This is a genomic window from Haloarcula sp. MBLA0163 (genome assembly GCF_055632435.1).
The window spans coordinates 1697760-1804373 of record NZ_CM145745.1; the positions used below are offsets into that span (position 1 = coordinate 1697760).

The 106614-nt window shown below is 69.3% G+C and carries 123 protein-coding genes and 3 tRNA genes (2 of these 126 running past the window's edge); 64 read left to right on the forward strand and 62 right to left on the reverse strand.

The genetic code is table 11. The features are described from left to right. From ACV7GQ_RS08930 to ACV7GQ_RS08945, 4 genes are all read left to right on the forward strand, one after another. Positions 1-1638 carry the 3' portion of an ABC transporter permease gene (locus ACV7GQ_RS08930; protein ID WP_470309902.1) on the forward strand. Its footprint begins 273 nt before the window's first position, so 1638 of the gene's 1911 nt are visible here — the last part of the coding sequence; its start codon lies off the left edge, out of view; its stop codon occupies positions 1636-1638. Further along, on the forward strand, positions 1631-2719 hold the full coding sequence (locus tag ACV7GQ_RS08935) for an ABC transporter permease (RefSeq protein ID WP_470309903.1): 1089 nt from the start codon (positions 1631-1633) through the stop codon (positions 2717-2719). The genes ACV7GQ_RS08930 and ACV7GQ_RS08935 overlap by 8 nt, the downstream gene beginning before the upstream one ends. Positions 2720-2760: 41 nt before the next feature. Then, a complete protein-coding gene (locus ACV7GQ_RS08940; RefSeq protein WP_470309904.1) occupies positions 2761-3738 on the forward strand; it encodes an aldo/keto reductase in 978 nt (325 codons plus the stop codon). A 69-nt stretch (positions 3739-3807) separates the two neighbouring features. Beyond that, a complete protein-coding gene (locus tag ACV7GQ_RS08945) occupies positions 3808-4230 on the forward strand; it encodes a DUF7522 family protein (protein WP_470309905.1) in 423 nt (140 codons plus the stop codon). A gap of 1 nt (position 4231) precedes the next feature. On the opposite strand, the gene ACV7GQ_RS08950 is transcribed toward ACV7GQ_RS08945, so the two are convergent. Together ACV7GQ_RS08950 and ACV7GQ_RS08955 are read right to left on the reverse strand one after the other, a co-directional pair. Then, complete coding sequence (locus ACV7GQ_RS08950) at positions 4232-4477, reverse strand: DUF8145 family protein (RefSeq protein ID WP_470309906.1); 246 nt, start codon at positions 4475-4477, stop codon at positions 4232-4234. Further along, entirely contained in the window at positions 4474-4974 is a 501-nt protein-coding gene (locus ACV7GQ_RS08955; RefSeq protein ID WP_470309907.1) for a macro domain-containing protein, read from the reverse strand. The genes ACV7GQ_RS08950 and ACV7GQ_RS08955 overlap by 4 nt, the downstream gene beginning before the upstream one ends. Before the next feature lie 93 nt (positions 4975-5067). Between ACV7GQ_RS08955 and ACV7GQ_RS08960 the strand changes: the two genes are divergently transcribed. The 7 genes from ACV7GQ_RS08960 (at position 5068) to ACV7GQ_RS08990 (ending at position 11001) form a co-directional block, all read left to right on the forward strand. Then, positions 5068-5754 carry a YqjF family protein gene (locus ACV7GQ_RS08960; protein WP_470309908.1) on the forward strand — a complete coding sequence of 229 codons (687 nt, stop codon included), beginning with the start codon at positions 5068-5070 and terminating at the stop codon, positions 5752-5754. 50 nt (positions 5755-5804) lie between these two features. Continuing rightward, entirely contained in the window at positions 5805-6500 is a 696-nt protein-coding gene (locus ACV7GQ_RS08965; protein ID WP_470309909.1) for a YqjF family protein, read from the forward strand. A gap of 43 nt (positions 6501-6543) precedes the next feature. Continuing rightward, positions 6544-7176, forward strand: coding sequence for a DUF998 domain-containing protein (locus ACV7GQ_RS08970; protein ID WP_470309910.1), 633 nt, complete (start codon positions 6544-6546; stop codon positions 7174-7176). Positions 7177-7244: 68 nt separating this feature from the next. Further along, entirely contained in the window at positions 7245-7970 is a 726-nt protein-coding gene (locus tag ACV7GQ_RS08975) for an ABC transporter ATP-binding protein (protein ID WP_470309911.1), read from the forward strand. Beyond that, a complete protein-coding gene (locus ACV7GQ_RS08980) occupies positions 7967-9364 on the forward strand; it encodes a hypothetical protein (protein ID WP_470309912.1) in 1398 nt (465 codons plus the stop codon). Before ACV7GQ_RS08975 ends, ACV7GQ_RS08980 begins: the two co-directional genes overlap by 4 nt. Before the next feature lie 185 nt (positions 9365-9549). Next, positions 9550-10341 carry an HAD-IIA family hydrolase gene (locus ACV7GQ_RS08985; protein WP_470309913.1) on the forward strand — a complete coding sequence of 264 codons (792 nt, stop codon included), beginning with the start codon at positions 9550-9552 and terminating at the stop codon, positions 10339-10341. 66 nt (positions 10342-10407) lie between these two features. After that, the gene (locus ACV7GQ_RS08990; protein ID WP_470309914.1) at positions 10408-11001 is read left to right on the forward strand and encodes a DJ-1/PfpI family protein; all 594 of its coding nucleotides are present in this window, start codon (positions 10408-10410) and stop codon (positions 10999-11001) included. A gap of 230 nt (positions 11002-11231) precedes the next feature. On the opposite strand, the gene ACV7GQ_RS08995 is transcribed toward ACV7GQ_RS08990, so the two are convergent. Then, entirely contained in the window at positions 11232-12554 is a 1323-nt protein-coding gene (locus tag ACV7GQ_RS08995; RefSeq protein WP_470309915.1) for a PQQ-dependent sugar dehydrogenase, read from the reverse strand. 121 nt (positions 12555-12675) lie between these two features. Between ACV7GQ_RS08995 and ACV7GQ_RS09000 the strand changes: the two genes are divergently transcribed. Further along, complete coding sequence (locus tag ACV7GQ_RS09000; RefSeq protein WP_470309916.1) at positions 12676-12924, forward strand: MTH865 family protein; 249 nt, start codon at positions 12676-12678, stop codon at positions 12922-12924. Here ACV7GQ_RS09000 and ACV7GQ_RS09005 read toward each other — a convergent pair. Beyond that, positions 12921-13421 (reverse strand): metal-dependent hydrolase, encoded by a 501-nt coding sequence (locus tag ACV7GQ_RS09005; protein ID WP_470309917.1) that lies wholly within the window; start codon positions 13419-13421, stop codon positions 12921-12923. The two genes, ACV7GQ_RS09000 and ACV7GQ_RS09005, sit on opposite strands and share 4 nt — an antisense overlap. Positions 13422-13506: 85 nt before the next feature. Between ACV7GQ_RS09005 and ACV7GQ_RS09010 the strand changes: the two genes are divergently transcribed. The 11 genes from ACV7GQ_RS09010 (at position 13507) to ACV7GQ_RS09060 (ending at position 23852) form a co-directional block, all read left to right on the forward strand. Further along, positions 13507-13659 carry a hypothetical protein gene (locus ACV7GQ_RS09010; protein ID WP_470309918.1) on the forward strand — a complete coding sequence of 51 codons (153 nt, stop codon included), beginning with the start codon at positions 13507-13509 and terminating at the stop codon, positions 13657-13659. A 63-nt stretch (positions 13660-13722) separates the two neighbouring features. Further along, a complete protein-coding gene (locus tag ACV7GQ_RS09015; RefSeq protein ID WP_470309919.1) occupies positions 13723-14415 on the forward strand; it encodes a metal-dependent transcriptional regulator in 693 nt (230 codons plus the stop codon). Then, positions 14412-15119: a TMEM165/GDT1 family protein gene (locus ACV7GQ_RS09020; protein WP_470309920.1), complete on the forward strand. Its 708-nt coding sequence runs from the start codon at positions 14412-14414 to the stop codon at positions 15117-15119. The genes ACV7GQ_RS09015 and ACV7GQ_RS09020 overlap by 4 nt, the downstream gene beginning before the upstream one ends. A gap of 41 nt (positions 15120-15160) precedes the next feature. Beyond that, on the forward strand, positions 15161-15751 hold the full coding sequence (locus ACV7GQ_RS09025; protein ID WP_470309921.1) for an AsnC family transcriptional regulator: 591 nt from the start codon (positions 15161-15163) through the stop codon (positions 15749-15751). A 134-nt stretch (positions 15752-15885) separates the two neighbouring features. Further along, a complete protein-coding gene (locus tag ACV7GQ_RS09030; RefSeq protein ID WP_470309922.1) occupies positions 15886-18483 on the forward strand; it encodes a heavy metal translocating P-type ATPase in 2598 nt (865 codons plus the stop codon). A gap of 49 nt (positions 18484-18532) precedes the next feature. Then, positions 18533-20263: an ABC1 kinase family protein gene (locus ACV7GQ_RS09035; RefSeq protein WP_470309923.1), complete on the forward strand. Its 1731-nt coding sequence runs from the start codon at positions 18533-18535 to the stop codon at positions 20261-20263. A gap of 313 nt (positions 20264-20576) precedes the next feature. Then, on the forward strand, positions 20577-21767 hold the full coding sequence (locus ACV7GQ_RS09040) for an MBL fold metallo-hydrolase (protein ID WP_470309924.1): 1191 nt from the start codon (positions 20577-20579) through the stop codon (positions 21765-21767). Between the two features lies 1 nt (position 21768). Next, a complete protein-coding gene (locus tag ACV7GQ_RS09045) occupies positions 21769-22242 on the forward strand; it encodes a YeeE/YedE family protein (protein WP_470309925.1) in 474 nt (157 codons plus the stop codon). Further along, positions 22239-22727 carry a DUF6691 family protein gene (locus ACV7GQ_RS09050; protein ID WP_470309926.1) on the forward strand — a complete coding sequence of 163 codons (489 nt, stop codon included), beginning with the start codon at positions 22239-22241 and terminating at the stop codon, positions 22725-22727. Before ACV7GQ_RS09045 ends, ACV7GQ_RS09050 begins: the two co-directional genes overlap by 4 nt. A 40-nt stretch (positions 22728-22767) precedes the next feature. Beyond that, the gene (locus tag ACV7GQ_RS09055; protein WP_470309927.1) at positions 22768-23151 is read left to right on the forward strand and encodes a helix-turn-helix domain-containing protein; all 384 of its coding nucleotides are present in this window, start codon (positions 22768-22770) and stop codon (positions 23149-23151) included. After that, a complete protein-coding gene (locus ACV7GQ_RS09060) occupies positions 23148-23852 on the forward strand; it encodes a DUF2270 domain-containing protein (protein ID WP_470309928.1) in 705 nt (234 codons plus the stop codon). The genes ACV7GQ_RS09055 and ACV7GQ_RS09060 overlap by 4 nt, the downstream gene beginning before the upstream one ends. Here the strand turns inward: ACV7GQ_RS09060 and ACV7GQ_RS09065 are convergent, their stop codons facing one another. Beyond that, on the reverse strand, positions 23853-25379 hold the full coding sequence (locus ACV7GQ_RS09065) for a cryptochrome/photolyase family protein (RefSeq protein WP_470309929.1): 1527 nt from the start codon (positions 25377-25379) through the stop codon (positions 23853-23855). A 255-nt stretch (positions 25380-25634) separates the two neighbouring features. On the opposite strand from ACV7GQ_RS09065, the gene ACV7GQ_RS09070 reads away from it, so the two are divergent. Continuing rightward, on the forward strand, positions 25635-26186 hold the full coding sequence (locus tag ACV7GQ_RS09070; RefSeq protein ID WP_470309930.1) for a halocyanin domain-containing protein: 552 nt from the start codon (positions 25635-25637) through the stop codon (positions 26184-26186). Positions 26187-26210: 24 nt separating this feature from the next. Here ACV7GQ_RS09070 and ACV7GQ_RS09075 read toward each other — a convergent pair whose 3' ends face one another. Together ACV7GQ_RS09075 and ACV7GQ_RS09080 are read right to left on the reverse strand one after the other, a co-directional pair. Next, positions 26211-26513, reverse strand: coding sequence for a DUF7521 family protein (locus ACV7GQ_RS09075; protein ID WP_470309931.1), 303 nt, complete (start codon positions 26511-26513; stop codon positions 26211-26213). After that, positions 26510-26872, reverse strand: a complete 363-nt coding sequence (locus ACV7GQ_RS09080; RefSeq protein WP_470309932.1) for a helix-turn-helix domain-containing protein — start codon at positions 26870-26872, stop codon at positions 26510-26512. The genes ACV7GQ_RS09075 and ACV7GQ_RS09080 overlap by 4 nt, the downstream gene beginning before the upstream one ends. A gap of 223 nt (positions 26873-27095) precedes the next feature. Between ACV7GQ_RS09080 and ACV7GQ_RS09085 the strand changes: the two genes are divergently transcribed. Further along, the gene (locus ACV7GQ_RS09085) at positions 27096-27977 is read left to right on the forward strand and encodes a halocyanin domain-containing protein (protein WP_470309933.1); all 882 of its coding nucleotides are present in this window, start codon (positions 27096-27098) and stop codon (positions 27975-27977) included. Between the two features lie 98 nt (positions 27978-28075). Here the strand turns inward: ACV7GQ_RS09085 and ACV7GQ_RS09090 are convergent. From ACV7GQ_RS09090 to ACV7GQ_RS09100, 3 genes are all read right to left on the reverse strand, one after another. After that, positions 28076-28149, reverse strand: a tRNA-Arg gene (locus tag ACV7GQ_RS09090). Between the two features lie 66 nt (positions 28150-28215). Then, the gene (locus tag ACV7GQ_RS09095) at positions 28216-28464 is read right to left on the reverse strand and encodes a twin-arginine translocase TatA/TatE family subunit (RefSeq protein ID WP_470313150.1); all 249 of its coding nucleotides are present in this window, start codon (positions 28462-28464) and stop codon (positions 28216-28218) included. A 181-nt stretch (positions 28465-28645) separates the two neighbouring features. Beyond that, entirely contained in the window at positions 28646-28882 is a 237-nt protein-coding gene (locus ACV7GQ_RS09100; RefSeq protein WP_470309934.1) for a hypothetical protein, read from the reverse strand. Positions 28883-29019: 137 nt separating this feature from the next. Here ACV7GQ_RS09100 and ACV7GQ_RS09105 point away from each other — a divergent pair, with 137 nt between their 5' ends. The 3 genes from ACV7GQ_RS09105 to ACV7GQ_RS09115 are packed head-to-tail and all read left to right on the forward strand — an operon-like array spanning position 29020 to position 30826. Then, positions 29020-29493, forward strand: a complete 474-nt coding sequence (locus ACV7GQ_RS09105; RefSeq protein ID WP_470309935.1) for a redoxin domain-containing protein — start codon at positions 29020-29022, stop codon at positions 29491-29493. Between the two features lie 46 nt (positions 29494-29539). Then, the gene (locus tag ACV7GQ_RS09110) at positions 29540-30355 is read left to right on the forward strand and encodes an HD domain-containing protein (protein ID WP_470309936.1); all 816 of its coding nucleotides are present in this window, start codon (positions 29540-29542) and stop codon (positions 30353-30355) included. Between the two features lie 57 nt (positions 30356-30412). Next, positions 30413-30826 (forward strand): hypothetical protein, encoded by a 414-nt coding sequence (locus tag ACV7GQ_RS09115; protein ID WP_470309937.1) that lies wholly within the window; start codon positions 30413-30415, stop codon positions 30824-30826. Positions 30827-30877: 51 nt separating this feature from the next. Here the strand turns inward: ACV7GQ_RS09115 and ACV7GQ_RS09120 are convergent, their stop codons facing one another. The 5 genes from ACV7GQ_RS09120 to ACV7GQ_RS09140 all read right to left on the reverse strand — a co-directional run bounded on the left by ACV7GQ_RS09120 (position 30878) and on the right by ACV7GQ_RS09140 (position 34241). Then, a complete protein-coding gene (locus tag ACV7GQ_RS09120; protein WP_470309938.1) occupies positions 30878-31387 on the reverse strand; it encodes a hypothetical protein in 510 nt (169 codons plus the stop codon). 260 nt (positions 31388-31647) lie between these two features. Next, positions 31648-31718: transfer RNA gene (locus ACV7GQ_RS09125), tRNA-Gly, on the reverse strand. An 84-nt stretch (positions 31719-31802) separates the two neighbouring features. Continuing rightward, positions 31803-32459, reverse strand: a complete 657-nt coding sequence (locus ACV7GQ_RS09130; RefSeq protein ID WP_470309939.1) for a class I SAM-dependent methyltransferase — start codon at positions 32457-32459, stop codon at positions 31803-31805. A 27-nt stretch (positions 32460-32486) separates the two neighbouring features. Beyond that, positions 32487-33527: a tyrosine--tRNA ligase gene (locus ACV7GQ_RS09135; protein WP_470309940.1), complete on the reverse strand. Its 1041-nt coding sequence runs from the start codon at positions 33525-33527 to the stop codon at positions 32487-32489. Positions 33528-33587: 60 nt separating this feature from the next. Beyond that, on the reverse strand, positions 33588-34241 hold the full coding sequence (locus ACV7GQ_RS09140; protein WP_470309941.1) for a DUF4013 domain-containing protein: 654 nt from the start codon (positions 34239-34241) through the stop codon (positions 33588-33590). Between the two features lie 98 nt (positions 34242-34339). On the opposite strand from ACV7GQ_RS09140, the gene ACV7GQ_RS09145 reads away from it, so the two are divergent. Further along, a complete protein-coding gene (locus ACV7GQ_RS09145; protein ID WP_470309942.1) occupies positions 34340-34777 on the forward strand; it encodes a DUF7960 family protein in 438 nt (145 codons plus the stop codon). Positions 34778-34836: 59 nt separating this feature from the next. After that, positions 34837-35874: an aspartate-semialdehyde dehydrogenase gene (gene asd / locus ACV7GQ_RS09150; protein ID WP_470309943.1), complete on the forward strand. Its 1038-nt coding sequence runs from the start codon at positions 34837-34839 to the stop codon at positions 35872-35874. Here the strand turns inward: asd and ACV7GQ_RS09155 are convergent. After that, positions 35871-36824 carry a D-2-hydroxyacid dehydrogenase gene (locus ACV7GQ_RS09155; protein ID WP_470309944.1) on the reverse strand — a complete coding sequence of 318 codons (954 nt, stop codon included), beginning with the start codon at positions 36822-36824 and terminating at the stop codon, positions 35871-35873. The genes asd and ACV7GQ_RS09155 overlap by 4 nt on opposite strands. 103 nt (positions 36825-36927) lie before the next feature. Here ACV7GQ_RS09155 and ACV7GQ_RS09160 point away from each other — a divergent pair, with 103 nt between their 5' ends. The 3 genes from ACV7GQ_RS09160 to ACV7GQ_RS09170 all read left to right on the forward strand — a co-directional run bounded on the left by ACV7GQ_RS09160 (position 36928) and on the right by ACV7GQ_RS09170 (position 39313). Next, entirely contained in the window at positions 36928-38286 is a 1359-nt protein-coding gene (locus ACV7GQ_RS09160; RefSeq protein ID WP_470309945.1) for an NAD(P)/FAD-dependent oxidoreductase, read from the forward strand. 420 nt (positions 38287-38706) lie between these two features. After that, on the forward strand, positions 38707-38961 hold the full coding sequence (locus tag ACV7GQ_RS09165; protein ID WP_470309946.1) for a hypothetical protein: 255 nt from the start codon (positions 38707-38709) through the stop codon (positions 38959-38961). Between the two features lie 49 nt (positions 38962-39010). Continuing rightward, positions 39011-39313, forward strand: coding sequence for a hypothetical protein (locus ACV7GQ_RS09170; RefSeq protein ID WP_470309947.1), 303 nt, complete (start codon positions 39011-39013; stop codon positions 39311-39313). A 3-nt stretch (positions 39314-39316) separates the two neighbouring features. Here ACV7GQ_RS09170 and ACV7GQ_RS09175 read toward each other — a convergent pair whose 3' ends face one another. The 6 genes from ACV7GQ_RS09175 to ACV7GQ_RS09200 form a co-directional block, all read right to left on the reverse strand. Continuing rightward, the gene (locus ACV7GQ_RS09175) at positions 39317-40228 is read right to left on the reverse strand and encodes an LLM class oxidoreductase (RefSeq protein ID WP_470309948.1); all 912 of its coding nucleotides are present in this window, start codon (positions 40226-40228) and stop codon (positions 39317-39319) included. A gap of 4 nt (positions 40229-40232) precedes the next feature. Continuing rightward, positions 40233-41084, reverse strand: coding sequence for a lysostaphin resistance A-like protein (locus tag ACV7GQ_RS09180; protein ID WP_470309949.1), 852 nt, complete (start codon positions 41082-41084; stop codon positions 40233-40235). A 52-nt stretch (positions 41085-41136) separates the two neighbouring features. Continuing rightward, the gene (locus ACV7GQ_RS09185; protein ID WP_470309950.1) at positions 41137-41676 is read right to left on the reverse strand and encodes a DUF1684 domain-containing protein; all 540 of its coding nucleotides are present in this window, start codon (positions 41674-41676) and stop codon (positions 41137-41139) included. Positions 41677-41716: 40 nt separating this feature from the next. Beyond that, positions 41717-44362 (reverse strand): hybrid sensor histidine kinase/response regulator, encoded by a 2646-nt coding sequence (locus ACV7GQ_RS09190; protein WP_470309951.1) that lies wholly within the window; start codon positions 44360-44362, stop codon positions 41717-41719. 93 nt (positions 44363-44455) lie between these two features. Then, entirely contained in the window at positions 44456-46432 is a 1977-nt protein-coding gene (locus ACV7GQ_RS09195) for an AMP-dependent synthetase/ligase (RefSeq protein WP_470309952.1), read from the reverse strand. 104 nt (positions 46433-46536) lie between these two features. After that, positions 46537-46965 (reverse strand): Hsp20/alpha crystallin family protein, encoded by a 429-nt coding sequence (locus ACV7GQ_RS09200; protein WP_470309953.1) that lies wholly within the window; start codon positions 46963-46965, stop codon positions 46537-46539. Positions 46966-47130: 165 nt separating this feature from the next. Between ACV7GQ_RS09200 and ACV7GQ_RS09205 the strand changes: the two genes are divergently transcribed. The 5 genes from ACV7GQ_RS09205 (at position 47131) to ACV7GQ_RS09225 (ending at position 51226) form a co-directional block, all read left to right on the forward strand. Further along, positions 47131-47967, forward strand: a complete 837-nt coding sequence (locus tag ACV7GQ_RS09205; RefSeq protein WP_470309954.1) for an NOP5/NOP56 family protein — start codon at positions 47131-47133, stop codon at positions 47965-47967. Beyond that, positions 47964-48593, forward strand: a complete 630-nt coding sequence (locus ACV7GQ_RS09210; RefSeq protein ID WP_470309955.1) for a fibrillarin-like rRNA/tRNA 2'-O-methyltransferase — start codon at positions 47964-47966, stop codon at positions 48591-48593. The genes ACV7GQ_RS09205 and ACV7GQ_RS09210 overlap by 4 nt, the downstream gene beginning before the upstream one ends. 59 nt (positions 48594-48652) lie before the next feature. Continuing rightward, a complete protein-coding gene (locus ACV7GQ_RS09215) occupies positions 48653-49735 on the forward strand; it encodes a glutamate--cysteine ligase (protein WP_470309956.1) in 1083 nt (360 codons plus the stop codon). A gap of 401 nt (positions 49736-50136) precedes the next feature. Further along, entirely contained in the window at positions 50137-50643 is a 507-nt protein-coding gene (locus ACV7GQ_RS09220) for a helix-turn-helix domain-containing protein (protein ID WP_470309957.1), read from the forward strand. A 94-nt stretch (positions 50644-50737) separates the two neighbouring features. Further along, entirely contained in the window at positions 50738-51226 is a 489-nt protein-coding gene (locus tag ACV7GQ_RS09225) for a phosphopantetheine adenylyltransferase (RefSeq protein WP_470309958.1), read from the forward strand. Here the strand turns inward: ACV7GQ_RS09225 and ACV7GQ_RS09230 are convergent, their stop codons facing one another. Continuing rightward, entirely contained in the window at positions 51227-51535 is a 309-nt protein-coding gene (locus ACV7GQ_RS09230; protein ID WP_470309959.1) for a cyclin family protein, read from the reverse strand. A gap of 86 nt (positions 51536-51621) precedes the next feature. Between ACV7GQ_RS09230 and ACV7GQ_RS09235 the strand changes: the two genes are divergently transcribed. After that, positions 51622-51705, forward strand: a tRNA-Leu gene (locus ACV7GQ_RS09235). A 272-nt stretch (positions 51706-51977) separates the two neighbouring features. Here ACV7GQ_RS09235 and ACV7GQ_RS09240 read toward each other — a convergent pair. Then, positions 51978-52202: a DUF7385 family protein gene (locus ACV7GQ_RS09240; protein WP_470309960.1), complete on the reverse strand. Its 225-nt coding sequence runs from the start codon at positions 52200-52202 to the stop codon at positions 51978-51980. A 103-nt stretch (positions 52203-52305) separates the two neighbouring features. Here ACV7GQ_RS09240 and ACV7GQ_RS09245 point away from each other — a divergent pair, with 103 nt between their 5' ends. The 4 genes from ACV7GQ_RS09245 to ACV7GQ_RS09260 all read left to right on the forward strand — a co-directional run bounded on the left by ACV7GQ_RS09245 (position 52306) and on the right by ACV7GQ_RS09260 (position 56349). Continuing rightward, positions 52306-53337 (forward strand): nicotinate-nucleotide--dimethylbenzimidazole phosphoribosyltransferase, encoded by a 1032-nt coding sequence (locus ACV7GQ_RS09245; RefSeq protein WP_470309961.1) that lies wholly within the window; start codon positions 52306-52308, stop codon positions 53335-53337. A 16-nt stretch (positions 53338-53353) separates the two neighbouring features. Then, positions 53354-54646 carry a cobyrinic acid a,c-diamide synthase gene (locus ACV7GQ_RS09250; RefSeq protein ID WP_470309962.1) on the forward strand — a complete coding sequence of 431 codons (1293 nt, stop codon included), beginning with the start codon at positions 53354-53356 and terminating at the stop codon, positions 54644-54646. 96 nt (positions 54647-54742) lie between these two features. Further along, positions 54743-55552 (forward strand): diadenylate cyclase DacZ, encoded by an 810-nt coding sequence (gene dacZ, locus ACV7GQ_RS09255; protein ID WP_470309963.1) that lies wholly within the window; start codon positions 54743-54745, stop codon positions 55550-55552. A gap of 2 nt (positions 55553-55554) precedes the next feature. Next, positions 55555-56349, forward strand: a complete 795-nt coding sequence (locus tag ACV7GQ_RS09260) for a mechanosensitive ion channel domain-containing protein (RefSeq protein ID WP_470309964.1) — start codon at positions 55555-55557, stop codon at positions 56347-56349. Here the strand turns inward: ACV7GQ_RS09260 and ACV7GQ_RS09265 are convergent. The 3 genes from ACV7GQ_RS09265 to purD form a co-directional block, all read right to left on the reverse strand. Next, complete coding sequence (locus ACV7GQ_RS09265; protein ID WP_470313151.1) at positions 56346-56855, reverse strand: acyltransferase; 510 nt, start codon at positions 56853-56855, stop codon at positions 56346-56348. The genes ACV7GQ_RS09260 and ACV7GQ_RS09265 overlap by 4 nt on opposite strands. Positions 56856-56895: 40 nt before the next feature. Further along, a complete protein-coding gene (locus tag ACV7GQ_RS09270; RefSeq protein ID WP_470309965.1) occupies positions 56896-58395 on the reverse strand; it encodes a TrkH family potassium uptake protein in 1500 nt (499 codons plus the stop codon). 108 nt (positions 58396-58503) lie between these two features. Further along, positions 58504-59802: a phosphoribosylamine--glycine ligase gene (gene purD, locus ACV7GQ_RS09275; RefSeq protein WP_470309966.1), complete on the reverse strand. Its 1299-nt coding sequence runs from the start codon at positions 59800-59802 to the stop codon at positions 58504-58506. 100 nt (positions 59803-59902) lie between these two features. Here purD and ACV7GQ_RS09280 point away from each other — a divergent pair, with 100 nt between their 5' ends. Continuing rightward, entirely contained in the window at positions 59903-62041 is a 2139-nt protein-coding gene (locus ACV7GQ_RS09280; protein WP_470309967.1) for a thioredoxin domain-containing protein, read from the forward strand. On the opposite strand, the gene ACV7GQ_RS09285 is transcribed toward ACV7GQ_RS09280, so the two are convergent. After that, complete coding sequence (locus ACV7GQ_RS09285; protein ID WP_470309968.1) at positions 62042-62437, reverse strand: thioredoxin family protein; 396 nt, start codon at positions 62435-62437, stop codon at positions 62042-62044. It lies immediately after the preceding gene. A 42-nt stretch (positions 62438-62479) separates the two neighbouring features. Continuing rightward, positions 62480-62914, reverse strand: coding sequence for a DUF488 family protein, N3 subclade (locus ACV7GQ_RS09290; RefSeq protein WP_470309969.1), 435 nt, complete (start codon positions 62912-62914; stop codon positions 62480-62482). A gap of 109 nt (positions 62915-63023) precedes the next feature. Here ACV7GQ_RS09290 and ACV7GQ_RS09295 point away from each other — a divergent pair, with 109 nt between their 5' ends. After that, a complete protein-coding gene (locus tag ACV7GQ_RS09295) occupies positions 63024-63947 on the forward strand; it encodes a PLP-dependent cysteine synthase family protein (protein ID WP_470309970.1) in 924 nt (307 codons plus the stop codon). On the opposite strand, the gene ACV7GQ_RS09300 is transcribed toward ACV7GQ_RS09295, so the two are convergent. The 6 genes from ACV7GQ_RS09300 to cyaB all read right to left on the reverse strand — a co-directional run bounded on the left by ACV7GQ_RS09300 (position 63944) and on the right by cyaB (position 69203). Next, positions 63944-64708, reverse strand: a complete 765-nt coding sequence (locus ACV7GQ_RS09300) for a helix-turn-helix transcriptional regulator (protein WP_470309971.1) — start codon at positions 64706-64708, stop codon at positions 63944-63946. The genes ACV7GQ_RS09295 and ACV7GQ_RS09300 overlap by 4 nt on opposite strands. Positions 64709-64972: 264 nt before the next feature. Then, on the reverse strand, positions 64973-65497 hold the full coding sequence (locus ACV7GQ_RS09305; RefSeq protein ID WP_470309972.1) for a DUF5804 family protein: 525 nt from the start codon (positions 65495-65497) through the stop codon (positions 64973-64975). Between the two features lie 27 nt (positions 65498-65524). Continuing rightward, positions 65525-66712: a tRNA sulfurtransferase gene (locus ACV7GQ_RS09310; RefSeq protein ID WP_470309973.1), complete on the reverse strand. Its 1188-nt coding sequence runs from the start codon at positions 66710-66712 to the stop codon at positions 65525-65527. 47 nt (positions 66713-66759) lie between these two features. Next, positions 66760-67164, reverse strand: a complete 405-nt coding sequence (locus tag ACV7GQ_RS09315) for a carboxymuconolactone decarboxylase family protein (protein WP_470309974.1) — start codon at positions 67162-67164, stop codon at positions 66760-66762. 230 nt (positions 67165-67394) lie between these two features. After that, the gene (locus tag ACV7GQ_RS09320) at positions 67395-68597 is read right to left on the reverse strand and encodes a methionine adenosyltransferase (protein ID WP_470309975.1); all 1203 of its coding nucleotides are present in this window, start codon (positions 68595-68597) and stop codon (positions 67395-67397) included. A gap of 66 nt (positions 68598-68663) precedes the next feature. Further along, a complete protein-coding gene (cyaB, locus tag ACV7GQ_RS09325) occupies positions 68664-69203 on the reverse strand; it encodes a class IV adenylate cyclase (RefSeq protein ID WP_470309976.1) in 540 nt (179 codons plus the stop codon). A gap of 148 nt (positions 69204-69351) precedes the next feature. On the opposite strand from cyaB, the gene ACV7GQ_RS09330 reads away from it, so the two are divergent. Further along, positions 69352-70386: a threonine ammonia-lyase gene (locus ACV7GQ_RS09330; protein WP_470309977.1), complete on the forward strand. Its 1035-nt coding sequence runs from the start codon at positions 69352-69354 to the stop codon at positions 70384-70386. A gap of 51 nt (positions 70387-70437) precedes the next feature. Beyond that, on the forward strand, positions 70438-71391 hold the full coding sequence (locus ACV7GQ_RS09335; RefSeq protein WP_470309978.1) for an FKBP-type peptidyl-prolyl cis-trans isomerase: 954 nt from the start codon (positions 70438-70440) through the stop codon (positions 71389-71391). Between the two features lie 42 nt (positions 71392-71433). On the opposite strand, the gene ACV7GQ_RS09340 is transcribed toward ACV7GQ_RS09335, so the two are convergent. The 3 genes from ACV7GQ_RS09340 to ACV7GQ_RS09350 all read right to left on the reverse strand — a co-directional run bounded on the left by ACV7GQ_RS09340 (position 71434) and on the right by ACV7GQ_RS09350 (position 72991). Then, positions 71434-71574 (reverse strand): DUF7129 domain-containing putative zinc-binding protein, encoded by a 141-nt coding sequence (locus ACV7GQ_RS09340; RefSeq protein WP_470309979.1) that lies wholly within the window; start codon positions 71572-71574, stop codon positions 71434-71436. Positions 71575-71702: 128 nt separating this feature from the next. Further along, positions 71703-72332: an RAD55 family ATPase gene (locus ACV7GQ_RS09345; RefSeq protein ID WP_166969463.1), complete on the reverse strand. Its 630-nt coding sequence runs from the start codon at positions 72330-72332 to the stop codon at positions 71703-71705. A gap of 29 nt (positions 72333-72361) precedes the next feature. Further along, positions 72362-72991 carry a MinD/ParA family ATP-binding protein gene (locus ACV7GQ_RS09350; RefSeq protein WP_470309980.1) on the reverse strand — a complete coding sequence of 210 codons (630 nt, stop codon included), beginning with the start codon at positions 72989-72991 and terminating at the stop codon, positions 72362-72364. A gap of 88 nt (positions 72992-73079) precedes the next feature. Here ACV7GQ_RS09350 and pyrB point away from each other — a divergent pair, with 88 nt between their 5' ends. Together pyrB and pyrI are read left to right on the forward strand one after the other, a co-directional pair. Next, positions 73080-73997 carry an aspartate carbamoyltransferase gene (pyrB, locus tag ACV7GQ_RS09355; RefSeq protein ID WP_470309981.1) on the forward strand — a complete coding sequence of 306 codons (918 nt, stop codon included), beginning with the start codon at positions 73080-73082 and terminating at the stop codon, positions 73995-73997. Next, positions 73994-74458, forward strand: a complete 465-nt coding sequence (gene pyrI, locus ACV7GQ_RS09360) for an aspartate carbamoyltransferase regulatory subunit (RefSeq protein WP_470309982.1) — start codon at positions 73994-73996, stop codon at positions 74456-74458. The genes pyrB and pyrI overlap by 4 nt, the downstream gene beginning before the upstream one ends. 32 nt (positions 74459-74490) lie before the next feature. Here pyrI and ACV7GQ_RS09365 read toward each other — a convergent pair whose 3' ends face one another. Genes ACV7GQ_RS09365 through ACV7GQ_RS09415 form a run of 11 tightly spaced genes read right to left on the reverse strand, consistent with a single transcriptional unit; the run spans position 74491 to position 85670 of the window. Further along, positions 74491-75732, reverse strand: a complete 1242-nt coding sequence (locus ACV7GQ_RS09365) for a P-loop NTPase (RefSeq protein WP_470309983.1) — start codon at positions 75730-75732, stop codon at positions 74491-74493. A 10-nt stretch (positions 75733-75742) separates the two neighbouring features. Further along, positions 75743-76618 carry a HEAT repeat domain-containing protein gene (locus tag ACV7GQ_RS09370; protein WP_470309984.1) on the reverse strand — a complete coding sequence of 292 codons (876 nt, stop codon included), beginning with the start codon at positions 76616-76618 and terminating at the stop codon, positions 75743-75745. Then, positions 76615-77448, reverse strand: coding sequence for a DUF8068 family protein (locus ACV7GQ_RS09375; RefSeq protein WP_470309985.1), 834 nt, complete (start codon positions 77446-77448; stop codon positions 76615-76617). Before ACV7GQ_RS09375 ends, ACV7GQ_RS09370 begins: the two co-directional genes overlap by 4 nt. Further along, on the reverse strand, positions 77445-78122 hold the full coding sequence (locus ACV7GQ_RS09380) for a molecular chaperone TorD family protein (RefSeq protein ID WP_470309986.1): 678 nt from the start codon (positions 78120-78122) through the stop codon (positions 77445-77447). Before ACV7GQ_RS09380 ends, ACV7GQ_RS09375 begins: the two co-directional genes overlap by 4 nt. Further along, positions 78122-78961, reverse strand: a complete 840-nt coding sequence (locus tag ACV7GQ_RS09385) for an ethylbenzene dehydrogenase-related protein (protein ID WP_470309987.1) — start codon at positions 78959-78961, stop codon at positions 78122-78124. Before ACV7GQ_RS09385 ends, ACV7GQ_RS09380 begins: the two co-directional genes overlap by 1 nt. Beyond that, complete coding sequence (narH, locus tag ACV7GQ_RS09390; protein WP_470309988.1) at positions 78954-80027, reverse strand: nitrate reductase subunit beta; 1074 nt, start codon at positions 80025-80027, stop codon at positions 78954-78956. Before narH ends, ACV7GQ_RS09385 begins: the two co-directional genes overlap by 8 nt. Next, positions 80024-82882 (reverse strand): nitrate reductase subunit alpha, encoded by a 2859-nt coding sequence (gene narG / locus ACV7GQ_RS09395; RefSeq protein ID WP_470309989.1) that lies wholly within the window; start codon positions 82880-82882, stop codon positions 80024-80026. Before narG ends, narH begins: the two co-directional genes overlap by 4 nt. Beyond that, a complete protein-coding gene (locus ACV7GQ_RS09400; RefSeq protein WP_470309990.1) occupies positions 82875-83057 on the reverse strand; it encodes a DUF8120 family protein in 183 nt (60 codons plus the stop codon). The genes narG and ACV7GQ_RS09400 overlap by 8 nt, the downstream gene beginning before the upstream one ends. Beyond that, positions 83050-84444, reverse strand: a complete 1395-nt coding sequence (locus ACV7GQ_RS09405) for a cytochrome b (protein WP_470309991.1) — start codon at positions 84442-84444, stop codon at positions 83050-83052. Before ACV7GQ_RS09405 ends, ACV7GQ_RS09400 begins: the two co-directional genes overlap by 8 nt. Further along, positions 84445-85095, reverse strand: a complete 651-nt coding sequence (locus ACV7GQ_RS09410; protein ID WP_470309992.1) for a QcrA and Rieske domain-containing protein — start codon at positions 85093-85095, stop codon at positions 84445-84447. Positions 85096-85097: 2 nt separating this feature from the next. Further along, the gene (locus tag ACV7GQ_RS09415) at positions 85098-85670 is read right to left on the reverse strand and encodes a hypothetical protein (protein ID WP_470309993.1); all 573 of its coding nucleotides are present in this window, start codon (positions 85668-85670) and stop codon (positions 85098-85100) included. A 174-nt stretch (positions 85671-85844) separates the two neighbouring features. Here ACV7GQ_RS09415 and ACV7GQ_RS09420 point away from each other — a divergent pair, with 174 nt between their 5' ends. From ACV7GQ_RS09420 to moaC, 3 genes are read left to right on the forward strand one after another with little or no spacing between them, the layout of a single operon-like run. Then, positions 85845-86501 carry a helix-turn-helix domain-containing protein gene (locus ACV7GQ_RS09420; protein WP_470309994.1) on the forward strand — a complete coding sequence of 219 codons (657 nt, stop codon included), beginning with the start codon at positions 85845-85847 and terminating at the stop codon, positions 86499-86501. A gap of 38 nt (positions 86502-86539) precedes the next feature. Then, on the forward strand, positions 86540-87142 hold the full coding sequence (locus ACV7GQ_RS09425) for a MogA/MoaB family molybdenum cofactor biosynthesis protein (RefSeq protein WP_470309995.1): 603 nt from the start codon (positions 86540-86542) through the stop codon (positions 87140-87142). A gap of 44 nt (positions 87143-87186) precedes the next feature. Then, positions 87187-87666 carry a cyclic pyranopterin monophosphate synthase MoaC gene (moaC, locus tag ACV7GQ_RS09430; RefSeq protein WP_470309996.1) on the forward strand — a complete coding sequence of 160 codons (480 nt, stop codon included), beginning with the start codon at positions 87187-87189 and terminating at the stop codon, positions 87664-87666. A 1-nt stretch (position 87667) separates the two neighbouring features. Here the strand turns inward: moaC and ACV7GQ_RS09435 are convergent, their stop codons facing one another. Then, positions 87668-88264, reverse strand: a complete 597-nt coding sequence (locus ACV7GQ_RS09435; protein ID WP_470309997.1) for a DUF4382 domain-containing protein — start codon at positions 88262-88264, stop codon at positions 87668-87670. Positions 88265-88417: 153 nt separating this feature from the next. Here ACV7GQ_RS09435 and ACV7GQ_RS09440 point away from each other — a divergent pair, with 153 nt between their 5' ends. After that, positions 88418-89251, forward strand: coding sequence for a molybdopterin synthase (locus ACV7GQ_RS09440; RefSeq protein ID WP_470309998.1), 834 nt, complete (start codon positions 88418-88420; stop codon positions 89249-89251). Here ACV7GQ_RS09440 and ACV7GQ_RS09445 read toward each other — a convergent pair. Continuing rightward, the gene (locus ACV7GQ_RS09445; RefSeq protein WP_470309999.1) at positions 89248-90048 is read right to left on the reverse strand and encodes a molybdate ABC transporter permease subunit; all 801 of its coding nucleotides are present in this window, start codon (positions 90046-90048) and stop codon (positions 89248-89250) included. The two genes, ACV7GQ_RS09440 and ACV7GQ_RS09445, sit on opposite strands and share 4 nt — an antisense overlap. Next, entirely contained in the window at positions 90023-90907 is an 885-nt protein-coding gene (locus tag ACV7GQ_RS09450) for an extracellular solute-binding protein (protein WP_470310000.1), read from the reverse strand. The genes ACV7GQ_RS09445 and ACV7GQ_RS09450 overlap by 26 nt, the downstream gene beginning before the upstream one ends. Positions 90908-90945: 38 nt before the next feature. Between ACV7GQ_RS09450 and ACV7GQ_RS09455 the strand changes: the two genes are divergently transcribed. The 3 genes from ACV7GQ_RS09455 (at position 90946) to ACV7GQ_RS09465 (ending at position 92309) form a co-directional block, all read left to right on the forward strand. Further along, the gene (locus ACV7GQ_RS09455; protein WP_470310001.1) at positions 90946-91113 is read left to right on the forward strand and encodes a hypothetical protein; all 168 of its coding nucleotides are present in this window, start codon (positions 90946-90948) and stop codon (positions 91111-91113) included. A gap of 79 nt (positions 91114-91192) precedes the next feature. Further along, positions 91193-92017, forward strand: a complete 825-nt coding sequence (locus ACV7GQ_RS09460; protein WP_470310002.1) for a hypothetical protein — start codon at positions 91193-91195, stop codon at positions 92015-92017. A 52-nt stretch (positions 92018-92069) separates the two neighbouring features. Continuing rightward, a complete protein-coding gene (locus ACV7GQ_RS09465) occupies positions 92070-92309 on the forward strand; it encodes a hypothetical protein (protein ID WP_470310003.1) in 240 nt (79 codons plus the stop codon). A gap of 47 nt (positions 92310-92356) precedes the next feature. Here ACV7GQ_RS09465 and ACV7GQ_RS09470 read toward each other — a convergent pair whose 3' ends face one another. Then, a complete protein-coding gene (locus ACV7GQ_RS09470; protein WP_470310004.1) occupies positions 92357-92917 on the reverse strand; it encodes an NUDIX hydrolase in 561 nt (186 codons plus the stop codon). A gap of 197 nt (positions 92918-93114) precedes the next feature. Between ACV7GQ_RS09470 and ACV7GQ_RS09475 the strand changes: the two genes are divergently transcribed. From ACV7GQ_RS09475 to ACV7GQ_RS09505, 7 genes are all read left to right on the forward strand, one after another. Further along, a complete protein-coding gene (locus ACV7GQ_RS09475) occupies positions 93115-93297 on the forward strand; it encodes a DUF1918 domain-containing protein (RefSeq protein ID WP_166969410.1) in 183 nt (60 codons plus the stop codon). A 7-nt stretch (positions 93298-93304) separates the two neighbouring features. Beyond that, positions 93305-93730 carry an RNA-binding protein gene (locus tag ACV7GQ_RS09480; protein ID WP_470310005.1) on the forward strand — a complete coding sequence of 142 codons (426 nt, stop codon included), beginning with the start codon at positions 93305-93307 and terminating at the stop codon, positions 93728-93730. Further along, on the forward strand, positions 93730-94428 hold the full coding sequence (locus ACV7GQ_RS09485; protein ID WP_470310006.1) for an RNase P subunit p30 family protein: 699 nt from the start codon (positions 93730-93732) through the stop codon (positions 94426-94428). Before ACV7GQ_RS09480 ends, ACV7GQ_RS09485 begins: the two co-directional genes overlap by 1 nt. A gap of 14 nt (positions 94429-94442) precedes the next feature. Beyond that, on the forward strand, positions 94443-94670 hold the full coding sequence (locus ACV7GQ_RS09490; protein WP_470310007.1) for a hypothetical protein: 228 nt from the start codon (positions 94443-94445) through the stop codon (positions 94668-94670). Between the two features lie 78 nt (positions 94671-94748). Further along, positions 94749-95228, forward strand: a complete 480-nt coding sequence (locus ACV7GQ_RS09495; RefSeq protein WP_470310008.1) for an Rpp14/Pop5 family protein — start codon at positions 94749-94751, stop codon at positions 95226-95228. Positions 95229-95230: 2 nt separating this feature from the next. Next, a complete protein-coding gene (psmA, locus tag ACV7GQ_RS09500) occupies positions 95231-96004 on the forward strand; it encodes an archaeal proteasome endopeptidase complex subunit alpha (RefSeq protein ID WP_470310009.1) in 774 nt (257 codons plus the stop codon). A 102-nt stretch (positions 96005-96106) separates the two neighbouring features. Next, positions 96107-96835: a ribosome assembly factor SBDS gene (locus tag ACV7GQ_RS09505; protein ID WP_470310010.1), complete on the forward strand. Its 729-nt coding sequence runs from the start codon at positions 96107-96109 to the stop codon at positions 96833-96835. A gap of 27 nt (positions 96836-96862) precedes the next feature. On the opposite strand, the gene ACV7GQ_RS09510 is transcribed toward ACV7GQ_RS09505, so the two are convergent. Then, positions 96863-97210, reverse strand: a complete 348-nt coding sequence (locus ACV7GQ_RS09510) for an FUN14 domain-containing protein (protein WP_470310011.1) — start codon at positions 97208-97210, stop codon at positions 96863-96865. 112 nt (positions 97211-97322) lie between these two features. Here ACV7GQ_RS09510 and hflX point away from each other — a divergent pair, with 112 nt between their 5' ends. After that, positions 97323-98633: a GTPase HflX gene (gene hflX, locus ACV7GQ_RS09515; protein ID WP_470310012.1), complete on the forward strand. Its 1311-nt coding sequence runs from the start codon at positions 97323-97325 to the stop codon at positions 98631-98633. Between the two features lie 7 nt (positions 98634-98640). On the opposite strand, the gene ACV7GQ_RS09520 is transcribed toward hflX, so the two are convergent. The 8 genes from ACV7GQ_RS09520 to ACV7GQ_RS09555 all read right to left on the reverse strand — a co-directional run. Further along, complete coding sequence (locus tag ACV7GQ_RS09520) at positions 98641-99597, reverse strand: dienelactone hydrolase family protein (RefSeq protein ID WP_470310013.1); 957 nt, start codon at positions 99595-99597, stop codon at positions 98641-98643. 68 nt (positions 99598-99665) lie between these two features. Next, positions 99666-101096, reverse strand: a complete 1431-nt coding sequence (locus tag ACV7GQ_RS09525; protein ID WP_470310014.1) for an NAD(P)H-hydrate dehydratase — start codon at positions 101094-101096, stop codon at positions 99666-99668. A gap of 54 nt (positions 101097-101150) precedes the next feature. After that, positions 101151-101426: an acylphosphatase gene (locus tag ACV7GQ_RS09530; protein WP_470310015.1), complete on the reverse strand. Its 276-nt coding sequence runs from the start codon at positions 101424-101426 to the stop codon at positions 101151-101153. 56 nt (positions 101427-101482) lie between these two features. Next, positions 101483-102385, reverse strand: coding sequence for a DNA-3-methyladenine glycosylase family protein (locus ACV7GQ_RS09535; RefSeq protein WP_470310016.1), 903 nt, complete (start codon positions 102383-102385; stop codon positions 101483-101485). 66 nt (positions 102386-102451) lie between these two features. After that, entirely contained in the window at positions 102452-103852 is a 1401-nt protein-coding gene (locus ACV7GQ_RS09540; protein ID WP_470310017.1) for a sodium-dependent transporter, read from the reverse strand. 54 nt (positions 103853-103906) lie between these two features. Continuing rightward, entirely contained in the window at positions 103907-105250 is a 1344-nt protein-coding gene (locus ACV7GQ_RS09545; protein ID WP_470310018.1) for a sodium-dependent transporter, read from the reverse strand. 524 nt (positions 105251-105774) lie between these two features. Next, complete coding sequence (locus ACV7GQ_RS09550) at positions 105775-106485, reverse strand: SDR family oxidoreductase (RefSeq protein WP_470310019.1); 711 nt, start codon at positions 106483-106485, stop codon at positions 105775-105777. 33 nt (positions 106486-106518) lie between these two features. Further along, positions 106519-106614 carry the 3' portion of an NADPH:quinone reductase gene (locus ACV7GQ_RS09555; RefSeq protein WP_470310020.1) on the reverse strand. Its footprint extends 861 nt past the window's final position, so the window shows 96 of its 957 coding nt (coding positions 862-957); its start codon lies beyond the right edge, outside the window; it ends in the stop codon at positions 106519-106521.

The following is a 106614-nucleotide window of genomic DNA, read 5'->3' on the forward strand; positions in this document are numbered from 1 at the left end:
GAACTGGCGTTCGACGGCGACAGGCTGCTGGTACCCCTGCAGTCTGGCAAGCAGGCGGCCGCGCTGTCGGCTCTGCGGGACAGCACCGAGAGCTACAACGACCGGACGCTGGCCCGCGAGGACAACCAGACCGCCGCCTTCCCGGTGTCGGTGACCGTCGTGTACCAGGAGCAGGGCGGCCCGAATCCGCTGGACCCGCGAAGCGAGGGGACGGACGACGGTGGGGGGACCGACGGGGGCAGCGGGAGCGATAGCACCGCGACCGACGGGGGCAGCGGGAGCGATGGCGACGGGACGGACGCCGGTGGCGGCGGTGACGACCCGGGTACCGGTGGTACCGACTCGAGCGGCGGTGGTGACGGCACCGCCGGCGGTGGCGGTGCGAACCTCGGCAACATCGGTGCGCGGTTGACCGGCGACGTGCAGGGCGGCACGCCCTCGGACATCTCGCCGCCGTTCCCCTTCGAGTCGCTCGTGCTGGCGTTCCTCTACATCGTCCCGATGAACTTCGTCATCCAGGCCTACGGGTCGTCGATGCTCTCCGAGAGGCTGAACCGTCGGGGCGAACTGTTGCTCGTGACCCCGGCCTCGCGGGGCGACATCGTCGGGGGGAAGACGCTCCCGTACTTCCTCGGGGCCGTCGGCGTCGCGGCGGCCATCACGGCGGCGCTCCGGTTCAGCGGCGTCGCGCCATCCGGGAGCGCGATTGCGGTGCTCGCTATCGTCCCCATCGCCCTGCTCTTCCTGGCGGCGACGTTCTGCGGCGCGATGTTCGCGCGGTCGTTCAAGGAACTGACCTTCGTCACCGTCACCATCACCGTCTCGCTGACCTCCTACGCGTTCGTCCCGGCCATCTTCACCGACGTGACACCCATCGCGCTCATCTCGCCGCTGACGCTGGTCGTGATGGACCTCACCGGCCAGCCCGTCTCGCTCTCGGCGTTCGCGTTCTCGACGGTCCCGCCGCTGGTGACGGCGCTCGTGCTGTTCGGCCTCGGCGCCGGCCTCTACCGCGAGGAGGACATGTTCACCCAGCGGGCCATCCCGCTGAAGGTGCTGGACGCGCTGGCGGGCCGCATCAAGTCCCGCAAGAGCGCACTGAAGATGAGCGTACTCCTCCTGCCGCTCGTCGTCGTCGCGGAGCTGGTCGCCGTCGCCTTCCTGTTCGTGCTGGACTCGGTGTCGCTGAACGTGTTCGGGACGAACCAGACGCTGGCCGTCCTCCTCGTCCTCGGCGTCGTCGCCGTCGTCGAGGAACTGGCCAAGAGCCTCCACCTCTACGCCGGGTACGCCCACGCCCGCTACGAGCGGACCCTCCGGTCGGCCGTCGGCCTCGGGGTCCTTTCGGGCGTCGGCTTCTTCGTCGCCGAGAAGGGCCTGCTCATCGCCCGCCTCTCGAACCTGGAGAGCCTGCCGGTCGGGAACGCGGCCCTGCAGGGGGCGACCCCGCCGTCCGGGGTCCCGCTGTGGGTCGTCGCGCTCCTGTTCCTGTTCGCGCCACTGGCGCTGCACTCGGTGACCGCGGCCATCTCCTCGGTCGGCGCCCGGCGGGGGCGCAGGGCCTACGCCGCCGGCGTGAGCGTGGCCGTCCTCGTCCACGTCGCGTACAACCTCACGGTGGTGGTCAGCCTTGCCTGAGGACCGGCCGTGGTACCGCGACCCCCGAGTCGTCGTCGCGCGCCGTGACGTCGCCTCGCTGTCGCGCGAGAAGACCATCGTGCTCGCCCTGCTCATCCAGCTGTTCGTCGCGGGGTTCTCGTCGTTTCTCGTCGTCGGCCTCACCTCGCTGTACGACCCGGGGTCCGTCTCGGCAGGGGAGGTGGAGGTGGCCGTCACCGGCGAGGCTCGGGACGCGCTCCTCGCGGCGGCCGCCGAACAGGAGGGGGCCGACGCGACCGCCTACCGGAACCCCGACGCGGCGATACTCGCGTTCGAGGACCGGCGCGTCGACGCGGTGTTGAACGCCCGCTACGTCGAGGCGGCGTCGGGCGACGGGAACCGGATAGCGGTGACCGCCCGGGTCCCCGAGGGGAGCGTCCGCTCGACGCTCATCGTCGTGGAGGTGCGGCGGGTGCTGAACACACTGGAGCGCCAGGAGCGGCTCGAGCGCGCCGACTCCCTCGACACCGACCCCGTGCCGCTGCCACCCGAGGCCAGCGCGAGCCCGTACTTCGGGTTCACCTACACCGTCCTCGTTCCCCTGTTGCTGTTCCTCCCCGCGTTCATCAGCGGGTCGGTGGTCGTCGACACCATCACGGAGGAGATAGAGCGCGGCACGCTGGAGCTCCTGCGGGTGGCTCCGGTGTCGCTGCTCGACGTCGTCGACGGGAAGGCACTCGGGATGGTCCTGCTGGCGCCGGCCCAGGCGCTGCTGTGGGTCCTCCTGCTGCTGGCCAACGGCATCCCGGTGTCGAACGTCCCCGCCATCCTGCTGTTCGTCGCGGCCGTCGCCGCGCTGGTCGTCACTATCGGCGTCGTCCTCGGCGTGGCGATGCGACGCCGACGGCCGGCGCAGCTGCTGTACTCCGTCCTGACGCTCGTCGTCTTCGGGGCCGCCGTGGTGCTCCCGGAGCACCCGGCGACGACGGTGGCGAAACTCGCCGTCGACAGCCCGACGCTCCTGACCTACGGGCACGTCGCCGGGACGGCGGTGCTGGCGGTCGCCGCCTACGCGGTCGCCCGGCGGTACGTCGCCGGCGTGGACGCCGACGCGCTCTGACCGGCACGGAGGTTTTTGTCCCCGCCGCCCGCCGGTCCGGTATGGAGTACACCACACTCGGTTCGACCGGCATGGAAGTCAGCCGCCTCTGTCTGGGTTGCATGAGCTTCGGGACCTCGGAGTGGCGCGACTGGGTCCTCGACGAGGACGAGGGTCGGGAGATAATCGAGCGGGCCATCGACCTCGGCATCAACTTCTTCGACACGGCCAACATGTACTCGATGGGCGAGTCCGAGCGCGTCCTCGGCAACGTCCTCGCGGACTACGAGCGCGACGGGCAGGTCGTCGCCACGAAGGGATACTTCCAGATGGACGACCGGAACCCCAACTCCGGCGGCCTCTCGCGGAAGGCCCTCGAACAGGAACTGTCGAACTCCCTCGACCGGTTGGGGATGGACACGGTCGACCTCTACCAGATTCACCGCTGGGACTACGACACCCCCATCGAGGAGACGTTGCGGACGCTCGACGACGCCGTCCGGCGCGGCCAGATCCGGTACGCCGGCGCGTCGTCGATGTGGGCCCACCAGTTCGCCGACTCGCTCCGCGTCAGCGAGCGCGAGGACCTCGCCCGGTTCGAGACGATGCAGAACCACTACAACCTCCTCTACCGGGAGGAGGAGCGCGAGATGCTCCCGCTCTGTGACAAGGAGGACGTCGGGGTCCTGCCGTGGAGTCCGCTGGCGCGGGGCTACCTCACGCGGCCCCACGAGGAGTTCGAGGCGACGACGCGCGGCCAGACGGACGACTACGCGCGGGAACACCCGTACTTCGAGGGCGGCGGCCGCGAGGTCAACGAACGCGTCGAGGAGCTCGCCGGGGAATACGACGCCACGATGGCCCAGATAGGGCTGGCGTGGCTGCTGGACAAGGACTGGGTGGACGCCCCCATCGTCGGGACCACCAGCGTCGAACACCTCGAACAGGCGGTCGAAGCGCTCGACATCGACCTCTCGGAGAGCGACGTCGAGTACCTCGAGGCACCCTACGAGCCGGTCCGGGTGTCGGGACACGAGTGAGGGCGGTCCTGTCGACCGGCCGCCCCTTGTGTCGCTCGAGTTAAATATGTCTCCCGTCCTCCGGGTAGCATGTACGACGTCCCGTTCCAGAGCGACATCGAAACGCCGTTCGCCGACAGCGTCGTGAGCACCGCCCGGACGAGCCTCGGGGACACGCTCCGGAGCGTCATCTACTTCACGCCCTCGGCGATGGACCTCCTCTACGTCCGGTCGGACCTCTACGAGTCCCGTGAGACCGCTCTCGAAGCGAAGTCACGGCTGGTGGAGTTCGAGCGAGTGGGGTTCGCCGAGGCCCCCGTTCGGACGGCGCTTGCCGTCCCCGCCGAGGCGGAGAGCATCGGCCCGTACGAGTTCACCGTCCGCGTCCACGAGGACGGGTTCGTGGCGCGGATTCTCGGCGACGACGCCGGCGTCATACTGACGACCGACGACATGGACGTGGACGCCTTCGAGGACGCCGCGGCCGCTATCACGTCGTTGCTGTCGGAGTGAGTCAGGGGACGCGACCGCCCGCCGTTCCGGGCTGGTCGGTGCCGGACTGCTCGTGGGTGTGGTGGAAGAACCGTATCAGCGGCGTCCCCTCGTCGTCGCTGACCGGTTGGAAACAGACCCGACGGTACCGGTCGTTGTCGAGGAGGTTCACCATCAGACCCTCGTCGTGGAGCGACACCGACTCGAACGCCGCGCCGCAGACCGGACAGACGACCGGCTCGTCCTCGGCGTCTGCCGTGCCAGTCACGCCCGCACCTCGTCGGCGACCCGCCGCATCGTCTCGAACTCCCCGTCGTCGTAGGCGATGAGACGCACGTCGGTCAGCGACGCCGGCTCGAACGCCGCCAGTTCCTCGCAGATGATGCGGACCCCGTCCGCGAAGTCGTAGCCCGCGATGCCACACCCGATGGCCGGCAGGACCACCGACTCGCAGTTCAGCGCGTCGGCCTCCGCCAGCGCGTTCCGCGTGGCGTCGCGGATGCTCTCGCCGGTCGACCGACCGCCGGGCGGCATCGCGGCGGCGTGGACGACGTAGTCGGCGTCCAGGTCGTAGGCGTCCGTGGTGGCGACGCCGCCGAGTTCCACGGGCCCCTTCGCGACGGCTTCGTCGTCGATGCCCGACCCGGCGGCGCGCTTGAGTGCGCCCGCGACACCCGACCCCATCCGGAGACTCGTGTTCGCAGCGTTGACCAGTGCGTCCGCGGACTGGGCGGCGATGTCGCCCTGGATGACCTCGAACTCCATGCCAGACGGTGAGACCGTCACCGTGAAAGAACTACGGGGCCGTGCGACCCCCTCTCACGCCAGCCCGAAAGCCGTCGAGTCCCTACCACGAGTATGGACCTGCTCAGGATGGAGTGGCGCGACGTGGGGTTCGTCCACTGGCCGGTCGACCCGGAGACGGTTGCGGCCACCCTCCCCGAGGGCCTCACCGTCGACACCTACGACGGACGGGCGTGGCTCGGCGTCGTCCCGTTCGAGATGGCCGACATCCGTCCGCGCGGGAGTCCCATCGGCCGCTCGTTCGGCGAGTTGAACCTCCGGACCTACGTCACCGACGGCGAGACGCCGGGGGTGTACTTCTACAACCTCGACGCCGACGACCGCCTGAGCGTGGGCATCGCCCGCCGTCTGTTCGAGCTGCCGTACTACCGCGCGTCGATGGAGATCGCCCGCCGGGACGGCGAGGTGCGGTTCCGGAGTCGGCGGACCGACGCCCGCGCGCCCGCGGCGGACTTCGACGCCACCTACGGTCCGGCGGCCGACAGCGAACCCCGCCGGCCGGACCCGGGGAGCCTGGCGGCGTTCCTCGTCTCCCGCTATCGGTTCTACGTGGCCGACGAGGACGGGCGCATCTACCACGCCGACATCGACCACGACCCGTGGCCCCTGCAGGAGGGCACCGTCGAACTGCGTCACAACGACCTGTTCTCGGCCAACGGGTTCGAAGACCCGACCGGCGACCCGGTGGTCCACTACAGCCCCGGTATCGACGTCACCGCCGGCCGCCTCCACCGGGACTGACCCGGCGCCGCGCCGCTACACTGATTGTCCTGCCCACCCCATCGTGTCACGTGTTCTCGACCCGACCGCTCACGGTGACCGTCGACGACGTCTGTTTCTGCCACTGGCCGGTCGACGCGGCGGCGCTCTCGCGGTCCGTCCCCGACTGGCTGACCGTCGAGACGGTCGACGGCGACGCGTGGGTGTCGGCGGTCGCCCACACCGTGACCGGCGTCGCCTCGTTCGGCGTCGACCTGACGCGCCCGGCCGAGGCCGTCAACGTGCGGACCTACGTCCGCGGCCCGGACGGCCAGCGGGGCGTCCGCTTCCTCGCCGTCTTCACCGACGACCCGCTGACGGCTGCCCTCTCGCAGCCCGCGCTGCGCCTCCCGTACCGCGAGGGGCGCCTCGACAGACGGCCCGACGACGGGGAGTACCGGACCCGGCGAACGCTCGACGTCGACGGTCGGCGAGTCCTCGACGTCCGGTACACGCCCGGGGACGGGGAACCGACGACGGCCCCGCCCGACTCTGTACCCGCCTTCCTCGTCGAACGGCACCGCTACTTCGCGACGGACGCGTTCGGGACGCGTCTGGTCGGCAGCGTCGGCCACGACCCGTGGCCGCTCGGCAGCGTCGACGCCGACGTGTCGGGGTCGCTCCCGTCGGCGCTCGGGCTGCCGGACCCGGCGGGACCGCCGCTCGTCCACTACAGCCCCGGCACCGAACTGGGCCTCTCGCCGCCGCGGCCCCTGTGGCTCGACTGACCCCGACACTTTAGAACTCCCCGCGCGTGGACAGTTGTATATCGTGACGGACGTCGACAGGGTCAGCGGGTGGGCGGGCGTGGCATCGGTGCTGCTGACGAACGTGGCGACGGTGGGCGCCACGCTCGCGTCGCCGTCGTTCGCGTGGACCGGCAACGCGCTCTCGGACCTCGGGCAGCCCGGGACGACCGTGGCGACGCCGGTGACGACGTTGCTGTTCGACGGTGGCCTCGTCCTCGGCGGCGTCGTCGGCCTCGGGTTCACGTACGCGCTCTGGACGACCGGGGAGAACGTCGTCGAACGGGCTGCGGTCCTCCCCTTCGCGGTGGCGCTGGTCGGGATGGCCGGCGTCGGCGTCTTCCCGTCGAGCCAGCCGCTGCACGCGCCCGCCGCGCTGACGCTGTACCTCGGGTCGATGGTCGCGATGGCCGTCTACGCCCTGGGGAACGCACTGGCCGGCGCGTACGGACGCGGGGCCGTGACGCTGGGGTTGGTCCTCGCGCACGTCGGCGTCTGGTGGTGGTGGGCGAACGGCGGGGCGCTGACTCGCGGGGGCCTCGCCGTCCCCGAACTCGCCGGCGCACTCCTGTTCAGCGCGTGGGTCGTCTGGACCGCCCACTGGCACCTGACGGGAGACCGAGCGCCCGGCGAGTCGGGACTCGCGGCCATGGTGTAGCCGTCGCTATCGAACGCGAGTCTCGGGGCCAAACAGCTAAGCCACCGCCGCCACTGGTCCAGTTCGACATGGCTGCCATCGAGACGACGGCGCTGACGCGCCACTTCGGCGACGTCGCCGCCCTCTCCGACCTCTCGCTGACCGTCGAGGAGGGGGCGCTGTTCGGACTGCTCGGCCCCAACGGCTCCGGGAAGACGACGACGATAGAACTGCTGACCGGCCAGCGCGAACCGACCGGCGGGTCCGCCCGCGTCGTCGGACTGGACCCCGCGACGGACCCGATGGGCGTCAGGCGGGCTATCGGCATCCTGCCCGAGCGCGAGGACCCGCCGAGCTTCCTCACCCCTCGGGAGTACCTCACGTTCGTCGGCGAGGTGCGTGACGTGTCCGCGGTCGACGAGCGCATCGAGACGTGGGCCGAGCGCCTCGACTTCGCGGACATCCTCGACGCGCTCTCGACCGGGCTCTCGGAGGGCGAGCGCCAGCGGGTGATGCTCGCCGCGGCGTTCCTCCACGACCCCGACCTCGTGTTCATCGACGAACCGCTGGTCAATCTGGACCCCATCATGCAGGAACAGGTCAAGCGCCAGCTGGCGGACTACTGTGCCCGCGGCAACACGCTGTTCCTCTCGACCCACTACGTCGACGTGGCCGCCGAACTGTGCACCCACGTCGGCATCGTCGAGGACGGCCGCCTCGTCGCCGAGTGTGACCCACGCGAGATGAGCGAGGACGAACTGCTGTCGTACTTCGTCGCCGAGGTGGGCGGCGAGAGCGCGGAGGTCAGCGCGTGACCGGCGCGCTGTTTCGCTGGATGGTCCGCGAGGAGTGGCGCCTGCATAGCCACCTGTTCGGGGGGCGTCGCTTCGCGGCGTTCCCCCTCGCCGTGGCCGCCCTGACCGCCGTGGGGACCTGGCTCCTCTCTGTCACCGGCACGCCGCCCGAGAGCGTCGCCGGCGGACTGGTCGCGCTCGTCGGCTTCTTCGGCCTGCAGGTGGGCACCATCGGGCTCGTCGGCCGGGACGCGCTGCGGGACGTGCTGGGCGACGTGACGTTGCTGGTGTTCTCGGCGCGGACCCTCCCGCTGTCGTGGCGGCGCCTGCTCGCAACGTTTCTCCTCAAGGACGTCTGTTACTACGCCGGCCTCGTCCTCACGCCGGCCGTCGCGGGCTTCGGCGTCGTCGCCGTCGCGTCGGGGCTCCCCCCGGCGAGCGTCGCGCGCCTCTGGGTCGCGGTGTGCGTCGCGTTCGCCTCCGGCGCGTCGCTGAGTCTGTCGCTGGTCGCGCTGGCGAGTCGGAGCCGACTCGCCCTGCTCGGCGTCCTCGCGGTCGGAACGGCCCTCGTCGTCGCGGGCCCCGTCGACCCGGTGGCGTACACGCCGTACGCGCTGTACGCCGAGGGGACGCTCGCCGGCGTCGTCCGCGGCCTGGTCCCGATGGCCGTCCTCGCCGTCGTCGGCGTCGGGCTGTTCGAACCGGTCGACGACGACGCGTCGGGCCGCCGTCGGACGACCGACGGCCTGTTTACCGGCGTCTCGGACCCGCTCACCCGCCGCGCACTGCTGTCGGTCGCACGCTCGTCGGGGTCGGTCGGGAAGGTCGCGTTCTCGATGGGCGTGCTGTTCGCGGTCACCGCGCTGCTGCTCGGTCAGGTGACCGCCGGGACGGGCGTCACGCCGCACTCGGGCATCGCCTTCGGGACGCTGCTCGGCCTCGGCGCGTTCACGACCTACAGCTGGGTGACGCAGTTCGCGTCTCCCCGGGAGTACCTCCGGTTCCCGGTCACCTACGCCGCCGTCTTCGCCGGCACGCTGCGGGCGTACCTCGTGCTCTCGCTCGCGGCCGGCGTGGGCTACCTCGCCGTGGCGACGCTGTGGTTCCCGGCGGGCCGACTCGTCGTGGGCGTCCTCGTCCTGCCCGGCGTGGCCCTCTACGTCTTCGGCGTCTCGGCGTACCTCACGGGGCTGGCGCCGAACGAACTCCTGTTCGACACGGTGCTGTTCGCGGCGTTCGGCGCAGCGCTTGCCGCCCTCGCGGTGCCGCTGCTCGTCGCCGCACTGGTCGTCGCCGCCGCGCCACAGGCGGCGGTCGTCGGCGCTGTCGTCCTCTCGACGGGTGCCGGCGGCGTCGGCTGGCTGCTGACCCGCCGGGCGGGGCCGCGGTGGGAACGACGGCTCCGCGGCGCGTGACGCGGTCACGAGCGGTCTTCTGGCAGTCCCAGCCCCTCTCGGCAGAGACCCCCGGTCAGAGCCACGATGGGGGCCGGATACGTCGGGTCGCTCGCCGACACTGAGACGGTGGCACATGGGGCTCTCCGTGCGTCGAGACGTCCGCCTGAGACGGGTTTTTGACGCCGGACGCCCTAGCGGTGGCGATGACAGTTCGGGGCGTTATCGTGGACCTGGATGGGACCGTCTATCACGGCGACCGCCTGTTGCCCGGCGCCGCCGACGCCGTCGACCGGTTGCGCGAACGGGGCACGTCGCTGTGCTTCTTCTCGAACAACCCGTTGCACGACGGCGCGGAGTACGTCGACCGACTGACCGAGCTGGGCGTCGACGCCCGGCCGGGCGAGGCCTGCTCGTCGGCCGTCGTCACGCGCGAGTACCTCGAGGCGAACCACGCCGGCGACGCCGTCTTCGTCGTCGGGGCGCCCTCGCTCCGCGACCGGGTTCGGGCGACCGACGCGGAGCTCGTCTCGGACCCCCGGGCCGCCGACGTACTGCTCGCCTCGTGGACCGACGAGTTCCACTACCGCGACATGGTCGACGCTCTCCGGGCGATAGACGACGAGACGGTCTTCCTCGGCACCGACCCGGATCGGACGTTCCCGGACGAGGACGGCAACCCGACGCCGGGGTCGGGCGCGATAATCCGGGCTATCAGCGGCGTCGTCGAGCGGGACCCCGACCTCGTGCTGGGGAAGCCGTCCGACGCGGCCGTCGAGGCGGCTCTCGAACGGGTCGGGTGTGCCCCCGAGGAGTGTCTGGTCGTCGGCGACAGGCTCGATACGGACGTCGCCATGGGCGAACGCGCGGGCATGGAGACGGTGCTCGTCAGGACGGGCGTGAGCGACGACGCGGACGTCGCGCGGAGCGAGGTGACGCCCGACCACGTCGTCGACTCGCTGGCCGACGTCACGGCCCTGCTCGACGGCCGTCGCTGAGGGGTTCGTGTAACTTCACCTACGAATTTATGCCCCAGGCAGTCCTACGACCGACCGGTGATACCGATGCCCAAAGACATCCTGATGATAGTCGGCGACTTCGGCGAAGACTACGAGATAATGGTCCCGTTCCAGACGCTGCAGACCGTTGGACACAGCGTCGACGCCGTCTGCCCGGAGAAGGCGGCGGGCGACACCATCAAGACGGCCGTCCACGACTTCCGGGGCGACCAGACGTACATGGAGTCCCGCGGGCACAACTTCGAACTGAACGCGACGATGGCCGACGTCGACCCGAGCGACTACGACGCCCTCGTCGTCCCCGGCGGACGGGCGCCGGAGTACCTTCGGACCCACGACGAGGTCATCGAGGCCGTCCAGCACTTCTTCGAGGCCGACAAACCGGTGGCGGCGCTGTGTCACGGTCCGCAGATTCTCGCGGCGGCCGGCGTCCTCGACGGCTACGAGATGACCGCCTATCCGGCCTGCCGGGCCGAGTGTGAGGCCGCCGGGTGTGCGTGGGTCGACGGCGTCACCCGCGACCGGAACCTCGTCACCGGACAGGCGTGGCCCGACCACCCGGAGTGGCTCGACGAGTTCATGACCCTGCTCGGGGACGAGGTCAGCCACGGCGACGCGGCGGTAGCCGCCGACGACTGAGCCGCGATGAATGGTTAGCAGGATAATATTTGTATAGCCCGCTCCCCAACGATAGGGTGTGATGGCCGCGTCCACCGCGCTTCTGGGCCTGTTCGCGCTGGCGGGCATCGCGCTCCCGGCGATGCTCTACCTCCTGCTCAAGGGCGGGCAGAGCCGTCGAGTCGAGGCGAACCGCTGATATCGGACGGCTACGGGTGGTCGGGTGACCGCGAGGTGGCGACGTCTCTGTGTCAGGCCGACCGGAGTAGGTGGACGGCCCCGCTCTCGCCCGTGACTCCCTGTTTGTCGGTGGTACAGACGAGCAGTTCGCCGGCCGGCGTCCGCCCGAACGAGAGCACGTACGACCCCAGTCCGTCGCCGTCGACCGGCACGGCCCTCACCGGCCAGCGCTCGTCGCCGCGGTCCGTCGCGACGAAGAAGGTCCCCTGTGCCCGCCAGTCGGCGAAGACGTAGCGGCCCTGGAGGACCGGGACGCCAGCGCCGTCGTAGAGGTACCCCCCGATGACGGAGATGCCCGACACCTCGCCCCCGTCGTGGGGGTACTGGACGACGGGGTCCACCAGCGGGTCGCCGTCGGGCGTCTCCGTCGGGCAGTCGTCCGCACGGAAGCAGTTGGCGCCCTCCCTGACGTTCCAGCCGTAGTTGCCGCCGCGTTCGACCACGCTGACCTCCTCCCACTTCGACTGGCCCACGTCGGCGACGAAGAACCGCCCGTCGGGGCCGAACGAGAACCGCCACGGGTTCCGGAACCCCCACGCGAACTGCTCCGGTAAGCCCGCCTTACCGACCAGCGGATTGTCGTCGGGGACCGCGTACGGTCGCCCGTCCGCACCGTCGCCGTCCACGTCGATGCGGAGGATGCTGCCCAGCAGGTTCTCGGTGACGTCCTGTCCGTTGCCGCCGTCGACCTCGTCGTACCAGTCCTCAACGTGACCCCGACCCTGGTCGTTGCCGGCCCCGCCGTCACCGACGGCGACGTAGAGGTAGCCGTCCGGGCCGAAGGTGACGGCGCCGGCGTTGTGGTTGCTCTGTGGCTCCGGGATCTCGAGCACCGTCCGCTCGCTGTCGGGGTCTATCGTCCGGTCGGCCACGTCGAACTCCGAGAGGACGAACGTGTGCGAGTAGTCCTCGGGCGTCCCCTCGCGCCGTGGGGCGCTGTACCGGACGTACGCTCGCCCCGAGCCGTCGTAGTCGGGGTGGAACGCCAGGCCCAGCAGCCCGCGTTCGTCGTAGCCGCCCACGTCCACCATCCGGTCGGTGACGTCGAGTGCGACCTGTGGGTCGGCGTCGGCCCCGTCGACGACGGACACCTGTCCGGCCTGGTCGACGACCCAGTACTCCTCGCTGCGCGGCACGACCACGTCGAGCGGCGAGGTGAACCCCGCGGCTACGGGGTCGGCATGGAGGTCGAGCGAATCGAGCGACGGGTCGCTCGTGCTCGTCGTCGTCACTGTCGGTTGTCCGCTCCCCGCCCCGCCGTGGACGCACCCGGCGAGGGCCGTCAGCGCCAGTCCGCTCGCCTCGAGGAATCGGCGTCGCGTCGTAGGGTCCATGCCGGAGTCAGGGGGGCCGGAGGCAAGAGTGTTCGCCGGCGGCGAATAAACTCAGAACAACGGGAAAGTGTACCGTCGTCGAACCCTTTATGAAACGGCTGGCGTAATGGACAGAACGACTATGGTCGACAAAACGGACCTCCGCGAACAGTTCACAGAGGCCTTCGAAGGCGCAGACTACCCGATATCCAGTCCGATGGACCTCGTCCCGGCACTGCCGAGCGGCCCGTCCACTAAGTTCGAGTCTGGCGATTTCTCGATGACCGCGATGGAACTCAACACCAAGCTCGACGGGGAGTTCCCCTACGAGAGCGTCGACGACTTCGTCGACGACGTGATGGAGTCGCTCGAGAGCCAGGACCTCATCTAGGCCGTCAGCAGGGACGGGCGAGCGACGGCGACGACCAGCGCGACGGCGAACACGCCGAGCGCGAGGACGAGGTAGTTCGCGACGGTGTTGTCCGCCCGCGTCAGTCCCAACGTGTAGTTCTTCCCGGAGAGCGGCCAGAACGGCGCGATGCCGGCGGGCGTGACCACGTCCGCGAGCAGGTGTGAGACGATGCCGGTCAGGCCGACGGCGAGGCCGAACGCCGCCAGTCGCGTCGCCGTGGCGACGCCGCTCGCGGACCCGACAACCCACCCGGCGCCGCCGAGGACGAGGCCCACGGCGACTGCGAACAGCAGCGTGTGGGTGACGCCGCGGTGACTGACGAGGGGGACGCGCTGGTCGTAGTCCGGGACCGGTGCCAGCGCGAGCGAGAGCGCGCCGCCCGCCACGGCGAGGCCCGGTGCGTCGAGGAGCAGGAGCCCGAGGCCGAGCGGCGCGTAGGCGAGCAGCGCGGCCCCGTAGTGACCCGGTCGGTACATGACTGCACGCTGGCGCTCCAGCCGCTTGTAGCTGGCGTGTCGCGGTACCCTTGCGGTTTATGTAGAGTGCTTTCAAAGGCCCTGTATGTTCGTGACGCCGGGGATAGACCTCCTCGTGGAGACGTTCGGCCCCTTCCTCATCCCGGCGACGCTGTTCGCCCTCGGTGCCATCGGCTACCTGTTCCTGTGGTTGCTGACCCGGTCCCAGCGCGAGACGTACGCGGCCGACGACGAGTGAGCCAGCCGAACGCGGCGGTTTAGTACCGCCACGCTTTTGCATTAGACTCGTCTAATTATTTCCATGTTGAGTGCGAAGATGGAGGACTACCTGAAGGCTATCTACCGGCTCGAGCGGGAGGGGGAGCCGCCCGTCGCCACGTCGACCATCGCGGAGACGCTGGACGTGACGCCGCCGACGGCGACGAGCATGGTCGAGAAGCTCGAGGACCGCGACCTCGTCGAGCGGGAGAAGTACAAGGGCGTCACGCTCACCCCGGAGGGGGAGACGGTCGCGCTGGAGGTCATCCGCCATCATCGACTCCTGGAGACGTTCCTCACCGAGGAGCTGGGGTACGACTGGTCGGAGGTCCACGAGGAGGCCGAGATACTGGAACACCACATCAGCGAGGAGTTCGAGCGCCGGGTGGCCGCCGCGCTGGACGAACCGGCCGTCGACCCCCACGGCGACCCGATTCCCAACGACGAACTCGAACCCATCGACGACCACGCGGCGTCGGCGCTGGCCGACCACGGCGAGGGCGCTCGGCTGGAGGTCGCCCGGGTGCGGGACCGCGACTCCGAGGAGCTCACCTATCTCGACGACGCCGGCATCACGCCGGGCACGAGACTCGTCGTCGACGAGGTCGCCCCGATCGGGATGGTGACGGTGCGCCTCGACGGCGGCGAGACCGTCTCTCTCCCGGACCACATCGCCGACGCGATTCAGGTTCGATCGCCGGAGGACGCCGCCGCCGACGGGGTGAGCGAGGTGTGAGCGAGGCGACGTGGCTGACCGTCCTCGTCGTCGCCGCCGGCGCACAGCTGGCCGTCCTCCCCGGCGAGAAAGTGCAGTTCATCATCGCCGGTCTGTCGACACGCTTCAGCCCCTACATGGTCGTCGCGGCCGCCGGGGCCGCCTTCGCCGGCTGGACCGCCGTCGAGATATGGCTCGGTCAGACGGTGACGACGCTGCTCCCCGGAATCTACCTCGACGCCATGACGGCGGCCCTGTTCCTCGTCTTCGCCGTCCTGTTGGTCCGGACCGCGCCGGCGTCGGACGCTCCCGAGCGGGAACCCGCCAGCGGCGTCCTGACCGACGGCGGCGAGCTCGACGTGCGCGTGCCACTTATCGACCGGAAGGTGCCGAACGCGATGGGCGGGTTCCTCCCGATCTTCGCGATGATGGCCTTCGGCGAGTTCGGCGACAAGACCCAGCTGGTCACCATCTCGCTGGCCGCCCAGTACGCCAGCTTCCCGACCGCAATCTGGACCGGCGAGATGCTCGCCATCATCCCCGTGAGCATGCTCAACGCGCTGTTCTTCTACCGCTTCTCGCACTCCTTCGACGTCCGGAAGGCGCACTTCGCCGGGGCGGCGCTGTTCCTCTTCTTCGCCGCGGACTTCGCCGTGAACGTCCTCTTCGGGGTCTCCGTCTGGGAGACGGTCGTGGGCGCGATGGCCGGCGCGCTCCCATTCTGACCGACGGTGAGACTCATTAGGCAGGCCCGAGGAGTTCGGGTATGCGCGGCCTCGACGACACCGACCGTGAGATAGTCAGACTCCTGCTCGCGGACTCGCGACGTCCGTTCAGCGACATCGCCGAGGAGGTCGGGCTCTCGGCACCGGCCGTCTCCGACCGTGTCGACCGCCTCCGTGAGATGGGCATCGTCCGCGGGTTCACGCTGGACCTCGACCGTTCGCTGCTCCGTTCCGGCGTCCCCGTCCTCGTCGAGATAGACGCCGAACCGGGACGCGCAGCAGCGGTCCGAGACGGACTCGCCGACGCAGACGCCGTCGAGCACGTGTTCCGGACGGCGGACGGACGGGTGACGGCGACGGCGACGGTGCCCCAGACGGAGGTCACCGAACTGCTCGACGCCCACGTCGACCTCGCCGACGTGGACGGCTACGAGGTGCGACTCGTCGCCGACAGCGAGTGGTCGCCCGGCCTCGGCACGGCCGAGTTCGCACCGGAGTGTGCCGAGTGCGGCAACACCGTCGACGAGGAGGGCGAGCGGACGGTCCTCGACGGCGACACCTACTACTTCTGCTGTGGGTCCTGCGAGTCGCGCTTCGTCGAGCAGTACGAGTCGCTCAAGGAGGGTGCGTGAGCGAGCGGAGAGATACGGCGTGGACAGCGAACCACGGAGGGGCGTAAAGTTTCGAATCGAAGGTTCGTGGCCCGTTCCGGATTTGTTTTACAAGGACAAACCGCATCAAAGAGTACCCCGTACGACTAGACGAGATGACCGAACGGACAGTCCGCCTCGAACTGACGGGGATGAGTTGTGCGAACTGCTCGGCGACCATCGAGGAACGCGTCGCCGAGCTTGACGGGGTCACGTCCGTCGACGCGAACTACGCCACCGACGAGGGGAGCGTCACCTACGACCCCGAGACGGTGTCGCTCGGCGACGTCGTGGCGGCCGTCGAGGACGCGGGGTACGGCGTCGTGACCGAGACGGTGACCATAGCCATCACCGACATGTCGTGTGCCAACTGCGCCGAGGCGAACGCCGAGGCGCTGGAACGCACCGAGGGCGTCGTCTCCGCGGACGTGAACTACGCCACCGACGAGGCGCAGGTCACCTACCTCCCGTCGGCGGCGTCGCTGTCGACCCTCTACGACGCCATCGAGGCGGCGGGCTACGCCCCGGTGCGCGAGGACGAGAGCGGTGCGGATGGCGGCGACGAGGACGGGCAGTCCTCGGCGGACCGACGCGACGCCGCCCGCGACGCCGAAGTGAAGAAGCAACTGCGACTGACGCTGTTCGGCGCGGCCCTCTCGCTCCCCCTCCTCGTCTTCATGGCCGACCATCTCCTCTCGCTGGGGCTGTTCGAGTCGACGCTGTTCGGCGTGCCGCTGGGCTGGGTGCAGTTCGCGCTCGCGACCCCGGTCCAGATAGCGCTGGGCAAGCCGTTCTACGAGAACGCGTACAAGGCGCTCGTCCGGAACGGGCGCGCCAACATGGACGTCCTCATCGCGCTGGGGTCGTCGACGGCGTACGGCTACTCGCTGGTCGCGCTGCTTGACATCGTCGCGAGCACGGGCCTCTACTTCGACACCGCGGCGTTCATCCTCGTGTTCATCACGCTGGGGAACTACCTCGAGGCCCGCTCGAAGAGCCAGGCGGGCGCGGCCATCCGCGAACTGCTGGAGATGGAGGCCGACACCGCCACCGTCGTCCGCGAGGACGGCACCGAGGAGGAGATTCCGCTTGACGAGGTCGAGGTCGGTGACCGCCTGAAGGTCCGCCCGGGGGAGAAGATTCCGACGGACGGAGTCGTCGTCGACGGCGACTCAGCCGTCGACGAGTCCATGGTCACCGGCGAGTCCGTCCCCGTCGAGAAGGCCGAGGGCGACGAGGTCATCGGCGCGACGGTGAACCAGAACGGCGTCCTCGAGGTCGAGGCGACCAAGGTCGGGTCCGAGACGGCGCTCCAGCAGATCGTCGAGCGCGTCAAGCAGGCCCAGTCCCGGCAGCCGGAGATCCAGAACCTCGCCGACCGCATCTCCGCGTACTTCGTCCCGGCCGTCATCGCGAACGCGCTGCTGTGGGGGGCCGTCTGGGTCGTCGCGCCCGAGGCGCTGGCGAGCTTCGTGAGCGGTCTGCCCGTCTGGGGCCTGGCGGCCGGCGGTCCCGCGACCGTCGGCGTCACCGAGTTCGCCGTCGTCGTCTTCGCCTCGGCGGTGCTCATCGCCTGTCCCTGCGCGCTGGGACTGGCGACGCCCGCGGCGACGATGGTCGGCACCGCAATCGGCGCCCGCAACGGCGTCCTGTTCAAGGGCGGCGACGTGCTGGAGCAGGTCCGCGACGTCGACAGCGTCGTCTTCGACAAGACGGGGACGCTGACCGAGGGCGAGATGGAACTGACCGACGTCGAGGTCGTCGGGGCGGCGGCCGACGGTGGCGAGTTGCGAGAAGCCCCCGAACCCACCGAGGAGTACGTCCTCGAACTGGCCGCCAGCGCCGAGAGCGGGAGCGAACACCCCCTCGCACGGGCCATCGTCGCGGGGGCCCGCGAACGCGGCATCGAGGTGCCGGACGCCGAGGACTTCGAGAACGTCCCCGGCCACGGCGTCCGGGCGACGACGCCCCACGGCGAGGTGCTGGTCGGCAACCGCAAACTGCTCGAGGACGAGGGCGTCGACACGGCCCCCGCCGAGGAACAGATGGACGCCCTCGAACGGGAAGGGAAGACGGCGATGCTGGTGGCCGTCGACGACGGCTCCGGGTTCCGCCTCGTCGGCGTCGTCGCCGACGCGGACACGGTCAAGGAGAGCGCCGCCGCGGCCGTCAGCGGCCTCCACGAACGCGGCACCGAGGTCTGGATGATTACCGGGGACAACGAGCGCACCGCCCGCGCCGTGGCCGAACAGGTCGGTATCGACCCGGAGAACGTCCGTGCGGGGGTCCTCCCCGAGGACAAGGCCGAGGCCGTCGAGGACATCCAGTCTGACGGCCGCCGGGTGATGATGGTCGGCGACGGCGTCAACGACGCGCCGGCGCTGGCCACCGCTGCGGTCGGGTGTGCCATCGGGTCCGGCACGGACGTCGCTATCGAGGCCGCCGACGTGACGCTCCTGCGTGACGACCCCGCCGACGTGCTGAAGGCCATCCGCATCTCGTCGGCGACGCTCCAGAAGATCAAACAGAACCTCTTCTGGGCGCTGGGGTACAACACCGTGATGATTCCGCTGGCCTCGCTGGGCCTGCTCCAGCCGGCGCTGGCGGCGGCGGCGATGGCCGCTTCCTCCGTGTCGGTGCTGGCCAACAGCCTGGCGTTCAAGCGCTACACGCCCGACGAGGACTACGAACTGCTGGGCTTCCTCCGGCCCTGACCGGGGGGTTCCAGTACACTCATTTGCCGCGAGGTCCGAGTGAGTGGCAGTGAGCGACTCGCAGCGCGCAGGGGACCGGTCGGCCGCGACGGCGGGCAGACAGCCGACAGGGCTGGGTGTCAGGCTCCGGGCACTGTGGCGCGCCCTCGTCATCGCCTGGCAGTTCGTCCCGTTCGTCCTCGCGTGGGCCCGCGACCGGAAGCGGTTCCTCGTGGTCGGTCGGTCCCGGAGCGTGTCGAGCCAGGACCGGACCCGCCGCGCCCGGAAACTCAAGGAGACGTTCCTGGACCTCGGCCCCGCCTTCATCAAGCTCGGACAGATGCTCTCGACGCGGCCCGACGCGTTGCCGGCCGAGTACATCGAGGTGCTGGCCGAGCTACAGGACAAGGTGCCGCCGGACCCGTGGGCCGACATCGAACCGCTGCTGGAACGCGAACTCGGCGGCTCCGTCGCGGAGCGGTTCGCGGCGTTCGACACGTCGCCCATCAGCGGCGCGTCCCTCGGACAGGTGTACGAGGCCGAACTGGACGGCCGGCGCGTCGCCGTGAAGGTGCTACGGCCCGGCATCCGGGAGCGCGTCGAGTCGGACCTGCGCGTGCTGTCGACGCTGACGCCGATTCTGGCGTCGGGGGCCGAACCGGGACAGGCGTTCACGCTGGAGAACCTCACCGAGGAGTTCTCGGCGACCATCCGCCGCGAGATGGACTACGCCCACGAGGCGCGGATGCTCCGTGAGATCGGCGACAGCTTCGCCGACGAGGAGGGGGTCGCCATCCCGGAGGTCGTCGAGAGCCACACGACGGACCGCGTGGTGACGATGGAGTACGTCGACGGCGTCAAGATAGACGACGTGGCGCGACTCGACGAGATGGGTATCGACCGCGAGGAACTGGTCCGTCGCCTCGAAGAGGTCTACATCCAGATGATAGTGGAGGACGGGCGCTTCCACGCGGACCCCCACCCCGGGAACCTCGCGGTCCAGCCCGACGGGACCCTCGTCTTCTACGACTTCGGGATGACCGGGCGCCTCGGGCAACGGACGCGAGAACAGCTGATGGAGTTCTACGTCGGGCTGGCGACCGACGACGTCGACCGGGTGATGGACGCCTTCGTGGCGATGGGGGCGCTCGACCCGGCGGCCGACCGCGACGTGATGCGGGAGGCGTTCGAGATCGTCATCGAGCAGTTCCGCGGCGAGGACATCAGCGAGTACCGCGTCGAGCAGCTGGTCGGCCAGTTCGAGACCCAGTTGTACGAGTTCCCGATGCGCCTCCCGCAGGACCTCGCGCTGGTCGTGCGCGTGACGACGGTGCTCGAAGGGGTCTGTCGGACGCTCGACCCGGACTTCGACTTCATCGAGATAATCACGGAGTACGTGATGGAACAGGGCGCGGCGGACGCCGGAGACGCGCTCCGCGAGGAGGTCCAGGAGACGGTGACACGGACGGGCCGGTCGCTCGTGACGACGGCGCCGAAGGCGGAGGCCGCCCTGGACACGGCCAGTCGCGGGGAGTTGGTGCTGGAGACGATGCTGGCGGACAGTGACGGCCTTGCCCGACAGATGGCCCGGCGCCTCTTCCTCGGGATGGTGGCCGCCGCCGGCATCCCGGTGGCGGCGTTCTTCTACGTGGACGCGACGCTCCCGTCGACGCTGCTGGCGCTGGGGGGGACGGGGGCGACGCTGGGACTGCTGCTGTGGTCGTTCCGGCGTCAGCGGCGGGCGGCGCTGACGACGCCGCAGTTCACCCGCCACGAGATGCGGCGGCGGGAGGAGGGGTGACGGAGACGAGCAGCTGGACGTCCGCGTCGGCCGCGTGCCAGAGCGCCGTGGCGCCGCGAGGTCCCTGAATACGCCGTCGTAGAACTCGTCGTGGTCGTCACGTCGTCGGCTGTGGTATCGGTCGCCACTGTATTTTGTAGTATTTGCAATATTGTAGAGTTCACCTGTATCTGTCGACCCGGCTTCGAGCTACTGGGGAATCATATCCACTCAAAGCACGCGCCCAGCCCACGGCTGGCCAAAATTTCAGCCCGTGTATTGCACAATATCCACAACTCTTTTGTACGGACGACCGAGTAGGTTCGCGCACTCAATGAGCGACAAACCGTTCGCCATCCCCGACGACGTTGCGACGATAGCACCGAGCGACCTCTACGATAGGCTCGACGCGGGCGAGTCGGTCGGCGTCCTCGACACGCGGGCGCCCGCTGACGTCGACGACTGGCGCATCGACGGCGATGGCGTCGAGTTCGAGAACGTCCCCTACTACGAGTTCCTCGACGGCGTGCCCGAGAGCGCCCTCGACGCCCTCCCGGACGCCCGCCCGATGTACACCGTCTGTGCGAAGGGCGAGTCGAGCAGGTTCGTCGCCGACGCCCTGGACGAGGCGGGCGTCGAGGACGTAGTGGCCGTAGACGACGGCATGGAGGGCTGGGAGACGGTGCTCGACGCCACGGAGCTCTCGGCCGACACCGACGCCACCGTCGTCCAGTTCTACCGCCCGTCCTCGGGCTGTCTCTCCTACCTCGTCGTCGACGGCGACGAGGCGCTCGTGGTCGACCCGCTGCACGCCTTCGCGGACGAGTACGTCGCGGCGGCGGAGTCGTACGGCGCCGAACTCGTCGCCGCCGTCGACACCCACGTCCACGCCGACCACGTCAGCGGCGTCCGCGCACTCGCTCGCGACCACGACGTACGGGCGCTCGTTCCCGCGCCGGCAGAGGAGCGCGGCATCGACTACGCCCAGCCATACGACACCGTCGCGGACGGCGAGACGCTCGCTGTCGGCGACGTCGAGGTCGAGGCCGTCCACACGCCCGGGCACACGAGCGGGATGACCTCCTACCTCGTCGACGACGCCGTCCTGCTGACCGGCGACGGCCTGTTCGTCGAGAGCGTCGCCCGTCCGGACCTCGAGGGCGGCGACGAGGGCGCGCCCGAGGCGGCCGGACAGCTGTACGACACGCTCCACGACCGGGTCCTCACGCTCCCCGACGAGACGCTGGTCGCGCCCGGTCACGTCAGCGACGCGGCCGAACAGGCCCCAGACGGCAGCTACACCGACACGCTCGGCGACGTCGCCGGCGCGATGGACGCGCTGGACTACGACAGGGCATCCTTCGTGGAGTTCGTCCTCTCGGACATGCCGCCCCGGCCGGACAACTACGAGGCCATCATCGCCACGAACCTCGGCGACCAGCGCGTCGACGACGAGGCCGCCGCCGAACTCGAGCGCGGCCCGAACAACTGCGCCGCGACGACCGACGCGATGACGGGGAACTGAGATGCTCGCCGAGACACTGCTCCCGAACGGCTGGGTCCACTACCTGCTGGGGGGCCTGCTCATCGGCGGGGGCACCGTGATAATCTACCTGACGACCGGCATCACCGCCGGCGCGAGCACGTTCCTCGAGTCGACGCTGTCGTACGTCTCCGGGCAGTCCCGGTTCCAGCAGTACCGGTTCCGGGCCTCGCGGGACTGGCGCGTCGTGTTCACGCTGGGCATCGTGCTGGGCGGGGCCGTCTACGGCCTCGCGTTCGGCGAGTTCGGCTGGACGACCGACGTCCAGTGGTGGCGACTGCTCGTCGGCGGCGTCCTCGTCGGCGTCGGCACCCGCCTCGGCAAGGGGTGTACCTCCGGCCACGGCGTCTGTGGCGTCGGCTCGCTCTCGCAGACGTCCCTGCTGAACGTCGCGACGTTCGTCGGCGTCGCGGTCGGCACCGCACAGATAGTCGCCGCACTGGGGGTGACGCCGTGAGCCGGGAGCAGCAAGGGTCCCGACCCGACGCCGAGCGGCACCCGCTGTTCCTGCCCGCCATCCTCGTGGGCGGGGTCGTCTTCGGCTTCGGCCTCGGCCTGAGCCAGATGTACCGCCCGGAGGTCGTCCTGCGGTTCCTCCAGTTGACGGACCTCGGCCTGCTCCTCGTGATGGGCGGGGCCAGCGTCGTCGCCGGCGTCGCGTTCGCGGTGCTGTCGAGGACCGGCGGGCGAGCGCCGCTGACCGGCACTCAGTTCGGCAAGCGGATGAAGTCGATGGACCGGAACGTCCTGCTGGGTGGCGGCATCTTCGGCGTCGGGTGGGGGCTCTCGGGCATCTGTCCGGGCGCGGCCTACGCCAGCCTCGGCGTCGGCAACGTCACCATCCTCTACGCCGTCGCCGGGATGTTCGTCGGCGCGTACCTAAAGGGGTACGTCCGGTCGACCGGCGACGCGACCGACGGTACCACGGAGGAACCGGCATGACCGGGAGCGTTACCACAGCCCCTTGCCGGAGGGTTCGATAATGCCGGAAGCCATCCGCACCCTGCTGGAGGAGGACGTCGAGTGCGAGTTCCTGCTGGACTGCTTCCACGGCCTCACGGACCTGGACCGGCAGTGCTTCGCCACGCTGGTCGGGACGGACGGCCCACTGACTGTGGACGAGCTGGCCGAACGAGTCGAACGCGACCGGACGACGGCGTACCGGTCGGTCCAGCGACTGCTGGACGCCGACCTCGTCGCACAGGCCAAGGTCAGCGGCGAGGCGAGCAGCTACCACCACGTGTACGAACCGCGCGACCCGGCCGAGGTCGCTGACCAGATGCAGCGGGGACTGAACGACTACTACGCGACGATGGGCCGACGCATCGCCGAGCTCCGCGAGACGTTCGGCGGGGGACAGCGATGACCGACGAGGAGTTCGACCCGGCCGGCGAACGCGAACGCGGCCTCGGCGCGGGCCTGTTCGAACGGGACATGGGCCCGAGTTCGTCGATGGCCCACCTCTACCGTGGCGAGGTCCACCGGATGACCCGGTGGCGCGAGCGACTGGACCGGACGACCAACTGGGCCGTCACGGTCATCGCCGCCATCCTGACCTGGGCCTTCTCGGACCCGACGAACCCCCACTACCTCGTCCTCGTCGGGCTGGTGACGCTGGCCGTGTTCCTCGGCATCGAGGCCCACCGCTACCGCGGGTTCGACGTCTGGCGCTCGCGGGTCCGCCTCGTCCAGCAGAACGTCTGGGCCCACGGGCTCGACCCGAGTACAGACGTCGAGGACGAGTCGTGGCGGCGGAAGCTGAGCGACGACTACCGGGAACCGACGCTGAAGGTGCCCTTCGAGGAGGCGCTCGCCCACAGACTGCGACGGGTGTACCTCGCCCTGTTCAGCGTCGTCACGGGCGCGTGGGTCATCCGCGTGACCGCCTTCGCACAGGAGGGGTCGTGGCCCGAGAGCGCCGCCATCGGGATGGTCCCGGGCGCCGTCGTCACGGCCGCCGTCGGCCTCGCGTACCTCGCCGCCGTCGCCGTCGCCGTCCGTCCGAGAGAGTGGCACTCCCGCTCGGAGCTGCGGCGGTGTGAGGTCGACGACTGGCGCGAGGCCTGACTACAGGTCGCCGGACCGAGCCATCGCCCGTATCTCGTCGGCCCGCGCCCGTATCTCGGCCCACTCCTCGTCGTCTTTCTCGTCGACGTGGCTGTACATCAGCCCCATCCGGTGGTTCGAGCGGAGCGCGTCCTCGTTGCGGTCCAGGAAGTCCCAGTACAGCGCGTTGAACGGGCACGCGCCCTCGCCGGTGGTCTTCGTCTTGTAGTACGGACAGCCCGAGCAGTAGTCGCTCATCTTGTCGACGTAGTTCGCCGAGGAGGCGTACGGCTTGGTGGCGAAGACCCCCGCCCCGTACAGCCCCATCTCGACGACGTTCGGCGTCGTCACCCAGTGGAAGGCGTCGACGTAGCCCGCGTGGAACCAGCGGTTCAGCTGGGCCGGTTCGACGCCGTATATCAGGCCGAAGTTCGCGAGCACCATCAGGCGCTCGATGTGGTGGGAGTAGCCCCGGGCCCGGACGCCCTCGACCACGTCCGAGAGGCAGGCCATCTCCGTCTCACCCGTCCAGTAGAACTCCGGGAGGTCCTCGCCGGCGTCGAGCTGGTTCGCCTCGGCCAGCGCCGGCATCTCCCGCCGGTAGACGTGACGGAGGAACTCCCGCCACCCCAGCACCTGCCGGACGAACCCCTCGACGCTGTTGAGCGGTGCCGCGCCGTCCTCGTAGGCGGCGATGGCTCGCTCGATGACCTCGTCGGGCAGGAGGAGGCCGAGGTTCAGCGACGTCGACAGGAGGCTGTGGCTCATCGCCCACTCGTCGCCGCGCATCGCGTCCTGGTACGGCCCGAAGTCGGCGAGCCGGTGGGTGACGAAGTGGTCCAGCGCTCGCACGGCCTGCCGGCGGGTCACCGGCCAGCGGAACGGGCCCGGGTCGGCCCAGGCACCGCCGTACGGCGGTTCGTCGTACCCGCCGTCGAACGTCTCGCGGACCCACTCGGCGACGGCCTCGGTCGTCTCGTCGCGGTCGAACGTCGGCGGGTCGGCCGGTTCCCAGTCGTCGGGTGGCGTCTCCCGGTTCTGGTCGTCGTAGTTCCACTCGCCGCCGACCGGGTCGCCGTCGTCCATCAGATAGCCGGTCTCCCGCCGCATGAACCGGTAGAAGTCCTCGTGGCGGTACCGGCCGTCCGTGGCCCACTCGTCGAACTGGGCGGGCGAGCAGCAGAACCGCTCGTCGGGGACGAACTCGACGGCACCGCCCGCGTCGGCCACGATGCGCTCGATACGCTCCCGCGCACCGTCGGACTGCGGCCGCGTCGTCACCAGCGTGTCCGCCGGGTGGGCTTCGAAGTGGGCCTCGACGCCCTCCGCGAAGGTGTCGACCTGCCGGTAGTCGACCGGCCGCCCGTCCGCCCGGAGGTCGTCCCTGAGGTGTCGCATCGCACTGAACACCAGCGTCAGTTTGTGCGGGTGGTAGGGCAGTCTCCGCGCGAACGACTCGGCCTCCACGAGGAGGACCCGCTCGTCCGGTCGCCGCGCCAGTGGCCCGCGACGGCGGACGAGGTGGTCGCCCCGTAGCCACACCGTCACGACGGACACCTCGCTCGCATACCAGCACGGTGGGTCGCTACCCGCATGAACCCTGCTCCAAACTGTGTAGGTACGACAGTCGCACCCGAACCACCGGCTGCGAAGCATTCAAGCGTCTGTCACGAACGTGTTCGTCGACCCCGTTTTATCTTTCCCCGAAAGTGCCGAATTCCCACGTCTCAGACCCACATGATTGTTTATTCTCTCTCGGCCGAAGCGACTACCTTTAGTGTCTGGAAGGCGAAATTCGCGTGCATGTCAGACCACCTCGATCGGCGAACGTTCGTCCGTAGTACCGCGGCTGTCTCGGTTGCCGGACTGCTCGCTGGCTGTGGCGGGTCCGGTGGCGACGGCGGCAGCGGCGGGTCGGACGGCGGCGACGGCGGTGACACCGAGACGTCTGAGAGCACGCCGACGGACACCGAGAGCGGCGACGGCGGGAGCGGCGGCGACGTCCCGTCGGAGGTGAGCGAGTACCTCTCGGACGTCGACAACTTCGACGGCACCGTCGCCGACCAGACCGGCACGGGGAACGTCAACGTCGAGGTCGGTGCCGAGGGCAACGGCGGCGCCTACGCCTTCGCGCCGGCGGCGGTCCGCGTCGACGCCGGGACCGACGTCAACTGGTCCTGGACCGGCAACGGTGGCTCGCACAACGTCGTCCACGAGGACGGCGAGTTCGAGAGCAGTCTCGTCTCCGACTCGGGGAACGACTTCCAGCACACCTTCGAGTCGTCCGGGGTCTACCTCTACTACTGTGAACCACACAAGAGCCTCGGCATGAAGGGCGCCGTCATCGTCGAGTAACGGCGGTCGTCCGGGTCTCCGTATTCAACGGCCGACCAGTGGCGACTGGCTCGCGACGTACAGCGAGTACGCGACGACGGCGAACCCGACCATCGTCACGGCGTTCTCGAACGCCAGTGCCGCCTGCGCGTCGAGACCGAGCACCTGGTCGGCCACGCCGGCCAGCAGCGACCCCGACGTGACCGTCCCGAACCCGACGGCGAGGTACGCCAGTCCCCGCGAACGGGACTTCAGCGCCGCTTTGGCCGCGAAGTAGGTGATGAGACCACCCAGTACCAGCGTGGCTGTCTTGAACGCGACGACGACGAGGGGTATCTCTCCGGTCATAGTTCCTCACTGACGCGGGCCCAGAGCCGCGCGAGCCGCTCGTCCGGCGTCTCGGGGTCCCGCAAGACGTCGACGTCGAACGAGTCGTCCCCGTCGAGGGCCACGAACACGCCCGTGCAGTCCCTGACGTACGTCGTCTCGTGGTGGCCGTCGGCCCTGACCTCCGTCCCCTCGGCGACGAGCGCGGCGTCGCTCAGCTGCTCGAGCTTGCGGTACGTACTCGTCAGTGGGAGCTCGCAGACGTCGGCCACTCGTTTCGCCGGGAGCGGGTCGTCGAGCGTCGCGAGGATGCTGCGACAGTCCGAATCGGCCAGCGCCTCGAACATGGCCTGCTGGTCGGGCGGGTCGTCTCCTGACACGGGGGACCTCCTGTGGGCGACGGCGGGTGGGGTGACACGCTCGGTGTCGGGGCGGCGACTCTCGGTGGATTTCCCACGGAGCGGGTTTCAACGTGACGGTCGGGTCGGTGGCGTCTCTCCGGCCGGTGATAAACGGCGGTCAAATAAAGGGCGCCCGCCGATTTCCAGATTCTGGAAAGCACGCACACGGTTTTCGGGGCGCCTTCGCGTAGCGGGAGACGCAATGGAACCGCCCTCCACCCGCAGACAGTTCCTCGCGAGCACAGCACTGACCGGACTCGCCGCCACGGCCGGGTGTCTCTCGACCGGCGAGACGTCACAGGCCGTCGGCGACGCGTCCGACGGCGGCACCGCCGAGTCGACCGAGACGGCCGAACTGACGCCCCCGGACTCGCTCGAGGCGTGGCTCGAGGACGCCAACGGCTACGACGGCGAGACCTACCGGTACGGCGCCGGCTCCCGACCGTCCGTCTGGGTCGGTGAACCGACCGACGACGGCCTCGCGTTCGCTCCGCCGGTCGTCGAGGTCGTCCCGATGACGACGGTCCGGTGGGACTGGACCGGCCACGGCGGCCAACACAACGTGGTCGCCCTCGACGGCACCTTCGACAGCGGCCGGACCAACGCCCAGTCCGGGACCTCCTACCACTACCTCTTCGAGGAGCCAGGGACCTACGCCTACGTCTCGGAGCCGCGCCGCGACGACGGGATGAAGGGCGCCGTCGTCGTCCGGGAGCCCCCGTCGACGGGCTACCCGAAGGTCGACGAGTGGCTCTCCCACGCCAGCAACTTCGACGGCACCTTGGTCGACCGGACCGGCAGCGATACCGCCGTGGTCACCGTCGGCGCCGAGGGCAACGGCGGCGCCTTCGCCTTCGACCCGCCTCTCGTGAAGATCGCTCCCGGGTCGACCGTCCGCTGGGAGTGGACCGGGGACGGCGGCGCTCACAACGTCGTGTTCGAGGGCGCCGACGTCAGCTCGGGCGACGTGGAGAGCGAGTCCAGTACGACCTTCGAGCACACGTTCGACGACCCGGGACAGTACCGCTATGCCTGTCTGCCGCACAAGGCACTCGGGATGCGCGGCGCCGTCGTGGTCGAATAGCGAGCACCCACGTCCGTCGACGGCGTCACCTCTCCTCGTTCACTCGTTCCGTGCTTCGAACTCCGTGCCGTTCACGCCTCGCTGTCGCTCAGCGGAAACGGGCGTGGCGGGATTCGAACCCGCGCTCTAGGGGTTAGGAACCCCTCGCCCTCGTCCACTAGGCCACACGCCCTGTCGGGAGGGTCGCGTGACTGCTGGAAAACGATTTCGTTCGGACGAGAGAGGAGATATCCGGGGCTCAGTTGCTCGACTCGGTCGAGGTCTCTTCGGTGGTCGACGTCTCCGTGGTGGACTCGGACGTGTCGTCGGAGCCGGCCTCGGTGCCGCCCTGCTTCATCTCTTCGAGCTCCTGCTCGACTTCGGTGCGACCCTTCTGGAACTCACCCATCGCCTCACCGGTGGAGCGCGCGAGTTTCGGAATCTTGTTCGCCCCGAAGAGGAGGACGGCGATGAGGAGGATGACCATCATCTCCGTCGTGCCCGGCATCCCCGGGAACAGTGGTACGAATGTCCCTGACATTGTAACCGAAGTTTACGTGGTTGCTATTATAGTCTTTTTGCTCGTCGTCGCCGCGTGATACCGCGTAAGTGCCCTTTTCACGCTTCGAGCATGGAATTCGCTCCGGAGCCGACACCGACTGGGCAGCAGGTGGCCCCGGTGTGAGAACCTACTGCTGGGCTAAGCGCGCCGTAACGTCGTCCAGCCACTCGGGGACGGAGAGGTCGGCGAGCGTGCCGTCGCGCCACGTCGTCACGACCTCCGTCTCGCCCTCGCGGGTCAGGTCGATGCGCCACCGCCGCCCGTCCTCGGCGGTGATGTCGAAGCGAGCGCCGCCCGACGGGAGCGAGTCGACGTGTTCGACCGTCACTTCGATTCCGGTGTAGACCTCCATCGTGTCGGGCATGTCCGGAGCGAGGGGCCCGGAGATATTAAAACGAACCCTCCGGTGGAGCCGATGGCTGGCCGAGAACCGTTCGCAGAGACACCGAGGCCTGGACCGCGGTCACAAGGGATTTGAAACAGGAGTGGCAAGTCGCGGCCATGATTACGGTCGGTGACGAGGCGCCCGATTTCACCGCGCCGCTCGCCGACGGTGGTATCGGCGAGCTCTCGCTCTCGGCGGCGGTCGCCGACGGGCCGGTGGTCCTCGCGTTCTTCCCGGGCGCGTTCACGAGCGTCTGCAGCGACGAGCTGGCGGCGTTCGACGAACGCCAGTCCGAACTGCGCGCGGCGGATGCGGCGGTCTACGGTGTCAGTATCGACACCCCGTTCGCCCAGAACGCCTTCCGCGACCAGTTCGGCCTCGAAATCGAGCTCGTCAGCGACACCAGACGGCGGATAATCGACGCGTACGGCGTCTCGATGGACTTCGACGGGCTGGGCGTCTACGACCTGGCGAAACGCTCCGTGTTCGTCGTCGACGGCGAGCGACGCGTGACCTACGCGTGGGCGACCGACGACCCCGGCGTCGAACCGAACTACGACGACGTCCTCGACGCGGTTCGGTCGGCCTGACACACTGGGGGCGGGCTTTTTCTCGGTGGCACCGGTTGGTCCACACATGAGCGATCAGGAATCACCGGAGGCCGGACGTATCTACGACCCCGACCGGGACCACGCGTTCCCGGACGCACGGGTCAACGCCGTCCTCGACCAGTTGGCCGCCGACGACGAGGTGCAGGCCTACCTCGACGCGCAGAACGTCAACCCGGTCACGCGCAAGCGGTACAACGACCACGGGAAGAAACACATCGACATCGTCCGGAACCGGGCGCTGTGTCTGTACGACCTCCTGAAGCGGGGCGGCGTCGAGTTCAACGGGGCCGCCGACCACGAGGGGCTCGAAGAGGCCGACGAGGCCGTCATCGTCGCCCTCGCGGCGACGCTCCACGACATCGGCCACGTCGTCCATCGGGACGAACACCCCTACTACTCCATCCCGCTCGCTGCGGACCTGCTGGACAGGCTCCTCGCGGAGTTCTACGAGGTGAACGAGCGGGTCCGGGTGAAAGGCGAGGTCCTCCACGCCATCCTCTGTCACCACACCGAGGAGAGTCCGCTCACGCTGGAGGCCGGGGTCGTCAGGGTCGCCGACGCGCTGGACATGGAGCGTGGCCGGTCGCGCATCCCCTACGAACGGGGCGGGCGAGGCATCAACACGGTCTCCAGTCAGGCCATCGAGACGGTGACGCTCAGCAGCGGCGAGGAGTACCCCGTGCTCGTCGAAATAGAGATGAACAACGCCGCCGGCGTCTATCAGGTCGACAACCTGTTGAAGGCGAAGCTGAACGACTCCGGGCTCGAGGAGCACATCCGAATCGTGGCGCTCAACTCCCGCGAGGACGGCAACCAGATCGTCGAGCGGATCGAACTCTGAGAGTCGTAACCTGTCCCTGACACAACCGTTTTGTAGCCCGCCACCCTACCCCTGTGTATGAGTCTCACACCCATGGACGAGCCGCGGGGCGACGACCCCGGAACGTCCCCAGCGGTGCAGGACGCTCCCGGCCTCGTCCAGCGGTTCCGCGTTCGGGCCCGTGCGTTCATCCGGCGTCTCCCGGGTGCGGAGCGACTGCTCTCGGTGGGTGACGACCGCGGGGGCGACCGGCCGCAGTCCCGGGTCCACACCGACGGCCTCGCCGACCGCGCCGTCGAACCGCCCGAGTGTCCACGAGTCGGCGGCCTCCCCGAACGCGACCGTCCGTTCAGCTACCCCACACGCAACCACAGCGAGCGCAATCAGGTCGACCTCGTCTGCGTCGAGACGGGCGACAGACTCACGGTCTCGCTCCCGGAGAACCCCGACGCGACCCTCACTTCCGACACCTGGGAGCGCGTCGAACCCTGACCAACGGCGGCGTCCGCAGGCGCTCCCGACCGAGCGACGGACGGACGCCAGTCAGTCGAAGAATCGGTCGGTGCCCGGCACCGCAGCGGCGTCGGCCGGCAGGTCGGTGACCCACCCGGTAGCCACTGCCTCGCCGTCCCCGTTCGGTGACCCGACCAGGGACGCCCCGAAGACGACGAAGTAGCGCTCGGCGGTCCGGTCGCCCGCGGCGCTCCGTGCTTCGAGGTGCCAGACGCCCTCGGCTGTCGCGAGCTCGACGGCGACGCCGGCGTTCGCCTCGACCCACTGCCGGCCGGTCGCCGCGAAGTCGTCGTCCGGGCCGACGCTGGCGGCCGGAATCTTCCAGTCGCAGGTCTCGGTGACCTGCATGACCAGCGTCTCACCCGCGTCGTTCGTGACACCGATGGGCGCCATGTCGTCCAGTTCGTCGAGACGGTCCAGCGTCTCGGCGTCGACGGTATCGGTGTCCTCGTGGAACGGGACGTCGTCGCTGTCACGCAACGACTCCGGGTCGTAGATAGGGCCGGGACCGGACGTGGGTCGTGAGTCGGATGCAGTCATGGGTACGTACTGACGAGTGACATCGTACGGGTCGCGACGGCGGTCGAGACCGCCGGAGAGCGGACCCGAGACACCCGCTACTGTCCGAAGGGGGAACTGATAGAAGAAGCTGGCGATATACTTTCGGGATTTTCTTCGTGTAATAATTGAGCCGGGTGGATAATAAATCTTCTCCCGAGCCACCGGCAGCGGTACCGAGAGCCGTCGAGAACCCCCGCCGTCGACAGGCTACGAGTGCGTGAGAGACCGCGCCGAGAAGATGCGGCGGCCGGGATTTGAACCCGGGCCATGAGCTTGGAAGGCTCAGGTCCTACCACTAGACCACCGCCGCTCGCTCGTTCGCCGGTGTGACCACCGTCGCCGTCCGCAGTACGCCGACGGCGCGCGAACGTATCCACTGATAGAGGGAAGGTGATTAAGGACCTTTCCCTTCTGGTCCGACGACGGCGTAGCAGTTCCCGCTGGAGAGTTCCATCGAGTGCAGGGTCAGGCCGCTCTCGGCGACGTCGCGTTCGAACTCCGCCGGCGCGTAGATGTGGTAGAACCGCGGGACCGTCTCTCCGCCGGGGAGCGTCCAGTCGACGGTTGTGTCGAACCCGGTCTCGGCGTCGGCGGGCGCGTCGAAGCGGTCGTGGGCGGTGCTCCACACGCTGACGAGCGCGCTGCCGTCGGGCGCGAGGACGCGGGCGAGTTCGTCGAGGCTGGCGCGCCGGTCGGCGACCGTGGGAAGGTGGTGCAGGGTCGCGACGTAGACGGCGAGGTCCACGCTGGCCGCGGCGAGCGGGAGTCGCGTGGCGTCGCCCTGCACGAGCGAGACGCGACGCCCGACCCGGTTGCGGGCCTCGCGGAGGAGGGCGCGACTGGCGTCGAGGCCGACGACCCGGTCCGCGACGCCGGCGAGGAGGTCGGCGTGGCGGCCGTTACCACACCCGACGTCGAGCGCCGTCCCGACGCGGTCCGCGTCGTCGACGAACGACTCGACCTCCGGCCACGCGTACTCGCGGGTCTTCGAGAAGTGGTCGCCGATGCGCTCGTACGTGCGACGGACCGCGGCGCGTGACTGTTCGTCCATGTCGGTCGAAGGTCTGCGTCCGTGAGGTTACGACTCGCCGTGCGTCTCGGGGTAGGCCTCGGCCAGCAGGTCCGGGCGGTCGAGGAGGCGCTCGCGCACCGGGTCGATGACCTCGGAGATGGCGGTCCCGACGGCCGGCTTGAGGTCCGCGGGGTGGAGTTCACCGCTGAGGAAGTCCGCCTCGACGGCGTCGTAGCTCTCGTAGGTCAGGTCGCCGCCGTACTCCTCGGGTCGCTCGACGACGAACGGTTCGCCCTCGACGTCGAGCACCGGGAAGACGAGATGGTGCAGGTACTCGAGGACGCCGTTGTCCTCGACCTCGCCGGCCGGGCAGTAGGCCTGTCCGATCTTCTCCTCGACCTCGTCGCGACTGTCGGTGAGGTTGACCTTCGAGGCGGCGTCGGAGGCGCTCATCTTCCCGCCCGAGAGGCCGGAGAGGAGCGGCGCGAAGATACAGACCGGCGAGTGGCCGCCGTGGTCGGGGAGAATCTCGCGCGAGAGCATGTAGATGCCGCGCTGGTCGACGCCGCCGTAGGCGATGTCGGCGTCCAGGGCCTTCACGTCGAGGCTCTGCATCAGCGGGTAGATGAGGCCCCCGAGGTTCGGGCTCTCGGACTCGCGGACGACTTCGCTGGCCGCGCGCTGCGTGCGGGCGATGGTCGTCTCCGCGGCCATGCGGTACATCTCCAGCGTGTACTCCTCGTCGAGTTGGAAGTCCGTGCCGCGGACGAACTCGACGTCGTCGGGGTCGGCCCCGGCGGCGTCTATCATGCCCTCGATGGCGACGCGGTAGTACTCCGAGCGGGCGTCCAGCAGGTCGAACGGGCTCTTGTTGTCGTCGAGATGGGCGTGCAGGTCGGCGATGAGCACCGTCACGTCGACGTCGGCCCGCAGGAAGTCCGCGAGCTTCCGCATCGTCGTGAAGTGGCCGATGTGCATCTCGCCGGTGGGCGCGTAGCCGATGTACGCCGACGGGTCGCCGTCCTCGAACAGTCCCTCGAGCTCGTCCTCCGTGACGACCTCCTGAGTGTGCCGGCTCACGAGGTCGAGTCGGTCGGCCGTATCCATACGCTCCGGTCCCCGCTCCGGCGAGTAAAACGTTCCTGTGTGGCCCGGCCGACCGAGCGCTCACTCGGCGGTGGTCTGGCGTCGGTCCGTCGAGTCCCGTCCGTCGCCGGTCGCGCCGGCGTACCCCCGCGCGAACAGGTGATAGCCGACGACCTGCCCGTAGAAGGCGAACACCGCGCCGACGAGGATGAGGACGAGGACGCCCCCCAGCCCCGCTATCACGAACAGGGCGACGTACGCCTCGACGACGGCCACGACGTAGACGGGTCGGCGGGCCGCACCCGCGACCGCTCGAATCTCGAACGCCGCGCGCAGGGTGTCCGTCGTCGCCAGCCGCGTGAGTGCGCCCGGGAGAAGGTACGCCGCGGCGAGCCCGGCGACGGACGCGAGGAGCAACAGAGCGCCACCGAGGAGCCCGGCCCCCGAAGCCCGCGCGAGGACGCCGCCCAGCGTCACGAGGACCGGGACGAGGAGGTAGGCGACCTGCACGGCGATGACCCGCGCGCCGTCGACGAACAGGTCCCCCCAGTCCTCGAACTTCGGCGGGTGTGGGCGGCCGTCGGCGGTCGACCGTAAGACCCGGAGGAGATACCCCTGTACCGGGATGAGCGGGACGAACAGCACCGCGCCCACGAGCGTCAGCAGACTCCCGGTTATGACGGTCCAGAGCCACCCCGGGCCTCGCTGCGGGTAGAACAGCGCGTCGCGCAACATTGCGGGGTACTGCCCCGCCCCGACACTTATACCCCCACACTGCGGCCACGGCCGCGGGGGACCCGAGTACACATATCCGTCCAGTCCAACTACCGTACATGTACACGGGGAAGACGGAGAAGGCGTGTTGCCTGTGCGGGAACCCGGACACGGAGACCCGGTTGGACCTCCCACCGCGGGCGGTGCCGCTGCTGAAACACTCCGAGGCCATCGCCTGGCGGGACATCGTCGGCGAGGTGTCCATCTACTTCTGTGCCGCCGACTGGGAGACGGTCCGGGACCTCGTGCTGGAGACCGGCATGAGCCCACTGTCTCGCTGCAACGTCGCCCGCGCCTCGTTCGACCTCCGGGAGGACTTCGAAGCCCTGCTCAACGACATCCGTGACGAACCCGACCACAGCGACCTCGAGGCCGAGATGCTGGCCGACGCCGAGGCCACGCTCAAGAACCGCGACGACCCCTACGTCGAGGAGCGGGACGTGGTCGAGGCACGGGTCGTGGAGTGGGTGTTCGAAGACACGGAAGCGGAAGCCTGACCGGGGGACAGCGGGCCGTATCCAAACTGTTTTGAACACCCACGGCCCTGTGTCAACCGATGACTGTACGCGTAGGCGTCCTCGGAGCAACCGGCGCGGTCGGACAGCGACTCATCCAGCTACTCGACCCGCACCCGGACTTCGAGATCGCCGCACTGACGGCCAGCGAATCGAGCGCCGGAGAGAGCTACCGCGACGCGGCGAAGTGGCGCGTCGAGGCGCCCATCCCGGAGGACGTCGCCGACATCACCGTGGGCGCGACCACGCCCGAGGCGGTCCCGGACGACGTCGACCTCATCTTCTCCTCGCTCCCCTCTAGCGTCGGTGCGGAGGTCGAGCCCGAGTTCTGTGAAGAGGGCTACGTCGTCTCCTCGAACTCCTCGAACGGCCGGATGGACGAGGACGTGCCGCTGACGATCCCCGAGGTCAACGCCGACCACGTCGACCTCATCGAGGTCCAGCGGGACGAGCGCGGCTGGGACGGCGCGCTGCTGAAGAACCCCAACTGCTCGACCATCACCATGGTCCCGCCGCTGGCGGCGCTGGACGACGCCTTCGACGTGACGGACGTGCGCGTCTCGACCCTGCAGGCGGTGTCGGGGGCGGGCTACTCCGGCGTCTCCTCGATGGAGATCATCGACAACGCCATCCCGCACATCGGCGGCGAGGAGCAGAAGATGGAGACCGAGTCCCGGAAGCTGCTCGGGACGTTCGACGGCGCCGAGGTCGAGCTCAACGACATGGACGTCGCCGCCTCGTGTAACCGCATCGCCACGCTCGACGGCCACCTCGAGAACGTCTGGGCCGACACGGCCGAGGAGGTCTCCGTCGAGGAAGCCGAGGACGCGATGGCAGCGGTCACCGGGGTCGACCTGCCCTCCTCGCCCGAACGCCTCATCAAGGTGTTCGAGGAGCCGGACCGCCCGCAGCCCCGACTCGACCGGAACGTCGAGGACGGCATGGGCGTGGCGGTCGGCGGGTTCCGCGAGACCACCGACGGCGTCCAGTTCAACTGCCTCGCGCACAACACGATGCGCGGCGCGGCGGGCGCGAGCGTGCTGAACGGCGAACTGCTCGCCCAGCGCGGCTACATCTAGAGCGAAATCTGGTTCTGTAACCCGTCCCACGCGCCGGTCTGCTCGGCGCGGCGGACGTTCTCCGCGACGATGTCCGCGAGTCTGTCGAAGTAGCTGGGCGTGTGTCCGGCGTTGTGGGGCGTGACGAGGACGTTCTCGAAGTCCCACAGGCGGTGGTCGCTCGGGAGCGGTTCGGGGTCGGTGACGTCCAGCGCCGCCGCGCCGACGTGGTTCCGCTGGAGGGCCGCGACGAGCGCGTCGGTGTCGACCACCGGGCCGCGCGCGACGTTGACCAGCACCGTCTCGGGGTGCATCGTCGTCAGGAGGTCGGCGTCGACCAGCCCCCTGGTCTCGTCGGTGAGCGGACACGCCAGCGCCACGTAGCGGGCGTCCTCGACGGCCTCGTGGACCTCGTCGTAGCCGTACACCTCGTCGGTCGGGGTGTCCTTCTCGGGCGAGTGCCTGACGGCGACCGTCTCGACGTCGAAGCCGTCGAGTCTGTCGACGACGGCGGAGCCGATGGCCCCCATGCCGACGACGCAGACGCGGCTGCCGGCGAAATCGGTCGACTTGAACGACTGCCAGACGTGGTCGGCCTGTCGTCGCCGCGCCGTGAAGAACCCGCGAGCGAACGAGAGCCACGCGCCGACGACGTGTTCGGAGACGTTGGGCGCGTGGACGCCGGACGCCGTCGTCAGGGCGACGTCGCGGGCCGCCAGTTCGTCGAGCGGGAGGTGGTCGTAGCCGGCGTACGTGGACGCGAACAGACGCAGCGAGTCGGCCCGGTCCAGCAGGGCCTCGGAGACGGCACTGCCGGTGAGCACCGTCGCGTCAGTGACGAGGTCACGCTCGGCAGCCGGGGTCCGGGCCACGGCGACGTCGTGGTCCGGGAGGCGCTCGCGGAGCGCTGTCACGTATCGGTCGACGGCCATGCCGTGGATGTTGTCGCGGCGGACGACGATGTCGGGCATACCGGGTGCCTGCGACGCCGAGGGTCAAAACGGTACTGCACCCGGAGTCGACGTAGCGCGACGAGACAATAGGTTTTAGCCGTCGGGGGGCACGGTAGCGGGTATGGAATACGTAGACGTGGCAATCGTCGGGGGTGGCCCAGCGGGGTCGTCCGCCGCCGAGGCCGCCGCCGCCCGCGGCGCCGACGCCGTCGTCTTGGAGAAGGGGGTCCCCCGGGCCGACCGCGAGGGCACGGGACCGGATTCGACGGACGCGGCCGGGCTGCTGGACTACTGGCTGGACATCATGGAACTCGACGCCGCGGAGTTCCCCGAGGACGTGGTCCTCAGCGAACTGGCGGGAGCGAAGTTCTACGGCCCCGACTCCGAACTGGCGCTGACCGAGACTGGCATCGACGCGACGTACGACGGGTTCGGCTTCACGATGCACCGGGCGCGGTTCGACGACTGGCTTCGCCGGCGAGCGGTCGACGCGGGGGCGGACTACCGCGTCGGCGTGAGCGTCACCGGGGTCGAGACCGACCTCGCCGCGTCGCCGCGCCACACGGTCCGTCTGGCCAACGGCGAGAACCTCGAGACGGACTACGTCGTGCTGGCGGACGGCCCCCAGCGGACCGTCACCGGCGGGACGCTGGACCAGTTCCTCCCCGAGGGCCGGACGATGGGCGAGATCATGCCCTCGAACACGGCCAACCACATCGCCTATCAGGAACACCGCCGGATGCCCGAGGAGCTGTTCGACCCCGAGTTCATCGAGTTCTGGTGGGGCATCATGCCCGGCCACACCGCCTACCCGTGGATCTTCCCGAACGACCCGCCGGTGGCCCGCATCGGGCTGACGATGCCCATCGGACTGGACATCGACGACTACGACACGCGCGAGTGGGACCTCCTGCACGACGACGACGAGAGCATCCCCCGGGGCAACGAGTACGTCCGGCGACTGCTCGAACGGCAGTTCCCCGAGTACGACCTCGCTGACTTCCCGCTGGTCGAGGACCGCGGGAAGTCGAAGGGGACGGAGACGTACCCCATATCCTCGACCCGGCCCATCGAATCACCGGCCGGAGCGGGTATCGCCGTCACCGGCGGGGCGATGGGTGCCACCTCCGCCTTCCACGAGGGCGGCGACCACGTCGCGGTCCGCACCGGGAAGATAGCCGGCCGACTCGCCGCCGAAGAGCGCCTCGAACGGTACAACACCGAGTGGCAGGCCGCCATCGGCGACGAGGTGCTGCGGAACGTCACCTTCGCCGACCTGGTCCGCGACTGGGGACCGAGAGAGTGGGACCGGGCGTTCACGACGGCGAACGACCTGATGGACGCCCGCGGTATCAAGGCCGACGCCGCACTCAGGGGCGGCCTGCACGGTCTCGAACTCGTGGTCAAGTACAAGTGGGGGAAGTTCGGCTACCGCAACGGGAACTACGTCCAACTGCGCGAAGACGAGTACGCAGTCTGAACGTCACTCTTAGGTACGGGACCCGCTTAGTTCGACTGCGTGCCTTCAATCCCCGGCCGAGGCCCGTCACCGGGACGATGACCGTCCGGAGAACCCGGGCACGGTACACCCCGGCGGTGCACACCGCCCGCCTGGCGGACGCTATCCGCTCGACTCGCGGTCGTTAACCGCCTGCCGGACCGGCCAACGCCGGTTCGGCACCAGGCGACCTACTGGGTCGCCCGCCCGGCACGAGGGTTTGCCGGCTGACGTGGCGCGCCGCCGAGGATGACGCCGGTCGTTAGTGTTCCGGGCGACACGCTTCCGAGATGCCACGAGCCGTGCATCCGTTCGTCTGCGGTCCCCTGTGGCTGCGAGCACTGCCGGTCTCCTAACGAGTTAGGTCCCATCGGTAGGTCCCGTCTCCATGTACGCGATAGTATGACGACGAGCAAGGCGATAGCCTGTGAGCGGGGCGACGTACAGAGCGAACTCCGGCGCGCGGCCGACGGCATCCCCGGCGTGACGATATCGGGCGTCGGGAGCGATACGGTGACCATCGAGGGACCGGAGGAGCGGGTCGCGCTTCTCGCCCGAGAGCTCTGGACCCGCGAGATGTCCGCCCGCGAGTACGGACAGCACACGCTGGCGGAGGCCGACCGGGCGGCACGGACCAGCGTCCAGAACGCGGTGTAGCCGGCGCGACTGACCCACCTTTTTCCCCGTCTGCCGCCACGTCGGAGGTATGCCCGACGACGCCGATCCGGAGGCCAACCTGCAGGAGTGGAAGACGGCGATGCAGGCCGAGCACGAGGACGCCATCGCGAACCCCGACCCGAGCGAGGACCACCGCATCGAGGGGGTCACGCAGATAAGCTACCGCGTCACGTTCGAGTACGACCCGGCGACGGACTCGCTCGAACGCGACGAGCGAACGCAGGTCGACGACCTGACCGACCCGGAACTGCTCTCGTGTGCCTGCGGCGTCCGCGGGATGACGCCCGAGGAGGCACGCGACCACGTCCGTGCTGCTCGCGCGGACGAGTGACCCCTAGACCGGGTCGAGGACGTCCTCGGCGAGACGCGTCAGTTCCCGCTCCGGGTCGTCGCCCGGCGTCGAGACGACGACGTGGTCGACGCCCGCCGCCCGGAGGTCCCGGAAGTACTCGACGAACCACTCGCTGCCGGCCCGGTAGCCCTGGTGGACCGGGTCCGGTGGGGCAGTCGGGTCGTCGGCGAGGTGCGTGCGGACGACCATCGCGTAGGGCTTCTCGCCCGCGGCGGCGCGCCACTCGTCGAGGTACGATTCCAGCGTCGCCATCGGGAGGTGGTAGAACAGCCAGCCGTCGCCGTGGTCGGCGATCCACTCGACGGACTGGCGGGCGTTGCCCGTCGGCAGGAGTGGAATCGTCCCTGCGGCCGGTTTCGGGACGACGTCGAGGTCGCCGTCCAGCGCCCCCCAGCGCCCCTCCGCGCTCGGGAACGACTCGCCCCACGCGGTCCGGAGGAGGTCGACCGACTCCCGGAACAGCGCGCCGCGGTCGTCCGGGTCGACGTCGAACGCCGGGTACTCCGGGTCCCGGTCGCCGGTGGCGACACCCATCACGAGGCGCCCGCCTGAGAGGCGGTCGACCGAGGCCGCGCTCTTCGCGACGTGCAACGGGTGTCTGAGCGGCAGGACGACGCTCGCCGTCCCCAGCGCCACGTCGTCGGTGTGGGCGGCCGCGTGACTGAGCCACGACCACGTCTCGAACGTCTGGCCGGCGTCGCCGAACCGGGGCCAGTACAGCGGGACGTCCCGCGCCCAGAGGGCGTCGTAGCCGAGCGACTCGGCGCGGGCCGCCAGCCGCATCTCCGCGTCGACGTCCGGACGCGACTCGCTGGCGTCCGTCAGCGGGAAGCCGACGCCGACCGTGAGGTCGTCGCCGAACAGGCGGTCGTAGCCGGCGTTGAACTCCGTCATCCGGTCAGGCGACGGTACCGAGGGTCATCTGCTGTGGCAACTGGTCGCCGTACTTGACGACGACGTACAGCATCGTGAACAGCGTCGCGTTGTAGAGGCCGTGGATCATCGACGGGACGACGATGTTGTCAGTGTACTCGTAGGCGACGCCGAAGACGAGCGCCGGGACGACGAGGACGCCCAGCGCCACGAGGTTCCCCTGCGGCGACCCGCCGCTGAGTGCGAACCAGTGGAGGCCGGCGAAGATGACGCTCGGGATGAGGATGCCCGGGACCGGGCTGAACGCCTCGCGGATGCGGCCCTGGACGACGCCGCGGAACAGCATCTCCTCGCCGGGCCCGATGACGAGTATCGACGCCGGAATCAGCAGGAGCAGGACCTCAGGGTTCTCCATCCCTATCTGTGCGGCCTGGTTCGTCCCCGTCTCCAGCTGTGTCCCGGTGAGCCGCTGGACGAGCGTGATAGCGGCCGAGCCGAGGACGGCGCCGCCGATGGCGAGGAAGTACCCGCCGACTATCGTCGCGCCGTCACGCAGGTCCGGGACGGCGACCGGGATGTCGAACGCGGGGACGGCGCCGGGAATCTGGAGCAGACCACGGACCCGTTCGCCGAGCCGCGGCCGGAGCTTGTAGTAACTCAGGGCGACGCCCGCACAGCCGATACCCTGTACGAAGACGAGACTGAGGACGATGCTCAGGGCCGGCGAGAGGTCGAGGCCGACGCCGACGATGAGGAGCCCCGCCACCAGGAACGTCAGCCCGAAGCCGAGGAGCAGGCCGCCCGCGCCCAGGAGCAGGCCGGCGACCAACGCCACGACCGACTGGAGGAACGGTCGCTCGCGCGTCACGTGAGACATACCGACCGATAGCGGCGACAGCCTGAAAACAGTTCGCTCCGCGGGCGGGCACTCAGCGCGTCCGCTCGCCGGCCTCGACGGTCGTCTCCAGCCAGTTCGTCTCTGGCGGGAGCGGGCAGGAGAACGTGTCGCTGTACGCGCAGAAGGGGGCGTAGGCGAGGTTGAAGTCGAGCGTGACGGTGTCGCCGTCGGTCAGACCCTCGTCCGCTTCGAGCTCCATGTAGCGGCCGCGGTGGTAGGTCTGCTGGCCGCTGGTCTTGTCCCGGAACGGGACGAAGAAGGTACCCGGGTCGTCGCCGGCCTGCCGGTAGCCAGCGAGTTCGTGTGACTCGCCGTCCAGTTCGAAGGCGAAGGTGAGGACGTGGAGGTACCGGACGGTCCGCCCGTCGGTCGTGTCCATCTCGACCGGCTCGGGCTCGTCGTGTCGCGTCACCGTCGCCTCGACGCGGTACGCCGGGTCCGGGTCGAAGTACGCCAGTCCGTCGAACGACTCACGCTCGTCCGGCGGGATGGGGGACTGCGGGTGCTCCGCGAAGAACTCGTCTTTCTCGGCCCGGTTCTGTCGGAGTCGGTCGGCCCAAGCGTCGCTCATGGGCGACGTAGCGCGGCGAGCAGTTTGAGTCCGGCGGTCCTCACTCCTCGAAGCCGGTGATCTCGAACCGCGCGCCGCCGGACGACCCTTCGGTGACCCGTATCTCCCAGCCGTGGGCCTCGACTATCTGCTCGACGATGGCGAGCCCGAAGCCGTTCCCGTCCTCGGAGTGGGTGAAGCCGGACCTGAACACCTGGTCGCGTTCGTCCTCGGGGATGCCCGGGCCGTCGTCCTCGAGGAAGACGCCGTCCGCGTCCTCGAGGTCGCCGACGTGGATGGTCGGCGCCTCGCCGCCGTGTGCGACGGCGTTGCCGAGGAGGTTCTCGAACACCCGCCTGAGTCGGTCGTGGTCGGCGTCGACCGTCCGGTCGGTCGTCACCGAGAGGGACGCGTCCGCAGCCTGTATCCCCATCCAACAGTCTTTGACGAGGGCCGAGAGCGACACTCGTTCGGTGTCCTCGACGGTGACGCCCTCGCGGGCCCACGCGAGGACGTCGGAGACGAGGTCGGACATCCGCTCGTGGGCCGCCGCGACGCGGTCGAGGTGCTCGCGGTCGACGTCGCCCTTGCCTTCGGTCGCCAGTTCGAGGTGGACGGCCGCGAGGTCCAGCGGCGTCCGGAGGTCGTGAGAGACGATGGAGGCGAACTCGTCCAGGCGCTCGTTCTGCCGGGCCAGCGCCTGCTCTCTGTCCCGGAGCGTCTGTTCCCGCTCTACCTGCTGGAGCGCCGACTGGATGTTCGCCGCCAGCACGCTCCCGAGCGAGCGGTCCGCGTCGTCGAACGCGCCGGTCTCTGTCGACGCCGGCAGCAGGATGCCGCGGTCGCCCAGCGGTAACACCATCTCGGACCGAATCGGCGTCTCCGGGTTCAGCACGTCGGCGTCCTCGCGGACGTCCTCTCTGACGACCGCCTCGCCGCGCTCGAAGGCCCGCCACGCGATGCTGTCGCCCTCGGTGAACGTCGGTACCTCGTCGAATAGTTCGTCCGTACACTCCGTCGTCGTGACCGGGACCAGTCCCTCGATCGCCTCGTCGTAGAGGTGGATGGCGTTGATGTCGTGCCCGAGGATGTCGCGGGCCGCCTCGAGGGCGATGTCGAGTACCTCGTCGGTCGACTCGGCGGTCATCAGGCGACGGGCGGTCTCGTGCAGCGCCGTCAGCCGCTCCTCGTAGGCCGTCCGCTCGGTGATGTCCGTGTAGACGCCGTAGGCGAGCGTCTCGCCGTCCGCGTGTTCGATGGGGACGTTCCTGAACAGGAAGTCCCGCTCTTCCCCGTCGGCCGTCTGTCGGCGCACCTCGCGGGAGACGCGCTCGCCGTTCAGCACGGCACGGTCTATCTCCGCGGCCCCGTCGGCGTGGCCGTCCGGCACGAGGAGGTCGTTGACCGACTCGCCGACGACCGACTCGGCATCGTACCCGAACACGCGCTCGAACGCGCCGTTGGCCCGGCGAATCCTCGGGGCGCCGTCGTCGAAGTCGGTGACGACCGTCGGGTCGGGGAGGTTGTCGAACAGCGCCCGGTACCTGCCCACGGCGCGCTGTCGGTCGCTCCCGTCCCGGACGGTCCCGACGAACACGTCTCCCGGGCCCGGAAGCGTCGCCGGTCGGCCCTCGACCGTGAGTTTCTCGCCGTCGACGAGGACCGGATGCTCGACCGGGAGGCGGTCGCCGTCGTCGGCATCGGAGCGGTCGACGGCCGGATTACAGCCGCCGTGCCCGTCGACCGGGACCGCCAACTCCGAGTAGTGGGTCCCGATGAGAGCGTCCGGGTCACGCCCGACCAGTTCGCCGACCCGGGCGTTGGCGTAGACGAACTCGCCGTCCTCGTCGAGCGCAAACACCGGGTCCGAGAGCGCGTCGAGGAGCCGGGCCGTGGCGTCGACGTCCCGGTCCGGTTCGCTGACACGGCCGCCGTCGGTCGTCGGTGGCGGCGCCTCGTCCAGCACCCTGAGGATGCCGACCGAGCCACGGAACGACTCGCCCTCGTAGGGGAGGACGCCCATGTGGTCCCGGCACTCCACCGTGTCGCCGTCGGCCGTCTCGATGGTGGCGTGGAACCGGGCGGAGTCCGGCCCGGAGCTCGAGAGCAGCTCGCCGAGCTCGTTCTCGGCGCGCTGGACGGTCTCCGCCGGCTTGACGAACGACGTCGGCTGGCCGAGTATCTCGTCCCGGTCGTACCCCGTCATCGTCGCGAACGGTTCGTTGACGAACTTGAACGTGCCCGTCTCGTCGACGACGTACACGGGGTAGTCCAGCGCGTCGATGACCGTCTCGTAGCGGTCGGCCTTCATCTGGGCCCGGTACTGGTCGGCGGCGTTGTGGACGCGGTTGGCGAGCAGGTCGTACTGTTCGGGACCGCCCTTCTGGAGGTAGCCGGTGACGCCGGCGTTCAGCGCGTCGGCGGCGACGGTCTCGCTGCCGCGGCCGGTGAACAGGATGTAGGGGAAGTCGGCGTGGTCGAACTGTCGGGAGAGCCGGTCGTACAGTTCCAGCCCGTCCATCGCGGGCATCTCGTAGTCGCTGACGACGCAGTCGAACTCGTCGGCGTCGAACCGGTCGAGCACCGCCTCCGGGTCGTTGGCGGTCGTGACCCGGATGTCCGAGTCGCGCTCGAGCATCGTCGCGGCGAGGTCGGTGATGGATGGGTCGTCGTCGACGTGGAGAACGTGGATATCACCGGCTGCCATTGGGAGCCATTCGCGGAGGAACCACTTCAACGCGGTGGGTCCGTTATCAATCGAGAAAGCAGGGTCGGTCCGGCCGGCACCGTCGCGGGGCGGTCAGTCCCCGTCGGTGTAGTCGTCGCCGTATATCTCCGCCAGCTTCTCGTCGAACGCCTCGCGGATGTTCCGCCGTTTCTTCTTCATCGACGGCGTCAGCAGGTCGTTCTCGGCCGTCCACTCCCGCGGGACGAGTTCGAACCGCTTGATACGCTCTACCTTCTCCAGTTCGGCGTTGGTCTCGTCGACGGCCGATTGCATCCACTCGCGGACCCGCTCGTCGTCGCACTTCGCGTAGTCGTCCGCCGGCAGGTCGATGCCCTCGGCGTCGGCCCACCGGTCCAGTTCCTCGAAGTTGGGCACGATGAGCGCGGCGACGAACTTCTGGTCGTCGCCGACGACCATTATCTGCTCGACGCGGTCGTTCGTCGAGAACAGGTCCTCTATCGGCTGGGGCGCGACGTTCTTGCCGGTCGAGAGCACGAGCAGCTCCTTCAGTCGGTCGTGGTAGACGAGGAAGTCGTCCGCTCGCTGCTCGACGATGTCACCGGTCCGGAACCACTCCGTGCCGTCGATCTCGGTGAACGCCCGCTCGGTCGCGCCGGGCTCGTTCCAGTAGCCGTCCGTGACGTTCGGACCGTCGACGAGCAGTTCGCCGAGCGGCCCGCGCACGTCCTCGAACTCCGAGTCGTCGACGACGTCGGTGTCGAGACGGACGTCCATGTCGGCGACGGGGACGCCGAGGGTCCCCGGCCGGACGTCCTCCGGGGGGTTGACGGTGATGACCGGCGACGTCTCGGTGAGGCCGTACCCCTCGACGATGGTGAGTCCCATCCCGAGGAACGTCTCACAGAGCCGCTGGGAGAGGCTCCCGCCGCCGCTGACCATGAACTCGATGTTGCCGCCGAGCTTCTCTTTGACCGTACTGTACACCAGACGGTCGGCGAGGCCGTGTTTGAGTTCGAGCAGCGTCCCGGGGTCCTCGGTCCGGGCGTAGTCGCGGGCGACCCCGATCGCCCAGTCGAAGATGCGTTTTTTCGCCGCCGAGTCGCTGGCCTGCTCGCGCATGTTGGCGAAGATGCGCTCGTAGACGCGCGGGACGCTGGCGCCGGTGTTCGGCCGTATCTGCTGGATGTCGTCGGCCAGCGTGTCCGGGGTCTCGACGTAGCCGACGGCCGCGCCCGACCCGAACATGAAGAAGTGGCCGGACAGGCGCTCGAAGACATGGGCCAGCGGGAGAAACGCGATAGATGTCGTCTCCGGCGTGATGGCCGGGAGGTCGGGGTGCTTGTCGGGCCTCGGAGCGAGTCGCTTCCGCGTCTGGTTGACGTTCGACCGGAAGTTCCTGTGCGTGAGTCGGACCCCCTTCGGCTGGCCGGTGGTCCCGGACGTGTAGATGAGGCTCGCGAGGTCGTTCGGGTCACGGTGGGCCAGCCACGACCGGTAGCGCTCCTCGTCGAACGTCTCCCGGCCCCGCCGGTACACCTCGTTGAGCGAGTGGACGTAGTCGCGGTCCACGTCGTGGTCGTCCATGACGACGACGAACGAGAGCGAGAGGTCGTCCTCGACCTCGAGGACGCGCTGGAGCAGCTCCTCGTTCTCGACGACGACCGCCTCGGCGTCCGGGTCGTCCAGCAGGTACCGGACCTGCTTCGGCGACGACTCCGTGTACACCGTCGTCACGACGGCACCCGCCGAGAGCAACGCGAAGTCCGAGAGCGCCCACTCCATCCGCGTGCTCGAGAACAGGCCGACACGCGTGTCGGCCTCGACGCCGAGGTCGCGGAACCCCGCGGCGAGGTGCTTCACGACGTCGTGCATCTCCCCGTAGGTGATGCTCGCGTACTCGCCCGGCGGTGCCTCGGGGATAGCGTCGGTCGTCAGCGAGCGGTCGTACACCCCGCCCTTGTAGAGCTGTGCCTCGCTGTCAGCGTTGCGCTCGGCGCTCGCGGCGAACAGTTCACCGAGTGTATCGTCACCAATTACCTCGTCCGTGTACGACGCTTCGGCCGCCCGCCAGCCCGGTGTCCCTGCCATGGGACTGCGTTCGACAGCGGCCGCCAAATATGTCAGGGATGTTCACAGGTAACAAGTTTGCAAAAGTTTCCGCACCGAACGCAACCAACCGGGGACCGGTCACCTCACTCGATGTCGATGGCCGAGCCCGCTATCTCATCATCCTCGTCGACGGTGAAGCGGACTTCGAGGACGCCGTTGCGGTAGGTCGCGCTCGCGTCCTCGGGGTCGACGTGGGCCGGGAGCGTGATGGACTCCGTGACGGTCCGGCTCCGGTAGCCCATCCCGTCGCCGACCTCGTGTTCGCCGCTGAGGTGGAGTCGGTCGTCGTGGAGCCGCAGGGAGAGTTCGTCGCGCTCGAACCCCGGGAGGTCCGCGAGCACCACGAAGCCGTCGTCGGTCTCCTCGATGGAGACGCCGGCGTCCCAGCCGCCCTCGTCCTCGAAGCCGGGTTCGTCTCCGAAGGCGGGTGTGTTCCACGAGCCGAGCATGTCGGTTCGCATCTGGTCGAACAGTCGCTCCATGCTGTCGAAGGGGTATCGTCGTCCTCTCATAACATATCCTAATACGTCGGACGAGATGATAAAGGAGTATGGACACGTGGTAGCAGACGTCCGTCAGCGGCCCCAGAACGTCCGGTCTGTCCACTTCCGCTGAGTCACGAGCCCCGGGCCGTCCCAATCGCGGGGCTTTTTCGCGTCGGGTGCGCACCGGGGAGTATGACAGACGGGTGGTTCGCCGGTATCGACCCCGGCGACGAGGCGGCCGCGGCCGAGCGCATCAGGAGTGGCCGGGCCGACGGGCCCGGTGACTGGCCCCAGCAGGCCGTCGACGGCGGGTTCGCGAGCGACGCGGCCGACTACTACGACCAGTTGCACGCGGCGACGATGGCCGCGACGCGGGCCGCCGTCGCGGAGCGCGAGCGCGCCGACGACCAGCAGCTCGTACACGCCATCCGGGCGATGGCCGACTGCGAGCGGACGGCCAACGAACTCGCCGAACGCGTCGCGGAGTGGGCCGGCAGCCGGTACGGCGAGAGCGGGAGCGGCGTCGACTACGCCCGCGACCTCTGTGACCGGGAGGCGGTCGACGACGGCGACGCGGCGCTCCAGTCGCTCGCCGAGCGGACGGTCGCCGTCGCCGACGAGGCGGCCGACCTGCGGACCTACGTCGAACGGACGGCACCGGCCGTCGCGCCGAACCTCTCGGCGCTGGCCGGACCCGTGCTGGCCGCACGCCTCGTCTCGCTCGCGGGCGGCCTCGAGGCCCTCGCCAAACAGCCCAGCGGCACCGTGCAGGTGCTCGGCGCCGAGGACGCCCTGTTCGCGCACCTCCGGGGCGGGGCCCCCTCGCCGAAGCACGGCATCATCTTCACCCACGAGTACGTCAGCGGGACCCGTCCGGAGGAACGGGGGTCGGCGGCCCGCGCGCTGGCCGGGAAGCTGAGCATCGCCGCGCGCGTCGACCACTACAGCGGCGACCTGCGGCCGGAACTGGAGGCGGAACTCGACGAGCGCATCGAGCGCATCCGCTCGCGCGGGGGTGACGAGGCGTGAGTCTCCCCGACGGCGTCGCACGGCACGACTTCGCCGGGACGACGAGCATCGCCACGCGGGGCCACCCGGAGTACGGCGAGCGGACCGACGGCGAGTGGCGCCGCTGGGACCCGCACCGCTCGAAGCTCGGGGCGATGCTGGAACTCGGGATGGACACGGGACTGAGCGCCGACCAGAAGACGCTGTATCTGGGCGCCGCCGCGGGCACGACAGTCAGCCACGTCGCGGACTTCGGCGGTCCGACATACGCCGTCGAGTTCGCCCCGCGACCGACCCGTGACCTGCTCGACGTGGCCGAGCGCCGCCCGAACCTCTTCCCCCTCCTGAAGGACGCCAGAAAGCCGGAGACGTACGCGCACGTGGTCGAGCCGGTCGACGTGCTCGTCCAGGACGTCGCGACCCGCGGCCAGGGCCGCGTCGCGACGCTGAACCGGCAGTTCCTCCGCGAGGACGGCTACCTGCTGGCCGCCATCAAGGCCCGGAGCGAGGACGTGACCGCCGACCCGGCGGACGTGTTCGACGACGTGGTGGCCGACATCGAGGACGGCTACGACGTGGTGGCGACGGAACCGCTCGCGCCGTACCACGACGACCACCTCGGCGTCGTCGCCCGGCCCCGGCGGTAGTGAGCGGGCCTCGGGTCCGGACGGAAGGCTTTAGCACATCGGTTGCCATGCACCAGTCGATGGATGAGACGGGGTCTCCCGAGAACTTCACCCGGATGAGCACGTTGGGCATCGAAGAGGAGTTCTACGTCGTCGACGACCACGGTCGACCGACGTCCGGGACGGACGAACTCGTCTACGAGACGGAGCCGCCGGACCTGCTGGACGGCCGCCTCGACCACGAACTGTTCAAGTGCGTCATCGAGACCCAGACGCCGCGTATCGAGGACCCGAGCGACGCACGCGAGCAGCTGCTCGCGGTGCGTGAGGCGCTGGCGGACCACGCCGACAGACACGGGTTCGGCATCGCCGCCGCCGGCCTCCACCCGCTCGCGAAGTGGCGCGAACTGGAACACGCCGAGAAACCGCGCTACCGGGCCCAGCTGGACCGCATCCAGTACCCCCAACACCGGAACACGACCGCGGGGCTGCACGTCCACGTCGGCGTCGACGACCCGGACAAGGCCGTCTGGGTCGCCAACGAGCTCCGGTGGCACATGCCGGTCATGCTCGCGCTCTCGGCGAACTCGCCGTACTGGAACGGGTTCGACACCGGTCTGCAGTCCGCTCGCGCGAAGATATTCGAGGGGCTGCCCAACACCGGGATGCCGACCGCCTTCGAGGACTACGAGGCGTTCGAACGGTACGAGCGGTGGATGATAGAGAGCGACAGCATCGACGACCGCGGCGAACTCTGGTTCGACGTGCGCCCCCACTCCGGCCACGGCACCGTCGAGGTGCGTGCACCGGACGGACAGGCCGACCCCGACACCGTCCTCACGTTCGTCGAGTACGTCCACGCCCTCGTCGAGGACCTCGCCGCACGCTACGAGGACGGCGAGTCGGGGACGAGGCTCCGCCGGGAGCTCCTCGACGAGAACAAGTGGCGCGCCATCCGACACGGCCAGTCGGCGTCGCTGCTCACCCCGGAACCCGGGGAGACGCTCCCCTTGGAGGACATCGTCGCACGCGAGGCCGACAGGCTGGGCGTCGACGGCCTGTGGACGTTACTGGAGGGCGAGAGCGGTGCGTCCCGCCAGCGCCGCATCCGCCGGGAGGAGGGCGTCGTCGAACTCTGCGAGTCGCTGTTGCTCGAGTACTGACGCCGTGCCGGTCCGACACCGGCATCGTGACGAAGGGCTTCGGCTGCCACCACTACTCCCGGTGCCCCCACACCGATCAAGAGTGGCGTTCCGGCCGCGGGCCCGCACCGCGACAACGGATTTCCGCCGCCGGAAACCGTCGACAACGGCCTCCCCGCCCCGTCAAACGACGACGTATGTTTTCGAGCACTGTACTAAAATAGTAGTGGGTCGCTCTCATCGACGATAGTCGGGCCCCGTTTCCGGGGTCGTTTAAGTACGGCGAGCGGTGTCGGTCGTCGCAGCTCCGGTCGGGCCGCCACTCCACCCCGGCGCCGACCGCGTGCCGTCGGGACCCGGCTCAGTGCCCCCGAGGCAAGGTTTTTATCCGACAGCCACTTTCGTCCTCACAGAGACAACGCATGTCCGCAGACGACCCAGACGACGAAACCGAGGAGACGGGGGACGTCCGCGAGCGAATCGAGCAGGAGGCCGACCGCGCGGTCGAGCAGTTCGACGAGGGTATCGTCGACCTGCTCGCCTGGCTGCTGGACACCGAGACCCGGGCGCGCATCTACGTCAGCCTGCGCCAGAACCCCGAGAGCACGAGCGACGAGATATCCGAGGCGACGGGCCTCTACCCCAGTACCGTCCGGGAGGCCCTCGCGGCGCTCCACGAGGAGGGGACCGTCACCCGCCAGAAGCGCGAGAGCGACGGCGCCGGCAACAACCCCTACGAGTACAGCGCCATCTCGCCGAGCGAACTGGTCAACACCGTCGTCGGCGACATCCAGTCGGAACTGAACACCGTGTTCAACCTGGACGACCACCTCGGTGGCGACGACGACGAACCGCTCTCCGGTGACGAACCGGTCACTATCTCCGTCGAGGACGCCGACGACGACGGCGACGAAGACGACGAGGCGTGACGACAGTCCGGGTCGCTGTCTGGTCGCGTGTCACGTTCTCTCGAAGGTTGCTGAAGACGACACCACTAAATCGGACGATGCCGTTGCCCGGGGTATGATGGTCGCACTGGGTGGCACCTTCGACCCCATCCACGATGGACACCGCGCGCTGTTCGAGCGCGCGTTCGAACTGGGTGACGTGACGGTCGGCCTCACCAGTGACGACCTCGCGCCGAAGACCCGCCACGACGAGCGGCACGTCCGCTCGTTCGCCGAGCGGCGTGACGACCTCGCGGCGGAGCTGTCGAGCTTCGCCGAGCAGACGGGTCGAGAGTGGGATATCCGGGAGCTCTCGGAACCGACCGGTATCGCGACCGAACCGCAGTTCGACGTCCTCGTGGTCTCGCCGGAGACGGAGACCGGCGGCAAGCGCATCAACGAGATCCGCCGCGAGCGCGGCCACGACCCGCTGGAGATAGCGGTCGTCCCCCACGTCTACGCCGACGACGGCGACATCATCTCCTCGACGCGCATCGTCAAGGGCGAAATCGACGAACACGGGAACCTGACGCCCGAGCGCGAGGGTCGCGGGCAGCTGTCGTAGTCACCAGTCGGGCGCTTCCAGTCCCGCCCGCTCCAGCAGGTCCTTCCAGCGCTGCTGTATCGTCAACCGCGAGACGTCCGTGGCGTCGGCGACGGCGGTCTGTGACCGTTCCTCGCCGGCGACGAGCGCGCCGACGTAGACGCTCGCCGCCATCGTCGCCCGCTTCGAGCGGTCCTCGTCGGGGAGCGTCGAGAGGAACAGGTCGACGGCGTGGGACCGCGCCTGCGTCCCGAGGTCGAGCGTCTCCGCGGCCGTCTCTATCTCCGACAGCCACTCGTTCTGTTGGACCCGGTCGCTGGCGCGGTACATACACGCCGGTTGCCCCCGGACCTACCTAAATCTTCGTCGCCGGCAAGCGAAGGGTTCTTGATTACCTCGCCGGAACGGGAGACTGCGCGCGGGTTGCCGAGCCAGGAAAAGGCGTAGCGCTTAGGACGCTATCCCGTAGGGGTCCGCCGGTTCAAATCCGGTCCCGCGCACTTCTCCGCGAACAAGTCGTGAGCGGAGAGTGTGCGGTCATTTGGGTTTGAAGCACGGAACGAGCGAACGCAGTGAGCGACGTTCAGGCGGTTCATATCCGGTCCCGCGCATAACCGACTCGAACGGACGTGAGAGGCGTGTTCTGCGGCCGACGGATTCTGAACCCTAGAGGACGAGCACAGCGAGTCCTCGTCCGGTTCAAATCCGGTCCCGCGCACTTCTCCGCGAACAACTCGCGAGCGGTGCGTACGCGGTCGGTTCAAACTCTCGCTCACTTGTGCGTGAACAGCACCACGCTGTCGTCGTGGATGGCCGTACAGAGGTCCATCTCGAAGTCGAGATTGAGCGACGTGAACGCCTGCTTGCAGACGACCATGTCGTCGAACGGTTGCTCGCAGGCGGGGCAGGCGACGGCAGTGGTGTTCTGGTACGATTTGATGGCCTCGTTGTCCTCGCGCGGCGTCAGCGACGACACGAGTTCGTCGAAGTCCTCCATACCGGGACTGGCGGCCCCCGTCGCTTAAATCATACGCCGGGGGCGCAGGCGGCAGCAACCGTCACCGGTGGGATAAAGTGGGCTTGCACTACTCCAAACGAGTATGGAACGCTCGCCCGACGGAACCCGGTTCGTCCTCGTCGCGGGGACGACGGCGACAGCGGAGAGAGAGGGTATCAGCGCCGCCGGTGCCGACCCGGACCTGATGACGACGACGCCGGCGGCCGACGCGGAGTTGCTCACCTACGGGCGGCCCGTGCGGACGGGGACGGTGCCGGTGAGTCCGAGCGGCTGTCCGACGCCGGCGCTGGTCACGCGCGCCGTCCGCGAACTGCTCGGCTTCGACGTGGCCGTCGTCGACGGCGGCCTCGCGGAACCGACGGCCGCGCCGACGGTCACGGTCGGGGCCGGCGCGGGCCGTGACGTCGCCGAACAGGACCCCGTACCGACGGCCCACGGCGCCTTCGAGGCGGCCAGACAGTTCGGCCGGAAGCTGCCGGCCGACGAACTGTGGCTGGCGGAGACGATCCCCGGGGGGACGACGACCGCGCTGGGCGTGTTGCGCGCACTGGGCGAGGGGGCGACGGTCTCCTCCTCGCTCCGCGAGAACCCCCTCGAACAGAAGGAACGGGTCGTCGAAGCGGCCCTCGAGGCCAGTTCGCTCTCGCCGGGCGACGCCGCCGGCCAACCGAAGCGGGCCGTCCGCCGGATGGGCGACCCGGTGCTGGCGACGGTGGCGGGGCTGACCGCCGGCGCCGTCGAGGCCGACACGGCGGTGACACTCGCCGGGGGGACACAGCAACTCGCCGTCGCGGCGCTGGTCCGCCACGGCGGCTACGAGGGGCGACTGGGGCTGGCGACGACGGCCTACGTCGCCGACGACCCGACGGCCGACCTCCGAGCGAGCGCGGCCGAACTGGACCTCGACCTCACCGTGACCGACCCCGGCTTCGAGCGCTCGGACCACGTCGCGATGGAGCGGTTCGTCGCCGGCGAGGCCAAGGAGGGCGTCGGGATGGGCGGGTCGCTGGCGCTGGCCGACCGGGCCGGCGTCCCGATGGCCGACGTTCGCGAGCAGTTCGCGGCGGTGTACGACGACCTCATCGACGAGGCGCCCGTCGGTGGTGCGCCGTGACGGTGGGTGACCGGTCGTGAAGGGCGTCGTCCTCGCGGGCACGGCCTCGAACGTCGGAAAGACGGTGGCGACGCTGGCGACGCTCTCGGCGCTCGAACAAGCGGGTTACGACCCCCAGCCCGCGAAGGCCGGGCCGGACTTCATCGACCCGAGCCACCACGAGGCCCTCGTCGGCAAGCCCTCGCGGTCGCTGGACCCGTGGCTCGCCGGCGAAGAGGGGGCGCTGCGGACCTACTGGCGCGGCGAGGGCGACGTCTGCGTCGTCGAGGGGATGATGGGGCTCTACGACGGCACGAAGGCGTCGACGGCCCGCGTCGCCGAGGTGCTCGACCTGCCGGTCGTCCTCGTCGTCGACGCCGAAGCGGGGATGGAGAGCGTCGGCGCCACGGCGCTGGGCTTCCAGCAGTACGCCGAGCGCGTCGGCCGGGACATCGACGTGGCCGGGGTCGTCGCCCAGCGTGCCCACGGCGGGCGCCACGCCGAGGGCATCCGCGACGCACTCCCAGATGGTCTGCGGTATCTGGGCCGGGTACCGCCGACGTCGGACCTCGAAATCCCGGACCGGCACCTCGGCCTCCAGATGGGGGCTGAGGCGGCGCCGGACGAGGCGGCGCTGGCGGCGGCCGGCGAGGCCATCGACGCCGACGGGGTCGCCGAGGTAGCGCGGGAACCGCCGAGCGTCTCGCCCGCCGACCCAGTGACCGCGGGCCGGACTATCGCCGTCGCCCGCGACGCGGCGTTCTGTTTCGTCTACCCGAGTACCGTCGAGCGACTGGGAGAGCGGGGGACCGTGCGGACGTTCTCGCCGCTGGCCGGCGACCCGGTCCCCGAGGCCGACGCCGTCTACCTCCCGGGCGGCTACCCGGAACTCCACGCCGCGACTCTCGCCGACTCCGCGACGCTCGACGAACTCGGGACGCTCGCCGCCGACGGCCTGCCGGTGTACGGCGAATGTGGCGGCCTGATGGCGCTTTCGCAGACGCTGACGACGGCCGAGGGCGACACCTACGAGATGGCGGGCGTGCTCCCGGCCGACGTGGCCATGCGGGAGCGGTATCAGGCGCTGGACCACGTCGAACTGTCGGCGACGCGTGACACGGCCGTCGCCGCGACGGGGGCCCGGCGTCGCGGCCACGAGTTCCACTACTCCTCGGCGACGGTCGACGGGGACGCCCGCTTCGCCTTCGAGACGGTCCGCGGGGAGGGCATCGACGGCGACCACGACGGGCTGACGGAGTACGAGACGGTCGGCACGTACTGTCACGCCCACGCCGCCAGCGGCGCGTTCGACCGGCTACTGTCAGACTGAGTATCTCACCGGCGCCGGCGAACCCGTCGGCTGAGTGGCGGACGGGCGGCTGACGGCCCACAAGCTTTTTTCCTGTCTGCAGTCGTGATACGTACAATGAACGAGTTGCGCGACCTGTTGGACGGCGTGGTCGCAGACGCGAACGCCGTGTTCCTCTTCTCGCCGAGTTCGGCGGAGTTCGAACGGTTCGCCGACGCCGAGGAGCCTGTCGTGGTCGTCGGCCCGGAGAACGCCGTCGAGGCCGAGTCGTTCGTCGAGCTCCCCATCGACTTCACCGACCTCGAGGGCCGGATTCGATTCGGCATCGAGGGCGCCCTCGACAAGGAGTTCGTCGAGGAGGGCGACGAGGTCGTCTGCGTGAGCGGGTTCATGGGTGGGGTGGCGAACACCGTCGCCCGCATCGAAACGACCGACTTCACCCCCTCTGGGGTGTACGACCTGTTCGTCAACTCGCGGGCCGAACCCGGCGTCGTCCGGGACGTCTTCGAGGTGGCCGTCGAGCTCGGGAAGAAGGGACAGAAGGGCAAGCCCGTCGGCGCCCTGTTCGTCGTCGGCGACGCCGGCAAGGTGATGAACAAGTCCCGGCCGCTCTCGTACAACCCCTTCGAGAAGTCCCACGTCCACGTCGGCGACCCCATCGTCAACGTGATGCTCAAGGAGTTCTCGCGGCTGGACGGCGCGTTCGTCATCTCCGACGCGGGGAAGATAGTCTCGGCGTACCGGTACCTCGAACCCTCCGCCGAGGGCGTCGACATCCCGAAGGGGCTCGGAGCCCGGCACATGGCCGGCGGCGCCATCACCCGTGACACGAACGCGACGGCCATCGTCCTCTCGGAGAGCGACGGACTCGTGCGGGCGTTCAAAGGCGGGGAGCTCGTCCTCGAGATAGACCCCGAGGAGTACTGACCATGCAGTTCGGATTCGACTGGCCGAACCTCATCAGGACGCTGTTCTCGCCCGAGGGGACCTTCGTCATCTCCCTGCTGGTGCTGGGACTGGGCGTCCTCGTCGGGTTCCTCGTCTGGCGGGCGTCCCGGGAGTTCATGCGGGAGCTGGGCGTCCCGGAGAGCGTCGAGGGGACGCCGTTCGAACGAACCGCCCGGAGCCTCGGGACGTCGACGGTGGGCATCGTCTCGAACCTCGCGGCGCTGTTCGTCTACATCCTCGCCATCACCGTCGCGCTGAACATCGCCCAGCTCGTCAGCCCCGAGGCGTACTGGACCCGCTTCACCGCCTTCCTCCCGAACCTGTTCATCGCCGTCTTCGCCATCATCATCGGTCTCATCGCCGGCGACAAGGCCCGGCTCGTCGTCTCCGAACGACTCCGGAGCGTGAAGCTCCCGGAGGCAGGCGTCCTGCCGGAGCTCGTCAAGTACAGCATCTTCTTCCTCGCCATCCTCGTCGCGCTGGACCAGCTCGGCGTCGAGACGATGGCGCTGCTCATCCTGCTGGCGGCGTACTCCTTCGGCATCGTCTTCCTCGCCGGACTGGCACTCAAGGACCTGCTGGCCTCGAGTGCGGCCGGGCTCTACCTCCTCCTGACCGAACCGTACAGCATCGGGGACGAGGTGGTCATCGGCGACCAGCAGGGCATCGTCCAGGAGGTCGACATGTTCGTCACGCACGTCGAGAGCGAGGACAGGGAACACATCATCCCGAACCAGCAGGTCATGCAGTCCGGTATCGTCCGCGTCCGCGACTAGTCCTCGGCGTCCAGCGGCGCCGCGGGGACGCCCGCGACGGTCGTCTCCGGCGGGACGTCCTCGGTGACGAGCGAGTTGGCCGCGACCTGCGCGTCGGCGCCGATCTCGACGCCCGGGAGGACGACGGCGCCGGCGCCTATCATCGCGCGCTCGCCGACGACGACTTCGCCGGTGCGGTACTCCTCCTGCAGGAACTCGTGACACAGCAGGGTGGCGTCGTAGCCGACGATGGCGTCCTCGCGGACGGTGATGAGTTCGGGCCAGAACACGTCCGGGGTCGACTCCAGCCCCCACGCGACGCCGGTCCCGACGGTCGTACCGAGCCGCCGCAGCAGCCAGTTCTTCAGTTGCAGACTGGGCGAGACTCGACAGATCCAGATGACGACGTAGTTGACCATCACGCGGAGCGGGTGCTTCGCGCTCGGCCACGAGAACAGGGAGTTGCGGGGGCCGGGCGTCGGATAGCGGTCGAGGTCGTCGTGTCGTGGGCCGCTCACGCCCGTCAGTTGCGCCCCGGTCGTAATCAAACCACTCGGAACCGGCGGCTCACGGCCGGCGCCAGAACGTCGGCGTCAGCAGCACCATCACCGGGATGATCTCGATGCGGCCGACCCACATCAGGAGGACCATCAGGAGCTTGCTCGACCGGGCGAACCCGTCGTAGGTGCCGTAGGGGCCGGCCTGCCCGAACGCCGGGCCGATGTTGAAGAACATCGACGCGGCGGCGGAGAGCGCCTCGAACTCCGTGATGGGGTCGCCGACCCGTTCGGCGTCCGCCACCAGCAGGACCGTGCCGACGATGAAGATGACCAGCGCGACCAGCGTGTAGGCGTAGACGTCACGAATCGTGTCCTCGCCGACGACGTCCCGACCGACTCGCACCGCGCGGACGCTCCGCGGGTGGGCCGAGACGTTGAGGTCCCGCCAGAAGGACTTCGTGACGATGAGCCACCGGAGCGTCTTGATAGAGCAGGTCGTCGAGCCGGCCATCCCGCCGCTGAACATCCCGACGAAGAGGACGTTCTTCGCGGCCGCGGACCACGTGTTGAAGTCAGTCGAGGCGTACCCCGTCGTCGTCACGATGGAGACGACCTGGAAGGTGGCGTGCCGGAGGGTCGTCTCCGGGTCGGCCGTGAACCGCGGGTCGACGACGAGCAGCCCCCCGACGAGCACCGTGCCGGCGCCGAGGATGGCCAGGTAGAAGCGGAACTCCTCGCTCCGGCGGAGCCGCCGCGTGTTGCCCTGCGTGAGGGCGTACAGCAGGACGAAGTTCGTCGCCCCGACGATCATGAACAGGGTGACGGCCCACTGGACCGCCGGCGAGAACGCGCCGACGCTCTCGGCCCGCGGCGAGAACCCCGCCGTCGCGATGGCGGTCAGGGCGTGGGCGAGGGCGTCGAAGGGCGTCATCGAGGGGGCGAGGCCGACGGCGTTCAGCGCGAGGAGCGCGAGGGCCGCCCCCGCGGTCAACAGGAGGTAGACGAGCGCGAGTATCTTCGCCGTCTGGGCGATGCCCGGCGTGAGTTTCGTGACGTCCTTCGTCCGCGTCTCGGTCTCCATCAGCTGTGCGCCGGCGACCGAGAGGCGCGAGAGGACCGCCGTCGCGAGCAGGAGGACGCCGAGGCCGCCCAGCCACTGGAGGACCTGCCGCCACATCAGGAGGGCCTGCGAGTGGGCGTCGAAGTCGCGGATGACCGTCGCGCCCGTCGTCGTGATGCCGCTCATCCCCTCGAACAGCGCGTTGACGGGACTGGCGAACACACCGGTCCCCTCGACGTACAGCGGGACGGCGCCGACGACGGCGATGCCCAGCCACGCCAGCGAGACGGTGAGGAACGCCTCCCGGTCGTGGATGCGGTGGCGCTCGAACCGGGCGAACGCGGTGCCGACGCCGACCGTCGCGGCGATGGCGAGCAGGTACGGGACCGGCGACTCGCCGTAGAGGAGCGCGACGACCACGGGGACGGCGAGCGGAACGGCCAGCCACTGGAGTATCCGTCCGAGGACGTTCAGCGACGACCGGACGTCGACTGTCGTCAGCGCCACCGGCGGTCACATCCCGTCCGTCCGACTGTCTCGACGCGCACAGCGCCACAGACAGGGGCGAACGGCTTCAATCCTGCGCGACCAGCGACGGAATCGGGGCCGCGAGACTCAGTCCGCGCCGCCGCGAATCTCGTCCATGTGGTCGATGCGCTGCTGGACGAGGTCGGCCGTGCCGATGTCGTGGCGGACGCGCAGGCCCTCGGTGCCGGCCCGCTCCAGCGCGCCCTCGGCTATCTCCTCGGCCTCGCCGATGGTGTCGGCGACGCCGACGACGGCGTACGAGCGAGAGGTCGTCGTGTAGATGCCGTCCTCGCGCTGGTCGACGCTGGCGTAGTAGAGGATGGCCTCGCCGGCGTTGTCCTCGTCGATGGTCACCTTCGCGCCGGCCTCCGGTTCGGTCGGGTAGCCCTCGGGGACGGCGTACTTACAGACGGTGGCCTGCGGGCGGAAGGACAGCTGCGGGAGCGAGAGGTCGTCGCGGGCGGCCGTCAGCACGTCGAGGAAGTCCGTGTTCAACACCGGCAGGGTGTTCATCGCCTCGGGGTCGCCGAAGCGGGCGTTGAACTCGACGACGCGCGGCCCCGTCTCGGTCAGCATGAACTGCCCGTAGAGGACGCCCTTGTAGCCGTCCAGTGCCTCGACGGTGGCTCGGAGGACGTCGACGGCGTCGGTGTAGTCGTCCTCGGTCATGAACGGGAGTTCGAGGTTCGCGTCGGAGTAGCTCCCCATCCCGCCGGTGTTGGGCCCCTCGTCGCCCTCGTAGGCGCGCTTGTGGTCCTGCACAGCCGGCGTGACCCGGAGCTGCCCGTTCGCGACGAACGCCTGCACGGTGAACTCCTCGCCGACCAGGCGCTCCTCGAGGACGACGCGGTCGTAGTCCGAGTCGCGGAGGTACGCCTTGGCCTCCTCGGCGGTGCACTGGTCGCCGATGACGCGGACGCCCTTGCCGCCCGTGAGGCCGGCGGGCTTCACGGCCAGGTCGCCGTCGTACTCGTCGATGTACTCGCAGGCGGCCTCCATGTCCTCGAACGTCTCGAAGTCCGGACAGCCGGGGATGTCGTGTTCCTGCATGAAGCGGCGCTGGAACGCCTTGTCGGTCTCGATGCGGGCCTCGTCTGCCTGCGGGCCGAAGGCGTAGACGCCGGCGTCGTCCAGCGCGTCGGCGACGCCCGCCGCGAGCGGCGCCTCTGGGCCGACGACGGCCAGCGTCGCGTCGACCTCGCGGGCGTACGTCGTGACTGCCTGCGGGTTCGTCGTGTCCAGCGTCTCGAACCCGTCGGCCAGCGCGACGATGCCCGGGTTGCGGTTGCCCGCACAGGCGTACAGGTCGGCGTCCGAGTCGGCGAGCGAACGGGCGACGGCGTGTTCTCGGCCGCCGCCACCCACCAGCAGCACTGTCTCTGTCATACCTCATGGCCGGATGGGCGTGGACGTAAGTATTGCTCTCTCGGGCCGTTCCGGTGCCGCGGACGGACCCCTTTTCCCCGCGGCCCTCCGAAGGTGAGCCATGAGCGACAGTTCGGACCCGACGACGCGGAACCGACTCGACGGGGAGGAGAGCCCGTACCTCCGCCAGCACGCGGACAACCCGGTGAACTGGCAGCCGTGGGACGAGGCGGCCCTCGAGGCCGCGAAAGAGCGGGACGTCCCCATCTTCCTCTCTATCGGCTACGCGGCCTGTCACTGGTGTCACGTCATGGAGGAGGAGAGCTTCGAGGACGAGGCCATCGCCGAGACGCTGAACGAGCACTTCGTCCCGGTGAAGGTCGACCGGGAGGAACGGCCGGACCTCGACTCGGTGTACATGAGCATCTGCCAGCAGGTCACCGGGGGCGGCGGGTGGCCGCTGTCGGCGTGGCTCACGCCCGACGGCGAGCCGTTCTACGTCGGGACGTACTTCCCGCCCGAGGAGAAACGGGGCCAACCGGGCTTTCACGACCTGCTGAAGCAACTGTCGAACTCGTGGTCCGACCCCGAACAGCGCGCGGAGATGGAGAACCGCGCCCAGCAGTGGACCGACGCCATCGAGAGCGACCTCGAGGCGACGGCCGGCGACCCCAGCGACCCCGACGAGAACCTCGTCCAGACGGCGGCGACCATCGCCCACCGCGGCGCCGACCGGGACAACGGCGGGTGGGGGTCCGGCGGGCCGAAGTTCCCCCAGACAGGCCGGCTTCACGCCCTGCTCCGCGCGCACGCCGAGGGTGGAGGGGAGGACTACCTGACCGTCGTCGAGGAGACGCTGAACGCAATGGCCGACCGGGGGCTGTACGACCACGTCGGCGGCGGGTTCCACCGCTACTCGACGGACCCCCAGTGGGGCGTCCCCCACTTCGAGAAGATGCTGTACGACAATGCCGAGATACCGCGGGCCTTCCTCGCCGGCTACCAGGCGCTGGGCAACGAGCGCTACGCCGCCGTCGTGCGGGAGACGTTCGAGTTCGTCCAGCGGGAACTCCAGCACGAGGACGGCGGGTTCTTCAGTACGCTGGACGCCGTCAGCCGACCGCCCGACGATCCCGACGGCGAGACGGCGGAAGGCGCGTTCTACGTCTGGACGCCCGAGCAGGTCCACGCGGCCGTCACGGACGAGACGGCCGCGGACATCTTCTGTGAGTACTACGGCGTCACGGAACGCGGCAACTTCGAGGGGGCGACCGTGCTGGCGGTCCGCAAGCCCGTCCCCGTCCTCGCCGAGGAGTACGACCTGAGCGAGGACGAGATAACCGAGAAGCTCCGGCTGGCGCTGAACGAGACGTTCGCGGCCCGCGAGGACCGCCCCCGGCCGGCCCGCGACGAGAAGGTGCTGGCCGGGTGGAACGGGCTGATGATATCGGCGCTCGCCGAGGGCGCCGTCGTGCTGGACGATGACTACGCCGACGTGGCCGCCGACGCGCTGGCGTTCGTCCGCGAGCACCTGTGGGACGAAGACGCACAGCGTCTCAGCCGCCGGTACAAGGACGGCGACGTGGCCATCGACGGCTATCTGGAGGACTACGCGTTCCTCGCTCGCGGCGCGTTCGACCTGTACGAGGCGACGGGCGAGGTGACCCACCTCGACTTCGCGACGACCCTCGCAGAGGTCATCACCGAGGCGTTCTGGGACGACGCCGAGGAGACGCTCTACTTCACCCCGAGCGGCGGCGAAGCGCTGGTCGCCCGGCCGCAGGAACTCACCGACCAGTCGACCCCCTCCAGCACGGGCGTCGCCGTCGAACTGCTGCTGGAACTGACCCAGTTCAGGGACGACGACCGGTTCGGCGACGTGGCCGAGAAGGTCCTGCGCACGCACGCCGACCGCGTCTCCTCGAACCCGCTCCAGCACGCCTCGCTGACGCTGGCGACGGACACCTACGAACAGGGGTCGCTGGAACTGACTCTCGTCTGTGACCCGGCGGACCCGCCGACCGAGTGGACGGAGTCGCTGGCCGAGACGTACGTTCCGCGGCGACTGCTGGCGTGGCGCCCCGACGACGCGGCGACGTTCGACGCGTGGCTCGACACGCTGGGCGTCGAGGACGCGCCGCCCATCTGGGCCGGTCGCGACGCGGCCGACGGCGCCCCCACCGTGTACGCCTGTCGGAACTTCGCCTGCTCACCCCCCAAACACGACCTCTCGGCGGCCCTGTCGTGGGGGCAGAACTAGTTATTCGAGTTTCGCTTCGATTTCGTTCGCGAGGTAGACGGCGATGGGGACCGGTTCCTCCTCGACGAACCGAGCTATCTCCTCGCCGTCGCGTTCGACGACGACGGTGGGGATGTACTCGACGCCGTACTCCTCGACCTTGGGTCCGGTCTTCGTGCCGTCGTCGGCCTTCTCGGTCGGGTAGTGGTGGATCTTCGACGCAGGGACGCCGGCGGCTTCCAGCGCCGCTCCGAAGTCCGGCAGTTGCGCCCGGCAGTCTTTGCACCAGTCGCCGCCCCAGACGTGATACTCCAGCTCGGCGGCGTGGCGGGTGAGGACGTCGACGGTGTCGGAGTAGGCGTCCTCCACCCAGACCGGGTTCGGTTCCATCGTTTCGAGCGTTCCGCTCTCACTCATAGCTCCCCGTAGCGCGGGGAGTGGCTTGAACCCCCCGACTGTTCAGCACCGTTCGAGGCGGGAACGGAGGCGCTCGCGCAGGAGCGTCCGGTGACAGCGCTTGCGCTCGCCCTCGAAGCAGACGAGGACGACCGTCTCGCCGTCGCGAATCCGGTCGGCGAGGTCCCTGACGGCGCGCTGGGCCGCCTCGCTCTCGTCGAGGTGGGTCCGGTAGCGGTCGGCGAAGTCCGTCTCGTCCCACGCCGCGTTGTGGGCGCCCTCCTCGCAGAGCCCCTGCATCTGCAGGTCCTCGGCGCGCCGTTTCGTCTCGGCGAGGAGGTCCGACGGCGGTCCCAGTTCGGGGTGGTTCTCGTCGACAGCGGCGTGGAACCAGCCGGTCGGTTCGCGGACGACGCCGACCAGCGTCTCGTCGCCCGAGAGGTCGGCGAGGTCGTGCTGAATCGCCGCGACGTAGGTGTCGCTGACGGCACCGCTCATGTCCTGACTGTCGCCCAGACCGCGGAAAAGCCTGCCGGGAGCGCGCACCACCCACAGGAATCGAGGGCTCCACTAGGGGTTTTAAGTGGGGCTGGCGTACGCGACGGCAATGCACGAGACACTACACGAGTCTATCACCGACGCCATCGGGTCGCCGCTGGTGTCGGTCCGGGCCCCCGAGGGCGCGACGGTCGCCGCGAAGGTCGAGTCGTTCAACCCCGGCGGGTCAGCGAAGGACCGACCGGCGAAGTTCATGATAGAGCGCGCCGAGGCGGACGGCGCCCTGAGCCCCGGCGACACCCTCGTGGAACCGACCAGCGGCAACACCGGCATCGGCATGGCGATGGTCGGGGCCGCGAAGGGGTACGACGTCGTCCTCGTGATGCCGTCCTCGAAGTCCCCCGAGCGCCGCGAGATCATGCGGGCCTATGGCGCCGACATCGAACTCGTCGAGGGCGACATCTCCGACGCGAAAGAGCGCGCGGACGAGCTCACCGACCAGAGCGGGTACGTCCAGTTGCGCCAGTTCGAGAACCCCGCGAACCCGCAGGCCCACTACGAGACGACCGGCCCGGAGATACTCGAGCAGGTCGGCGACCGGACCGTCGACGCACTCGTGGCCGGCATCGGCACGGGCGGGACCATCACGGGCACCGGCCGCCGCCTCCGAGAGGCGTTCCCCGACCTCGACGTCGTCGGCGTCGAACCGGCCGACAACGCCGTGCTCTCCGGGATGGACCCCGGCGAGGGCGAGGACAGTTTCCAGGGGATGGGGCCAGGGTTCGTCAGCGAGAACCTCGACGTCGACCTGCTGGACGACGTCCGCACCGTCGAGCTCGACGACGCCGAGTCGGAGTGTCGCCGCCTCGCTCGCGAGGAGGGCATCCTCGTGGGCCAGTCCTCCGGCGCGTCGAACCTCGCGGCCCGCGAGGTGGCGGGCGAACTCGCCGAGGACGGGGTCGAGGACCCCCTCGTCGTCACCGTCTACTGGGACAGCGGCGAGCGGTACATGTCGACCGGGATGTTCGACTAGGCGAGGCGCCGAGCCGCGTCCTTGAACCGCGCGTACTGCTCGCTGGCCCACTCGTTCATCGCCTCGGTGTCGTTGTTGACGACGCCGACGATGCCGGTGTCGTCGTAGACGACGATGCCGCTGACGGTCATCTCCGGCTTCTCGGCGGTCCAGAGGGCGTACGGCATCGTCCGGTCGGTGACGAAGATAGAGAGGCCGTCGGCCCCGGTGAGCGTGTCCATCCCGTCGGGATAGACGTCCGAGAGCGCCGCGACCACGTCGTCGGTGAGGACGAGCTCTATCTCCGTGCCCTCACCCTCGACCAGCGAGGCGACCACGTCGATGTAGCGCGGGACGACGGCCGGGCCGGTTCCGAAGAACCGCTCGGCCCCGCGGACCCGTTCGACGTTGGCTTCCACCGGGCGCTCGGGGGCCGCCGGGGTCGACTCGACGACCTGTGCGCCCTCGAGGACGGCAGGGTCTACGTCGACGTCGGGCGGGAGCGCAGAGAGGACCGGCTGGGCCTCGGTGAGCGCGTCGAGGCGCCCGAGGAACCGGTCGTAGGCAGCCAGCGCCTCACGCCCCGCGTAGGTCGCCACGTACCGACTCTCTCGTCGCTCGACGAGTGACTCGTCGGTCAGTGCGTCGATGGCCCTGTCGACGGTCGAGCGCGACGCGCCCAGCCGGTCCACGAGTTCCGGTTTCGTCGTCGGGGTCGAAAGTGCTCGCAGTACGTCTCGACGCTTCGCGACGACGTCGGCGGTGTCCGGAACTGAGACCATCGACGGGGACGTATCAGGGCTGACAGATGTCTCTTCTGGTCACTGGACGCCGACCAGAGAGCGGGTACTGGTAGAATATCAGGGGCCGGTAATTTTCCCGGGCAGTCGGTATAAGTACGTCTCGGCCCGACGGATCCGATGGGGTACGTCGATACGACAGCGTCAGTACCCTGCAGGAGTGTCCACCCGGTCGGAAGACCGTGCCTCTGACAGCCAGTCCACCCGACCACGCCTCTGACAGCCGGGCACCCACCATGCCGTTCCTCACGCGCCGAACTCCGACTCGGTGACGCGCACGACCAGCGTATCGTCCACCTCTCGCAGGTCGTACTCCGGAATCGTCTCGCCCGTCCGCGTGAGCAACATCGGTTCGACGAGGCGAGGCGGGTCTGTCGGTTCGGTCGTCGGGCCGTCGTCCGTCTCGGCGGTCGCCTCGCCGTCCTCGTCCGTCCCGCTCTCGACGACGCCGTACACCTTCAGGAACCGGCCGGTGTCTTCGGGCGCTATCCGGTCGTCCCGGATGGCCGTCGCGAGGTCCCGCGAGAGCCACTCCGTCTCGCTGACGGATGGCTCCCTGACGAAGGCGGCGTCTGCGAACCGGACGAGGTACCAGTTCAGGTCGTTCAGCAGGGCGACGGCGGCTCCGAGGCTCACGGTCTCCAGCCTGAGCGCGTTCTCGAACGGTTCCCGCAGGTCGTAGGTCGCCAGCGCCGACCGGGCGGTCTCTCGCGAGAGCAGTTCGTACTGGAGGTTCACGTCCTCGCTCCCGACGAGACAGACCTGCGTCATGGGTCGTCCGTGGCCCGCCCCGGAGATTTAGCTTTCGATAGCCACGACCGTCCGCGCTCGGGCACACGTCCGGGCACGCTCGAACAGGTCGTCCGGCTCGGCCTCGCGGACCGCCGCGAGCGTCGCGTTCGTCTCGGGCAGTTCCGGGGCGACCCGGTTACACCCGGTGTCGACCGTCGAGTCCTCGAACGTACCGATGTCGCGCGCGAGCGCCGTTATCTCGGCCTTGTCCAGCGTCAGGTTCGGCCGGTGGACCGGGAGGTCGGTCGCGACGTCGGTGACGGCGACGTTCGCGCTGGTCTGACTCGACTTCTGGCCGATGGCCTCGCCGGTGACGACGCCGACGGCGCCCTCCTCCTCGGCCACCGCCTCGGCCGTCGCGAGCATGAACCGCCGGAGCGCGAGCATCCGCAGGTCGGTCATGGACGCGGCGAGGTCGGCGACCACGTCGCCGGCGTCGACGACGTGCATCGCCATCGGGCGTCCGGGGGCGTACTCGGCCAGCGTCTCGACGGTCGCTCTCGCCCGCGCCCGGTGGTCCGGCCCGCCGTAGTCCCCGAGGTCGACGTAGACGGGAATCACGGGACAGCCCCGGCGCATGAGCTTCCACGCGGCGACCGGCGAGTCGATGCCGCCGCTGACGAGTGCCACGACGGGCCGTTGGGTGCCCAGCGGCAGCCCGCCGGAACCGGACTGCTTCGTCAGGAAGACGTACGCCGTGTCGGGGCGGCATTCGACGTACAGCCGGAAGTCGGGGTCGTCGAGGTCCACCTCGGGCGTCGCCCCGAGAGACTCGATAGCGTCCCAGACGGCCGCTCCGCCCTCCGACTCGATGTCTGTGCTGGCGAACGGATGGGCGTCGCTCGGGCCGGCGCGCCGGGCGTCGACCGCGAAGGTGCCGCCGTCGTAGCGGGCCTCGGTCGCCGCGTGCAGGGCGTCGCAGATGGCGTCGAGCGTGGGGTCGACGGCGACGGCCGCCGACGCCGAGACGACGCCGAAGGTGTCCGCGGCGGCGTCGGTGACCGCCGCTGGTCGGTCGGTGTGGACGAACAGGCGGTTGCGGCGCCGCTCGACGTCGCCGGCGAGGCCGCGGGCGTCGAACATCGCGGTGAGGTTCTCGGCGAGTCGGTCCTCCATCCGCCGGCGGACCTGTTCGCTCTTGACCCCGACCTCGCCGTGGCGGACGACGACGACGTCGGCGTCGGGCGGGTGCATACCCGCCTTTGCCGAATCGCGGATAAATGGGTGTCGGCTCCGCGGGCTCAGTCGCCCGCCAGCTGCTCCTCGAGGTGGTCGGCCACCTGCGCCATCTTGACCTTGAACTCGTCTAGGTCGGTCTCCTGGGCGTGGAGCATGGCGCTGTACCGCGAGGTGAGACTCGCCAGGGAGGTGGCCTCGGCGAGTTCCGCGTCGGTCGCGCCGTGCATCGCCGCCGCCTTCCGGTGGAAGTGGATGCAGTACGGACACTTGATGTTGGCCGCGACGGCCAGCCCCATCAGTTCCCGATACTTCGGTGGAATCTCGGACTCGCCGACGGTGTACTTGTGGAAGAAGTGCCACTCGCCGACCATGTCGTCCTCGGGAATCGTGTCCAGCGGTGGTGGCACCATCCCGAACGTCTCGGTGATCTCCTCTTCGACCTCTGTGGGTTGTTGCTGTGTCGCCATGGGTTGTCGGTCTTCGCTGTTCGGTCGTGCGGTTCGACAGTTCGCAGCCTCGGTGCCCGTAGAGGTCGGCTCCGCGACCGGATAGTTATGTGTTCACATTTGCCGAGCTATCGCGTGCCCCGGCTTCTTACCCGGGAGAAAGTGACAGCGTCCGCGCAGGTCTGCCGTCGACGGACGCCGCCCGCAGACGGTGGAAAACCTCGGCGAAACGGCTCGGTACGGTCAGCTGTTCAGAACGTCGAGACGTCGCCCTCGATGACCTGCCGGGTCACGTCGGTGACGCTCGCGAGTTCCGCGTCGACGGCCTCGCGGACCTCGCCCTCTATCTCGCTCACGGCCACGCCCTCCTCGGTGACGAGCATGGCGTCGGCGACGTGTGGTTCGTCGATGGGCGAGCCGATTTGCGAGAGCAACCGGATCTGGAGCTGCCGGATGCCGTCCACCTCGTCGACGACCGACCGGGCGATCTCCGTCGAGAGGAGGTTGTATATCTTCCCGATGTGGTTGACCGGGTTCTTCCCGGAGGTGGCCTCCATGCTCATCGGGCGGTTCGGCGTGATGAGGCCGTTGGCGCGGTTGCCGCGGCCGACGGAGCCGTCGTCGCCCTGTTCGGCACTCGTGCCGGTCGTCGTGAGGTAGATGGACTCCTCGTCGTAGTCGTCGGCGGTGTTGACGTGGACGGTCACGTCGCGGTCGGTGTACTCCGTCGCGAGCGTCTCGACGTACGCCCGGACCTCCTCGACGGCCTGCTCGTAGGCCAGCAGGTCCTCGACGTGTTCGTCCACCATCGCGACGGCGACCGTGACGTCGATGTGGTCGCCCTCGCGCTTGCCCATCACCTTCACGTCCTGCCCGACGACGGGGTTGTCGGCGGCGTACTCGCCGGTGAGTTTCCGCTCCGTGTTGTAGACGATCTGCTCCGTCTCCGAGAGCGGCGCGTGGCCGACCCCGTAGCTCGTGTCGTTGGCCATCGGGACGGTGCCCTCCTCGCCGAAGACGCTCTGGAGGTCGCCCGACCCCTCGCCGAGTTCCACGTCGACGATGATGTCGCCGCCGACGTCGAGGTACGGGAAGTGCTCCTCCAGGTACTGGCGGGCGGCCTTCAGGGCGATGCTCTCGGCGGGAATCCGTTGCCCCTCGTACTCCTTGGTCGCGCGACCGACGATGAGGAGGTAGATGGGTTCGAGGACCTCGCCGCCGCCGTAGGCCGGAGCCGCCGTGCCGGCGACGAGCTGGGACTCGTCGGTGTTGTAGTGGAGGACTTTGCCGAAGCGGTCGAGGTACGTCTGGGCGAGCGCCCGGGAGACGCGCTCGGCGACGCCGTCGCAGATGGAGTCCGGGTGGCCGATGCCCTTGCGCTCGACGATTTCGACGTTCTGGTCCTCGACTGCCAACCCGCTCTCGGGCTGGACGTGGATGTTCCGGTCGGTCATTGCACTGCACTTTGCTGTGCCCGCTTCTATAACTTACGGGAACCGCTCGACGGAGAAAGATTACCTTCACGCATCTTCGAGCAGTAGGCCGAGATACGACGTCCGGGTCTGGTCCTCGGGGTCCAGTCCGAGCTCTCGGAGGACCGCGAAAGCGCCCTCCCGTGCCGCCTCGACGCCGCTCTCGTCGGTCTCGGTCTCCACCTCGACGAACTCGCCGACGCCCTCGACGTCGTCCAGCGTGACGGTGTAGCCGTCGTAGCGGTAGAACCGCCGGTCCTTCCGCACCGTCGCCGCCGGGTCGAACCCGAGGTTCGCGAAGATGGCGTCTGCCGTCTCGCCGTCGTCGACGCCGGTCTCGACCTCCTCGCGCGTCTTCGACTCGGCCTCGACGAGCGGCCCCTTGTAGGTGATGCGGGCCGCCGTCTCCCCGTCGCGCGTCTCGCGGCGGACCCGGAGCGCCTCGTCGGTCTCCGCGAAGTCCCGGTGCGGTGCGTCGTAGTAGGTGTCGACCTGCAGGACGTCGCCGGTGTGTTCGGCCCCGAGTTCGTCGAGCCGTTCGGCGACGGCCGCGAGGTCGGCGGCGACCTTGACTTCGACTTCGTACATGGCTGTCCCCTCTGTCGGGGCCGGGAAAAGCGATTGCATCCCGGCTCGGCGTCTCGCGGGTTTCGGCCTAGCCCCGGCGGCCGGCGTGGAGTAACGACCCCCTACCGCGGACCGCGAGTTTTAGTGTCCCCCGCCCCCGGGAAGGAGTATGGACGGTCGCTACGAACCTGTCGAGTCCCCCGACGAGACGACCGTCTTCCCCTATCACGACCTGACGCCGCCGACGACGGCCGACGTGGCCCGGGCGCGCAAGGTCGTCCGCCAGCACCTCCCGGCGACGCCGCTCGTGCGCAGCGAGACGCTGTCGGCCGCCCTCGACGCGGAGGTCTACCTCAAGCGGGAAGACACGCTCCCCACCGGCGCGTTCAAGGTACGGGGCGGCGTGAACCTCGTCTCGTCGCTGCCCGCGGAGTTCCGCGAGGCAGGACTCATCACCGCGAGTTCGGGGAACCACGGCCAGTCTATCGCGTGGGCCGGACGGGAGTTCGACGTGCCCGTCACCATCGGCGTGCCAGCGGAGGCCAACGACGGGAAGGTGGCCGCGATGGAGCGCCTCGGCGCCGAGGTCATCAGACACGGCCCGGACTACGACGCGGCCCGCGAGCGCATCGAGCAGCTGGCCGTGGAACGGGGCGCCCGGTACGTCCACTCGGGCAACGAACCGAAACTGGTCGCCGGCGTGGGGACCGCGGGGCTGGAGGTCGTGGACGAACTGCCCGACGTCGACCGCGTGTTCTGTCCGGTTGGCGGCGGCACCTCCGCCGCGGGCTACTGTCTCACCGTCGGCGAACTGACCGACGCTGACGTCGTGGGCGTCCAGTCGGAGGCCGCCCCCGCCATGCACCGCGCGTGGACGGACGGGTCGCTCGAACCCCACGACCGGATGGAGACGACGGCCGAAGGCGTCGCGACGCGGGTCCCCTTCGCGCTCACGATGGGCGTCCTCGGGGACGGACTGGCCGACTTCCGCCTCGTCAGCGAGGACGCCATCCGGGACGGCGTGGCCCGACTGTTCGCAGACGAGCGCATCGTCATGGAGGGCGCGTGTGCGACCGCCGTGGCCGCCGCCGTCGAGGCCGGGGACGAGATAGCCGGCGAGACGGTCGTCATCCCGGTCTCCGGTCGGAACATCGACCTCGAGAAGCTCGAGCGGATGCTCGCCGAGAGCGAGCACGCCGCGTGAGCGCCGACGGGAAACGTTGTTCTTAAGAGTGCCACGACTGACGAACACGGTATGAGCAACGACTCCGAGGCCGAGGACGTAGCAGAGGAAGCCGAAGCAGAGACGGCCGACGAAGAGACCGAGAGCGGCCTGCAGGAGGGTGACGTCGTCAAACTCGCCTACACCGCCCGCACCGTCGAGGACGGACAGCTCGTCGACACCACGGACGAGGAGATAGCCGAGGACGAGGGCATCGACACCGAACAGCAGGAGTTCGGCCCCCGCGTCATCGTGCTCGGGGAGAACCACATCTTCCCGGACGTCGAGGAGGACATCTACGGGAAGGAGGTCGGCGACGAGGGCAGCGTCACCATCGCCGCCGCCGACGCGTTCGGCGAGTACGACGAGAGCGAAGTCCGCACCGTCTCGAAGGACAAGATTCCGGAGGACGACCGCTACCCCGGCGCGCACGTCGACGTCGACGGCGAGCACGGCCACGTCGAGACCATCATCGGCGGCCGCGCCCGCGTGGACTTCAACCACCCGCTGGCCGGTGAGGACGTCGAGTACGACTACGAGATCGTCGCGGAGGTCACCGACCGCGAGGAGAAGGCACAGGGCATCATCGAGATGATGCTCGACATGAAGCTCGACCTCTGGTTCGAGACGGACACCGTCGAGGAGGAGCAGGTCGTCGAGTCCGACGACGAGGACGAGGAGGGCGAACCCGAGTACGAGACCGTCGAGGTCGAGAAGGACACGCTCTACATCGAGGCCACGCCCCAGCTGACCATGAACCAGCAGTGGATGATGGGCAAACAGCAGATCGCGCAGCAGCTCACCCAGCTGCTGGACGTCGACCGCATCATCGTCCAGGAGGAGCTCGGCGGCGGCATGGGCATGGGTATGGGCGGCATGATGGGCGGCATGGGCGGCGCCGGTGGCGCCGACATCGAGGAGGCCCTCGAGGACGCCGACGTCGACGCCGAGGAGATCGTCGACGAGATCGAAGGCGCAGAAGAGTAAGTCGACCGCGGACCGACGCCGCCTTCTCGTCGGTTCCGACGGTCAGCCCGGGATGGCCCTGTCGGTCATCCGACCGCCACACTTCGGACAGCTGAGGCTCCGGCTCGGCGCTGTCGTCCGGAAGCCACAGTTCTCGCACTGGAACTGCCGCTGCTCTTTCGCGAGTGGGTCTCGACCACTCATGTAGATTCAATAACACCTATTCGGTGTTAAGCGTTAGCATTGCTCTATCGGTGTGGACCAGAGTGTCGACGCGAGAGTGACTGTCCACGGAGACGTCCCGCCTGCGGTCGGAAAGAGACAGACCGCCGTCAGGCGATGTCGCGGGAGGTGTCGATGCTGACCTCCTCGACGAGGTCGAGTTTGATGACGTCGTTCGGCGCCCGGCCGCCCCGGAACTTCGGGATGGCGAGGCGGTTCTCCACCTCGTCGGTGTTCGTGGTCGTCTTGAGCTGGAACACCACGTCGGCGAAGTGCTCGGTCGTATCGCGAAGCGGCGGGACGTCCCGGCCGTCCAGACAGTGCAGGATGGCCAGACTCCCGGTGTTGACGATGTGGTTCTGCAGGTCGTTCATGAACGCGCGGAACCGGGAGTGTGGCTCCTGGGCCTCGAGGACGTCGAGCGGGTCGACGATGAGGTTCGACGTCTCCGGGAGCGCCGAGACGAGCTTCCCCGCGTTGTCCAGCGGCGCTTCCCCGGAGATGTGCCGGACCGTCGGGTCGCCGGTGTTGGCCGGCGTCTGTTCGATACTCGCGACGACCGATTGGGCCGTGCGGTCGAGCGAGAGCCACAGCGTCCCGCGCGTGGCGGTGAGTTCGTAGAGGAACAGCTCCGCCTGGCTGGCCGGCTGGGCGGTGAGGGCGACGATGCTCCCCGCTGGAATCCCGCCGTCGAGCTTCCGGTCGAGGACGTCGATGCCCGTTCGGAGCCGGTTCACCATGCCATCTGGAGACAAGCATACCCAACCGATTAAATATTCCGCTTGCACAGGATTTTCGCACACGTCAGGTACCGAGACGCCGATTCCTCGGTTTCGAGTGGAGGTTCCGGAAGCGCCGGGACGTGGACGATACGCTGGCAGTCGAACAGCCGGGCCGGGTCGGCGGTCCCGTCGCTCCGCGGGAGGACCACCGCCGCTGGCGGAGCGTCGAGATGCCTCGCCATCGCCGCCGTCTTCGCCGCGTCTCGGAGGCTCTGGCCGGTGGGGGTCGAGACGAGGACGGTCCGGTCGGCGGCGCGAAGCGGGACGGCGGCGTCGGGGCCGGCACCGGCCGCGCAATCGAGCACCACGGGCCGGTCGCACTGCCGGAGGCGAGCGAACGCCGACGCGGCCGTCGACGGGCACGCCTCGCAACACGAGAGCACGTCGACGCCGGCGAGCCGTGGTGACCGCCGTGCGACGGCCGCAGGTCGCTCGCCGTCGGCGACGGCGGCGAGGGCGGCCACACGGTCCGTCCCCGCCCGGTGGTGCACGTCGGGCATGTCGAGGTCGGCGTCGACGAGGAGCGGTCGTCGGCCGAGGGTCGCTAGCGCGCGGGCCAGGCCCAGCGCCGTCGTCGTCTTCCCACAGCCGCCCTTTCCGCCGGCGATAGCGAGCATGCCGGGGGCTGGGCACGGCACCGGATTTGAACGTTCGCCCGCCCGTGTCGGGAGATTCAAGAGCGTCGGGGGCGCGGTACCGTGTAAGATGCGGCACGACCACATCATCAGCGCGAAACAACTGTCGCGGGCCGACATCGAGGCGGTGCTCGACCACGCGGCCGCCATCGCCGAGGACCCGGGGGCGTACTCGGACCGGCACGCGGACACGCTGCTCGGGATGCTCTTTTTCGAACCGAGCACCCGGACCAAGATGAGCTTCACGACGGCGATGAAGCGGCTGGGTGGCGACATCGTCGACATGGGGTCGGTGGAGTCCTCGAGTGTCAAGAAGGGCGAGTCGCTCGCCGACACCGTCCGCGTCGTCGAGGGGTACGCGGACGCGCTCGTGCTCCGCCACCCGATGGAGGGGTCGGCGAAGATGGCCAGCGAGTTCGTCGACGTCCCGCTCGTGAACGCCGGCGACGGCGCCGGTCAGCACCCGACCCAGACCCTGCTCGACCTCTACACCATCCGGGAGAACGCCGGGTTCGAGGACCTGACCATCGGCATCATGGGCGACCTGAAGTACGGTCGCACCGTCCACTCGCTGGCCCACGCGCTGACGAACGTCGACGCGCGCCAGCACTTCATCAGCCCCGAGTCGCTGCAGTTGCCGCGGTCGGTCCGCTACGACCTGCACCAGGAGGGTGCCGAGGTCAGAGAACACACCGACCTCGACGAGATTCTGCCGGAGCTGGACGTGCTCTACGTCACGCGTATCCAGCGCGAGCGGTTCCCCGACGAGAGCGAGTACCGCGAGGTCGCCGGACAGTACCAGATAGACGGCGAGACGCTGACGGCCGCGAAGGACGACCTGACGGTGATGCACCCGCTCCCGCGAGTGGACGAGATCGCCCACGACGTCGACGACACCGACCACGCCCAGTACTTCCAGCAGGCCCACAACGGGGTGCCCGTGCGGATGGCACTGCTGGACCTGATGCTCGGAGGTGAGCCCCGATGAGCGACGACCAGCAACTTCGCGTCTCGAAAATCCGCAACGGCACCGTCATCGACCACATCACCGGCGGACAGGCGCTGAACGTCCTCGCCATCCTCGGCATCGACGGCACCAGCGGCGAGTCCGTCTCCGTCGCGATGAACATGCCCTCGGACCGCCTCGGCAAGAAGGACATCGTGAAAGTCGAGGGCCGGGAGCTCTCCCAGGACGAGGTCGACGTGCTCTCGCTCATCGCCCCCGCCGCCTCCATCAACATCGTCCGGGAGTACGACGTCGTCGAGAAACACCGCGTCGAGCGCCCGTCGATGGTCGAGGGCGTGCTCGAGTGTCCGAACCACAACTGCATCACCACCGAGGACGAACCCGTCGAGTCCCGGTTCGCCGTCGTCGACGACGGCGTGCGCTGTGAGTACTGCGATACCATCATCCGCGACGACCTGCCCGCGCACATCCTCGCGGACTGAGTACGACCGGCTCTCGACTTTTTCCGCGTCTCTCAGGGCCGCACCGTCTCGAGCACCCAGTCGTCCGGCGTCGCCCGCCGGACCTCGAACGGGTCGAACGCCTCCCGCGGCGCCTCCGCGAGGCGGCCGAGGAACGCGCCGACCGGCGTCGGGTCCCGGTCGCTCACGAGCACGAACGCCTCGCCGCCGTCGAGGGCGGTGAACGCCTCCCGGACCCGGTCCTTGCGCTCTTCCGGCGCGAGGCCGCGGATGTCGACGGCGTGGTCCGGCACCTCGACCTGGCCGGCCGTCTCGACGGCGTCACCGACGGCGTCGCCGAGGTCGGCCATCGCCTCGGGGACGTCGCCGGGCGCAGGCGTGCCCTGCAGGTCGTGCGTGAACGGCAGTTCCGCGAGGACGGGCGCGTCAAGGTCACCGATGGCATCGTCCTCGAACAGGTCGTTCGGTTCGCCACAGCAGTCACAGACGTACTCGGCCATGTTGACGACCGTCCCGAGGACCGGCACGTCGTTGTCCCGGAACAGTTCGACGGTCCGACTGGTGTCGCTGACGCTGGCGTGGAACGGCGTCGTCACGACGACCACGCCGTCGACGGGCACCTCCTGCAGGGTCGTCAGGACGATGTCGCCGGTCCCCGGGGGGAGGTCGACCACCAGCACGTCGTCGTTGCGCCACGCGGTGTTGGTGAAGAGGTCCTCCAGCGCGTCGTGGGCCATCGCGCCGCGCCACGCGAGCGGCGCGCCGTCCTCCATCAGGCCGACGCTCATCACGTCCATCCCGTCGGTCCGGATCGGCAGCGGGTCGCCCTCGTCGCTGGAGTGGACGGGCCCCGAGACGTCGAGGAGTCCGGGGACGTTCGGGCCGTGGATGTCGGCGTCGAAGAGGGCCACGTCGTTGTCCGCCGCCAGCGCACACGCGAGGTACGTCGCCGTCGTCGACTTCCCGACGCCGCCCTTCGCGCTGGCGACGGCGATGACGTGGTCGAACGACGCGACGCTCGCCCGGTCCTCGCTGGATGGGGTCGCGCTCTCGACGTGGACGCTCTCGACGCCGTCGACGTCGTCGACGGCCCGTAGTATGGCCTCTATCACCTCGTTGCTGGTGTCGCCGTCGAGCGACGTCAGGTCGGCCTCGACGGTCACCTCGCCGTCGTCGACGGCGACGTCCTCGACGAACCCCGCCTCGAAGACGGAGAGGTCGGCCTGCGGGTCGCGAACCTTGCGTAGCTGTGCTTCGACGCGGTCGGTCAGGGTCGTACGGGCGTTCTCGGTCATGGTCGTGGGGTCAGAGGTCGGGCATCCGGTTCAGTCGGTCCTCGCCGGGCAGGAGACGGGCGTCGGCCTCCAGCGCCCCGCCGAACTGCCGGCGGAAGCGGCCGGGGTCGGCCTCCAGCGAGCGCTCGGCGGTCTGCCTGACGACCGTCGCCGGGTCGTCGGTCAGTTCTCGGAGCCGGTCGCGGGCGGCGTCGCCGTCCACCCCGGCCAGCATGTGGGCGGCCCACTCGCGGAGCCGCTCGCTCTCGTCGTGGCTCAGTTCCAGCAGCGTGTCGGCCATCGCTTCCCCGCGGAGCTTGAACAGCGAGATGGCCGCGTTCCGACGGACTGCGTGGTGGTCGTCCGCGTCGAGCGTCGCGGCGATGTCCGCCTCGTGGGCGCCGCGAGCGAGGTTGTCGAGCGCGACCACCGCCTCGGCGCGGACCCACGGGTCGGGGTCGTCCAGCAGTTCGACGGCGACGGCCGCCGCCCGCTCGTCGCCGTGGGCGGTCAGCGCCTCCACCGCGAACTGTCGGACGTCGCTGTCTCCGTCCGTGGTCGCCGCCTCCGCGAGCCCGGCGACCACCGCGTCCTCGGTCGGGACGTCCTGCAAGGCGAGGGCGGCCCGTCGCCGGTCGACGGCGCTCCCGGTCGTTAGGTTGGCCAGCAGGTCGGCGGCGTCCGAGTCCTCGACCGGTTCCGTGTCGGCGGCCGCCAGTTCCTCGGGCGTGGCCTCGCCGATGGTCACGTCCTCCCGACTCACCTCGATGTCCTCCAGCGCGTCGATGTCGGCGTGCATCCCCGGACTGCGCTCGGGGTCGAGCTGCGGGTCCGGGTCCTCCCGGAGGTGTTTCTCGAACTCCTCGTCGCCACAGCCGCCGTCGCCACAGCCACAGTCGTCGCTCATCGCGCCACCTCCAGCGAGACGAGCGCCGCGACGCCGAGGGCGAACGGGACCGCCCGGCCGAGGGTCACCGGGACGCCGGCGAACGCGAGCAGTGCGACGGCGGCCAGCAGCGCCCAGCGTCGCTCCCGACCCGCGGCGCTGGCGGTCGTGACCGCGCCACCGGCCGCGAGCGCGACGACGGGCAGGGAGGTGCCGACGGCCCCGGTACCGACCAGCGTCACCGCGCCGGCGACGAACGGCATCGAGAGACCGACGGCGACGACGGCGCCGAACGCGAGACACCCGCGGACGAGCGCCGAGGCGTCGGTGGCCGCGACGACGGGCGTGACCCCGATGCCGGCCAGCGCGAGCGTCGACGCGAGCGGGCGGAGCGAGGCGACGCCCCCGACGCCGCTCGCGAGGGCGACGCCGAGGGCGAGGACGAGGAGGCCCACGACGGCGCCGCGACCCGCGTCCATCGCCTCGCGGTGGGCGAGCCCCGCGACGGCGACGCCGGCGACCACGGCGACGGCGGCGGGCGTGGCGGCCGCCGGCGAGACCAGCGAGAGCAGGCCGAAGACGCCGACGAAGAGGAGTCCGACGCCGGCGACGGGGGTGCGCTCGGTGAGCCCAACGACGAGCGCGGCCAGCGCGGCCAGCGCCGTCGCCGCGGGCGCAAGCACCCCGACCGGAGCAGTCGCGGGCGCCGTCGGGACGTTGACGGCGAGTGCCGCGAGGAAGCGACCGGCGAGGGCGACCGCCGCGAGCACCGTCGCCGCGACGGCGGCCCGCCGGTGGTCGACGCCGGCTATCCGCGGGAGGACCGTCCGCAAGGTCGAGCGAGTGCTCATCGCCGACCCTCCAGTCGGTCCGCGAGGTCGTTCCTGTCCGCCCGGACGAACCCCTCCAGCAGTTCGCCCAGCGCGCCGTAGACGTCGGTCCCGGGTTCCTCGGCGAGGCGGTCGGCGACGCCGGCGGCGGCGTGGCCGAGGTGCCGGTCGTGGAAGTCCAGCCGGGCCATCGCGGCGTCGTCCCCGACGGCCGCCTCCCGTCGGCAGAGGTAGCCCGCGAACTCCAGCTCGTAGGCCAGCGAGTCGTGGTTGTCGCGCTCGTCGCCGTCGATCTCCAGCCCGTAGTGACGGTAGGCCCGCGCGAGGTCGAGGTTCACGTCGTTCCAGGACTGGTCTGGCCGGTACTTCGACTCGTACAGCGGGACCGGCGGCCCCTCGGCGTCCAGCGACCCGTCGGTCCGGTCGGTGTACTCGCTGTAGCCCAGTTCGAAGACGTCGTTGTACCGGGCCGCGAGCGTCTCGTAGTCGTCGTCGGTGGCGAGTTCGGGGACGGCCACCTCGAGCGGGGTCCGGTCGATGCAGGCCCGCACGTCCGCGTCCAGCGACCCGTCGGCGGCCGCGGCGTGGAGCTCTTCGTCCGGGTAGCGGAACGCCTGTGCCAGCACCCGGTACACCGTCCCGCGTGCGGCCGCGTCAGGGTCGACGTCGTCGACGTCCTCGCTGGCGGCCGCCATCAGTTGCTCCCCCCGCCGGTCCGGTAGACGCCGAACGCCGTCACCGCGACGACGCCGACGATGGCGACGCCGGCGATGGTCCACAGCAGCGTCTCGTAGGGCGGTCCCTCGGGCCCCGGGCCGAACGGGAAGTAGTGCCACTCGCTGACGGACTTCCGGCCGGCCCGCTCGCTGTTGGAGCCGTTCCAGACGGCGAACGCCACGTCCACGTCGCCGTCGTCGGCGATGGTCGTCCGGTTCGCGCCGGACGCGTCCACGTCGCGGGTGTAGACGACGGTCCACGTCGCGTTCTCGCCGCTCCCGCGGTGGACGGCGGTCGCCTCGACAGAGGCGTTGGGGAACTGCGTGGTCGAGCCGGCACCGCCGGCCAGCAGTTCCTCGGTGCCGGTCGCGCCGCTCCAGTACCAGACGTTGACGCGGTTGGTCGGCCCGCCCATCGCTATCGGCGGCCGGGTGCTGGTGTTGACCGGGAACTGGACGGCGACGGAGTCGGCGAAGCGCCGCGTCTCGTTGGTCGCCACGTCCCGCGTCGCGTCGTGCCACTGGAGGCGGAGGTACAGCTGCCCGTCGCCGCGGGCCGCCTGCACGTGGACGCGCTCGATGCTCGTCTGGTCGGCGTTGGGGACGCTGCTCGGTGCGCTGGCGAGAGGCACCGTCGCCGCGGGCACGTCCTCCCAGCCCTCGGTCGTCGGCCCGGAGAGGTCGCCGCTCGCCGGGGCGACGGGTATCTCGTGTGCCGGTCGCGCGCTGGCCAGCGGCGCCGCCACCGCCGAGAGCGTGACGAGGACGGTGACGACGGCCGCCGCCAGCAGGGTCCGTCGTCGGGTGGTATCAGGCATCGTCGAACACCTCCAGTCGGTACTGTTTCGCCGGGTTCTTGTGCTGGAGCAGTTCCATCAGTTCGCTCTCGCCGCCCTGCCGGACGCGCTGGCGCTCGCGCTCGATGGTGTCCAGCGCGTCGTGGACCCGCTCGCCGAACAGCTCCTCGAGGTACTGGCGGGGGATGCGCTCGACGTCGACCGTCTCCCCCTCGTCGGTGTGCTGTGGCGGCGCGTAGGGCGGGATGTAGTAGACGTTCGGCTGGGTCCGGAACTCGGGATGCAGGGGCAGGGCCACCTCGTACTCCTCGACGAGCTTGTAGATGGGGCCCGCCTCGTCGTCGAGGAAGCCGACCAGCCGGAGCTGTGGCGGGCACTCCTCCGCGCAGGCCGGCGCGTACGTCTCGCCGTCCGGGCCCTCGCCCTCCAGCCGGGGGTAACAGAAGATGCACTTCTCTGATTGCTTCGAGACGGTGTTGTAGTACACCTTCTTGTAGGGACACCCCTCGACGCAGTAGCGGTAGCCCCGGCACCGGTCCTGGTCGACCAGCACGATGCCGTCCTCGGCGCGCTTGTAGATGGCCGACCGCGGGCAGGCCTCCACACAGGAGGGGTGGGTGCAGTGGTTGCAGATGCGCGGGAGGTAGAAGTAGTAGCTGTTGGGGTACTCGCCGGCCCCCTGGTCCTCGTCCCAGTTGGGGCCCCACTCCGCGCCCTCTCGGGGGCGCAGGGGTTCGTCGCTCCCCTCGTACATGATCTCGGAGTGGTTGAACTCCCACGGGCGGCCGTACTCCTCCTCGGACGGTATCTCGCCGGTCTTGCGCTCCTTGTGCTCGCCGGACTCCCACCCGCCGCCGGAGTCCTCCCAGCCGCGGGGGTACCCCTCGCCGGGTTTGGTCTCGACGTTGTTCCAGTACATGTACTCGCGGCCGCCGCCCTCCGTCCAGAGGGACTTGCAGGCGATGGTGCAGGTCTGGCAGCCGATGCACTTGTTCAGGTCCATCACCATCGCGACCTGGTGGTCGACGCCGTCGGCGACGTTGACGTGCGTGTCCTCGGACTGGGACTGGTCGTTCTGGCTACTCATTGGCTGTCACCTCCGGCGGGGCGGACGTCCACGTTCACGTCGCTGTTGACGCCGGTCGGCCCCCAGTAGTTCGGGAAGAAGTGCAGGTGCTCGCCCGTGTCCTCGGGGTACTGCACCAGCTGGGTCGGCTTCATGTACATCGGGACGAGCGTGTTGAAGTTGTCGTCGTCCGGGTACTGGAACTTCTCCCACGCGAAGTACTGGCGGGCCGTCCCGGGTTCGCTCGACGGGTAGATTTTGGCCTGCACCTCCACGCTCCCGAGGTCGTTGAACACCTCGACGGTGTCGCCGTCCTCGATGCCCCGCTCTTCGGCGTCGTCGGGGTTGAGGTAGACGACGGGTTCGCCGCGCTGGAGGCGCAGCATCTTCTCGTTGTCCCGCCACGTCGAGTGGATGGACCACCGGCCGTGGGGCGTGTTGTACGACAGCGGGTAGTCCCCGCCGGTGTCCTGCGGGCCTCGTTTGTGGGTCGGCAGTTCCTCGCCCAGTTCGAGGAACCAGTCGTGGTCGACGTAGTACTGCTGGCGGCCGGTGAAAGTGGGCCAGGGTTCCTTGTCCTGCACGTAGCTCTGCCACGGGACGTAGGCCTCTCCGTCCTCGATGTCCGAACTCCAGTGGTCGCCCGCGGCCAGCAACCGCCGGGGCTGTTCCTCGGTGTCGGCGAAGGTGATTCGCTCGTCGGAGTCGCTGGGGTTGGACTCCTCGGAGTGTTCGAGGATGAACTCGGAGGCGGCGCGGCCGTCCTCCAGCGCCCCCTCCTCGCCGGTCTCCCAGTCGCGGACGTAGTCGTCGTAGATGGTGGTGAGGTCGATGGTGCGGTCGAACTTCCGGTCCTCGACGGGGTCGACGCCGCGCGCTTTGGCCCGCTCCTGGATCTTCTGTGCGAGCAGGCGGAATATCTCCCAGTCGGTCTTGGCCTCGCCCAGCGGTTCGACGGCGGGCGTGAACGGGTGCACGTAGGTGTGCATGTCCGTCATGTTCAGGTCGTACTTCTCGTAGTGGCTCGCGGCCGGGAGCACGATGTCGGAGTACATCGCCGTCGAGTCCATCCGGAAGTTGATGTCGACGACGAGGTCGAGTTTGGGCCAGAGCTGTTCCTCGACGGCGACGTTGCCCTTCGCCTGGTTGAAGTAGTTGCCCCGCCAGACGAACATCGTCGATGGGTCCGGTCGGGTGCCGTCGTCGCGTTCCGAGGGGTACAGCGGCATCCACCCCTCGTCGATGGACTGCTGAATCTTCTCGGCGGTGTCGGGGTCGGTGTTCTCCAGGATGCCCGAGTGGTAGTAGGTCCACAGCGTCGTCGGCACGCCCCGGACGCTCCCGGTCGGGAACGAGAGGACCTTCCAGCCGTGGAAGGTCCATATCTTCTCCTGGCCGACGTAGTGGTCCAGGCCGGTGCCGGGTTCGCCGAGGTTGCCCGTCAGCGTCACGAGCAACTGGATGGCGCGGTTGCCCAGGTCGTTGTGGTACCAGTCGTTGACGCCCTTGCCGTGGATGATCTTCGCGGCGTCGGCCTCCGCGAACTCGCGGGCGACCCGCTGGTACGTCGACTGGCCGACGCCGGTCTCCTCGTGGACGTACTCGGGGGTGTACTGAGCGAGTTCGTCCTGCAGGTTCTCCCAGACCGAGCGGACCTGCACCTCGCCGTCGTCGGTCTGGACGGCCCGCTCGACGCCCAGTTGCGGGTCGAAGTCCAGTTCGATGCTCGCCGAGGGGTCGTGCTGACCGTCGCGTTCGCCCAGCGACCCCGGCGCGCGGCGGAGGTTCCCGTCGGCGTCGACCATCACGAACACCTTCTCGGGGTCGTCGGCGTCCCCGGCCAGACCGACCTCGCCGGCCCGGAGGAACTTCCCGGTGTCCTCGCGGACGAGCAGCGGCATGTCGGTCTGCTCTTTCAGGTGGGCCTCGTCGTACAGTTCGTCGTCAACGATGGTCTGGGCCATCCCCAGCGCGAGAGCGGTGTCGCTGCCGCCGTGGGGCGAGAGCCACTCGTCGGTGTGGATGGCCGTCTGGGAGTAGTCGGTGAAGACACCGACGCGTTTGGTGCCGTCGTAGCCCGCGTCGAGGAAGTACTTCGCGTCGGGGATGCGCGTGACGTTGATGTTCGACCCCCACGCGATGATGTAGTCGGCGTTGTGCCAGTCGGCGGACTCGGCGTTGTCCGTCTGGGTGCCCCACGTGATGGGCTGGCCCGGCGGCAGGTCGGAGTACCAGTCGTAGAACGAGTGGGAGACGCCGCCAAGCAGGTTGATGAGGCGACTGCCGGAGGCGAAAGAGACCGGCGACATCGCCGGAATCGGCGTGAATCCCGAGATGGCGTCGTACCGACCCGCCTGCACCTCGTCGATGACGTGGTCGGCGATCTCGGTCAGGGCCTCGTCCCAACTGATGCGCTCCCACTGGCCCTCGCCGCGTTCGCCGGTGCGGCGGAGGGGATGGAGGACGCGCTGGTCGGCGTTGACGTAGTCGGTGTAACAGGCCCCCTTCTGGCAGCCGCGGGGGTTCGGGTCCGGGAGACTCTCGTCGAAGGTCGGGTAGTCGCCGGCCTGCTCCTCGCGCCAGACCTGCCCGTCCTTGACGAAGACGTTCCACGAACAGGACCCGGTGCAGTTGACGCTGTGGGTCGACCGGGCGATGTCGTCCCAGTCCCACTCCTCGCGGTAGAAGTCCTCCCAGTCGCGGTAGGGGTAGTTGCCGATGGGGTCGTCGACGGCCTCCAGGCCCTGCATGCCGTCGTCGGCGAAGGAGAGGCCGGTCGCCCCCAGCAGCGAGGCGGCCCCGAGGCCGCGCACGAAGTCACGTCTACTGATTCCGGAACTGTCCGTCGCGTCGTCGGTGGGGTCGTGTCTACTCATGGGTGAGGAATACGGTCGCGGTCGCACAGGCGACGCCGGCGAGGGCCAGGGCGAGCCCGGTCGGGGTCGACCCGCCGGCCTCCAGCCCGCCGGCGACGAGTGCGACGCCGAGCAGTTTGCTCGACGTGTCCAGCAGACGATACTGGCGGGCGGAGAGGGTCGCAAGTTCAGTCATCGGAGTCACCTCCGGTCGCGCCTCCGGCCGGGCCGCCGTCGGCGGCCACGCCCTGCTCGTCGGCGGGGGACTCGGCGTCGCCATCCCGGAGCAGGAGGTAGGTCAGGCCGCCGAACAGCGGCGGGACCAGCAACAGCGCGGCCTGCAGGATGGGGTTGACGACGCCGGTGGTCGTCCCCAGCACCTGGTCGGCGAGGATGTTGTTCATGCCCGCGATGGAGGCTATCATGACGAAGGCGACGGCGGCGACGCCGACGCCGGTCTGCCACGGCCGGGAGAGCGGATCGACGGTGAAGTGGGTCGGTTCCGGCGTCCGGTCGATGAACGGCCAGACGGCGACGGCGGCGAACACCAGTCCGGGCAGGACGATGCCGCCGATGAACTCGCCGCTGACGTGGACCGGCCCGACGGTGAAACTCGCCCACTTCGGGAGCAGTTTCAGGAACCCGTACACCCACATCAGGAACCAGTCGGGCATGATGAGTTCCGGCGTGCTCGCCGGGTCGTTCGGGCCGTAGTGGGCGATGTTGTGGACCGGCAGGAGGCCGGCGAGCGCCGACAGCGTCGCCGCCGTCAGGAAGAAGACGACGGCGGAGACGGCGGCCTGGTTCGGGAAGGCGGGCAGGCCGACGATGACGCTGTCGTCGTCCTCGTCGACCGTCTGCTCGCCCATCCTCAGGTCGTCGTCCCGCGGCGCCTCGGTGTGCTTCTGGCGTATCAGGATGGCCATGTGGACGGCCAGCCCGACGGCGATGGCGGCAGGGATGACCAGCACGTGCAGGAAGTACAGGCGCGGGATGGTCGCGCTACTCGGGAACTCGCCGCCGAATATCACCTGCCCGAAGAAGTCCCCGACCACCGGCACGGAGATGGTGAGGTTGTAGCCGATGCTGGTCGCGGTGGCGGCGAACTCGTCGAACGGGAGCGCGTACCCCGTGTAGGCCGCGCCCATCGCCAGCGCCGCCAGTCCGGTGCCGACTATCCAGTTGGGTTCCCGCGGGTTGCGGTAGGCGCCGGTGAAGAACACCCGCAACATGTGCAACCCGATAGAGGCCACGAACAGGTGGGCCGCCCAGTGGTGGAGGCGGCGGATGAACATCCCGAAGGGGACGTCGTAGGTGATGTGCAGCACCGAGACGAACGCCTCGGGCATCTCCTCGCCCTGGAACTTCTGGACGCTGCCGTCGTACTCGACGTCGGACGTGGAGGGTTCGAAGAAGAACCCGAGGAACACGCCCGAGAGGACCAGCAGGAGGAAGCAGAACAGCGCCACCTCTCCGAGCAGGAACGAGTCCTCGGCCGGGAACGCCTTCCCGAGGAACGTCTGTGCGTTCTCGACGTCGAGGCGCGTGTCGAACCAGTCGTAGAGCCGCTTCGCGCGGGACATTCACCCACCTCCCGGGCCGATCGGCCCCTCGAAGTCGCCCGTCGCCACCAGGTAGCCGTCGCTGGTGACGGTGATGGGCAGCTGCGGGAGCGGGCGTCCCGGCGGCCCGTCCTCCACCGACGCGCCCTGTAGCGGGTCGAACTTCCCGAAGTGGCACGGGCAGACGAGCAGGTTCCCCTCCTCGTTGGCGACCATGCACCCGGCGTGGGTGCACACCTTCGAGAACGCGGCGTACCCGCTGACGGTGTACCCCATCTCGATGCCGCCGCCGTACTCGGACTCGGGGTGGCGCACCAGCAGCGTCGGCGCGTCCTCGATGCCGGGCCGTGGCTCCGGGAAGACGGTCAGCTTCTCGCCCTCCGAGAGCCGGTTTTCGCGGATGCGTTCGCCCTCGCTGTCGACGAGGTGGACGCCGTCGGAGTAGACGGGGCCCTCGTAACTGCGCTCGAACACCTGCGTGGTGCTGGCGAGCGGGGCCGTGAGGCTGGCGACGGCGGTCAGGCCGCCGACGCTCGCGAGGAACTTCGCGAAGTCACGGCGTCGCAGTTCCGCCCGCGCGTCGCCGTACAGCGTCGGCGACACGGCGGGGGCGTCGCTACACGGACAGTCGTCGGCTTCGTCGCTCTCGTCGTCCGGTTTCGGGTAGTCCATGGTCAGTGCCCCCTGAGTTCGGCGACTTCGATGTGTGGCATGAACCAGGCGTAGTACGCGACCGTCGAGAGTGCCAGCGAGACGAACATCCCCGTGGCGTAGAGGCCGAAGTACTGCGTGCGGGCCAGCGTGAGGTACTCGCCGGTGAACAGCGCCGCGAACACGATGGCCAGCACCGTCAGGCCGCCCATCGCCACGAGGCCCTCGATGGCGTCGGAGGCGTCGTGGTACTCGACGACCCAGCGCGTCTCGGTGTCGAGCCACGGGAGCGAGACGGTGCCCCCGTCGGCCACCGTCTGGGCGTCGTCCGGTGGCCGCACCGCCCGGTTCATGAACTGGTGGACGGCCGCCAGCACGCCGACGAGGGCGAACAGCGCCACCCAGACGATGACGCCCACCTGACTGGGTGAGAGCTTGTTCGGGGTGTCGACGAACCCCTGGAGCGGCCGCTGTTCGGTGACGCTCTCGTCGATGGCTATCTCCTCGGACGGTGGCTCCCCGTGGAGGGCGACGAACCACATCGGGAGCAGTACCGCCGTTATCAGCAGGCCGATGAGTATCGTGTTGCGTCTCATGGTTGCGGTCCACACCCACCCGGCGGAGGCCGGACGGATGGTTCGCGTGTTCGGCCATTCACGAACCATCTCCCTGAACCACGAGCCAGACATCTTAGGTGCTTTATAAGGGGACTTGTACCACGAACATATTCGGGGTCAGATATAATCGGGCTATCGGGCGAATCTGTCAGTATGCCCGACCGTGTCCTCGCCGAGGTAGAAGTGTTCGCCCCGCGGTCGTGTTACGTCGCCCCCAACGCCGACGACGAGTGGCACGTCACCGAGGTCTCGCGGAGCGCGCTCGGTGCTGCGGAGGGGGAAGTGTTCGAGGAGTTCACGCTCTCGGGCGAGGGCACAACGGCGCCGCCCGCGGAGTCGAACGACGCCGTCGAGGCGGTGTTCGCCTACGAGGGCGAACGCGTCTACCGGTTCGCTCGCCCGGCCGACCAGGGGTGCGTCTGCGAACGGGTCGAGCGCGCGGGCTGTGTGGTGCAGTCGGTCGACGCCGACGAGGAGTCGATGGTGGTCACGTTCCTCGTCGAGGACATCGCGACGCTCCGGTCGGTCATCGAGGACCTGCGGGACGAGGGCGAGCGAATCAGCCTCCGTCGCCTGGTCGAGAGCGCCGAGAGCGACCGCAGCGGTCGACCGGCGGTGCTCGACCGCGACACCCTGACGGACCGACAGAACGAGGTGCTGGAACGGGCCTACGAGATGGGGTACTTCGAGCATCCGCGGGACGCGTCCGCGGGCGACGTGGCCGAGGACCTCGACATCGCCACGACGACGTTCACCGAGCATCTGGCCGCCGCCCAGCGGAAGCTGCTGGACGACCTGCTCGGCGCCTGACCCCGACCGTTTACTGCCGGCGAGCGAGTTGTACGGGTATGGACCACGACGCGGACGGCCACGACGGTGACGAGCATGGGCACCACCACGGCGACGAACAGCACCACCACGGCGACGAACAGCACCACCACGGCGACGGGGACGACCACGACGACCATCACGCACACGATGCGGAGGCCGTCGCCATCGCGGTGGTGACCGTCTCGTCCTCGCGGACGCTCGAGGAGGACCCGGGCGGCGACGCCATCGAGTCGGCCCTCGAGGCGGCTGGCCACGACGTCCTCGACCGCTCGCTCGTACCCGACGACGCAGCGGCCATCGCGGACGCCGTCGCCGCGGCCATGGACGACGGCGCCGACGTGGTGGTGACGACCGGCGGGACGGGACTGACCGACGACGATGTGACCGTCGAAGCGGTCGGCGCGCTGTTCGACCGCGAGGTGCCCGGCTTCGGCGAACTGTTCCGCTGGCGCTCCTACGAGGAGGTCGGGCCGATGGCGATGGCGTCGCGGGCGACGGCCGGCGTCGTCGACGACCGCCTCGTGTTCTGCCTGCCCGGCAGCGAGAACGCCGCCCGGATGGGCAGCGAGGAGCTGATCGCGCCCGCCGTGGGCCACCTGCTCGGACTCGTCCGCCGGTAGGAGAGACCCGCACGGTTTTGAAGGCCCTCGCGCTAGCGTCCGGTATGCCCGACGAGTTCACACACGTCGACGAGGACGGGGACGCACAGATGGTCGACGTCGGCGAGAAGGCCGACAGCCAGCGTCGCGCGGTGGCGCGCGGGGAGATCCGCCTCTCGGAGAGCACCCTCGACGCCATCACCGCCGACGACGTCGAGAAGGGCGACGTGCTGACGACGGCCCGCATCGGCGCGATTCAGGCCGTCAAACACACGTGGGAGACGATTCCGATGTGCCACCAGATACCCGTCACGAACGTCGAGACCGGGTTCGAGGTCGGCACGGAGTGCGTCGAACTCACCGTCGCAGTCGAGACGACGGGGAAGACCGGCTGCGAGATGGAGGCCCTAGAGGGCGTGACGACGGGGCTGAACGTCGTCTGGGATATGGTCAAGGCCAACGAGAAGGACGCGGACGGCGAGTACCCGACCGCCGCTATCGAGGGCGTGCGCGTCGTCGAGAAGTCGGTCGAGCGGGCCGAGTGAACTACGCGTCGGTCGCGTTGCCGCCGGTCGTCGTCTCCTCGGTGTAGCGCACCTCGGTCTCCGAGGCGACGGGCCGGATTATGTAGCCGCCGTTCCCCTGCTGGACCGGCGTGAAGTCCGCGACGAAGTGCGTCCGCTCGTCCTCCCGTATCTCGAACGACTGGTTGAACTTCAGCGGCGCCTCGCCGGGCGTCGTCACGGTCGCGTCGCTGCCGTCCGAGAGCGTGCCCTCGACGCCGGTGACGTCGAGCTGGAGGAACTCGTACTCGCCGGTCTCGACGGACTCCTCGTCGACGAGTTGCGACTTCTCGCCCTGCAGTTCCGTCAGGTCCGCCTCCTGTGGCTCGTCGAACTCGACGTACTCCCGGCCGTCGTCCTCGCCGGTCGAGGTGTCCGTCGCCGTCGTCTCCTCGGTCGCAGGCTTGACCCACAGGCCGGCCATCGTGACGACACAGGACTCGAAGTCGCCGATGTCGCCGGGTTGGTCGCTGACGCTCGTCGCGAGCGTGCCGGTCGCCGTTCCGCCGCCGGAACAGCCGGCGAGCAGGCCGGTCGCGAGAAGCGTCCCAGTACCACTCAGGTAGGTGCGTCGGTCCATACGTTACCGTCCGGAGTCCCCAGTATCGGCCTGTTGGCCAACTAGTAAGGTATGTGCGGATGTGACTCGGTGGCGTGTCGCGCACGGACCGCCGGTCGAGCGCGGGGTGGACCATCGGAAACACATAGGTGGCCGCCGTCACAACGTGTATCCATGCACGTCCTCGGTATCGCCGGTCACTCGGACACCGGCAAGACGACGCTGGTCGAGCGCCTCGTCGAGCGCTGCTCGGCGTCCGGCTCGGTCGCGACGGTCAAGCACTGTACGCATTCGCCCGACGTCGACACGGAGGGGAAGGATTCGGCGCGCCACCGCGATGCGGGCGCGGGCCAGACGGTCGCAGTGACCGACGACGGCGAGTGGTTCGCGACCGGCGACGCACGGACCCTGACAGACACGCTCGACGCCCTCGCACCGGAGTACGACTACGCCTTCCTCGAGGGGTTCGGGGACGCGGCGGTTCCGAAGGTCGTCCTCGGCGACCGGGAGGTGGCCGAGCCGGTCATCCACCGGGCGGAGAGCGGCGAGCAGGCCGACGTCGACGCCGTCCTCGACGCCCTCCACGAGCGTGACCCCTACGTCACCCTCGAGACGCTCGTCGAGGAGGTCAAGCGCTCGCCCGACGAGGACCGGGCGGGCGCCATCGCGACGTTCACCGGGCGCGTCCGGGCGAAGGAGAGCCCCGACGACCGGCCGACGGAGTTCCTGGAGTTCGAGCGCTACGACGAGGTGGCCGCCCAGCGGATGGCCGAGCTACGGGCGGACCTCGAGGCCCGTGACGGCGTCCACGCGGTCCGACTGCACCACAAGACCGGCGTGGTCGACGCGGGCGAGGACATCGTCTTCGTGGTGATTCTGGCGGGCCACCGCGGCGAGGCGTTCCGGGCCGTCGAGGACGGCATCAACCGCCTCAAGGAGGAGGTCCCGCTGTTCAAGAAGGAGGTGACCGTCGACGACGAGTTCTGGGCCCACGAGCGGGACTGCTAGCGCCACGGCGTCGCCCGCAGTCCGTGGACGACGAGCAGGGTTCCCAGCGCGACGCTCAACAGGACCACGGCGACGGGGAGCGCCGCGTCGAGGCCGCTGGAGATGAACGACGCCCATATCTGGACCGGCAGGGTCCGCGGGTAGTACGCCAGCATCATCGTCGCGCCGAACTCGCCCATGGCGCGTGCGAAGGTGAGGACGAGCCCGGCGAGGATGCCCGGCTTGGCGAGCGGAATCGTCACCGAGCGCATCGTCTCGGGCCAGCTGCGGCCGAGCGAGCGGGCGGCCTCCTCGAAGTGGCTGTCGACGCCGTCGAAGGCCGCCTTCACCGTGACGACGAAGAACGGCGCGGCGACGAACGTCTGTGCCGCGACGACGCCGAACAGCGACCGGGTCAGCCTGAGGTCCGTGAGCCCGCCCAGCCCCTCCGGACCGACGACGGTCAGCAGGAGCATCCCGCTGACGACCGGCGGCAGGACGAGCGGGAGGACCACGACGCCCAGCGCCACCGTGGTGAGGACGTGGTCGCTCCGCGAGAGCCAGTAGGCCAGCGGGAGCCCGAAGACGAACGCCAGGGTCGTACTCGACAGCGCCGCGAGCAGGGAGGTGGTCGCGGCGTCGACGACGTAGCCGGACGCCAGGTTCGCCAGCGCCGTCGGGGAGTACGTGACGACGAGGACGGCCACCGGGACCACGAAGTACAGCAACAGGACGGCGCCGAGGACGGGCACCAGCTGCCGGAGTTCGAGCCCGACGCGCCGGGAGGCCGTCTCAGCCCCGGAAATCGTTCGGGACATCGCCCTCCATGCGTGGGTAGCGGTCGCGGACGAGGAACCCGTGGTCACGGAGCCACTTGCCCGCGAGCAGCGTCTCGAACACCCGTCTCGTCTCCGCGTCGTCGGCCCGGCGCGCCGCGGCGTACTCGATGGGGGCGCCGCGGGCGACGGTGCCGTCGGGGAGTTCGTACTGGACGTCGGCGTAGCTGTCGGCGTAGGCCGGGTCGCCGAGGTTGACCGCCGGCGGCAGCTCGCGGAAGGGGTAGTCGCGCTCGACGGCCATGCTCCGGTAGACGAACGCCGCGTCGATGCTCCCCGTCTCGAACTGCGCCAGCAGCTGCGTCTCGGGGTAGCGCTGGTCCGGCGCCAGCACGGCGTCGACGAGGTCCGGGTCGTCGCGCCGCCGAGCGGCCAGCTCGAGCGCGAAGAGAGTCCGATACCCAAGCGGGTCGAGGTCCGGGTCGGTCCGACCCAGGGAGACGTCCGCCCGGCCCAGCGGCGCCGTCCACGACTCGGCCTCGGCGACGCGGCGCCCGCCGGCGGTCTCGGGGTTGTACGCCAGCACGAGCTCGTTGCTCGCGACGACGGCGTACCAGGGCGTCGACAGCAACCGCTCGAACAGCGCGGGGTCCGCGAGCGCGAGGACGTGCGGGTCGCGCTTCCCGTCGGCGACCAGCCGCGCGGCGTGGACGGAGCCGTGCGCCTCGACGGCCAGTTCGGGTCGCGTCGCCGTCTGGAGCGTCTCGCTCGCGGCGGCCTGCAGGCTGCCGGCCACGAGCGTTCGGACGCGCGACCGGCCGACGGCGCCACAGCCCGCGAGACCGGCGGCGACGCCGCTCCCGAGGAGGCCGAGGAAGCGCCGCCGATGGCAGGCCGTCATCGTTCGGTGGTTCGGCGTTGGGCCACTTGCCTGTTCGGATGGGTACCAACAATTGGCGGTGTTTTACGGCGAGCGGGTCGCCGACTGCCGACGGTCCGCCGATAGTTCTTTGTGAGTGTGCCACGTACTTCGGACCGATGTCGAAGAAGGTACTCGCCGTCGTCGCTATCGTCGCCCTCGCACTGGTCTACTTCGCCAGGAAGTGACGCGAGAGGGTCCCCACCAGCACAGCCCACGACCACCCTTTTCAGAACCCTTACCCCGGACAGCGACCAACGGGAGTCCATGTACGGCGTCGTCACGCGCAACGAGGAGGAGACCGAGTGGTCGGAGTTCGACCGGGCGTTCTACGAGGTCAAGGACGTCACCGGCCGGGCCGTCGAACCGATTCCCGGCGCGGTGAACATGGTGTCGTGTTTCGGGGACAACGCCGTCGAGAGCGAGCAGGAGCTGTTGGCGTTCGACGACGAGGGCACCGCCGCCACGCGGAACGAACCGTACTTCGACTGGACGTACGTCTGTCCGACCCACGAGCGCTATCGGGAGGGGCTGCTGGACATCGTCGCGGAGGCCGCCGAGGTCAACGAGGACGTCCGTCTTGACGACGTGGGCTTCCCCCGCGACGAGTACTGCCACTGCGACCGCTGCGAACGGAAGTTCGCCGAGAGCGAGTACGACGACTGGGCGGCGTGGCGGACGGACGTCATCACCTCCTTCGTCGCCGACGCCCGCGAGCGAGTCCCCGGCGACCTCTATCTCACGCTGTACCCCGACCCCTATCCGGGCCACCTGGAATCGCGGACCGGCGTCGACGTGGACGCTATCGACGAGTACGTCGACGAGTTCGTCGTCCCCATCTACGACATGGCCTACTCGACGACCTACTGGCTGGAGATACTCGCGAAGGGGTTCCGCGACCGGCTCGACACCCGGTTCAGCGTCGAACTGTACGCCGTCGACGTCGACATCGACGACCTCGCGAAGGCCGTCGAGGTCGCATCGGAGTACGGCCACTCGGTGCTGTTCGGCTACGACGCCAGCAACGCCCGCGCGACGGTCCGACGACTCGACGCCGACGCCCGCGAGGGGCAGTCGTTCGGTCCCGAGTGACCGACGGTCGTCGGCGGATGCTTTTTTCCGTCCGACGTGTGTCGGGTCGGATATGAAAGCACGACTCAAGCGGACCGTCAGTCGCGCGAAGTACGCAGCCATCGGTGGCGCCGTCGGCGGCGCACTGGGCGGCCTGATAGGGCGAAACGCCGCGAGCACGGCCGCCGGTCTCGGTGCCTTCGTCGGCGCCATCGTCGGCGAGAAGTGGGCGTCGGCCGCGCCGATGGTCGAGCGGGCGAAGTCGAGAGTCCCGAAGAAAAAGCGGTCGGACGCAGTCGAGGACGAGGCGTAACTTCTCCACCCCTCGACTGTCGGATGCCTCCGAAACAGCGGCGTCCGTCAGTCGAACCGCCGGTCACGCCACCGCAGTATCTCGTCGCGGTCCCGCGTGTCGGCCGGTAACTCGTCGAACCACCGGGCCGCGCTTATCTCGTGGTCGGGGTCGTCGACGGCGACGGTCGTCGTCTCGGCCCGCGCCTCGAAGACGGGCAGGACGCCCCACGTGCTGTTGCCGTCGCAGTGGAACTCCACCCGGCCGAGCATCCCCAGCCCCTCGATGGTCGCCTCGATGCCGCCCTCCTCGCCGAGTTCGCGGAGCGCGGCCTCGCGGAACGTCTCGCCGCCGTCGAGTTCGCCGCCGGGGAGCACCCACTTGCCGACGCCCTCGTGGCGGACCAGGAGGAGGTCGCCGGACGGGCGGTACGTCAGCGTGTGGGCACCGTAGGGAGCGCCGTGGTCGCGGGCGTCCTCGGCGACCGACCGGAACCGCGGTCGGGGGACCCGTCGGTGCCGCGTGAACTCGACGAAGTCGGCGTGTCGCTCCGTCAGGTCGTGGTAGGTCTGCTCGGCCTGCTGGCTGGCGACGTCGGCGAGGTACCACAGGTCGTCGACGGTGGTCATCTGTGGCCGCTGGAGGGGGCGTGTCTACCGCACGGGGACAGCGACTGGAGAGGCGTAGACGAACCGGTCATGCAGACGAGTACGCGTGAGATTCACTATAACCCTTCGACACCTCGTCGGACGCGGCCGTTCCGGACCGACAGCGGCCGTCGGGGCGAATCAGTCCCTTTTTGACCGGGCATCCAGTACCGCCGGGCATGGCATTCGAAGAAGACGACAGCGTCATTCTCCACGACGAGCACAGCGACTACGACGGGCAGGAAGGCACCATCACGCAGGTCGTCGAGACGATGTTCGGCGACGCCAACTACACCGTCTCCTTCGAGGACGGCCAGGAGCAGGGCGTCCCCGAAGACAACCTCGAAGCGGCCGAGGAGTAAGGCCCAGATGTCGTCGGTGCCGTTCCACTACGTCGACCTCCGGACGTTCTGTTACGCCACGGAGGACGAGAAGCGCGTCGAGCAAGCCCTGCGTACCTTCCTCCCCGAGGACTGGGAGCTAGAGCGTACGGAGAGCGAGGGCCACTACGGCGACCGCATCGTCGTCCTCTCGGCCCGGGTCGAGAACGCCGACGACGTGCGCCACGTCCTCTCGCAGGTGGCGACGCTCGACGACATCGACGACGTGCGTGCGGAGCTCGACGACAGGGTCGACGACAACTGCTCGTTCTTTCTCACCTTCGACAAGCAGGCCGCCTTCGGCGGCGAGGTCCGCCGGGGCGACGGTATCACCCTGCGGGCCAAGGTCGAGGCCTACCCCGCGAAGCGGGAGAAGGCGATCGCCAACGCCCGCGAACTCCTCGACGAACTGTGATGTACGAGGCCGTCCACGCGCACCCGGACGGCGACAGCACCGTCGCCAGACAGGCGCTGACCGCCGCCGACTACGGCTTCGACGGCGTCGTCGTCCGGAACCACGGCGACGAACCGGCCGACTACGACGCCGAAGCCGTCGGCGAGGCGTACGACATCGACGTCGTCGAGGGCGTGGAGGTTCGGGCGGACACCCCCTCGCAGGCCAGCGGCCTCGTCGGGAACCACCGCTCGAAACACACCGTCGTCGTCGTCCACGGCGGCGACCGAGCGGTCAATCGGTTCGCCGTCGAGAACCCGGCCGTCGACGTCCTCGCGCACCCGATGCGGGGCGACGGCGACTTCAACCACGTCCTCGCGAACGCCGCGGCCGACAACGGCGTCCGCGTCGAGTTCTCGCTGCGTGACGTGCTGGCCGACAGCGGTGGGAGCCGGGTGCGGGCGCTGGGTGACCTCCGGAAGCTGCGCGAACTCGTCGCCGACGCCGACGCGCCGTACGTCGTCTCCGGCGACCCCCGGAGCCACCTCGAACTCCGGGCCCCGCGCGAACTCGTCGCGCTCGGCGAGGCCGTCGGGTTCACCGGGGACCAGATACGTGCCGGCCTCGAGGCGTGGGGCCGTCTCGCCGAGCGGAACCGCCGGGTGACCGACGACTCGTTCGTCGAGCCCGGCGTCCGACTCGACGAGGACGACGGCTGACCCTGTCGACCGGGGTGAACTATCGGCACCATTCACGCTACGCCGCCCTCGTCGTCTTCGGCCTCGTGGTCGGTCGCAGCGCACCGACAGCGTCGGTAGGGAACCCGATAGTGGTCGCCGAAACCGTCGGGATGGTCGTCGCCGTGGTCTATCTGACGGTCCGGACCCCGGTGGCGCGAGTCGAGGACCCCACAGCTTCGTCCGACGACAGCGCCAGCCGGTTCGGGTCGGCACTGCGGTAGGCGCCGTCGACACCGCACCGCTCATTACGCTGTTGGGCCAACTGTCGGTATGCGACAGTCACCGACGGAGGGTGCCGGATGAAGCACCTCCCGAAACACCTCCAGCCGCGGTGGCGCTACCTCGCCGTCGAACTGGAGACCTGGCCCGACGCCGACGTGGACCGCCGGGCGTTCCAGCGCGAGGTGTGGTACGCCACGCAGAACCTGCTGGGCGACACCGGTAGCGCCGACGTCGACGCGACGGTCCTCCGGTTCGAACACGGCGACGGGGCCGGCCACGCCATCGTCCGCGTCCGTCGGAACCACACCGACGCGGCCCGCGCGGCGCTGGCCTGTATCGACGCCGTCGACGGGTCCCCGGTGGGCCTGCGCGTGACCGGTACGAGCGGGACCGTGCGCGCCTGTGAAGAAAAATATATACGCGGGCCGGCGGAACCGTTCGGACAGAGACACGTCGTGTTCGAGAACGCAGAACGGCGCGCCCTCGCCCGGCAGAAGCGGGTCGACGTGCGCACCGACCGCTCGTTCGTGGGCGCGACAGACCTCGATTTCCGATAACTATGCAGGGACAAAACCAACAGCAGGCGTACGACCGCGGGATTACTATCTTCTCTCCGGACGGACGTCTCTATCAGGTAGAGTACGCCCGCGAGGCGGTCAAGCGGGGTACCGCGAGCATCGGCATCCGGACCAGCGACGGCGTCGTCCTGGCCGTCGACAAGCGCATCCGTTCGCCGCTGATGGAGCGCTCCTCGGTCGAGAAGATACACAAGGCCGACGACCACATCGGCATCGCCTCGGCCGGTCACGTCGCCGACGCCCGACAGCTCATCGACTTCGCCCGCCGACAGGCGCAGGTGAACCAGCTCCGGTACGGCGAACCGGTCGGTGTCGAGACGCTCACGAAGGAGATTACCGACTACATCCAGCAGTACACGCAGGTCGGCGGCGCTCGCCCGTTCGGCGTCGCCCTCATCATCGCCGGCATCGCCAACGGCGAGCCCCGTCTCTACGAGACGGACCCGTCGGGGACGCCCTACGAGTGGAAGGCGCTGGCCGTCGGTGCCGACCGCGGCGACATCCGCGACTACCTCGAGGCCAACTACGACGAGGAGATGGACCTGGACGCCGGTGTCGACCTCGCACTCGCGGCGCTGGCGTCGGTCAACGAGGATGGCCTCTCGCCCGAGGGCATCGGCATCGCCGTCATCGACGTCGAGACCGAGCAGTTCCGCGAGCTCTCCGACGAGGAGAAGGAGAGCCACCTCGCCGAGGCGGACCTGCTCGCCAGCGAGGACGACGCGTCCGACGAGACCGACGAAGACGAGGAGTAAGTCCCGACGACGCCCCCGCTTTCTGGCAGCCCGCGGGCCCCAGCGACCGCGTGACCGCCCGACGCAGTAAGGCCTTTAACTGACCCACCGTTACCGACAGGTATGATATCGCTTGACGAGGCGGTGACGGCGCGCCTCGAGACCCACGGACAGCGGTTCGAGGTACTGGTCGACCCCGACGCCGCCCTCGCCATCAAACGCGGGGAGTTCGAGGGCGACCTGGAGGACGTCATCGCCGCCGAGGACGTCTTCGAGGACGCCTCGCGCGGCGACCGACCGCCGGAGGAGAGTCTGAAGGAAGTGTTCGAGACGACGGAGCCGATGGAGATTATCCCGGAGGTCATCAAACGGGGGGAGATACAGATAACGGCCGACCAGCGCCGGGAGATGCAGGAGCAGAAGCACAAGCAGCTCGTCCAGCGCATCACCCGCAACGCCGTCAACCCCCAGATGGACGACGCCCCGCACCCGCCCGAGCGCATCGAGTCGGCGCTGGAGGAGACGGACTTCCGCGTCGACCCCATGGAACCCGTCGAGACGCAGGTCGACGACGCCTTGGACGCCCTGCGGCCGGTCATCCCCATCCGGTTCGACGAGGTGACCGTCGCCGTACAGGTCCCCGCCGAGTACGCCGGGAGCGCGCAGGCGAAGATCCGGCAGTTCGGCGACCTCGAACGGGAGGAGTGGCAGGCCGACGGCTCGTGGGTGGGGGTGTTGACGTTCCCGGCGGGGATGCAGAACGACTTCTACGACGTGGTCAACGAGAACACGAGCGGCGAGGCCGAGACGCGCATCATCAAGGACGAGGACGACATCAGTACGCGCGGATAGTCCGCGGCGTGACGGGGAAGCCGAGCGCTATCCCTTCTTGAAGCCGACGAGGAAACCGCCGGTGAACCCAGCGCTGACGGGGAGCGCCGAGAGGATCGACATGAGCCACGACGGTGGCTGGCCCGCCGCGGCGTCCGTCGCTCCGCTGGTCGCGTTCTGTGCGGCCCCGCCGATGGCCTGCCAGTTCACCTCGAGTATCCCGCGCGTCTCGAGGAACTTGAACAGGGCCAGTTCGAGCCCGACGATGACAGCGATGAGCTTCGCGACCTTCTTGGCGGCGAACCCGATGATGCCGCCGATGAGGCCCCCGGCTCCGAACTCCAGCCCCATCTGCTGGAGGCCGAACCCGTCCATCTGGAGAGCTAACTCTACCATACCGGATACCAGACTGTCGCATTTTAAATCCTTTGTGCTAACAGCGGTGCCGTCCCCGACTCCTGGGCGCCACCCTGCAGATTAAATAATCGGACAGCGTAGTATCGGGCGAGTGACGGCGACACACACCACGGACCGGGCAGTTGTCGCGAAACGGGTCGACAGTGGCACGGCCGACACCGAGGAGATACGTGACCTCGCTCGGGCCGCCGGCTACGAGGTGGTCGGCGAGATAACCCAGACTCGGACGGAGGACCCCGCCTACCACCTCGGCGAGGGCAAGGTGGTGCGCCTGGGGAACACCGTCGCCCGCGAACAGGCGACGACGGTCATCTTCGACAACCAGTTGGGGCCGTACCAGACGTACAACATCGGGAACGAACTCCCCGAGGGCGTCACGGTCATGGACCGGTTCCGCCTCATCATCGAGATATTCGGCCAGCGGGCCCAGACCCGGAAGGCCCAGTTGCAGGTCGAACTGGCCGAACTGCGCTACGAGCTGCCGCGGGCCGAAGCGAAGGCGAGCCTCGCGAAACGCGACGAACGCCCCGGGTTCATGGGGCTGGGGGAGTACGACGAGAGCCGCGAGGAGGACATCAAGAAGCAGATATCCAACATCCGCGACGAGCTGGCCTCCATCGAGGAGACGGAGCAACACCGGCGCGAACAGCGTCGGGAGTCCGGGTTCGACCTCGTCGCGCTGGCCGGCTACACGAACGCCGGGAAGTCGACGCTGCTGCGGCGTCTCGCGGACGACCTCGAGGTCGACGAGAACGAGGACCTCCACCCCGACCTCGACACGACCGCCGAGAGCGAGGACCGCCTGTTCACGACGCTCGGGACGACGACGCGCCGCGCCGAGGTCGGGAGACGCGAGGTGCTGGTGACCGACACCGTCGGCTTCATCCAGAACCTCCCCCACTGGCTGGTCGAGTCGTTCAAGTCCACGCTGGACTCGGTGTACCGGGCCGACCTCGTCTTGCTCGTCGTCGACGTCTCGGAGTCCGTCGAGGAGATACGCGAGAAACTGGTGACGAGCCACGACACGCTGTACGAGCGCAACGAGGCCCCCATCGTCACGGTGCTGAACAAGACGGACAAGGTCGACGACGAGGAGGTCGCCCGCAAGCGCGCGGCGCTCTCGAAGCTCGCGCCCAACCCCGTGGCCGTCAGCGGCAAGGAGGGGCTGAACATCGACGAGCTGGCCACCCGCATCGACGAGGAACTCCCCGACTACCAGCACGAGCGACTCGTCCTACCGATGACCGAGGAGACGATGAGCGTCGTCTCGTGGATTCACGACCACGCCCACGTCGAGACGGTCGACTACGGCGACGAGGTGGTCATCGAGTTCGAGGCGCGGCCGGCCATCGTCGAGCAGTCCCGTGCGAAGGCCGGCGACCTGGTCGGTGCGTCGGCCTGAGTCCTGGTCAGGACGTATTCTCGGCTCGTAGCGTTTCGTTCAGGAACCGTAGCGTCTTCGACCACGCGTCCCTCGTCGCCTCTGGGTCGAAGCGCTCACCGCTCGGGTTGGCGAAGGCGTGGTTCGCACCCTCGTAGACGTAGATCTCCTTCTCGACACCGAGGCGGGCCAGCGTGCGGTTGAACTCGCGGACGTTCTCGATGCCCACAACCTGATCCTCGGAGCCGAAGACGCCCAGCACGGGCCCGTCGATACGCTGGAGCGTCGACTCGTTCGTCGTCAGCGTCCCGTAGTAAATGACCGTCGAATTCAGGTCCGTCTCGCTCAGACTGAGTTGGAGGCTCTGCCCACCGCCGAAGCACCAGCCCAGACTGGCGACACGCCGGGTCGTGTCCGAGCGGTTGCGGAGCCCCGCCGTCGCGCGGCTCATTTTCCGCACCGCCTCGTCGGGGTTATTCCGCACTTCACCCGACAGTTCGGCAGCGTACGAGGAGTTGGTCGCCACGCGCCCGTCGTACAGGTCGACGGCGAAGACGACGTAGCCGTGTCCCGCGAGGATGTCGGCCATGTGCCTGATGTTCTCGTTGAGGCCCCACCACTCGTGAATCATGACGACGGCGGGGTACGTGCCGTTGGCGGCCGGGCGGGCCAGATAGCCCGGCGTCCCGTTTATCGTCGTGTTCGAGGCAGTAATCGCCGAGAGGTTCTCGGCGCTGAATATCTCGGCGTTAGAGTCATTGGTGACGGGTTGGCAGGTGCCGTTCTTCTCTATCGCGCCCGGTTGACACCCCACGTGTGGCGTCTGGGTAAACGAAGCCTCGCCAGTGGTCGTCGCCGTCTCAGTCACCGTCTCCGCTGGCGTCTGTGTCTCTGCCGGCGTCGACTCGCCACTCTGGGAGAAGCCAGCACACCCACTCAGGACGACCACGACGGCGACGCTGACCGCTACGAGTTTGGTTCGCATGGTCGACAGAGATGGGGAGTTAGTGTAAGTCGGTTGTTACTCTTTGTCCTGCAGATACGTACCTTCCCTCAATCCTGCCACAGCGCCGGTGGCACCGCGTCGAGCAGGTCGGTCGCGACCAGTCCGTACCCCCGTTCGTTGACGACAGCGTCGCCAGCGCCGCCGACGGCGTGAGCTGCGATACTCGCGGCGTGACGCGGTTCCTGCACGCAGGCGAGCGCCCCGGTGACCCCGGCCAGCACGTCCCCGGTGCCGCCGACGGTCATCCCCGGGTTGCCGGTCCGGTTGACGCGGGTCCGCTCGCCGTCGGAGATGACGTCGTAGGGCCCCTTCACGAGCAGCGTGTGCCCGAGCTCGGCCGCGAACGACTCGACGAGGGCCGCACGCTCGCGCCAGTCGTCGCTCGTCTCGCCGCCCATCCCGACGAGTTCGCCCTGATGTGGCGTACAGACGAGGTCGGCGTCGGTGTCTACGTCCGGGACCACGGAGAGCGCGTCCGCGTCGACGACGGCCGTGCCGTCGAACCGTTCGAGGAGGGCGCCGACGGCCTCGAGGGTCGCGTCGGCGTCGCCCAGCCCCGGCCCGAGGACGAGCGTGTCGTGGTCGGCCGCGAGGTCGGCGAGGCGGTCGACGTGCGTCGGAGCGAGCATCTCGCCGTCGTACGGACGGACGATGAGGTTCTCGCTGTACCCCTGAATCTCGCGGGCGACGCGTTCGGGCGCAGCGACCCGGACGAGGTCGGCGCCGCCCCGGAGCGCCGCCTGCGCCGAGAGGGCCGGCGCGCCGGTGTAGGGGCCGCCACCGACCACCAGTACCTCCCCGTTGTCGCCCTTGTGACTCGCCGGGTCCCGCGTCAGTCGCAGGAGGTCCCCACGTTCGACGAACAGTTCGGCGGCCTCGGGGATGCCGATGTCGGCGACGGTGACGTCCGCAGCGAGGTCGGACAGCCCGGGTTTCGTGTCGTGGAACGTGACGACGTGGTCGGCGTCGACGGCGTTGTCGGCGAGGGTGCCGTCCTCGGCGTCGAGGCCGGAGGGCACGTCCACCGAGAGGACCGTCGCGTCGCTCGCGGTCATCGCCGCCGCGGCGGTGGCCTCGGGTTCGCGGAGCGCGCCGCTGATACCGGTCCCCAGCATCGCGTCGACGACGAGGGCCGGGTCGCCGAGGTCGAACTGGGACGCGTCCCCGACCTGCTCGGTCGGGTACTCGGCGGACTGGAGAGCCGCCCAGTTCTCGCGGGCGATGTCGGTCGTAATCGTCTCGGGGCGGCCGAGCAGGAGGACGCGCAGGTCGTAGTCGTCGAGGAACCGGGCCGCGACGAGCGCGTCGCCGCCGTTGTTGCCGCGACCGGCGACCACGGTGACGCCGGCGCCGGGGTCGGCGTGGGCCCGGACCGCCTGCGCGACGGCGTTGCCCGAGGACTCCATCAACTGCTTGCGCGGCACGCCGAGCGCCGCCGCGTTCTCGTCGACGACGCCCATCTCTGAGCCAGTGAGCATACGTGGCGGTTCGCCCGCCTCCGTGGTAACGGTACGGGGCCGGAGGCCCCGACGCTACCAGCGGACCTCGAAGCCGTCCAGCCCCTCGGGCGTCTCCTCGTGGACCTCGACGTCGGTGACGTTGGCTCTGGTGCTGCCCTCGTGACAGTACTCGACCATGGCGTCGACGGCCCCCCGGTCGCCCTCGAAGACGGCTTCGACCCGGCCGTCGTCGAGATTCTTCACCCAGCCGTCGACCCCCTCCTCCCTTGCGGTGTCCCGCGTCGTCGCCCGGTAGTAGACGCCCTGCACCCGCCCGGAGACGAAGACGTGGACTCGCTTGCGAGACATGCGAGACACTCCCGGCGGCGGCTACAAAAATCAATCCCCGACGTTCCGCTCGCCCGTCACTCCCCGCCCGAGCGGAGGTAGTGGAAGAGGTACGTCTGCGTGTAGCCGGCGTACTCGCCGCCCAGCGTCTCGCGGATGGCGCGCGAGGTGTCGGCGTAGTTGCCGCGCTCGCACGCCGGGTAGTACTCCTCGATGGTCTGTCGAATCCACGTGTCGAGCGGGACGGCGCCCAGATACCCCAGCGAGAACAGGAGGATGCAGTCGGCCACCTTGTCGCCGACGCCGACGAACTGGGTCAGTTCCTCGCGGGCTGCCTCGTAGGGGCGGCCCTTCACGTCAGCCGGGTCGGCCTCGCCGTCGGCGACCATCTCGGCCGAGCGCTCGACGTAGGGGGCCCGGTAGCCGAGGTTCAGGTCCCGCAGGTCGGCCTCGCTCGCATCGGCCAGTGCGTCCGGCGTCGGGTAGGCGTGGTACGTCCGGCCGTCGAAGGTGACCGGCTCGCCGAACTCGCGGCGCAGCGCCTGTTGCATCCCGTGGATGCGACCGACGCGCATCTGGGCCGAGCAGATGAACGATATCAGCGTCGGGAACGGCGGGTCGCGGACGATGCGCATCCCCCAGTAGGCGTCGTAGGCGTCCTCGACCACGGCGTCGGGCGGGGCCGTCTCGCGAATCGCGGGCAGGTCGTCGTCCAGTCCCAACAGGGTCCGGAGGCGGGACTCGGCGTCGAACGACGACTCCCAGACGAGGTCGCCGTCGGTCTGGCGCACGCGGAGTACCTGGGGGTCACCGTCGACCCGGACCGTCGTCCAGTACCACGCGTCGCCGCCGCTCGCGGCCGTTCGCTCGTACATCTCGCCGTCCTCGCGGTCCCAGAGGTAGGACTGGCCGCTCTCGACGGTCGCCTGCAGGTCGATACCGCCCGAGAGCGTCCCAACGTCGATGCGTCCGCGTTCCATCGTGGTGTGGGACGGGCCCGAGGCCTTTCGGGGTTTCTATCCCGGGCGTGACGCCTCGGCCGAGCGTCAGGTCGCGGGGTCGGCGCGGGTGCGGAGCAGGGCGATTGCACCCACCACGCCGAGGACGGCGACGCCCGCCGCCTGCGGCGCGGTGAGCGAGACGCCGGCGATGCCGCCGAGGCCGGAGACGAGCGTGAACGCCAGGAACAGGGGGAGGACGACGGCGACGGCGTAGTACCACGGCAGGCCGACCGCACGGGCGACCGGACCGGCGCCCTTCCGGTACTCGTCGAGCGCCGCCGTCCCGAGGACCCACCCGTCGAACAGCAGGAAGCCGAGCAGTCCGGCGGTGAGGACGACGTTCGCGACGGTGTTCGCGAGCAGCGCGAACAGCGACGGCGACAGGGCGGCGGCGCTTCCCGTGACGAGGAACAGACCGCCGACGCCGGCGGTCGCCCGCGAGCGCGTGACGTCGTGTTCGTCGACCAAGTACGAGACGAGTACCTCGAAGATGCTGATGGCCGAGGACAGCGCCGCCAGCAGGACGACGCCGAAGAAGACGACGCCGACGACGCGGCTGTACGGCAGATCGGCGAACGCCCCGGCGAGGCTGACGAACAGGGCGCCCGGCCCCCCTTCGCCCGGCGAGACGCCCAACGAGAACAGCAGCGGGAAGATGACGAGGCCGGCGAGGACGCCGATACCGGTGTTCAGCCCGGCGATGATGGTGCCGTCGGCGGCCAGCGAGCGGTCCTCGTCGACGTAGGAGGCGTAGGTGAGCATCGCGCCGGCCCCGACGGAGAGGGTGAAGAGCGCCTGCCCGGCCGCGGCGACGAGGACGTCGACGAAGTTCGCCCGGAGGTAGCCCACGTCCAGCGAGAGGTAGAACTCGTAGCCCGCGGCGCTCCCCGGCAGCGTGGCGGCCCACGCCGCCAGCGCCCCGAACAGGACGACGATTCCGGGCACCATCACCGTCGTCGCCACCTCGATGCCGCGGTCGACGCCGGCGTAGACGACGGCCACCGTCGCCAACAGGAAGAGGGCGTGAAAGCCCGCGGCACCGAGGCCGTAGTCGATGGTAGCGAAGTACTGCTGGGGCGCGCCGAAGTACGCGCCGGTCGCGCTGGCGAGCGTGTAGCGCAGAATCCAGCCGCCGACCACCGAGTAGAAGGAGAGCACGACGACGGAGGCGAGCAGCGCCACGCCCCCGAGGGCGCGCCACCGCCGTCCGGCCAGCGCACCGAACGCGCCGACCGGGTTCCGGCGGCTCCGCCGCCCGATGACCATCTCGCCCAGCAGTCCGGGGACGCCCACGAGGACGATGACGACGAGGTACAACAGCAGGAACGCCGCCCCACCGTTGGTCGCGGTCAGCCACGGGAACCGCCAGATGTTCCCGAGGCCGACGGCGCTGCCGACGGCCGCGAGGACGAAGCCGAGCCGGGTCCGCCACGTGGCTCGCGTCATCGTCGTACCCTCCCTTCGTGGGCCCTCGGTCGCCAGAAGTGCGATGCAGGCACGTCAGAACACCTGGAAGAAGTCCGCGTTCTCGACGAGGAACATCTCGTTGATGCCCAGGCCCAGCGTGGCGAGGATAGCGGCGACCACGACCAGTCGGAGCGTCCAGAGCCACACCGGCCCGACGGGGCCGAGGCCGTCGGCGCCCTGCCGGAGCTCGGCGACGGCGTCGCGACCGAGGACCCAGCCGACGAAGACGACCAGCGCGAGCACGGAGACCGGCAGGAACACCTGGTAGGCGAAGCGGTCGAACCACGTCAGCCACGCGGTGTCCCACGCCGACGGGAGGCCGAGCAGGAACAGGCCCACCCCGGCGACGGACGCGAGGACGGGGCGCGAGACGCCGAAGTTGTCGTTCGCGTAGGCGACGGTCACCTCCAGCAGGCTGATGGCCGAGGACAGCGCCGCGATGAGGACGACGCCGAAGAAGACGATGCCGAACACGCGGCCGAAGGGGACGGACCCGAACCCGGCGGCGGTGGCGACGAACAGCGCGCCCGCGCCGCCGCTCACGGAGTTCACGTCCGCGCCGATGGTGAGCAGGATTGGGAACACGACGAGGCCGGCGAGGATGCCCACGAGCGTGTTCGTCACGACGACGGTGCCGCCGTCGAGGACGAGGTTGTCGTCGCTCCCGACGTACGAGGAGTAGGTCACCATGATGGCCATCCCCAGCGAGAGCGTGAAGAAGGCCTGTCCCACGGCGAAGGGGATGATGCTCCCGGCGTTGGCGACCATCGTGCCGACGTCGGGCGAGAGGAAGAAGGCGTACCCCTCGGCGGCGCCGGGCAGGGTCGCCACCCACGCGGCGAGCGCGACCATCAGCACGACGATGCTCGGGACCATCACCTTCGTCGCCTTCTCGATGCCGTCCTCGATGCCCAGCGCGACGATGCCGACGACGATGGCGAGGAAGGCGGCCTGTGCGAGGACCGCGCCCGGCCCGGACGAGACGGCCGCGAAGTAGCCCCCGGGGTCGGCGAAGTACGCGCCCGTGAGACTCCCGACGATGTACCGGATGACCCACCCGCCGACGACGTTGTAGTACGAGAGGATCCAGAACCCGGTGAAGACGGCCAGCCCGCCGACGACGCGCCACTGTCTGTGGCCCAGTTCGGCGAAGGCGTCGACCGCGTTGACGTTGGTCCGCCGGCCGACGACGAACTCCGCGAGCATCGCCGGGAACCCGACGACCACGACGGCCGCCAGGTAGAAGACGACGAAGGCCGCCCCGCCGTTGGTCGCGGTCTTGAACGGGAACTGCCAGAGGTTCCCGAGACCGACTGCACTCCCGATGGCCGCGAGGATGAACCCGACTCGCGTGGCCCACGTCTCTCGTTCGCTCATGTCGACGCGGCCTATCCCGTTGGTCCGGTTAACCGCTGTGATTCGCGTGCGATACCACCCGGTGAGCGGCCGCCGGCGTCGCTCCCGTGGGCCATAGAGCCCTATATACCGATATTATCAACGTACTAGTGGTTCGCGCCGAGAGGTGGGCCTGTCCACACTCGCCGTCAGCAGACCCTGTCAACCCCACGCCTCGTCATGGTGTTACGACGTCTCTCGTCTACCGCCAGTGTGGACACGCAATCGTGCGACGCGGCGGCGACTCTCCCCCGCCGCCGTCGTCCGCTCTTCCTGGTCGACGACCACGATACTCGTCAGCGGCGCCGCCTCTCCTCGGTCTACGCCTCCCCGTAGACCGGCACGGCCACGATACTGGTCAGCGACGCCGCCTCCCCTCGGTCTACGCCTCCCCGTAGACCGGCACGGCCACGATACTGGTCAGCGACGCCGCCTCCCCTCGGTCTACGCCTCCCCGTAGACCGGCACGGCCACGATACTGGTCAGCGACGCCGCCTCCCCTCGGTCTACGCCTCCCCGTAGACCGGCACGGCGGCGCCACTGGTCACCGACGCCGCGTCGGAACACAGGAACAACATCGTCGCGGCGATGTCGGCCGGGTCGACCCACTCGTCGAAGTCCGAGTCCGGCATCATCTCGCGGTTCATCGGGGTGTCGATGACGCTCGGCATCACGCTGTTGGCCCGGACCGTGCCGAGGTTCTCCTCCGCGATGGTCTCGGTCAGTAGCCGGACCCCGGCCTTCGTCGCGCGGTAGAGCCCGTCGCCCTCGCCGCCCTCCAGCGAGGAGCGAGCGGAGACCGAGACGATGGCGCCCTCGGTCTCCTGTAAGTGTGGGAGGGCGTGTTTCGACGCGAGGAACATCGTCTTCAGGTTGACGTCGAAGAGGAAGTCGAACGTGTCGGCCTCCGTCTCCTGGATGGGATCGCCGCCGCGCCACGTCCCGGCGATGTTCAGCAGGTAGTCGAGGCGACCGTGTTCGTCGACGACGCTCTCGACGACCGACGACACGTCGCTCTCGTCGGTGAAGTCGCCCTGATGGAAGTGGATGCGGTCGGGGTCCGACAGCTGGAAGTCCTCGCTGTCGGGCTCGACCACGTCGGCGCCACAGACGGTGGCGCCCGCCTCGAGGAACGCGTTCGCGACGGCGCTGCCGAGTGCGCCGCCGACGCCGGTGACCAGTGCGACCTCCCCGTCGAAGTCGAAGGTGACGGACATGTGAACGGGGAGGCGCGGCACCGGGGTAAAAGTTCAGGGCGTGACGACCAGTTTGCCGAGGAAGCTCTCGGAGACGACGTCCGCCTGTGCGTCGGCCACCTCGCCGAGGTGGTAGGTGTCAGCCACGTC

Excerpts from the sequence above, each read along its gene's own strand:
- narG (WP_470309989.1), bottom strand. The coding sequence starts at position 82,882 with ATGAGTAGACACGACCCCACCGACGACGCGACGGACAGTTCCGGAATC.
- ACV7GQ_RS09330 (WP_470309977.1), top strand. The coding sequence starts at position 69,352 with ATGGACGGTCGCTACGAACCTGTCGAGTCCCCCGACGAGACGACCGTC.
- ACV7GQ_RS09505 (WP_470310010.1), top strand. The coding sequence starts at position 96,107 with ATGATATCGCTTGACGAGGCGGTGACGGCGCGCCTCGAGACCCACGGA.
- ACV7GQ_RS09045 (WP_470309925.1), top strand. The coding sequence starts at position 21,769 with ATGCTCGCCGAGACACTGCTCCCGAACGGCTGGGTCCACTACCTGCTG.
- ACV7GQ_RS09410 (WP_470309992.1), bottom strand. The coding sequence starts at position 85,095 with ATGGACTACCCGAAACCGGACGACGAGAGCGACGAAGCCGACGACTGT.
- ACV7GQ_RS08940 (WP_470309904.1), top strand. The coding sequence starts at position 2,761 with ATGGAGTACACCACACTCGGTTCGACCGGCATGGAAGTCAGCCGCCTC.
- psmA (WP_470310009.1), top strand. The coding sequence starts at position 95,231 with ATGCAGGGACAAAACCAACAGCAGGCGTACGACCGCGGGATTACTATC.
- ACV7GQ_RS09105 (WP_470309935.1), top strand. The coding sequence starts at position 29,020 with ATGATTACGGTCGGTGACGAGGCGCCCGATTTCACCGCGCCGCTCGCC.
- ACV7GQ_RS09475 (WP_166969410.1), top strand. The coding sequence starts at position 93,115 with ATGGCATTCGAAGAAGACGACAGCGTCATTCTCCACGACGAGCACAGC.
- ACV7GQ_RS09160 (WP_470309945.1), top strand. The coding sequence starts at position 36,928 with ATGGAATACGTAGACGTGGCAATCGTCGGGGGTGGCCCAGCGGGGTCG.
- moaC (WP_470309996.1), top strand. The coding sequence starts at position 87,187 with ATGCCCGACGAGTTCACACACGTCGACGAGGACGGGGACGCACAGATG.
- ACV7GQ_RS09120 (WP_470309938.1), bottom strand. The coding sequence starts at position 31,387 with ATGACTGCATCCGACTCACGACCCACGTCCGGTCCCGGCCCTATCTAC.
- ACV7GQ_RS09195 (WP_470309952.1), bottom strand. The coding sequence starts at position 46,432 with ATGGCAGGGACACCGGGCTGGCGGGCGGCCGAAGCGTCGTACACGGAC.
- ACV7GQ_RS09530 (WP_470310015.1), bottom strand. The coding sequence starts at position 101,426 with ATGTCTCGCAAGCGAGTCCACGTCTTCGTCTCCGGGCGGGTGCAGGGC.
- ACV7GQ_RS09370 (WP_470309984.1), bottom strand. The coding sequence starts at position 76,618 with ATGAGCGACGACTGTGGCTGTGGCGACGGCGGCTGTGGCGACGAGGAG.
- ACV7GQ_RS09520 (WP_470310013.1), bottom strand. The coding sequence starts at position 99,597 with ATGCGAACCAAACTCGTAGCGGTCAGCGTCGCCGTCGTGGTCGTCCTG.
- ACV7GQ_RS09425 (WP_470309995.1), top strand. The coding sequence starts at position 86,540 with ATGGACCACGACGCGGACGGCCACGACGGTGACGAGCATGGGCACCAC.
- ACV7GQ_RS09175 (WP_470309948.1), bottom strand. The coding sequence starts at position 40,228 with ATGACGGAGTTCAACGCCGGCTACGACCGCCTGTTCGGCGACGACCTC.
- asd (WP_470309943.1), top strand. The coding sequence starts at position 34,837 with ATGACTGTACGCGTAGGCGTCCTCGGAGCAACCGGCGCGGTCGGACAG.
- dacZ (WP_470309963.1), top strand. The coding sequence starts at position 54,743 with ATGAACGAGTTGCGCGACCTGTTGGACGGCGTGGTCGCAGACGCGAAC.
- ACV7GQ_RS09375 (WP_470309985.1), bottom strand. The coding sequence starts at position 77,448 with ATGAGCACTCGCTCGACCTTGCGGACGGTCCTCCCGCGGATAGCCGGC.
- ACV7GQ_RS09115 (WP_470309937.1), top strand. The coding sequence starts at position 30,413 with ATGAGTCTCACACCCATGGACGAGCCGCGGGGCGACGACCCCGGAACG.
- narH (WP_470309988.1), bottom strand. The coding sequence starts at position 80,027 with ATGAGTAGCCAGAACGACCAGTCCCAGTCCGAGGACACGCACGTCAAC.
- ACV7GQ_RS09055 (WP_470309927.1), top strand. The coding sequence starts at position 22,768 with ATGCCGGAAGCCATCCGCACCCTGCTGGAGGAGGACGTCGAGTGCGAG.
- ACV7GQ_RS09060 (WP_470309928.1), top strand. The coding sequence starts at position 23,148 with ATGACCGACGAGGAGTTCGACCCGGCCGGCGAACGCGAACGCGGCCTC.
- ACV7GQ_RS08995 (WP_470309915.1), bottom strand. The coding sequence starts at position 12,554 with ATGGACCCTACGACGCGACGCCGATTCCTCGAGGCGAGCGGACTGGCG.
- ACV7GQ_RS09320 (WP_470309975.1), bottom strand. The coding sequence starts at position 68,597 with ATGACCGACCGGAACATCCACGTCCAGCCCGAGAGCGGGTTGGCAGTC.
- ACV7GQ_RS09075 (WP_470309931.1), bottom strand. The coding sequence starts at position 26,513 with ATGACCGGAGAGATACCCCTCGTCGTCGTCGCGTTCAAGACAGCCACG.
- ACV7GQ_RS09240 (WP_470309960.1), bottom strand. The coding sequence starts at position 52,202 with ATGGAGGACTTCGACGAACTCGTGTCGTCGCTGACGCCGCGCGAGGAC.
- ACV7GQ_RS09280 (WP_470309967.1), top strand. The coding sequence starts at position 59,903 with ATGAGCGACAGTTCGGACCCGACGACGCGGAACCGACTCGACGGGGAG.
- ACV7GQ_RS09180 (WP_470309949.1), bottom strand. The coding sequence starts at position 41,084 with ATGTCTCACGTGACGCGCGAGCGACCGTTCCTCCAGTCGGTCGTGGCG.
- ACV7GQ_RS09525 (WP_470310014.1), bottom strand. The coding sequence starts at position 101,096 with ATGCTCACTGGCTCAGAGATGGGCGTCGTCGACGAGAACGCGGCGGCG.
- ACV7GQ_RS09315 (WP_470309974.1), bottom strand. The coding sequence starts at position 67,164 with ATGGCGACACAGCAACAACCCACAGAGGTCGAAGAGGAGATCACCGAG.
- ACV7GQ_RS09095 (WP_470313150.1), bottom strand. The coding sequence starts at position 28,464 with ATGCCGGGCACGACGGAGATGATGGTCATCCTCCTCATCGCCGTCCTC.
- ACV7GQ_RS09070 (WP_470309930.1), top strand. The coding sequence starts at position 25,635 with ATGTCAGACCACCTCGATCGGCGAACGTTCGTCCGTAGTACCGCGGCT.
- ACV7GQ_RS09495 (WP_470310008.1), top strand. The coding sequence starts at position 94,749 with ATGAAGCACCTCCCGAAACACCTCCAGCCGCGGTGGCGCTACCTCGCC.
- ACV7GQ_RS09005 (WP_470309917.1), bottom strand. The coding sequence starts at position 13,421 with ATGTACCGACCGGGTCACTACGGGGCCGCGCTGCTCGCCTACGCGCCG.
- ACV7GQ_RS09455 (WP_470310001.1), top strand. The coding sequence starts at position 90,946 with ATGGGTACCAACAATTGGCGGTGTTTTACGGCGAGCGGGTCGCCGACT.
- ACV7GQ_RS08985 (WP_470309913.1), top strand. The coding sequence starts at position 9,550 with ATGACAGTTCGGGGCGTTATCGTGGACCTGGATGGGACCGTCTATCAC.
- ACV7GQ_RS09485 (WP_470310006.1), top strand. The coding sequence starts at position 93,730 with ATGTACGAGGCCGTCCACGCGCACCCGGACGGCGACAGCACCGTCGCC.
- ACV7GQ_RS09510 (WP_470310011.1), bottom strand. The coding sequence starts at position 97,210 with ATGGTAGAGTTAGCTCTCCAGATGGACGGGTTCGGCCTCCAGCAGATG.
- ACV7GQ_RS09215 (WP_470309956.1), top strand. The coding sequence starts at position 48,653 with ATGGATGAGACGGGGTCTCCCGAGAACTTCACCCGGATGAGCACGTTG.
- ACV7GQ_RS09460 (WP_470310002.1), top strand. The coding sequence starts at position 91,193 with ATGTACGGCGTCGTCACGCGCAACGAGGAGGAGACCGAGTGGTCGGAG.
- ACV7GQ_RS08955 (WP_470309907.1), bottom strand. The coding sequence starts at position 4,974 with ATGGAGTTCGAGGTCATCCAGGGCGACATCGCCGCCCAGTCCGCGGAC.
- ACV7GQ_RS09230 (WP_470309959.1), bottom strand. The coding sequence starts at position 51,535 with ATGTACCGCGCCAGCGACCGGGTCCAACAGAACGAGTGGCTGTCGGAG.
- pyrI (WP_470309982.1), top strand. The coding sequence starts at position 73,994 with ATGAGCGACGACCAGCAACTTCGCGTCTCGAAAATCCGCAACGGCACC.
- ACV7GQ_RS09385 (WP_470309987.1), bottom strand. The coding sequence starts at position 78,961 with ATGCCTGATACCACCCGACGACGGACCCTGCTGGCGGCGGCCGTCGTC.
- ACV7GQ_RS09400 (WP_470309990.1), bottom strand. The coding sequence starts at position 83,057 with ATGACTGAACTTGCGACCCTCTCCGCCCGCCAGTATCGTCTGCTGGAC.
- ACV7GQ_RS09025 (WP_470309921.1), top strand. The coding sequence starts at position 15,161 with ATGCGCGGCCTCGACGACACCGACCGTGAGATAGTCAGACTCCTGCTC.
- ACV7GQ_RS09305 (WP_470309972.1), bottom strand. The coding sequence starts at position 65,497 with ATGACGCAGGTCTGTCTCGTCGGGAGCGAGGACGTGAACCTCCAGTAC.
- ACV7GQ_RS09040 (WP_470309924.1), top strand. The coding sequence starts at position 20,577 with ATGAGCGACAAACCGTTCGCCATCCCCGACGACGTTGCGACGATAGCA.
- ACV7GQ_RS09205 (WP_470309954.1), top strand. The coding sequence starts at position 47,131 with ATGACAGACGGGTGGTTCGCCGGTATCGACCCCGGCGACGAGGCGGCC.
- ACV7GQ_RS09085 (WP_470309933.1), top strand. The coding sequence starts at position 27,096 with ATGGAACCGCCCTCCACCCGCAGACAGTTCCTCGCGAGCACAGCACTG.
- ACV7GQ_RS09170 (WP_470309947.1), top strand. The coding sequence starts at position 39,011 with ATGCCCGACGACGCCGATCCGGAGGCCAACCTGCAGGAGTGGAAGACG.
- ACV7GQ_RS09300 (WP_470309971.1), bottom strand. The coding sequence starts at position 64,708 with ATGGTCTCAGTTCCGGACACCGCCGACGTCGTCGCGAAGCGTCGAGAC.
- ACV7GQ_RS09010 (WP_470309918.1), top strand. The coding sequence starts at position 13,507 with ATGTTCGTGACGCCGGGGATAGACCTCCTCGTGGAGACGTTCGGCCCC.
- ACV7GQ_RS09340 (WP_470309979.1), bottom strand. The coding sequence starts at position 71,574 with ATGAGTGGTCGAGACCCACTCGCGAAAGAGCAGCGGCAGTTCCAGTGC.
- ACV7GQ_RS09415 (WP_470309993.1), bottom strand. The coding sequence starts at position 85,670 with ATGAGACGCAACACGATACTCATCGGCCTGCTGATAACGGCGGTACTG.
- ACV7GQ_RS09030 (WP_470309922.1), top strand. The coding sequence starts at position 15,886 with ATGACCGAACGGACAGTCCGCCTCGAACTGACGGGGATGAGTTGTGCG.
- purD (WP_470309966.1), bottom strand. The coding sequence starts at position 59,802 with ATGACAGAGACAGTGCTGCTGGTGGGTGGCGGCGGCCGAGAACACGCC.
- ACV7GQ_RS09540 (WP_470310017.1), bottom strand. The coding sequence starts at position 103,852 with ATGACGCGAGCCACGTGGCGGACCCGGCTCGGCTTCGTCCTCGCGGCC.
- ACV7GQ_RS09450 (WP_470310000.1), bottom strand. The coding sequence starts at position 90,907 with ATGACGGCCTGCCATCGGCGGCGCTTCCTCGGCCTCCTCGGGAGCGGC.
- ACV7GQ_RS09335 (WP_470309978.1), top strand. The coding sequence starts at position 70,438 with ATGAGCAACGACTCCGAGGCCGAGGACGTAGCAGAGGAAGCCGAAGCA.
- ACV7GQ_RS09535 (WP_470310016.1), bottom strand. The coding sequence starts at position 102,385 with ATGGAACGCGGACGCATCGACGTTGGGACGCTCTCGGGCGGTATCGAC.
- ACV7GQ_RS09155 (WP_470309944.1), bottom strand. The coding sequence starts at position 36,824 with ATGCCCGACATCGTCGTCCGCCGCGACAACATCCACGGCATGGCCGTC.
- ACV7GQ_RS09130 (WP_470309939.1), bottom strand. The coding sequence starts at position 32,459 with ATGGACGAACAGTCACGCGCCGCGGTCCGTCGCACGTACGAGCGCATC.
- ACV7GQ_RS08945 (WP_470309905.1), top strand. The coding sequence starts at position 3,808 with ATGTACGACGTCCCGTTCCAGAGCGACATCGAAACGCCGTTCGCCGAC.
- cyaB (WP_470309976.1), bottom strand. The coding sequence starts at position 69,203 with ATGTACGAAGTCGAAGTCAAGGTCGCCGCCGACCTCGCGGCCGTCGCC.
- ACV7GQ_RS09295 (WP_470309970.1), top strand. The coding sequence starts at position 63,024 with ATGCACGAGACACTACACGAGTCTATCACCGACGCCATCGGGTCGCCG.
- ACV7GQ_RS08990 (WP_470309914.1), top strand. The coding sequence starts at position 10,408 with ATGCCCAAAGACATCCTGATGATAGTCGGCGACTTCGGCGAAGACTAC.
- ACV7GQ_RS09480 (WP_470310005.1), top strand. The coding sequence starts at position 93,305 with ATGTCGTCGGTGCCGTTCCACTACGTCGACCTCCGGACGTTCTGTTAC.
- ACV7GQ_RS09245 (WP_470309961.1), top strand. The coding sequence starts at position 52,306 with ATGGAACGCTCGCCCGACGGAACCCGGTTCGTCCTCGTCGCGGGGACG.
- ACV7GQ_RS09225 (WP_470309958.1), top strand. The coding sequence starts at position 50,738 with ATGATGGTCGCACTGGGTGGCACCTTCGACCCCATCCACGATGGACAC.
- ACV7GQ_RS09220 (WP_470309957.1), top strand. The coding sequence starts at position 50,137 with ATGTCCGCAGACGACCCAGACGACGAAACCGAGGAGACGGGGGACGTC.
- ACV7GQ_RS09285 (WP_470309968.1), bottom strand. The coding sequence starts at position 62,437 with ATGAGTGAGAGCGGAACGCTCGAAACGATGGAACCGAACCCGGTCTGG.
- ACV7GQ_RS08960 (WP_470309908.1), top strand. The coding sequence starts at position 5,068 with ATGGACCTGCTCAGGATGGAGTGGCGCGACGTGGGGTTCGTCCACTGG.
- ACV7GQ_RS09290 (WP_470309969.1), bottom strand. The coding sequence starts at position 62,914 with ATGAGCGGTGCCGTCAGCGACACCTACGTCGCGGCGATTCAGCACGAC.
- ACV7GQ_RS09145 (WP_470309942.1), top strand. The coding sequence starts at position 34,340 with ATGTACACGGGGAAGACGGAGAAGGCGTGTTGCCTGTGCGGGAACCCG.
- ACV7GQ_RS09435 (WP_470309997.1), bottom strand. The coding sequence starts at position 88,264 with ATGGACCGACGCACCTACCTGAGTGGTACTGGGACGCTTCTCGCGACC.
- pyrB (WP_470309981.1), top strand. The coding sequence starts at position 73,080 with ATGCGGCACGACCACATCATCAGCGCGAAACAACTGTCGCGGGCCGAC.
- ACV7GQ_RS09140 (WP_470309941.1), bottom strand. The coding sequence starts at position 34,241 with ATGTTGCGCGACGCGCTGTTCTACCCGCAGCGAGGCCCGGGGTGGCTC.
- ACV7GQ_RS09200 (WP_470309953.1), bottom strand. The coding sequence starts at position 46,965 with ATGAGAGGACGACGATACCCCTTCGACAGCATGGAGCGACTGTTCGAC.
- ACV7GQ_RS09350 (WP_470309980.1), bottom strand. The coding sequence starts at position 72,991 with ATGCTCGCTATCGCCGGCGGAAAGGGCGGCTGTGGGAAGACGACGACG.
- ACV7GQ_RS09420 (WP_470309994.1), top strand. The coding sequence starts at position 85,845 with ATGCCCGACCGTGTCCTCGCCGAGGTAGAAGTGTTCGCCCCGCGGTCG.
- ACV7GQ_RS09015 (WP_470309919.1), top strand. The coding sequence starts at position 13,723 with ATGTTGAGTGCGAAGATGGAGGACTACCTGAAGGCTATCTACCGGCTC.
- ACV7GQ_RS09440 (WP_470309998.1), top strand. The coding sequence starts at position 88,418 with ATGCACGTCCTCGGTATCGCCGGTCACTCGGACACCGGCAAGACGACG.
- ACV7GQ_RS09550 (WP_470310019.1), bottom strand. The coding sequence starts at position 106,485 with ATGTCCGTCACCTTCGACTTCGACGGGGAGGTCGCACTGGTCACCGGC.
- ACV7GQ_RS09185 (WP_470309950.1), bottom strand. The coding sequence starts at position 41,676 with ATGAGCGACGCTTGGGCCGACCGACTCCGACAGAACCGGGCCGAGAAA.
- ACV7GQ_RS09445 (WP_470309999.1), bottom strand. The coding sequence starts at position 90,048 with ATGTCCCGAACGATTTCCGGGGCTGAGACGGCCTCCCGGCGCGTCGGG.
- ACV7GQ_RS09100 (WP_470309934.1), bottom strand. The coding sequence starts at position 28,882 with ATGCCCGACACGATGGAGGTCTACACCGGAATCGAAGTGACGGTCGAA.
- ACV7GQ_RS09545 (WP_470310018.1), bottom strand. The coding sequence starts at position 105,250 with ATGAGCGAACGAGAGACGTGGGCCACGCGAGTCGGGTTCATCCTCGCG.
- ACV7GQ_RS09405 (WP_470309991.1), bottom strand. The coding sequence starts at position 84,444 with ATGTCCCGCGCGAAGCGGCTCTACGACTGGTTCGACACGCGCCTCGAC.
- ACV7GQ_RS09135 (WP_470309940.1), bottom strand. The coding sequence starts at position 33,527 with ATGGATACGGCCGACCGACTCGACCTCGTGAGCCGGCACACTCAGGAG.
- ACV7GQ_RS09365 (WP_470309983.1), bottom strand. The coding sequence starts at position 75,732 with ATGACCGAGAACGCCCGTACGACCCTGACCGACCGCGTCGAAGCACAG.
- ACV7GQ_RS09110 (WP_470309936.1), top strand. The coding sequence starts at position 29,540 with ATGAGCGATCAGGAATCACCGGAGGCCGGACGTATCTACGACCCCGAC.
- ACV7GQ_RS09000 (WP_470309916.1), top strand. The coding sequence starts at position 12,676 with ATGGTCGACAAAACGGACCTCCGCGAACAGTTCACAGAGGCCTTCGAA.
- ACV7GQ_RS09310 (WP_470309973.1), bottom strand. The coding sequence starts at position 66,712 with ATGCACCCGCCCGACGCCGACGTCGTCGTCGTCCGCCACGGCGAGGTC.
- ACV7GQ_RS09380 (WP_470309986.1), bottom strand. The coding sequence starts at position 78,122 with ATGGCGGCCGCCAGCGAGGACGTCGACGACGTCGACCCTGACGCGGCC.
- ACV7GQ_RS09470 (WP_470310004.1), bottom strand. The coding sequence starts at position 92,917 with ATGACCACCGTCGACGACCTGTGGTACCTCGCCGACGTCGCCAGCCAG.
- ACV7GQ_RS09260 (WP_470309964.1), top strand. The coding sequence starts at position 55,555 with ATGCAGTTCGGATTCGACTGGCCGAACCTCATCAGGACGCTGTTCTCG.
- ACV7GQ_RS08975 (WP_470309911.1), top strand. The coding sequence starts at position 7,245 with ATGGCTGCCATCGAGACGACGGCGCTGACGCGCCACTTCGGCGACGTC.
- ACV7GQ_RS09165 (WP_470309946.1), top strand. The coding sequence starts at position 38,707 with ATGACGACGAGCAAGGCGATAGCCTGTGAGCGGGGCGACGTACAGAGC.
- ACV7GQ_RS09345 (WP_166969463.1), bottom strand. The coding sequence starts at position 72,332 with ATGGTGAACCGGCTCCGAACGGGCATCGACGTCCTCGACCGGAAGCTC.
- ACV7GQ_RS09465 (WP_470310003.1), top strand. The coding sequence starts at position 92,070 with ATGAAAGCACGACTCAAGCGGACCGTCAGTCGCGCGAAGTACGCAGCC.
- ACV7GQ_RS09190 (WP_470309951.1), bottom strand. The coding sequence starts at position 44,362 with ATGGCAGCCGGTGATATCCACGTTCTCCACGTCGACGACGACCCATCC.